Below are 98862 nucleotides of genomic sequence, written 5' to 3' on the forward strand. Positions count from 1 at the left end.
TTGTGGCAGCTCGCGCAGGCCGCCGTCGTGCCGGTGTGGCTGAACCGGGCGCCGCTGAACGTCGTCGTGCTCTTGTGACAGGTCTCACATGGCGCAGCGGTTGCGACGTGCTTCGGCGGCTTGCCAGGCGCGGTCATTCCGTTATGGCAGGATGCGCATGGCCCTTGCGCCGTCATGTGATTGAATCTGGAGCCGGCCTCCGTGGTGCTCGATCCGGCAAGCCCTGCCCTTGGATTGAACGTCGGCAGCAGCGACGGAAGCCGACCGGCATTCTTCGCTTCCGGCGAGTCGCTACCAGTATCGGTCGGCAAGAGCCTGCCGCGGGGATCGTTCGGCGAGAGTGGTGATGTCGCGGATGTCATTCGGGACGGCGTGCTCAACGGTTGCGGCACGGACGTCGTCGCGCCGCCAGCTTTGACCGAACTGTCGGGCTTGGAGGAACCGGACGAACTGGCGGAGGCCCCTGCTTCGGACCCCGCTGTCGGGGCCGTCGACGTCGCAGCCGTGTTCGCCAGCGGCTTGCTGCTGAACAGGAGCGTCGAACTGGATGGCGCAGCGGGCTTGGCGGCAGCGCCGGCCGCAGCAGCGGCCTGAGATGCAGCCGGTGCGGCGCTCGTACCGGGTGCTGCATCGGGATTCGTTGCTGCCGTCATCGTCCGGTTGGCGGTCGAGGCCGGCGTCACCGCCTTGACGGCCGGAGCCTGAGCCGGAACCACCGACCGCGCCGTCGTGGAGCAGCCTGCTGCCGGCTTCTGCGGGTCGTCGTCCCAGGTGGAGAAGTTGGCGGCGGCGCGCACGTGGCAGCATCCGCAATCCTGCGTCTTGGCGCTGTGATCCGGCCCCTGCGCACCTCTGCGGCCCTGGCTGCGATACGAGCCGTTGTGACAGCTGTCGCAGCGCGTGGCATGCACGGCAGCATGGCTCATCGTGTAGGTCGCGAAGCTCGCCGCCGTGTTGCTGTGGCAGTTCGAGCACTGCACGCCCGTCACCGGAATATGCGGCGGGGTGGTCAGGCCTTTCGCGCTCGAACCATTGTGGCAGGCGGAGCAATTGGTGTTGGCCGCGGAGTGGGTGAACGCCGCGCCGCCCCAGCTCACATATCCGCCGCTGGCGGCCTTGCTGTGACAGCTGACGCAGTCGGCGCCACCGGTGGCAACGTGGTTCGGGTACGACGCCGTGCCCATGGCCCCCTTGGTGCCCTGGCCGGTGTAGTTGCCGTTGTGACAGCTGTCGCAGCGCGCCGTCGATACCGCGGCATGGTTCATGGTGTAGGTCGCGAAGCTCGCCGCGGTGTTGCTGTGACAGTTCGAGCACTGCAGCGTTCCGGTCGGGATGTGCGGCGGCGTGGTCATGCCCTGCGCGGTCTTGCCGTTGTGGCAGGTCGCGCAGTTGGTGTCGGTGGCCGCATGCTTGAACGCGGCGCCGCCCCAGCTGGTGAAGCCGCCGCTCGCCGCCTTGGCGTGACAGCTGACGCAGTCGGCGCCACCGGTGGCAACGTGGTTCGGGTACGACGCCGTGCCCATGGCGCCCTTGGTGCCCTGGCCGGTGTAGTTGCCGTTGTGACAGCTGTCGCAGCGCGCGGTCGATACCGCGGCGTGGTTCATGGTGTAGGTCGCGAAGCTCGCCGCGGTGTTGCTGTGACAGTTCGAGCACTGCAGCGTTCCGGTCGGGATGTGCGGCGGCGTCGTCATGCCCTGCGCGGTCTTGCCGTTGTGGCAGGTCGCGCAGTTGGTGTCGGTGGCGGCATGCTTGAACGCGGCGCCGCCCCAGCTGGTGAAGCCGCCGCTCGCCGCCTTGGCGTGACAGCTGACGCAGTCGGCGCCGCCGGTGGCGACGTGGTTCGGGTACGACGCGGTGCCCATGGCGCCCTTGGTGCCCTGGCCGGTGAAGGAGCCGTTGTGGCAGCTGTCGCAGCGCGCGGTCGCCACCGCGGCGTGGTTCATGGTGTAGGTCGCAAAGCTCACCGCGGTGTTGCTGTGGCAGTTCGAGCACTGCAGCGTTCCGGTCGGGATGTGCGGCGGCGTCGTCATGCCCTGCGCGGTCTTGCCGTTGTGGCAGGTCGCGCAGTTGGTGTCGGTCGCGGCATGCTTGAACGCCGCGCCGCCCCAGCTGGTGAAGCCGCCCGAGGCTGCCTTGGCGTGACAGCTGACGCAGTCGGCGCCGCCGGTGGCGACGTGGTTCGGATACGACGCCGTGCCCATGGCGCCCTTGGTGCCCTGGCCGGTGAAGGAGCCGTTGTGGCAGCTGTCGCAGCGCGCCGTCGCCACCGCGGCGTGGTTCATGGTGTAGGTCGTGAAGCTCGCCGCGGTGTTGCTGTGGCAGTTCGAGCACTGCAGCGTCCCGGTCGGGATGTGCGGCGGCGTCGTCATGCCCTGCGCGGTCTTGCCGTTGTGGCAGGTCGCGCAGTTGGTGTCGGTCGCGGCATGCTTGAACGCCGCACCGCCCCAGCTGGTGAAGCCGCCGCTCGCCGCCTTGCTGTGACAGCTGACGCAGTCGGCGCCGCCGGTGGCGACGTGATTCGGATACGACGCCGTGCCCATGGCGCCCTTGGTGCCCTGGCCGGTGAAGGAGCCGTTGTGACAGCTGTCGCAGCGCGCCGTCGCCACCGCGGCGTGGTTCATGGTGTAGGTGGCGAAGCTCGCCGCGGTGTTGCTGTGGCAGTTCGAGCACTGCAGCGTCCCGGTCGGGATGTGCGGCGGTGTGGTCATGCCCTGCGCGGTCTTGCCGTTGTGGCAGGTGGCGCAATTGGTATCGGTCGCGGCATGCTTGAACGCCGCGCCGCCCCAGCTGGTGAAGCCGCCCGAGGCTGCCTTGGCGTGGCAGCTGACGCAGTCGGCGCCGCCGGTGGCGACGTGGTTCGGATACGACGCCGTGCCCATGGCACCCTTGGTGCCCTGGCCGGTGTAGGAGCCGTTGTGACAGCTGTCGCAGCGCGCGGTCGCCACCGCGGCGTGGTTCATGGTGTAGGTGGTGAAGCTCGCCGCGGTGTTGCTGTGGCAGTTCGAGCACTGCAGCGTGCCGGTCGGGATGTGCGGCGGCGTCGTCATCCCCATCGCGGTCTTGCCGTTGTGGCAGGTCGCGCAGTTGGTGTCGGTCGCGGCATGCTTGAACGCGGCACCGCCCCAGCTGGTGAAGCCGCCCGAGGCCGCCTTGCTGTGACAGCTGACGCAGTCGGCGCCGCCGGTGGCGACGTGGTTCGGATACGACGCCGTGCCCATGGCCCCCTTGGTGCCCTGGCCGGTGTAGCTGCCGTTGTGGCAGCTGTCGCAGCGCGCGGTCGCCACCGCGGCGTGGTTCATGGTGTAGGTGGCGAAGCTCGCCGCGGTGTTGCTGTGGCAGTTCGAGCACTGCAGCGTCCCGGTCGGGATGTGCGGCGGCGTCGTCATCCCCATCGCGGTCTTGCCGTTGTGGCAGGTGGCGCAGTTGGTGTCGGTCGCCGCGTGCTTGAATGCCGCGCCGCCGAAGCTCGCCGTGCTGGTGTGACAGGACTCGCACGGCAGATTGGTCTGGAGATGGTTGCTGGACTTGCCGCGCGCCGTCGTCCCGTTGTGACAGTTGGCGCAACCGGCGACGATGCCGGCGTGGTCCATCTTCATTCTGATGCGAAAACTCGCCGTCGACCTGTGGCACACATCGCATGGCGCCGCCGTCGTGATGTGATCCTTCGACTTGCCCCGTGCCATCACGCCGTTATGGCAGGTCGTACATGACGCCTTCGCCTGGGTATGATCGATCGCCCGAACGTCCTTCCATGTCGAGGTCTGGTGGCAGCTCTCACATCGCCTCGTGGACATCGGGTGGTTGACCGACATGCCCGCCGTCTGCGCGCCGTTGTGGCAACTGGCGCACTGCGTCTGCGTGCCCTTGAACCGCCCGCCGACGTGACAGGACGAGCACTCCACCCCGACATGGCTTCCGGTCAGCGGAAAACCTGTCGAGACATGGTCGAATGAGCTCTGCGCGGCAGCATGCCCTGCCAACACGAGAGCGAGCAGCATACAGGCGAGCAGCCACTGCACCATACGGTGCGAGGCTCGCGCCACCAGCCCCAGCTTGCTGTAGCAGCTGCTCAACTCCAACTCCGCTCTTCACTCTCGACTCGATCGCCAGCCGGACATCCGACGGAGACCGGCCGACCCCAATCCAGCCGAGACCGTTGAGCGTCCGCTGCTCGGCGGTCGCCCCGACAAATCCAAGACACCCTTGCGGATTTCCCCTACGGCCCGGCGGCACGTCTTCCCCAGCCACCGAATACTCGGAACGCTCCGTGCTCCCTTGATCGAGCGCTGCATCGATCGGGCGACGACGGAGTCATCGGCCAGATCACGCAGCCTTCGCTACGCCTACGACAGGGCTTCCAGAGACGCGCAAAGCTGGCCCAAAACTGGGCCAAGCTGAACTCAAGCTGAATGGAGGTTAAGGTTTCTGACGTCGCGCGCGCGCAATGGTCCCGCAAGCTCATCACGCAAGCCATTGATCTGCATGCGAACTGATAGCCGCTGCGAGCCGATGTCAGCTCGACACGATCTCAGACGCCGTGTGCGGCCAACGCAGCCGTTCGAATCAGTTCCTGATCTGAACGTTGCGCCATCCCGTTGCGACATGGCAGCGCTCGCACGTCTGACCGAAGGTGCCATTGTGCACGTCCGAGCTGCGATGACAGCTGAAGCAATCCATCGGCAACTTCAGATCCGGCGGCGACTTGGCCTTGTGACAGGCCTCGCACGTGATCTTCTGGTGGACACCGACCAGCGGGAATCGTGTCTGCCGCGCGTGATCGAAACGCCAAAGCCGCCACCCATTCGGATTGTGACAGCTGGCGCACCGCCCTCCAAGCTTCCCCTGGTGGAAATCCTTGTGGCAGCTTTCGCAGGCCATCGGCGTATTCTTGTAGGTCGGCGTCCGGTGGCACTCCTCGCAAGGCACCGACTTGTGCAGACCTATCAACGGAAAACGCGTAATCTCGTGATCGAAGGTGAGCTTCTTCCGCCAGCCCGCATCGCTATGGCACGTCTCGCAGCGTTCGCCGAGCTTGCCCTGATGCGGATCCTGCTTGCGGTGACAGGACACGCATGACGTCGCGAGTTTGTCCCGATAGAGATCACCCGTATGGCAGCTCTCACACTTCACCTTGGCATGCGCATTTCGCAGCGGGAAGCGGGTCTTGTCGTGATTGAAGCGGACCGTCTTCCATTTCTCCTGATCGTGACACGTCTCGCACTTGTCGCCGAAGCGGCCGCCATGGACGTCCTGAAGACGGTGGCATGAGCCGCACGACGTCTGCAGATCCTTGTATTGCTCGCCGGAGTGGCACGTCGCACAAGCGACCGACTTGTGGGCGCCCACGAGGGGAAACCGGGTCTTCGTGTGGTCGAACTCCTTGGTCGCGCGCCATTTCACCGCCGTGTGGCAGTTCTCGCAGCGTTCACCAAGCCGGCCGCGATGCGGATCGAGCGCCTTGTGACACTCGAAGCAGGTCGAGGGCGTGTTGCGGAACTTCACCTTCGCGACGTGACATCCCGCACAAGGCACGGTCTTGTGCGCATCGACCAGCCGGTAGTTCGTCACGTCGTGGTTGAAGGTTTCCTTGTCGAGTTGGACGATGTCGGTTCCACGCCCCTTGTGGTCGGTGTGACACTGCCTGCACTCCTGGCTCAGCGCCGCCTGGTCGCGTCCGTGCAGGCGCTCACGCTGCCTGCGATCGACGGCAATCTCCTTGTGGCAATCGAGGCAGAGGCCCGACTGTGCCTTCCGGGTATAGGCTTCGTGGCACTTTCCGCACTCGCTCTCGAGCTTGGCATGCTTCTCGGCCAGCGGGCCGGGCATGACCAGCTTTTCCAGCAACGTCTGTGCTCGAACTCCGGCCGATAGCATGGCAACGCCGGCCAGGACGGCGACAACGACCGCAACACGCCACCGCATCACGCAACTCCGTCAATAGTGATGGACGGCCCAGACATGAACGACGCCCGCCAGCAGCATGAGAAAAAACAGCGGCAGATGAAGCACATGCCACAGCGAAAACAATCGTTCGAAGAACGTCAGCTCAGCGGCCTTGCGCACTGCGGCGGCGTAACGCCGCACCACCTCCTCGATTCGCTTCTCGCGACGCCGTCGCTCGGACCACGACCATCGCGCGCGCTTGGCTTCGGCGCGAATGAGCCGGCGCGCTTCCGCAACCACATTGGCGCGCAGCCGTCTCGTCCGCGCTGCGATGACCGCGCCGGTCCGCAGGCTGCCCAACGCAGTTCGCGGCACCTTGTTGTCGAGCCCCTTGCTGAAGGCAGCCAGCTCCCGCGACACGAACGAGACGGCCTGCATCTCCTCACCGAGCTCCGTTCGCATTGCCTCGGCCTCGGCGAGCAGCTCCTTGACACGCGCTCTCCCGCCATGGAGGCCCATATGGATCTTGCCATAGATGTAACGGCCGATCACGCCGCTGATCGCCACGATCAGCATGGTGAAGAATGCCACGTTGCTGTTGAGCGCCCCCAGTTGGAAATTCGCATGGAATAGGATGAGCACGGGACCAATGACCCCGAGCAGCATGTGGGTCCTGAACCAGAACGGCACCGAGCCGATGCCGCGCAGCGACTTGAAGCGCTTACGCATCGAATAGGCCAGCAGCGACAGCATGGCGACGCTGCCGTAGATCCCGAGCCAGTATCCGGTGCCGGAGCCCGGCGTAATATACTCCTCCTCCTTCTGCAGCCACCCGACGGCAATCGCTCCGAGGACGATGACCGTGATGACGACCGGAATGGTTCCTCGAAGAGGATTGCCGCTCGCGCGAGCGACCGCTGCTCTGCTCATGACCTCGACGTTTCCTGTGAATCCCGAATGCCGGATCGGCGGAAGCCAGACCCGTTCGCGGAGCCCCGGATCTCAGTCGAGAGAGAACTTAGTGATAACCACTTGCAACAACCCTCTCCGTCTTCCGACACCGACGTCATTAGTCCGAAATCAGTGCGAGCCATATTTCCGCCGACGGCATCTGTTCAACGAATGATCCAATCCTGGTCTCCAAGACGTCAGATCATTCTGGAATTTCTATGTCGGCATCTCTTGAGAGGAATTTGCATCTAGCACCGCATCCGACCTTTTCACGCGGAGTTCGCGGTCGGCGACTCTCTATCTTCCGCTGTTAGTTCGTAAGAAAGAGAGAGACGACATGGCGATCGATCTCCTGATTGTCTACGCCGCGCCAATGCTCGGCGTCTGGGCCACTTACATGGCCGTGCGCAAGCGGAAGGAAATAAAGAGCGTCGCGAAGCTCTCGGCCGCCAAGGACGCCGGTCTTCTCGAGCCGGCATCGCTCCATCCGATCATCGATCCTGCCTCGTGCATCGGCTGTGGCTCATGCGTCAGGGCGTGTCCGGAGGGCGACATTCTCGGCCTGATCGGCGGCAAGGCGTCGCTGGTCGAGCCTTCGCATTGCATCGGACACGGCGCCTGCAAGGCGGTGTGCCCCGTGAACGCCATCACGCTGGTGTTCGGCACCGAAACGCGCGGCATCGACATTCCGAACGTGGATGAAGCGTTCCAGACCAACGTGCCCGGCATTTTCATCGCCGGGGAGCTCGGCGGGATGGGGCTGGTCCGCAACGCCATCGAGCAGGGACGCCAGGCGATCGACTCCGTCCGCAAGGTCAAGAACATCGGCAAGTCCGATATGCTCGACGTGGTGGTCGTCGGCTGCGGTCCGGCCGGTCTCTCCGCCAGTCTCGCCTGCCTGCAGCATCGGCTGCGCTTCGTCACGCTCGAGCAGGACTCGCTCGGCGGCACCGTCGCGCACTTTCCCCGCGGCAAGCTGGTGATGACGGCACCTTTCACGCTGCCGCTCGCGGGCAAGTTCAACTTCAGAGAGCTCAGCAAGGAGCAGTTGATCGCCTTCTTCATGAGCATCGTGCGCAAATCCCGCCTCAAGGTGAACGTCGGCGAACGCGTCGAGGCCGTCACGCGAGTCGGAGAAGGCTTCGACGTCAGGACGAACCGCGGCAGCTACAGAACGCATGCCGTGCTCCTGGCGATCGGGCGCCGCGGAACGCCGCGCAAGCTGGAGGCTCCAGGCGAAGAGCAGACCAAGGTCGTCTATCGACTGGTCGACCCCGAGCAGTATCGCGGCCAGCACGTGCTCGTCGTCGGCGGCGGCGACGCTGCATTGGAAGCCGCATGCTCCATCGCCGATGAGCCTGGAACGACGGTGACCCTGTCGCATCGCAGCGAGTCGTTCGGTCGCGCCAAGCTGAAGAACCGTCAACGGACGGAAGCAGCCGCGCAATCGGGCCGGCTCCGCGTCATCTACAATTCGTCAGTCAAACGGATCGGCGATGACGACGTCGAGATCGATGCCAATGGCAGCACGAGCACGATCCGAAACGATGCCGTCATCGTGTGCGTCGGCGGCATTCTGCCCACCGCATTCCTGAAGAGCATGGGTATCGAGGTCGAGACGAAATATGGCACGGCTTAAGTCCTCTTACGTCATCATCCCCCTGATCTGTCTTGTCGGCTCGACCGTGCCGTCGGTCGCCCCGGCCGGCGAAACGCCGGCCGGCGTGAGCTCCGAAGCATCCGCGAGCCAGGCGGCCGATGCCGCGATCCGCGCCGGACATCCCGAGGACGCACTGAAGCTGCTCGAGCGCGCCGCCAGCGCCGGCAATCCGGAGGCGCAGTACCGACTTGCATCACTTTACCGCGCCGGTCTCGGCACCAGAGCAGACGACACGCTGGCGTTCAAATGGATGGAGGCAAGCGCAAGGAAGGGACATGTCAAGGCGCAGTATAATGTCGCAGCGATGTGGCTTGCGGGCCGTGGAACGCCGGCCGATCCCGACCGGGCGCGGGACTGGCTACGCAAGTCGGCGGCGGCCGGCTATCAGCCCGCCGAGCAGTTGCTGGCCGACATGGTCAACCGAAATGCGCGCCCGCGCGCCGGGGAGCCGGCGCGCGAAGCTGCGCGCAGGCCGCCCCCGACGCTCGATGCGCAGGCCGCCATGCGAAACGGCCATCCGGCTATCATCGACGCCGCCCTGCGCGGCCAGTTCGATCCGATGCGCCAGCTCATCGCTGCGAAGGCTGACGTCAACGCGGTCAACGAGGACGGCGATACGCCTCTGGCGATCGCCGCGGCCGCCGGGCATCTTCGGCTGGTGGAGCTCCTGCTCGCCTCGGGAGCCAATCCGAACACCGGCAACCGGCGCGGCGACACGCCATTGATGCTGGCAGCGGACAAGGATCATGGAGACATCATCAGACTGCTGCTGACCAAGGCGGCCGACCCGTCTGCAGCGCGTGCAGATGGCGCGACCGCACTACTGATGGCGCTCAGCCGCTGCAACGGCGCCGCTATCGCTGCGCTCCTCGACGGCGCCTCCGGCAATCTGCCCGCGTTGGCAGACGGCCGGACCCCACTCATGATCGCGGTCGCGTCGTGCCCAAATGGCCCGCTCGATCGGCAACTCGTTCAGAGATCCGACCTCAACGCCGCCGATGGGCAGGGCCGCACCGCACTCTGGCACGCGGCCGGCAATGGCAATACGCACGCGATCGGACAACTGATCCGCGCAGGTGCGGACGTCAACCGCGCTGACACCGACGACAAGACGCCGTTGCTGAATGCCATCGAAGGCCGCAGCGCCGCGGCCTCGCTGCTTCTGTTGGACCATGGGGCCGACCCGAAACGCGCGACAAGAGGCGGAAATACCGCTCTCATCCTCGCTGCGCGCGCCGGGCTTGCGGATGTCGTCAGTGAGCTTCTCAGGCGCAAGGCCGACCCGAACATGCGCAACGGCCAGGGCATGAGCGCGCTGATGATGGCGGCCCATGAGGGGAATATCGGCATTGCGCACAGCCTTCTCGCCGCCGGTGCCGAAAAGCAGTTGAGGAACAAGCGCCGCGAACGTGCCACCGACATCGCCGCTGCCAGCGGTCACGGCGATATCGCCAAGCTTCTGGAATAGCGGACGATTTCGTTTCGCCACCCTGCCTATCATGCGGTCGACGTCGCGTTCGCTGCTCGACGGCGCGGCAGATGATTCGCACGCTATATCTCAATGAATATAACACTAAGTACCAAGACGCCCCGATGATACCGTTCTCCGGCCGTGAGTGCGAATGAGTTGCAGTTACACTACGATGCACGTCGATGGATCATCATCATTCCGTACGAATGATGCCTCATTCGGCGCATTGATTGTCGGCGCATCACAGACACTTGATAGTTAGCTGCAGGAATATCCGCTGCAGTCGGAGATACCACATGACAGCGGAGGTCGGATCGTTTGCGCTCATTCTCGCGCTCCTCGTATCGCTGGTGCAGTCGATCGTTCCGTTCGCAGCGCTGCGCCGCCAATCCGCGATGATCGCCGGCTTCGTTCGTCACGCTGCCTTGACCCAGTTTCTGTTCGTCGCGATCGCATTCGCATGCCTGACGTCGCTGTTCGTCCATTCCGACTTTTCAGTCCAGGTCGTCGCAGCGAATTCGCACACGCTGAAGCCGCTGCTCTACAAGGTCTCCGGAGTCTGGGGAAACCATGAGGGATCCATGCTGCTGTGGGTCCTGATCCTCTCCTTGTTCGGCGCGGCAGTTGCATTGTTCGGAACGAACCTTCCGGAGCGGCTGCAGAGCAACGTTCTCGGCGTGCACGGCATGATCGGCCTCGGCTTTCTGGCGTTCATCGTCTCGACGTCGAATCCGTTCGCGCGGCTGGTCGATGCTCCCCTCGAAGGCAACGGACTGAATCCGATTTTGCAGGATCCTGGCCTCGCCTTTCATCCACCGTTTCTGTATCTGGGTTACGTCGGCTTCTCGATGGCGTTCTCGTTCTCGGTCGCCGCGCTGATCGAGGGAAAGGTCGATGCCAGCTGGGCCCGCTGGGTCCGACCGTGGGTGCTCGCGGCCTGGTGCTTTCTCACGATTGGAATCACGCTGGGCAGCGCATGGGCGTACTACACGCTCGGCTGGGGCGGCTGGTGGTTCTGGGACCCCGTCGAGAACGCCTCCTTCATGCCGTGGCTTGCGGGGACTGCGCTCCTGCATTCCGCCCTGGTGGTCGAACGTCGGAGCGCCCTCCAGAGCTGGACGATCCTGCTGGGGATCGTGACCTTCTCATTGAGCCTGATCGGGACTTTCCTGGTGAGGTCCGGCGTGCTCACCAGCGTTCATGCCTTCGCACAGGACCCGTCGCGTGGCGCATTCATCCTGGCGCTCATCCTGGTGGCGACCGGCGGGGCGTTGACGCTGTATGCGATCCGAGCCCCAAGCCTGAAGCACGGTGCGCTGTTCGCAGCCGTCAGCCGCGAGAGCGGCCTCGTCCTCAACAATGTGCTGCTCACGGCAGCCGCGGCCACCGTGTTTCTCGGCACGTTCTACCCGCTCCTCGTCGACATGCTCGGAAACGACAAGATCTCCGTCGGTCCTCCCTACTACAACTTGACGTTCGTTCCGATCATGGTTCCGCTGCTGCTTGCCATGGTGATCGGCCCGGTTCTGAAATGGAAGCGCGATCTCCTCGTTGCGGCCCTGCAACGACTCCGCCTGGCCGGGGGACTTGCGGCATTCATTGCCGTCGCGATCCTCATCGCGACGTTCGGACAGCGTTTCCTGGTTGCGTTCTTCTTCGGCATCGCCGTCTGGCTCGTGATCGGCTCGCTGATGGTGCTGGCTCATCGCGTCCGCCTCGGCATGACGACTCCCTTGGCGACCTCGCTCAACCTCGCGCGCACCACCCCGCTCGCGGTCTACGGCCTGGTGCTGGCCCATGCGGGAATGGGCGTCACCGTCGCAGGCATTACCGGGATGACCGCGTGGGCCAGCGAGAAGGTGCAGATGCTGCGGCCGGGCCAGAGCCTGCAGCTCGCGGGCTACGACATCAAGCTGCGCTCGATCGGAAAATTTCCAGGCCCCAACTACGAAGCCGAGCGTGGCACGTTCGACATCACGCGGAACGGCAAGCCGTTCACGCAGCTTTCCAGCGAGCGCCGCTTCTATCCCGTCAGACAGCAGCAGACGACCGCCGCCGGCATTCGAACCAACCTGATCTGGAACGTCTACGTGACGCTCGGTGATCCCGACGACAAGGGCGCGTGGGCGGTGCGCTGCTACTATCACCCTCTGGTGCCGCTGGTGTGGATCGGCGCACTGATGATGGCTTGCGGCGGCTTCATCTCGCTGGCCGACCGGAGATTTCGTGTCGGTGCTCCGCGACGGGCGATGCGGGCCGTACCGACTGCCGTTCCTGCTGAATAGGACGAGATATGCCGCGCCTCCCCTATCTCATACCTCTCGTGGCTTTCGCCGCACTGGCCGCTGGACTGGCTTTCAGCCTGACCAACGATCCGCAGCGAATGCCCTCGACCCTGATCGACAAGCCGACGCCGCGTTTCCAGCTCGCGTCGCTCGACGGCAAGAGCGGCGGTCTTGCCAATACCGACCTGCAGGGCGACGTGGTCCTGCTCAACGTTTTCGCATCCTGGTGCCCCGGATGCCGCGTCGAGCATCCCATGCTGCTCAAGCTCGCAGAGAGCTCCGCGATCCCGATCTATGGGCTGAACTGGAAGGACGATCGGAACGACGGCAAACGTTGGCTTGCCAAGCATGGCAGTCCCTATGCCCGTGTCGGCTCCGATGAGTCCGGCCGGGCCGGCATCGATCTTGGCGTGACCGGCGTTCCCGAAACCTTCGTGATCGATCGGGCCGGCCGCATCCGCTTCCGCTATCCCGGCCCGCTGACCGAAGATGTATGGCGTGACGATTTCGAACCTCTGCTGAAGGCACTCAGGAGCGAGTCATGAACTGCCGGCGGATCAAGCGCGCGGCCGAAGCGCTGCTCGTCAGCTCGCTCGTGCTGACGGCGACATCGTCACCATCTCGTGCGGTGCTTCCCGACGAAATGTTGCGCGACGAGGGACTGGAGGCGCGCGCGCGCGCGCTGGGCCAGGAGCTGCGCTGCGTCGTTTGTCAAAATCAGAGCATTGACGACTCGAACGCTCCATTGGCGCATGACCTGAGGGTGCTGCTGCGCGATCGCCTGCAGGCCGGCGACAGCGACCGGCAGGCGGTGGACTTCCTGGTCGCACGCTACGGCAACTTCGTCCTGCTCAAGCCTCCCTTGCAGTGGAATACCATCGCGCTGTGGATCGGTCCCCTGCTCGCCCTGCTCACGGCCGTCGTCGGCTTCGGCCGCTACGTGCGCCGGGCGGCAGCCAATGCGAGTGCGCCCGAGGCGGAGCACGTCGCTCCGCTCAGCGCCGACGAACTCGAAGCCATCGAGGCGATCCTCGATCGACGGAGCCTTTCATGATGCTGTGGCTGATCCTGACGGCGATGATTTCCGTGGCCGCCGTGCTCATATCGACGCCATTCATCCGCAGCTACGAGCGGAGACGGTTGGCTTCGGCTCAGGGACTTGCCGTCCACCACGACCAGCTCCGCGAGATCGAGAACGAAACCGCACGCGGCCTGATCGACAAGTCGGATGGCGAGAACGCGGCCAGCGAGATCAAGCGGCGCATTCTCGCCGCAGCCGCCGCCGAACAGCCATCGGCGCCCTCCCTCACCAGCTCCGAACGAAAATTTGCGCTCAGTGTCGTCACGCTGACGGTGGTGTTCGGCTCCGTCGGTCTGTATGCGGTTGTCGGAAATCCGGATGTCCCCGCGGCCGGACCGGGCCAGACCGCCAGCAGCACCACGGCGAGGTCGGTTGGCGAGGCGCGATCCGACGCCGGCACCCAGGCCATTGCCTCGCTGGAGCAGATGACCGGCCAGGACGGTCGCGACCGACCGCAGCAGAGCAGCGGACTGCCGCCGGTCGAAGAGATGATCCAGCGTGTCCAGACCAGACTGGAGCGGAATCCCAAGGATGCCGACGGATGGCGGCTGCTGGGCTGGTCGCTGTTCAACATCGAGCGCTTTGCAGAGGCGGCACAGGCCTATGCGCGCGCAATGGAGCTGCGGCCAGGCTCGGCAGAATACCGCAGCGCACGCGGCGAAGCGCTGGTGCGGGCCGCGGACGGCACCGTCACGTCCGCAGCCCGCGCGGACTTCGACGAAGCACTCAAACTGGATCCCAAGGACGCGCGCGCCCGCTTCTTCATCGGCGTCGTGAAAGAACAGGAGGGAGACAAACGGGGTGCGATGGCCGACTGGACGGCGATCGTATCGGAGGCCGATCCGAACGAGCCGTGGCTGCCCGATCTCAAGCAGCGGCTCGGCGCGCTTCGTCGCGAGCTCGGAGAGGATGACGGCTCGCCATCGCCTGCCCGACCGAACCTGTCCGCCGAGCGCATGCAGGAACTCCTGCGCTCCGGCAAGACCTCCGCGACCGAGCCGGCGGAGCCGCGCGGCCCCCGCGCCGAGGACATTCGCAAGGCGGAAAGCATGTCCACACAGGACCGCAACCTCATGATCCGGGGCATGGTGGATGGCCTTGCGAGCCGACTCGAGCAATCACCGCGCGATGCAGAAGGCTGGATCAAGTTGATCCGCTCGCGGGTGGTACTGGGCGATGTCGAGGCGGCGAAACAGTCGCTGCAACGCGCATTGTCGGTCTTTGCGGAGGACGTCCCGGAGCGCACGCGCATCGCTGACGCAGCCAGAGAGCTCGGGATCAATCCATAGCGTTCGAGGCCCGATCAGCGTGTCCGCATCGTCGGAACCCGTTCGGCAACCGGAGGAATGGCAATGCGCATTCTGCTCATAGAGGACGAGCCCATCTACGCGGAGCGCATCAGGGAAAGCCTGGCCGATGCCGGTTTCGAGGCGGATCTCGCCACCGATGGCAAGCAGGGCTGGATGCTGGGCAACAGCCAGCCCTATGATGCCGCGGTGCTCGACCTCGGACTGCCGTGCATTTCGGGCCTCGACGTGCTGCAACGCTGGCGTCATACCGGGCACACGCTGCCGGTGCTGATCCTGTCCGCCCGCAGCGGCTGGGTCGAGCGTGTCAACGGCCTGAACGCAGGCGCGGACGACTATCTCGAAAAGCCCTTCAAGGCGCAGGAGCTCGTCGCGCGGGTCAAATCGCTGCTCCGTCGGGTCTCCAGCAGACCGGACGCCGTGCTCCGCCTCCGGCAGATCGAGTTCAACGCGGCGGCCGGCCTGGTCAAGAAGGACGGGGAGATCGTCGACCTGACTGCACTCGAGTTGCGCGTTCTCGAACTCCTCATGCGCCGCGCCGATCATATCGTGTCGCAGACCGAGCTGCTGGAGCACATCTATCCGAGCAGCGACCATCGCGACTCCAATACGGTCGAAGTCTACATTGCCCGGCTCAGGAGAAAGCTGGGGCGTGACTGCATTCGCACCGTCAGAGGCATGGGATATCGCTTCGGGTAGAGCAATGTTCAGCCGCAACTTCCGAGCCCGGATGCTCGCGGTCGCCGCGATCTGGATTTCCATCGTCTTGTTCGCCAGCGGGCTCGGGCTCTCGATCGTCATTCGCCGTGTCGTCGAGGCCCACTTCGATCATGACCTGCTGGATCACGCCCGCGAGCTCGCCGATCTCGTGGAACTCGACGCCACGCAGCGGCTGTTCATCGCCCGCGATCTGAGCGATCCGCGTTTCTCCCCTGCCCGTTCCGGAATGTATTGGCAGGTCATCCTGCAGAACGGCGAAAGCGCGCGCTCGCCGTCGTTGCAGGATGACCTTTTCCTTTCATTCACGCCCGACCAGAGTCGCGAGGGTTCCCTGCCCTCCTCCACGGCGCTTAGTGTGGAGGGACCGACCGGGCCGATGCGCATGGTCCGAAACATCAGCGAGCCGTCTCGCCTCGGGCAACCCGTCGAAATCCGTGTCGGTGCAGACGAGCGACTGATTAGTGACGAGATGCAGCACCTCAATCTGACGCTGACAGCGACGCTTGGTATCATGGCCCTCGCCATGGTTGGCACCGCCTACGCTCAGGTCGCTTACGGCCTGCGGCCGCTCCAGCGCATGAGTCGCGCCATCGTGGACGTGCGTAGCGGCAAGACCTCAAGGCTGCCTGAGGACCTGCCGGAGGAAATCATGCCGCTCGTCACCGAGCTGAACGGAATGATTGCGGCAAATCTCAACATGGTCGATCGCGCTCGCGTACTCGCAGGAAGTTTTGCACACGCGCTGAAGACACCTCTGGCAATTCTCGACGAGGAGGCAGCACGGCTGAAAGCGTCCGGTCAGGAGATCCACGCTCAGATTCTGTCGGAGCAGTGCTCGCGAATGGCGCTGCTCATCGACTACCAGACGGCGCGCGCAAAGGCCTCCACGATCGCGAATGCAGGTGCGTTTGCGGTCGTCGCAGACGTCTTGAGGAGCGTCATCAATACCTATTCGCGATTCAGCCCAGGGCACGACCGGCGGTTCGAAGTCGAAGGAGCAGCGGACGTCGTCGTTGCCTGCGACACCAACGATCTGACCGAACTCATCGGCAACCTGCTCGACAATGCGGCAAAATGGGCACGTGACCGCGTCGTGATTTCGATCGAGGATCTCGACAGCACCGTCTTGATCACGGTTGAGGACGACGGGCCCGGCATTCCAGTGGAACACCGAATGCGCGTGTTCGACGTGGGCACGAGACTTGACGACGCGAAGCCCGGCACTGGGCTCGGTCTGGCGATCGCCCGCGACCTGACCAGCCTCTATGATGGCCGACTGTGGATCGAGGATTCGAGAATTGGGGGCGTCGCCCTGAAGCTTTCGCTTCGAAAGAAGGGTGATCCAAGCTCATCGTGACATGCCTGGTACCCGCAGCCTCAAAACCGCTTGCAGAAACGCTGGCCCGACACCCAACCCGCTCATAGCGATGATGCCCTGGGCCAGCGCGCCAACGATGCCAGTCGGAATCGGCGAACGGCTCTTTTCCAACGGCGTGGCCTGCAGCGTCGGCAAAATCGCCAGCTTCCCCGGCTACGCTATTTCAGAGTCGAGAGATAGGCGACGACGTCGGCCCGCTCCTTCGCGTCCGCCAATCCTTTGAAATACATCTTGACGCCGTGAACGTCCCCGCGAGGATCGGCGATATAGGCATCCAGTGCCGTCGCGGTCCAGGGCGCATTGTTCTTTTTCATGCTCTCCGAATAGGCGTAGTCCGGCACAGCCGCTGGCTGCCGTCCAACGATGTTCCAGAGGCTCGGGCCGACCTTGTTGACGCCGATCTCGGCAGAGTGGCAGTTCTGGCAGATGCGCTGGAAGATGCTTTTCCCGGCGGCCGGATTTCCGTCGAGCGCGCGGGCGCTCGGTGCCAGGCAGGCGAGAACGGCGACAAGAGCGATGCGGCGGAGCATGCGAAATCTTTCCCTTTTCGATCCGGAGCGGGCGCGGGCCAGCCCCCCGGGACAGGCCGGTGAGCAGATCCGCGCGGATGATCGGACGACAGCCCGGCCCAAGTCCTTGTCCTGGATCAAGCCGCGCGGTTGCCGTTGCTGCTCAATTGGCCTAATCTTCTAAAAAAACGAACGATCACCAACAACCCAAAGTGTCGTTCTGGGAGGTGCCCGATGGGAGACGCCGATCCTCGGCCCCCGCGTCCGTCTGGCGTGACTGCTGCAAAGTCCAAGGCTGCGACGGAGGCCGCTGCGGCGGCCGACATCTGCGGCCAGTTGCCGGCCGACGGGTTGGCGATGGTGCTGATCTTCCTGTCGCCCCACTACGATCCAAACGAGTTCATGGTGGAGGTGACGACCCGTCTTGCGGACGTCCCCGTATACGGCTGTACGACGGCCGGAGAGCTGTCGCCCGATGGCTGGGACGACAACAGCGTCGTCGCTCTCGGATTTGCCGCCGAGGATTTCACGGTATTCGCACAGCCCATCTTCGGGTTGTCGGGCTTTCGCGTCGATGAAGGACGTCGCCTCGGCAACCAGATGAGGCAGGACCTCTCGCAGCACGCTGGTCGCGACGACGACGGCGTGTTCGGGCTCGTCCTGATCGACGGCATGTGCCAGCGCGAAGAGGCGATCATGTCGGCGATCTACGCCTCGCTCGACAACATTCCCCTGGTTGGCGGGTCGGCCGGCGATGGTCTGCGGTTCGAGCGCACCTGGGTCTTTCACGACGGCAAGGCCCACACGGACATGGCCGTGCTGATCCTGATCAGGACGTCATTGCCGTTCCGGCTGTTCAAATGCGACAATTTCGAGCCGACCTCGACCAAGATGGTGGTGACGGAGGCCGATCTCGAGCAGCGTATCGTCAAGCAGCTCAATGCCGAGCCGGCGGCGGAGGAATATTGTCGCGCGATCGGAATAGCCGATTCCGAGCTCGACCCGTTCCTGTTTGCGGCCCATCCGGTCCTGGTGCGCGTGGGAGGCTCCTATTTCGCGCGCTCGATTCAGCGCGTCAGCCCTGACGGCTCGCTCCGGTTCTTCTGCGCGATCGACGAAGGAATGGTGCTGACGGCGGCGAGGTCACGCAACTCCGTGGCGGCCGCCCGCGAGATGCTGGCCGAGGTCCGCGACGAGATCGGCGAGGTCTCGATCTTCATCGGTTTCGAGTGCATCCTCAGGCGTCTTGACGCAGAGCAGCATCAGTTTGCGCGGGAAATGTCCGATCTCTATCGCGACAACCGGATCGTCGGATTCCATACCTATGGCGAGCAGTACGGTTCAATGCACGTCAATCAGACGCTGACCGGGGTCGCGATCGGCAAACGTGGAGCGGCGCAGCCATGACCGCCGCGGGGTCTCCGGAAGACCTGCAGCGCGAGGCGGCCAAGCTCAGGAAGATCAACGCCGCGCTGATGTCCCGGGTCGAACGCTCGATGGACCAGCAGTTCAATGCGTTCTCGCTGTTCGAAACGGCGATCGCGCTCGATCAGCAGGTGCGCGAGCGGACGCGCCAGCTGCGTGATGCGCTGCGTTCGATCGAAACCGCCAACAAGGACCTCTTTCGGGCCAAGCAGCAGGCTGAAGCGGCCAGCTCCCTGAAATCCTCGGTTCTCATCTCCGTGACGCATGATCTGCTTCAGCCGCTAAACGCCGCGCGGCTCACGCTCTCGACCTTGGCGGACGAAGTCTCGTCCGATCGCGGAACGGCCATGGTCGGCCAGGTCGACCATTCGCTGGCCATGCTCGAGGATCTGCTGCGGTCCCTGCTGGAGATTGCCAAGCTCGATGCCGGAGCCCTGCGCCCCGATGTCAGGCCCGTTCTGCTTTCGACCCTGTTCGAGCCGCTCGAACGCGAATTCGCCCCGATCGCGGCCAAACGCGGGTTGTCCCTGCGCATTTGTCCGTGCTCGATCGCCGTGGTCTCGGATGCCATGATGCTGCGGCGCATCTTGCAGAACCTCCTCGCCAACTCTCTGCGCTACACGCGGCGAGGCGGCGTCGTCATGGGATGCCGGCCGGGGCCGGGAGCAGGCCGGGTTCGCATCGAGGTCCACGACACCGGCCCGGGCATTCCCAAACCGCAACAAGAAGCGATCTTTCTCGAATTCCAGCGCGGTCAGCCGAGCGCCGAGGATCAAGCCGGCTTCGGGCTGGGCCTGTCGATCGTCCGCCGCTTCGCCAAGGCATTGGACCATGAGGTCGGGCTGGCTTCGCGGGTTGGACATGGGTCCACGTTCAAGCTCGAGCTCGACCGCGCCGACCCGGCAGCCGTACTGCCGGATCCGCATCCTGCGGATCACGTCGACCACGACTATGGCGGGCTCGAAGGCGCCAAGATCCTGCTGATCGAAAACGACCTGGCCACCGCCGAGGCCATGGTCAGTCTGTTGGAAAAATGGGGCTGCGACGTCGTGGCGACGGCGTCGCTGAATGACGCTTTGCAGCGTTTGAGTGCGCTCGGGGCGGTCCCCGAGACGATCATCGCGGATCTCCACCTGGATGGCGACGAGAGCGGGCTTGCCGCCATCCGGGACATCAGGCAATTCCTCGGCCGAGATGTTGCGGCCATGATCGTGACGGCCGACTATTCCGAAGACGCAGCCAGGGAAGCAAGCCAATACGGGCTCGAGATCTTGACCAAGCCGGTCAGGCCTGCGGAGCTTCGCGCGCTGTTGTCGTTCTTGCTGTCTTGAGCGCCTCAGCGCCGTTTGCCCGAGCCGGCGTGCGCGGCTCGCCGATGAGGTTCACGAAGTCGATCTTTTCCATCTCGATGATGGCCTTGGTCCTGCTCATGACGCGAAGCTTGCGCAGGATCTCCGAGACGTGGACCTTCACCGTCGTCTCGCAGATCCCGAGCTCATAGGCGATCTGCTTGTTCTGCAGTCCGCGGCGGATCAGGTCGAGCACGCGCAGTTGCTGCGGCGTCAGCTCGTGAAGACGCTTCAGGAGGTCCTGAGCAGGAAGTCGGCCACGGCGCGCGCTGGCGCAGAGGGAGCCGCCTTCAACATGGACCTCGCCCCGCAGCACGGCCTTGATCGCGTCGGCAAGTTGCTGCTTCGAAGTCGATTTCGAGATGTAGCCGGAGACACCCAGCGCGAGAACATGGGCGACGAGGTCCGGGTCCCGATGCGCGGAAACCACCAGGATCGGTGTGCGCGGCGCGGTCTTGCGGATGCGGATGACGCCGGAGAGGCCGGTCGTTCCGGGTGTCGAGAGGTCGAGCAGGATCAGGTCGAATCTCGGCGGAGATGAAAGAAGCCCGACGGCCATGTCGACGGACGTCGCCTCGCGCATCTCGGCATCAGCCAGAGCGGCGCGGATCGCGCTCTCCAGCGCCTCCCGAAACAGCGGATGGTCCTCGACGATGAGCAATCGAGCCACGTGCCTGCCTCCCCCGGCCGGATCGAAGATCCGGATCATTCAGTGTCGCGGATCCGACATTCAACCAGCGTGCGGGCTGCGTCTTCGAAGGACCGTCAGAACCGGAGCATCAGCGATACCGCGTTGGTTGGCATCAATCAACGATCAAGACGCCATCGACGTCGCTACGCCTGCGGTGGCCGTGGAGTCGTGCGGCGCAACAATTCGCTACGGGTGCTTTCGACTCGAAGCGGTGCGCGATCCCTGCCGGTCGGCCGGCACGTTCAGCGCGATCTTGCCGATCTCGATGACGGCCTTGTTGCGGCTGAACAGACGGAGTTTTCTCAGGATCTCGGTGATGTGCGCCTTGACGGTCGACTCCGCAAGCTGAAGCTCGCTGGCGATTTCCCGGTTCTGATAGCCACGCCTGATCAGGTCGAGGACGCGAAGCTGTTGTGGCGTCAGCTCCTCGAGACGCGCCTGCAGCGCGCGAGATGACCCCTTCCCGTGGCGCTCGACGACGGGCACGAAGTCTTTCGGGACCGAGATCGAGCCGCTGAGCACGCGCTCGATCGCCGACGTCAGCTCACGCTTCGAGGTCGACTTCGGCAGATAGCCGGCCGCGCCGAGCGAAAGCGCCTCGCGCACGACGTTCTGGTCCTCTTCACTCGAGACGATCGCGACCGGAAGCCGCGGATACGCGGCGCGAAGCCGCTGGAATCCCGAGAAGCCCATGGCATCGGGCAGCGTCAGGTCGAGCAGCGCCAGGTCGATGTCGGGTTTCATTGCGAGGGTGGTGAGCGCATCGGCAATCGACAGCGCCTCGAAGATCTCGGCGTCGGGATGCGCCAGACGCACCGCGTTGCCGAGAGCTTCGCGAAACAGCGGATGATCGTCGATGATCAGAAAGCGCGTCATGTCCGACCTTCACTCGCCGCCAGCACGTGCCGGGTGATCCGGCAGATCGTGTCGGCCGGTGTCCCTCCTTCAATTTGCCGTTTCTGACGACTGCACAGTCAGCAGGAACGTATAGATGCTCTCGAACTGGTCGTCGGTAAAGACCTCCTTCCAGGCGGGCATGCCCTTGGAGGGACGGCCTTCATGCACGGTGGTCCAAAATTTGTCGCGCATGTCCTCGCCGTAGCGGGTCCGCAGCCGTCGCAGGTCGATGCGCCGTTCCGCCTGCACGGCGTCTGGTCCGTGACAATGCGCGCAGGTGCCGTTGAAGATCTCTTTGCCCAGCGTCACCGCCTCGGTCTTCGACTCGCTCGCAGTCGAGTCCGAAACCCTCATCACGGCGGCCTCGGCGACCGGCTGGCGGAGAAGCTGAGCAGGGTCAGTCGCCGACGCCAGCCTGATCGGGCGCGGCACGGCGCCGAGCCTGATCGACGGCTCGCGCGGCAGCCCGTATTTGACCGCCAGCTCGGCGATCCGCGGTGCGAGCTGCGGCAGCGCGGCGTCGATCTGATCGCGCAATTGCGTGGAGCTTTTGGCAAGGCCGATCGCGGCATCCCAGGACAGACCGTCGCCCTCGACCGGCTGGATCCGGAAGCTGCTCTGGTAGATCGTCTTGTTCAGCCAGCCTGCAACCGGCCCCCAGATGAAGGCGATGTCGGCCTTGCCGTGGGCCAGCGCCGCCAAGCCTTCGTCCGGTGTCAGCACCGTCACCTTCTCGATGTCGTCGCGCTGGGCCAGCAGATTTTGCGGCGTGGTCTGGTATTGCACCGCGACGCGCTTGCCTCGAAGGTCGTCGATGCCATGGACCACCAACGTTCCGCGGCTGACGAGCGCGTAGGTCTCGGTCGCGATCTTCTTCGAGAAGATCACGGCCGGTCCCATGAAGTCCGCTGACAGCGGCAGGCCGATCATCGCGTCGCACTGCTTGCCCAGCAGCGTCACGCGCACGGTTCGCTTGCCGAAATAGGATTTGTACCAATCATACGTCACGGGGCGGCCGAGCTCACGCGACAGCGCCTGGCCAACCTCGAGATAGAATCCCGGCTGCGTTGGATTGTCGCTCGAGAACGGAAGATTGGTCGGATCCGCACAAAGCCGCAGCGGCTCCGCCTCGTTGGCCAGGCCCGCCGCCGACGCGGCCAGCACGGTGGAGGCCACCAAGGCGACGAGAGCCGTCGCGCTTGCTGTCAGTTCGGCGGTGGCCCGCCAATTCGAGCCAGTCTGACGGCGATTCAGGCGCATCCTCGATCCCTCAGGTCTTGTTTATCTGCTTGTACGGCTCGGTCTCGCGGCCGGGCCGTCTTCGTCCGCTTGATGCGGATTGGCTGAACGCCGCGCGTGTCCCCGCGGCCGGGGCCACGCGCAGCCGTCGCGAGCGTTGCGGTTATTGGACCGCGAACACGAACAGAGCGCCGCCCTCGGGAGCTGCGTTCGTCATCTTCTTGCCGATCTCGCCCAGGAACGCCGGGATCGAGGCGGTGCGGCCGACGACGACGGCAACGTACTGCTTGCCGTCCACCGAGTAGGTCACCGGACCGGCGCCGATGCCGGAGCCGAGATTCTTCTTCCACAGAATCTTGCCGGTCTTGGCGTCGATGGCGCGGAAGTCGCCGTGAAGATTGCCGGAGAATACCAAGCCGCCGGCGGTGCTCAGCGTGCCGCCGTTGAACGGAAGGTCTTCCTGGATCGACCAGACCTTCTTGTTGTTCACGGGATCCCAGGCGATGAGTTCACCGAGGAACCCGCCGGGGCCTTCCTTGGTCGGGAATTCCGCACCGAGATAGAACACGCCGCGCTTGTACGAGACGTCGCTGACCGACCAGTCCATGCAGACATTGTTCGCCGGGATGTAGACCAGGCCGGTGTCCGGATTGTACGACATCGGCTGCCAGTTCTTGCCGCCGATCAGGTTCGGGCAGACGTCCTTGACGGGATGTCCGGGGCCCGGCCGTTTGTCCGGATCCTCGACCGCGCGCAACGTCGAGGTGTCCCATTTCTGCGCCCAGTTGGCGAAGACGTATTTCTCGGCCGAGATCACCTTGCCGGTCTCGCGGTTGGCCACGAAGAAGAAGCCATTGCGGTCGGCCTTCATCAGCGTCGGGACAGCCGCACCGCCAACCTTGAGATCGGCGAGAATAGCCTCGTTGACGCCGTCATAGTCCCAGGCATCGGCAGGCGTGGTCTGGATGTGCCACTTGATCTTGCCGGTGTTCGGATCGAGCGCCAGCGTGGATGCCGTATACAGATTGGTCAGCTTGCCGAAATCGCCATTGCCGGTCGAGCGCACGGCGGTGTTCCAGGGACCTGGATTGCTGGTGCCCCAATAGACCGTGTCGCTCTTCGGATCGTAGGAGCCGACCAGCCAGGCCGCGCCGCCACCATGCAGGCCGGTGTCACCCTTCCAGGTCTCGCTGCCGGGCTCGCCGGGCGCAGGCACCGTGTAGGTCTGCCAGACCATCTTGCCGGAGTTGATGTCGTAGGCCTGCAGCGAGCCGCGCACGCCGTACTCGCCGCCGCCGAATCCGGTGATGACCTTGTCGCGCACGACCAGCGGCGGCGAGGTGATCACCGAGCCCTGCTTGTAGTCCACCACCTTGGACGTCCACAGCTCCTTGCCGGTGGCGGCATCGAGCGCGGTCAGCTTGCCGTCGAGCCGGCCGACGAACAGCTTGCCGTCGGCATACGAGATGCCGCGGCTGTTCACGTCGCAGCAGGCATATTGCAGCGTATCGTCCGGAATGTCCGGCTCATAGGTCCATTTGCGCGCGCCGGTCGCGGCATCCAGCGCATAGACGTATTTCGGCCCCCACGACGTCGAGACGTAGAGCGTGTTGCCGATCACGATCGGCGAGGCCTCGTTCGAGCGTAGCGAGGCCAGCGAGAACGAATAGACCAGCGACAGCTTGCCGGCGTTCTCGGTGTTGATCTCCTTGAGCGGGCTGAACCGGGTGTTGCCGTAGTCATGCCCGGTCATCGCCCAGGCGCCGGGCTCGCTGGCGGCCTTCAGCGCCGAGTCGTTGGCGCGGACGCCCAGCGTGCCGGCGACAAGGAAGGCAACCGTCGAGATGCCAGCCAAGAATCTCCTGCTCGTGAAGTTCATCAGTTCCCTCCGCTTATGTCTTTGTTGTGGTCGTATGGCGCGTGCGCCAGCCCCAAGATGAGCAGTCGCGCTGCAAGCAACGGGGCGATTACAGCATCAGCTCCGCCCGGCTCTCATAGGCGGAAGGTAGTAGGCGCAGGGGATCGGGGTTGAACGCCGATTATCGCGCCTTTTCAGCGACTTCCCTGAATTCCGTGACCTGCGGGCGGAAGGATCGTTGTCGCCATGATGAACGAGGCGCGCTTCTACCGCGCGGTCTCGTGGCCGCCCGGCGTCCTCGTGGTCGCCACACCGAGGGAAGCCCTCGCTCTCGAGATGACGCCTTGAATAACCCGGACCGAACGGCGGCATCGTTTAGTTCGGCGAACGCATCGCGGCACGCCCCCGCTCATCTGGCGATCATGGTTGAGCGATGACGCCACGCAGGCGCCGCAGGGCGGGCAAAGGCGCGCCAACAACGATGGTGTCATGCACGATCTCGCACGAGCCGTGCCCACCGCCCCCACTGGCGCCAATGGTGGCACGCGTCGCCTTCGGCGTCGCTTTGCCGTCCCATGGCAGCGTCACGTGCGGCGGAGTCGGGGTGCACGGCGCGACGGACTCCGTCAGCGTCATCAAGCTGATTTGGCCCGTCCACACCTTCTGAAGAAAATAATCTTGTTGCTATTTTTCCGAATACATGTTTGTGTATCGCCATCCTGGAACCGCCGAGAGGGGCTTCGCGATCGTCACGAGACGTGGGGTCTGGGGATGCGGTGGCCGCGGGCGTGCTGCAGCGGGCTCACGGGCTCGCCGACGAACGGCAGGTTTGCGGACGTGAAGACTTGTGGTTGGTTCTGGCACTTCCCAACGAAAACAATGCGTTACGTTGTCTAAAGGCTTTCTCCGGTCCTTGATACATTTGGGCTTTTTGCCGGTTTGTCTAAACGGCCGAGTGGAAATTACGTCAGCAGCGAGCCGGTCGCTGCCGGCCGACGCGCTAGCCGTTGGCTGTTGGTGGCTGCGCAATTCGCGGTGCAACCATTAGAGACGCGCAGTGCGCCGCCTCCACGCGCTGAATCTAGTAGTTCACCCAAAGGCGATTTCCACCACGGATTGCCAACGTCACTGCTGTAAGAAGCTCGACAAAATAATGCTCGAAGTCGTCGATCACAAAGACAGGATCGCCGGCCTGTCTGGGATAGCGGTGCCAAAATTCTTCGTGCGCCTTACTCAACCGATCAATCTCGGACCGAGCAAGCGGTCCAATGCTCAGCCCGAGTCCAATCGCTTCGGTCATCAGAGCGGAAATGTCATGCCCAAACGGGCGACTTCTCAGCTCTGGAACAGTGCGTCCCCGCGCCAGTAAGAATGCCTTCAATGCCAGCTCGATTGCATGGCACAGCATGAAATATCGTGGCCAGCTTACTGGTATGCCTGACGGGCCTTCCCGTGGCAGATCACGGAACGCTTTGAGAAACTCCTCCGCCAGTTCTAGATGCTGGAGGTGCACAAGCGGATTGACCGGAGCCACTTGCTTCGGAGCCGCCTTCTTCGTTTGGGAAGCACTCTTCACACGTTTCGACATGGATGTCATCCCACGACGGCGATCGTACTCCTGACGCCTGCCATTTGGGTAGCTGCCGCCGCCCGAGCGCAGCAAGCGTGTGTGGATAAGTGTCGAAATCTTCAGCAGACATCATGTCAAAAAGAGAAACTTCATCGTCGATCGACCCTAAGTCGTAATTTGCGGTGGAAGATGGCACGTCAAAGAACGACCGTAGCCCGAACCTTTGCGCCGATCCATTTCGAGGACTTGGACCCGCATCGCTTCGAGGACTTGGTTCGGGAGCTAATCTACGATTTTCGCGACTGGCAGAGCATTGAGGCCACCGGCAGGAGTGGTGACGATGCTGGGTTCGATATTCGAGCGTTTGAGAAACAGCCCCAATTGGCTTCAACCGACGCCGACGACGAGGAAGCGTCCGTTGATGCGCGGCATCCAATGGAGGGGCCGCGATGGATGATTCAAGGTAAGCGCGAAAAGAGCCTCAGCCCTTCCGACGTCAAAAAAATATTGCGAGACGTTGATCCGAATGACCCGCCGTATGGTTACATCTTGGCTGCGTCCGCCGTATTCTCAAAGAAGTCATATGATATCTTTCGCGACGAGCTTCGCGCGAAGGGAGTGATGGAATTCTATCTCTGGGGACGTGCAGAGCTAGAAGACATGCTCCATCTGCCAAAAAATGATAGAATCCTGTTCACATTTTTTGGCATCTCTCTCGTAAGCCGCCGTCGATCACGGATGACCGAAATCCGGGCCGCGGTGAATACCAAGAATAAGCTCTACAAAGCCCTTGGCGATCCTCTCCACGAGCTAGGCAAAGCCGTTCTCATTCGCGATATCAACGACACCCATTATCCGTTTGAGGATGAGTACCCCGACTTCAAGAGACGACCTCGCTGGATCGAACAGACGGTTGAGATACATCATCCGAATGGCCTTCTGATTGAGAACCAAGAGTACTACGCTTACGTGGACAAAGAAAAAAAGGAGTGGGACTATTCCAAACACGCCAATATTCTAGCTCAGATGCGATCGAAACTTTCCGAGGAAGATCGGGAGGAACACTGGAAAGAGCGGCAAGATGTGCTTGCTGTCTGGAGTTTTCTTCCAAGGGCAAAGCAAGGCACTTTTAAGATAGGTGGTCTTTTGCCGTACGCTGATATCATATTCGTCGATCCCAACGGGGACGCCCAATACAATTGCCCGCATCTGTACGCGGAATTTACAGATGCATCAGGTCCATATTCCGGGTTCTACGAACGGTTATTTCTAAAGAGTGAACAAATAAGCTTAGATGATTCATGGCGTCGGATTGAAGTGTTTCCGAAGACTTTCTCTCGTCTCGGTTTAAAGGAAAGCCAGCGACGCCAGAGCGAAAAGATCATTCTTGATTCCGGAACGCTCAAAGGCATAAACGACTACTCAACTACTTTAGACACGCTGATCGCAGTAGACGATCGGTACAACTTTTTGCAACAGCGCGATATCGTAGAAATCGCGAATTCGGCTAGACAGACTAATGATCGAGATAGCGCCGTGGTGGTCCGGTACATTCATAGAGGTCGTCTCGCAGATTATCTCAAAGACCAGAACGACCGGTATCGCGTGCGGGAGACTGCTAAACGTCAAATAGGCCGACAAGTCGACGATGAAGAGCAAGTAACAATTTTGGAAGTCGATTTTGCTTACGTGAGGGACGAAGAGTAATTCGATCGCGCGAAACTTGTCAGTTCCTCCGGTCCCTCGGCGCCATCAAAGCCTTCGGCCTTCTGCGCCAGACCTCGCGATAGAGCAAGAGCGCACGTCGATCCAGCTCATTCATGCAACAAGCGGAACTGTTTTACCCACGTGGGTAAAACGAAGTCCGTTCGGGGCTACATGTTCGCGGCCATCGAGCGTGACGCCTGACAGATCTCGAGCAAGATCATATCGATGAGGTTGGTTCTCGTGGTTGGCCTCGGTGATCACGGCATGGACCTCGCATCGAGCCCAGCCCTCAGCGCCCGTCGCCAAGCCTGCGTTAAACCCCAGTCGATGAACATGCCGTGCGCGGACGACAAATAGTCCGGCGGTGAACCGTCGAGCGCGGGATCGAGCACGCTGGCGCAGTGTGGCGGCAGCCTCAGCAAGGTCCAGCACAGGTGCTTGTCAAGGGCGAGGTATTCGGCCCGCCGGCCACCTCGCGCCTCCCACCGCTGATCATCGCGGGCCTGCAGCATCTCGCAGCCGGTCGCGAACAACGCGACCATCTCGATTGTAAGCTTAGGGGTCCTCGCGAACTGCGGCGCCCTGCGCTTGGTGCTCATACGTCTTGACCGGGTGGACGACCGGCGCCGCGCACCGGCTCAAGGCCGAGGCCAAGCTGGGCCACTACCTTGGCACCGAACGCTCGGCTCTGGATTTCGGATCGCAACAACGGATGATCGCGCAAAAAACCTGCGGCGGTGACCGATCATCAGTCCTTCGCGCTTGATGGCCTCGGCGCAGTCCTCAGCGCGGTCCAGAGCGGCGCAACCGAGCCGCGACAGCTCCAGCGAGGGGCCGTCGTCGATCTGGTACTCGGACAGCACCGTGGTCCACAGCCGCTTGCCATGGCTGCCAAGGGGAGCCGGCGGTTCCGGTACGGCTCCAGACGCGGTGACCAGCGTCAACGGCTTGGTTTTCATAGGTTTTCTGACTCCAATAATGGCAGCTCACAAAAGCAAACGTTGGGGCGCCGCCGCGCTCGGGACCTGAGCGATCCTGACAATGGGGAAGTGCCCCCGCCCCCCCCTGAAAGGAACTTCACCCATCTGTTCGTCGTGGGTTCTCATTGCATCCGCCTCGACAGCGGCGGCGAGTCGATGACCTTGCTACGATCGGCGCCGTTCTCGACGATCTGGAGTCGCAACTTAGTCATGCACGATCTTCACGGGCCGTGCCCCGGCCCGCTCCGACTGGCGCCAACGCTGGGCACGCGTCGCTGCGGGGTCCCTTGCCCTAGCAACGTCACTGCGGCGGAGTCGGGGCGCGCGGCGCGACGGGTTCCATCAGGCGTAATCAAGCTGATTCGGCCCTATCCATAACTTCTGAATAAATTAATTATGTTGCTATTTTTCAGAATACGTGTTTGTGTATCGCCATCCTGGACCCGCCGAGAGGGGCGCTTCGCGATCGTCACGAGACGTGGGGTCTGGGGATGCGGTGGCCGCAGGCGTGCTGCAGCGGGCTCACGGGCTCGCCGACGAACGGCAGGTTTGCGGACGTGAAGACGCGTGGTCCTGGCGCCCCGATGCTGGCGCCAAGTCGTCGGGCGATGATCCCGAGGGCGACGGTGGCTAAAGAGCCGGACACCGGGGAGATCGCGACATAAGCGTGAAAGCCATCGCGCGGGGAATGCCGGGATGTCTCGGCTGAACCTGTGGTTCCTGCCGCCTGCATTTTTTTCGCAGGCGGGCCATGGGTGCGGCCAGCGCCCGGCATTCCCCGCGCCCTCTCATTCTCGAGGGCGGAACGACCGGCACAACTCGGACGCCATCGCGCCGCGGGATCGCAGCCCATCGCCCGAACGAAAGGCGCGAGGCCGGAACAAACCGCAAACAGATTTGAAGTTTTGGGGAGAGAGGGATGGTGCGCTCGGAGGGACTCGAACCCCCACGGTGTTACCCACTGCCACCTCAAGGCAGCGCGTCTACCAATTCCGCCACGAGCGCGAAGAAGAAGCCGGAGCCAGAGGAAGGGCGGCACCGGATCAGTGGCGCCCGTGTATCAAATCGATGTCGGGGGGACAAGGCCCGCCCTGCCCTAAAATACCGGATTGTGGACGGTTTTGGCTTGGCCGGGGCGCGCTATCGCGACGTCGGCGTCGGCGAGCGCGGCAGCATCTGCTTGACCTCGACCGCGATGCGGTTGCGGTCGACCAGCACCACCCCATTTGCGATCGGCAGATTGTTGGCGAGCACCTTGACGTCGTCGGCCTCGGTGGCGTCCAGCTCGATGATGGCGCCGCGGGACAGGCGCAGAACCTGGTGGATGGGCATGGAGCAGGTGCCGAGAACGACCATCAGGTCGACTGTCACTTTATCGAGGGTTGACACTGCAGGACCACCGAAGTCACGACTGGATTTTCGTTGCCCAGACATCACCATGTTGTGGTTAGCCAATGGTTAACAGCCGCGAAACACTCGACCTGACCACCTTTGCTGGCCCCCCCGGCAACGCCGTGGCGTGGCGCATCTCCGATTCGCTGATCGACTACGCCCAGGCCACCGAGTTCATGGAGGCGCGGGCGGCCGCGATCGCCGCTCACGAGGCTGCGGAGATGGTCTGGCTGCTCGAGCACCCGCCGGTCTACACCTCCGGTACGTCGGGCAAGGCCGAAGACCTGCGCGATCCGCGCTTTCCGCTGGTGCCGACCGGGCGCGGCGGCCAGGTCACCTATCATGGGCCCGGCCAGCGGGTGGCCTATGTCATGCTCGACCTCAAGCGGCGCCGGCCGGATGTGCGAGCCTATGTCGCGGCGCTCGAGGAGACCATCATCCGCACCCTCGATGCCTTCAACGTGCGCGGCGAGCGGCGCGAGGATCGCGTCGGCGTCTGGGTCAAACGGCCCGACAAGGGCGAGGGCCATGAGGACAAGATCGCCGCGATCGGCGTGCGGCTGAAGCGCTGGGTCACCTTTCACGGCATCGCCATCAATGTCGAGCCGGACCTGTCGCACTTTCAGGCCATCGTGCCCTGCGGCGTGACCGATCCGCGCTACGGCGTCACCAGCCTGGTCGATCTCGGCCTGCCGGTGACGCTCGCCGATGTCGACATCGCGTTCCGGCAGGCGTTCGAGAGCGTCTTCGGCGCCGTCAGCGTCGCGCAGCCGGAGACGGCATGAGCTCACGCGGCGCCCTGCTGCGGCGGCACGAGCTTCGCCGCGACATAGCGGCGCTCCTGGCTCAAGCCACCGAAGCCGTAGGCATCCGCCTTGACCTCGTCGACATGAAGGTAGGTCTCGTGATGCAGCGGGCCGATCAGCTCGGCCATGCGCGCGAACACCGCGGCCAGATAGGCGGCCTTCTCGTCCTTGGTGTTGGTGCCCTCGCTGACGTGAACGTCGATCCAGTAGCTGGCAAGCCCCTGCTCCGCCAGCGAGGCGCCGCCGGCGAACCAGTCCGCGGCATCCGCTTCCGAGACGATGACGGCGGTGACCTTGGGATCCTTGCGCAGGATCCGCGCCGTCAATTCGGTGACGGCGTCCGCGATGGCCTTTTTCAGCGACGGCGAGCGGCGCTGGCTGGCATAGACGATGTTGATCAATGGCATGGTTGGCTCCCGGTATCCAGCGCGTGACTGCGCCTCGACAGCAAAGCTAGCCGCGCGCCTGTCATTTTGGTATCTTATCGGGATGGATATCAATGATAACGATCGCATATGACAGCCACGCTCGACATCGCGACCGTCCGCGCCTTTCTGCTGGTGAGCGAGCTGCACAGCTTCACCCGGGCGGCCGAGACGCTCGGCACCACGCAGGCTGCGGTCAGCCTGAAGCTGCAGCGCCTGGAAGCGCTGCTCGGAAAGCGGCTGGTCGAGCGTTCGCCGCGCGCGGTCCGGCTCACCGCCGACGGCGCGGCCTTCGCCGAGAACGCCCGCGCGCTGGTTGCCGCACATGACATCGCGCTGACCGGCGCTCCTCGTGCCCGGCCGCTGTTGTCGCTGGGGATCAGCGATCACGTCGCCGGCCCCGAGCTGGTGCCGATGCTCGAGCAGTTGCATGCTGCCATGGCGGACCTCGTCCTGTCGGTCAGCATCGGCTTCTCGCGCGACCTGCTCGACCGCTACGATGCCGGCAAGCTCGACGCCGTGATCGTCCGCCAGGAGGCGAGCCGCCGCGGTGGCGAGGCGTTGATCACGGACGAGTTCGGCTGGTTCGCAGCTCCCAGATTTCGTCTGCCGGCGGCCGGCACGCTGCCGCTCGCCACGCTCGCGCCGCCCTGTGGCGTGCGCAGCATTGCGGTCCGCGCGCTCGAGCGCGCCCGAATCAGCTTCAGCGAGACGTTCGTCGGCGGCGGAGTGACGGCCGTTGCGGCCGCCGCGCGGGCCGGTCTTGCGATTGCGCCGCTGGCCCGCCGGATCGCGCCCAGCGGACTGATCGATGTCGGAACGGATCTCGGCCTGCCCAAGCTCGGCCGCTCCAAGGTGATGCTGCATGCGAAGGCGGGCGATGCGGCCAAGCGCGCAGCCTTGCGCACGCTGGCCGCAGCATTCCGAAGCGCCGCGATCTCGAAGTAATTGACGCCCGCGGAGCCTGATGTAGCATGGATGAATAATCGGAGTTCAGGAGCAGCGGCTTGAACCGTCTCTTGACCGCAGCTGACCTCGTCAGCGCCCCAGCAAAGCCGAGCCCGGCCTCGACCGGCGCGACCGGCCTCGAACCATTGCATCGCCACGCGCTGATCCGAACCTCGAACGCCGACGTGCTGCGCGACCTCGCGGGGCGCCGGCTCGGCGCCGAGCGCGTCGACTTCAGGAACGCCGAGCGCTTCGAGGCGATCGTCAACCTGATCGAGCTCGAGACCATCGGCCTCGCGTTCGGCACCACGACCTGCGACATGGTCTGCGACCATCGCGCCGCCGATTTCATGAGAGTGCAGATCGCCCTGAAGGGACGCGCGGTCAGTTGCACTCCCGGCGAGGCGACCGACGTCAATGAGCATCAGTTCGCAGTCGCGCCGGCCGGCGTGCCATGGCAGATGGCGTGCCAGGGTGGCCATCGACGACTGACTCTGCGGCTCGATCCGCAGGCGCTGCGACGGCGCCTGACGGCGCTGGTCGGCGTGCAGCCGCGCGCCGACTTTACGATCGACCCTGCCGTTCCGACCGCCGATCCGCAGGCCCGCAACCTGATGCGGCTGCTGGATTTCCTGACGACCCAGCTCAACGAGCAGGATGCGGCGTTCCCCGCCGCGGTCTATCGCGAGCTGGAGGATGCGGTGCATGTCGCCTTCCTCTGCGCCAGCCGTCATCGTTTCCGCGACACGCTCCTGGATCCCTCCCCGATGCCGGACTTCGGCCTGGTCAAGCGGCTCGAGGACTATATCGAGGCGAACTGGCGCGAGCCGATCACGATCGAGCGCCTGGCGCGCGAAGCCGGCGTCAGCGCCCGCTCGATCTTCCGTCTGTTCGAGCGCGTGCGCGGCTATTCGCCGATGGCCTTTGCCAAATCGGTGCGCCTGCGGCGCGCCCACGATATGCTGCGCTCCGGCGATCCCGAAATCACGGTGGCAGCGGCCGCTGCCGCCTGCAACTTTGCCAATGCCGGACACTTCGCCCGCTACTACCGCGCCACGTTCGGCGAGCTGCCATCGGCGACGATGGCACGCGCCGAGCAACCGTGACGCTTTTTTCGACCGCTCACAGGATGGCTTCGAGCGCGCTACGCAGGCTCTGATGCCGGAACACGAAGCCGCTCGACAGCGCCTTGTTCGGCACCACGCGCTGGCCGCCGAGCAAAAGCTCCTCGGCGAAGTCGCCGCCGATCCGGCGCAGCAGGCCGGCGGGGACGCGCAGCAGCGCCGGACGCCGCAGGCAGCGCGCGAGTTCGGCGGTGAAGGCGAGATTGCGCACCGGCAGCGGCGCCGTCGCATTGACCGGCCCGGTGATGGCGTCGGTCGCGATCACATGCGCGATCAGCCGAACGAGATCGTCGCGCTCGATCCAGGACATCCATTGCAGACCGGAGCCGAATGGCCCGCCGAGGCCGAATTCGAACGGCGTCAGCATCCGCGCCAGGAAGCCACCGTCGCGGCCGACCACGAGCCCGATCCTCAGCAGTGCGACGCGGACGCCGTGCGCTTCGGCACCGCGAGCCGCTTGCTCCCAGGCGTCGCAGAGGTCATGGCTGAAGCAGGCATGCGACTTGGCGGATTCGGTCAGCGGCTGGTCCTGCCACAGGCCGTACCAGCCGATCGCCGAACCGTTGACCAAGACCTTCGGCTTGCGGTCGAGCCGCGCAATCAGGGATAAGACGGCTTCCGTCGTAGCCAGCCGGGACTGCAGGATCGTCGCGCGCCTGGCCGCGGTCCACGGCGCATTGCCGATCGGTTCACCGGCAAGATTGACGATCGCGTCGACACGGGTGTCGGACGCGAGCTGATCGAGATTGGTGATCAAGGTCAGCGGCGCCGGCAACATTGCGGCCTTGGCCGGGTCGCGGACCAGGGCGACGACGTGATGACCGGCCGCGGCGAGACCGGCCGTCAGCCGCGCGCCGATGAAGCCGGTCGCGCCGGTGATGAGGATGGTCTGCGCCGGCGGCAGCGCCGCGACCAGCCCGGCCGCATCCGGCTGCGACATCCGCGCAAGGCGCCGTGCCGCGGTGAAGTCGCGCAGGCCGCACAGGGCAGCGCCAACCGCGGCGGCAGCCGCAATCCAGCTCAGCAAGCCGGCAAAGGCCAGCACGATCGCCGAGGGCTGCATCGCCCAGCCGATCAGCAGCGGCACCAGCAGCATGAGGATCGCGCCGTAGTTGATGGCGAGCAGCGTGTGATTCACGCGTTCGCTCGGCGGCAGCTTGCGCGTCAGATCCTCCTCGACGAAATCGGTCAGGGTGATGCCGATCTCGGCCACGAGCACCGCGAGCACGAGGATTGCGAACAATCCATGCACCTCGCACCAGCCGATGACGGCGAACAGCAGCGCATAGAGCATATTGCGGACGCCGTGCAGCTTGAGCTCGCCCCGCTGTGACGGGCGCCAGGCCAGGCGCTCGGTGAACTCATGGTGATAGACGGTGTCGAACACGCCCATCACGATCTGAAGCGCAATCAGGGACCAGAGCAGCGGCGTCATGGTGCGGACTCCCGGAACATTGCGCTCTGGCGGATGATGCGCCCGAAGCGCGGATGGATGATCTCGAGCGAGAAGCGAAAGACGCCGCTGCCGAGATCGGAATGGGTGACGGTGAGGTCGCCGGGCGTGAGCCATGCCGGCAGCGCCCAGCGCCGCCCCGCGAAGTCGAACGTGTAGCCGGCGCTATGGAAATGAAGCGCGCCATCGGCGACGCCGACGCGCAGGCTCATGCTAAGGCCCCAGCCGAGATATTCCTCGAGCCCCGTCGGACCGGCGAAGCGCTTGGCGGAATGGATCACCTGCGGGAAGCCATGCGGGCGTCCGCAGATGCGCGTCCAGATCTGGCCGCCTCTCGCCGCGTCCTCCGTCACCGCGACGATCATCGGCACACCGATGTCTGCGTGCGTCGGCAGCGGCCCGCCGATCAGCCGCGCCAGATGCGCGAACCAGAAGCCGGCACGACTGATCTCGGCCTGATCGACCTCGCCGACATAGACGACGGTCGCGCCGTCGGCGAGTTTCTTGGAGAAGCGGCGCCAGATCGATACCGGCAGCCGCCCCCAATCCTCGGCGGACAACAGCGCACGAAACCTGTGATCGTCATGAAGCCGGGCGTTGGAGGGCGTTGAAAGTCCGAGATGTCCCATGGTCACCATGACGCCCTCCGCTCATCTACGACCTTGATCTTCCCGACGGCAGCAGATTTGCGATCTTCTCGCCGAGCTTGATCAGCGCGACGAGACGCGGCCGCGGCACCTTCAGCATCTGCACGTACCAGCGGTCGACCAGCTCGGTGAACGCCAGCATGTCTTTCAGCCGCCTGGCTGCGACCGTGCTGATCGCGGGATCGCCGGTCGCTTCCGCGACGCAGGCGCGCAGCGCAGCGATCGCGGGATCGATCTCGCGCTCCTTGCGGCCGGCCGCGATCCGCTGTGCGACCTCCCAGATGTCGGTCTCGGCCTCGAAATGATCGCGGCGGTCGCCGAGGATCGGCACGCGCCGGATCAAGCCCCAGGCGAGCAGCTCCTTCAGCGAGTTCGAGACATTGGAGCGGGCCATGCCGAGCGTGTCGGCGATGTCCTCCGCCGTCATCGGCTTCTCGGCGAGGTACAGCAGCCCGTGGATCTGGCTCACCGAGCGGTTCACGCCCCACCGGTCGCCCATGTCGCCCCAGTTGAGGATGAAACGCTCGACGGCGGGCGGAAGTTTTCGATGACCTGTAATTTCTGTCATGACAGAAATATCTGACGTACGAGGATGAATGTCAAGAGACCCGCTCTTGAACCGGGCTGGGGGCTGGCCCGACGGATGTTACGGCGCCCATTTTGCGCCTGCCGACCGCCCGGTTCCCCGCCTGCCCCCTCTGCAACAGGAGCAAGCCATGACGGCATCCGACAAGGCGTTCACTGGATCGATCCCACAGATCTACGATCAACTGATGGTCCCCTTGATCTTCGTGCCCTATGCGCTGGACCTCGCGCGGCGCATCGCGGCGTACCTGCCGCGCGACGTGCTGGAGACGGCGGCGGGCACCGGCGTGGTTACGCGGGCCCTGCATGCTCAACTGCCGCCGGAGGTCCGGATCACCGCCACCGACCTCAACGAGCCGATGCTCGCGCAGGCGAAGACCCATCTCGCCGCTGCGGACCGCATCGCATTTCATCAAGCCGATGCGCTGGCCCTGCCCTTTGCCGACGCGAGCTTCGATGCCGTCGCATGTCAGTTCGGCGCGATGTTCTTCCCCGATCGCGTCAAGGGCTATGCGGAGGCCCGCCGCGTGCTCAGGCCCGGCGGACGTTTCGTCTTCAACGTCTGGGATCGGATCGAGGAGAATGAAATCCCTCACGTCGTTCACGAGACGTTGCAGCAGGTCTTCCCCGAAAGCCCGCCGCAGTTCTTCACCCGGACTCCGCACGGCTATTTCGATGCCGGGCGGATCGAGGCCGATCTGACCGCAGCGGGCTTCACCGACATCGCGATCGAGACGGTGACGCATCGCAGCCGCGCGGCGTCGCCTCAGGACCCGGCCACGGCATTTTGCCAGGGCACACCGATGCGCGGCGAGATCGAAGCACGCGGCACGCCCGGCCTCGCCGCCGTGACGCAGGCGACCGCGGACGCGCTGGCGCGCCGGTTCGGCAACGGACCGATCGAGGGCCGCATCCAGGCGCTGGTGATCTCGGCGGGGTGAGCGGCGGGCTCGCGCGCCGTGTCGTTAGAGCGTCGGCAACACGGAGAACGCCTCGCCCGGCCGGCGCGGTTTGAGCTGATCGGCCGTCGCCGGGTTTTCCATCACGGCATCGACATGCGCTGCTGGCGGTCCCTCGCGGCAGGCTGCCAACACGGCGGCAACGTCGTCCGAGGGACCCGCGAACAACGCCTCGACACTGCCATCGGTGCGGTTGCGGACCCAGCCTTCGAGGCCGTTCAGGATGGCCTGGTCCTCGACCCAGGCACGATAACCCACTCCCTGGACGCGGCCGCGCACCAAGACGTGGACGATGGCGCGATCGATCATGATCCGAGCCCCAGAAAATCGCGCAGGCGCTTCTTCACATCCGCCTCGCGCATCACGCGTGCCGTCAGCTCCGCCGACGGCAGCCCCTTGAGCTGCTTCGGCGAGGCGCCGTCGCGGAGCGCCTTCAGCGTCTCATACACCGCCTGCGTCGCCGCGGCGATCGGCGCATGGCCCTGTAGCGCGACGCGGACACGGCGCGAGGCGAGATAGCCGAGATCGGACATCTCCTCCGGCGCGCCGCCGAGCACGATCGGCAGCGTCGTCGCCGCCGCGACCGCATCGAGTTGGTCGCGCGCGGTAATGCCGGTGAAGAACAGGCCGTCGACGCCGCAGGCCTCATACGCCCTGGCTCGCGCGATCGCGTCGTCGAGCGAGGTGATGGAAACGGCGCCCGTCCGTCCCAGGATGGCCAGCGCGGGATCGTCGCGGCGATCGAGCGCGGCCTTCACCTTGCCGACCCCTTCGGCAAGCGAGATCAGTTGCGGCTTCGCTTCGCCGAAAGCCTGCGGCAGCAGGGTATCCTCGATGGTGAGACCCGCGGCACCGGCCGCTTCCAGTTCCTGCACCGTGCGGCGCACGTTCATCGCGTTGCCGTAGCCATGATCGGCATCGACCAGCACCGGCAGCGCGGCAGCGCGCGACATTCGCCGCATCTGCTCGGCCAACTCCGTCAGCGTGATCAGCGCGATGTCGGGGTCGCCGAGCACGGCGAGCGAAGCAGCCGAGCCGCCGAACATGCCGAGCTCGAAGCCGAGGTCCTCGGCGATCCGGATCGAAATCGCGTCGTATACCGATCCCGGATGGATGCAGCGATCGCCGGCGAGGATCGCACGGAGCGCCTCTCGACGTGCACGGAAAGTCATCCTCGCCTCCTCTCTCCCGTCATTGCGAGGAGCCAACGGGTCCGCACAAAGCGCGGCCCGATGACAGGCTCCGCGACCAGGCAATCCGGAGTCGTCTCCCGAGCCCCGGATTGCTTCCGCCTTCGCCTACAGGCTTCGGCGGACAAAGTCGCTTCGTTCGCAACGACGTCGACTTCTGAGCTTACGCAAACTCCAGGATCAGCGCGTCCACCGCGAGCGTAGCGCCGGCTGTCGCGTGGATCTTCTTCACCGTACCGTCCTGCTCGGCGCGCAGCACGTTTTGCATCTTCATGGCTTCGACCACGGCGAGCGTCTCGCCGGCCTTGACCTCCTGCCCTTCGGTCACGGCGATCGAGACCACGAGGCCGGGCATCGGGCACAGGAGCTTCTTGCCGCTATCACCTGCGGTGACGACCGGCATCAGCCGCGCCGCGGTCGCCTCGGCTTCCGTGTAGACGTAGACCGGCGCTTCGACGCCCTGATGCGCGAGCCGCACACCGTTCGCAATGAGGCGCGTCTGAACTGCGATGGCCGCGCCATCGATGGTGCCGTGCCAGACCGCATCGCCCGGTTTCCAGTCCGACACCAACTGATGCGCCGGACCGACCTTGCCGTCGGCCCCGACGAAGCGGACCGTGATCGCGCCGTTCTCCCTGGTGATGTCGAGCAGGATCTCGTCACGCCCGAGCCACACCGCGCGGCGGCCCTGTCGCTTCACAGGCCGGCCGATCATCTGCTGCGAGATCTGCCGCTTGCGCTCGCCGAGCACGTGGTCGATCGCAGCACCCACCGCCGCCAGCCGGCGCGCGATCTCGCCTTCCGGCGCACGCGCGGCAAAGCCCTTGGGAAACTCCTCGGCGATGAAGCCGGTCGACAGCCGGCCCTCGCGCCAGCGCGGATGGTTCATCAGCGCCGACAGGAACGGGATGTTGTGGCGGATGCCGTCGACATAGAACGCATCGAGCGCGGTCGACTGCGCCTCGATCGCGGCAGCCCGCGACTCCGCATGGGTGACGAGCTTGGCGATCATCGGATCGTAATAGATCGAGATCTCGCCGCCCTCCTGCACGCCGGTGTCGTTGCGCACGGTGATGCCGTCAGCCTTGCTCTCGGCCGGCGGGCGATACTTCACGAGGCGGCCGATCGACGGCAGGAAGCTGCGGAACGGATCTTCCGCATAGACGCGCGATTCCACCGCCCAGCCGGTCAGCGTCACGTCCTTCTGCGCAAGCGAAAGCTTCTCGCCGGCGGCGACGCGGATCATCTGCTCGACGAGATCGATACCGGTGACGAGCTCGGTCACGGGATGCTCGACCTGCAGGCGGGTGTTCATCTCGAGGAAGTAGAAGCTCTTGTCCTGGCCGGCGACGAACTCGACGGTGCCGGCGGAGTCGTAGTTCACGGCCTTGGCGAGCGCGACCGCCTGCTCGCCCATCTTGCGCCGCGTCTCCTCATCGAGCAGCGGCGACGGCGCCTCCTCGATGACCTTCTGGTTGCGGCGCTGGATCGAGCATTCGCGCTCGCCGAGATAGATCACGTTGCCATGCTTGTCGCCGAGCACCTGGATCTCGATGTGGCGGGGATCGACGATGAACTTCTCGATGAAGACGCGATCGTCGCCGAACGAAGCCTTGGCCTCGGCCTTGGCGAGATTGAAACCCTCGGCGACCTCGGCGGTCGAACGCGCGATGCGCATGCCCTTGCCGCCGCCGCCGGCGGAGGCCTTGATCATCACGGGGTAGCCGATCTCGTCGGCGATGCGCACGGCGTGCTTGTCGTCCTCGATGACGCCGAGGAAGCCGGGCACGGTCGAGACCTTGGCCTTGGCGGCCGCCTTCTTGGATTCGATCTTGTCGCCCATGGCGGCGATGGCGCCGGGATTGGGGCCGATGAAGACAATGCCGGCCTCGGCCAATGCCCGCGGGAAAGCCTCGCGCTCGGACAGGAAGCCGTAGCCCGGATGCACCGCCTCGGCGCCGGTCTTGCGGCAGGCCTCGACGATGCGGTCGATCAGGAGATAGCTCTCGGCGGCGGCGGGCGGGCCGATCAGCACGGCGTCATCGGCCATCTCGACATGAAGCGCATCGCGGTCGGCTTCCGAATAGACCGCAACGGTTCGGATTCCCATGCGGCGGGCGGTCTTGATGACCCGGCAGGCGATCTCGCCGCGGTTCGCGATCAGAATGGTTTTGAACATTTCTTGCTTGATACCTTTGGGCGGGCTCCCCGCTCGTGGCACAGGCGTAACACCGCGAGCTTGACCGGTTCGTCTATACCAAAATCGCCCGCGCGCAACCCGCCTCGCGTTCCGCCCCTGCCGTTCGGCGAGGCATGCCAGCCGTGTCCCCTGCCGTCAGCCGGAATAGCTGTGGAAACGTCCGCGGGCATAGGCGTGCGACACCGCCTTCATCAGCTCGCCGACCTCGGTCTCGAGGAAATCGTTCGCAACGATCAGGGCACGAATGGCCGCCCGCGGATCGCCTTCGCAGGCAGCGATGGCCTCGTCCACGGCGGCCTCCAGCGCGAGGTCTTCGCCGTCCGCGGCTTGAGCATCGGTCTTGGATTGCGATCTGGGCTGCATGCGCGATGACGGTCCTCGCTCCGGTCACGCCTTCATGTTCACTTTATGTTCTCAAGAGTCAAGGCGGATCACGCGGCCCCGATCTCTTCCTGCTGCGGCTCGGCCTGTGGCTTTTCGGGAGCCAGAGCGACAGACTCTTGCTGTGCACCCTGCCGCACCAGGCGGTGGATGAAGCCCAGCTTGCCGATGACCGGCGGCGTCAGGATGAAAGGATAGAGATCCCGCGCGCCCATCGCTCGCGCGACGCTGTTCATCGCAAAGGTGAACGGCAGCCAGGCGTTGACGATGGTGTCGAAGTCCTCCGCGACGTACGGATCGAAGGTGACACGCGCCGTCAGCCCGCCGATCTGGTCGGCGGGCGGATCGATCTCGATACCGAACTCGGAGGCCATCTCCAGCGTATCGACGATGTGGAGGTAGTGCGCCCAGGTCTCGGCAAAATCCTCCCACGGATGTGTGGTGGCGTAGGCCGAAACGAAATTGTCCTGCCAGTCCACCGGCGGCCCCTGATCGTAATGCCGCCTCAGCGCCGCGCCGTAGTCCTGGGTATCGTCGCCGAACATGGCCCGGCATTCCTCGAGCCTGCCGGCATCGCGCACCAGCACGTCCCAGAAGTAGTGCCCGACCTCGTGGCGAAAATGACCGAGCAAGGTCCGGTACGGCTCGCCCATTTCGAGCCGGCGCCGCTCGCGCTCGAAATCGTCGGCCTCGGCCAGAGCGATGGTGATGAGGCCGTTGTCGTGGCCGGTCAGGACCTTCTGCTGACCGGCGGGGTCATCGGCAAGGAAGTTGAAGATCAACCCGTGCCCGGGATCCTCGATCCGTGTCTTCACAGGGAGTTTCCAGCGGATCAGCGAATAGAACAGCCGGTGCTTGGCCACCTCCAGCTCTCGCCATCCGGCGAGTTGCGCGGGATCAGACAGATTGGGAATCGTACCATTGTGCCGGCAGGCGCGGCAGAAGCCCGAAGTCTCGCCGATCTCGAGCAGCCAGTTGCAGGCGTCGTGCTCGGCATTGGCGCAGAAGAAGCGCCCCGTCCCGTGGTCGGCGAGCGTCCGAAAGCCCTCCTCCGCCGGCTCGATCGCCGACAGGATCTGGCGCTCCGGCATGAAGGCGAGGCGGTGGCCGCAGCGCCCGCAGCTGCGATTCTCGAAATACAGGATGTTCTTGCAGGCCTGACAGACGAAGAGCTTCACAGCGTGGACCTTCGTGTTGCGGTGTTCAGGGCCTGACGACGCACGACAGTAACAGTCCGTTCCGGGAGCACGGAACTTTTTATCTGCCCTCACGTTCACGTCATGCCGGCGTTTGCCCGCCATAATCTCTGGTCAGTTTGCTTTCCTTGGTCCCAATGTCGCCACGCTTCCGAACACCCGCGATGGAATGCTCGGGCGACTGCTCGCCACATCAGTGCAGGTCAGCATGAACAGCGCGGATGCGCCCAGAGACGAAGTGAGGCCGGAGGCTGCCGCCGATGCGCTGCGCCAGCATATCGAGGAGATTGCGCGCGATCGCGATGAGGCCTATCGCGCGCTGCAGGAACGCGAGGCGGAGCTCGCGCGCATCCAGCGGATCGCCCGGGTCGGCGGCGTCGAGGTCGACCTGCGCGAAGGCTACCGCAACCGCCGCTCCCCCGAATACCTGATCATTCACGGCCTGCCGCCGGAGGCTGTCCACGAGACTCACGAAGACTGGGTCAGACGCGTGCATCCCGACGACCGCGTCAAGGCCGAGCAGGACTTCATTGCTGCAGTCAAGAGTAAGCAGGAGGACTACACCACCGAATACCGCATCATCCGTCCCAGCGACGGCGAGATCCGCTGGGTCCGCGTCATCGCCCGCATCGAGCGTGACTGGAACGGCCGCGCGATCCGTCTGGTCGGCGCGCATATCGATGTCACCGACCAGATGCTGGCGCAAGCCAAGCTGCGCGAGAGCGAGGAACGCTTCCGGCTGATCGCCGACAGCGCGCCGGTGCCGATCTGGGTGACGAAGCTCGACCGCACCCGCTCCTTCGTCAATCGCGCCTATATCGATTTCCTCGGCATGCCGCCTGACGAGGCGCTGGCCTTCGACTGGCGCAAGGTGCTGCATCCCGAGGACCTTCCGCGTATCCTCGAGCAGCAGCAGTCGGGAGAGCGCTCGCTGAAGCCGTTCTTCCTCGAGGCACGCTACCGGCGCGCCGACGGGGAATGGCGCTGGCTGCGATCGGAATCGCAGCCGCGCTGGGATGCGAACGGCAAACATGTCGGTTTCATCGGCGTCGCTCACGACGTCACGGCCGCCAAGCAGGCCGAGATCGAGCTGCGCCGCATCAACGAGACCCTCGAAGAGCGGATCAGGGAGCGCACCGCCCAGCTCGAGGCCAATGAAGCGCGCATGCGCGCGATCTTCGACACCAGCAATCAGTATCAGGCCATCCTCGACGTCGAGGGCCGCGTGATGCATGCCAACCGCATCGCGGTCGCCGGCATGCGCGCCGGTGAAGTGAACGTCATCGGCCAGCCGCTCTGGGATGCGCCCTGGTTCACCCATACGCCGGGCGTGACCGAGATGCTGCGCAAGGCGTTCGCCCGCGTGCTCGCCGGCGAGAGCTTTCGGACCGAGATGCGGCTCGACTTCGCCAGCGGCCAGCGGCATTTCGAGCTTTCGATGCGGCCGCTGTTCGACCAGCATGATGTTGTGACCGGCGCGGTCGCCGAGGCGATCGACGTGACCGAGCGCATCCAGGGTGAGGAGCTGTTGCGGCAGTCGCAGAAGATGGAGGCGATCGGCCAGCTCACCGGCGGCGTCGCACACGACTTCAACAACCTGCTCACCATCATCCGCTCGGCCACCGACTTCCTGCGCCGCCGCGATCTTCCCGAGGAGCGACGCCGGCGCTATGTCGATGCGATCTCGGAGACGGTGGAGCGCGCCTCGAAGCTGACCGCGCAGCTCCTGGCCTTCGCGCGGCGACAACCCTTGACGCCGCAGGTGTTCAATGTTGGCGAGCAGGTCGAGAGCGTCGTGCAACTGATCCGTCCTCTCGTCGGCAGCCGCATCCAGATCGAGCTCGCGGTCACGGACAGCGGGCTGTTCACCCTCGCCGACGTCGCGCAATTCCAGACCGCGCTCATCAATCTCGCCGTCAATGCGCGCGACGCCATGAACGGTGAAGGACATCTGAAGATCGGCGTGCAGCGGACCGAGAGCATCCCGGCCTTGCGTGGCCAGAGCACCCGGCCCGGTGCCTTCATCGCGATTTCGGTCGCCGACACGGGGGGCGGCATCGCGCCTCAACATCTCAACGCAATCTTCGAACCCTTCTTCACCACCAAGGAGGTCGGCAAGGGCACGGGTCTCGGCCTCAGCCAGGCGTTCGGCTTCGCCAAGCAGTCCGAAGGCGACATCGCGGTCGACAGCCGCATCGGCGACGGCGCGACCTTCACGATCTATCTGCCGCAGGCCACGGCTCCGCAATCCGGCACGGAAGCCGGCTCCGCGCGCATCGAGCCGGCGACCATCGGGCGCGGCTACCGCGTGCTCGTGGTCGAGGACAATGACGAGGTGGGGCAGTTCTCGACCGAGCTGCTCGAGGATCTCGGCTATGTGACGCGCCGCGTCGCCAATGCCGCCGATGCGCTGGCAATCCTGGCGAACGACGAATTCGCGGTCGACCTCGTGTTCTCCGACGTCATCATGCCCGGCATCAACGGCCTGGAGCTTGCCGGCATCATCCGCGACCGCTATCCCGGCCTGCCGGTGGTGCTGACATCCGGCTACAGCCACGTGCTCGCGGAGAATGCCCATCACGGCTTCGAGCTGATCAAGAAGCCCTATTCGGTGGAGTCGCTGTCGCGCATCCTGCGCAAGGCAATGGCCGAAAAGGCGCCGCTGCCGCGCTGAGTAGTGCGCGCTCCGCGCCCCGGAATGCCACGTGGACGGAGTGGGTCACACCGAGGGCCCTGCGGAACCAAATGGCGTACACCGCTGTTGCGATGGATCACGAGCAACGAGGCGGCATGGCGGACTTCGATAGCGGCAAGGACCTGGCCCGCGCCGGCCATGCACTCGACGCCACCAATTTCTTCCTGGCCGATGTGCGTGACGGGCTCGGCCCTTATCTCGCGATCTATCTCCTGACCGAGCAGAAATGGGACGAGGCCTCGATCGGCGTCGTGATGTCGCTCGCGACGATCGCGGGCATCGTCGCGCAGACGCCCGCCGGCGCGCTGGTCGACGCCACCAGGGCAAAACGGCTGGTCATGATATCAGCCGCGATCGTCGTCACGGCCGCTTCGCTGCTGTTACCTCTCATGACCAGCTTCTGGCCGGTCGCGATCTCACAGAGCATCGCCAATGCCGCCGGCGTGATCTTCGCGCCGGCGATCGCCGCGGTGTCGCTCGGGATCGTCGGCGCCAAAGCCTTCACCGCGCGGGTCGGCCGCAACGAGTCCTTCAACCATGCCGGCAATACGGTCGGCGCCGTCATCGCCGGCGCTGCCGCCTACGCGCTCGGACCGTCGGCGGTGTTCTATCTGATGGCGGTGACGTCGGCCGGCAGCCTCATCAGCGTGCTCGCCATCCCCGAGCGCGCCATCGACCATGACGTCGCGCGCGGACTGGCGCATCAGGCGGAGGGCAATCGCCCGAAGCGGGGCGAGCAGCCCTCGGGCCTCAGCATTCTCCTGACCTGCCGTCCGCTGCTGATCTTCGCGGTCTGCGTCGCGCTGTTTCACCTCGCCAACGCCGCCATGCTGCCGCTGGTCGGCCAGAAGCTGGCGCTGCAGGACAAGAATCTCGGCACCAGCCTGATGTCGGCCTGCATCGCCGCGGCCCAGCTCGTGATGGTACCGATGGCGCTGCTGGTCGGCGCCCGCGCCGACCGCTGGGGCCACAAGCGGTTCTTCCTGGCGGCGCTGCTGATCCTGCCGCTGCGCGCGGTGCTCTATACGCTATCGGACGACAAGGCGTGGCTGGTCGGCGTGCAGCTGCTGGACGGCGCCGGCGCCGGCATCTTCGGCGCGATCATGCCGGTGATCGTCGCGGACCTGATGCGCGGCACCGGACGCTTCAACATTGCGCAGGGCGCTGTGATCACAGCGCAGAGCATTGGCGCGGCGCTGTCGACCGCGCTGGCGGGCCTGGTCGTCGTCCATGGCGGCTACAGCGCCGCATTCCTAGTGCTCGGCGCGGCGGCCGCGCTCGCCGTGATCGTATGCTGGCTGCTGCTTCCCGAGACCGGTGGAGCAGAGGCCGCGCACCCGAATGCGGCGCCCTCGCCCGCTATCCCCGCCGAATGATTTGCTCTATCGATCCCTGATCATGTCCCTGCACGATACCTGGCTCGCCTACGCCATCATCATTCCCGCCACCGCTGGCGTCATCATCCGCCCCTTCCGGCTGCCCGAGGCCGTGTGGGCCGTCGCCGGCGCGATCCTGCTGGTCGCGCTCGGCCTGCTGCCTGTCGCTGAAGCGCTCACCGGCATCCGCAAGGGCGTCGACGTCTATCTGTTCCTGATCGGCATGATGCTGATTGCCGAGCTGGCGCGCCGCGAGGGCCTGTTCGACTATCTGGCGGCCTATGCGGTGGAGCATGCGCGCGGCTCGCCGCAGCTCCTGTTCCTGCTGGTCTATGCGGTCGGCACCCTGGTCACCGTGCTGCTCTCCAACGATGCCACCGCGATCGTGCTGACGCCGGCCGTCTATGCCGCCACCCGCGCCGCCGGCGCCTCGCCGCTGCCCTATCTGTACGTCTGCGCCTTCATCGCCAATGCCGCGAGCTTCGTGCTGCCGATCTCCAATCCGGCCAATCTGGTCGTGTTCGGCGAACGCATGCCGCATCTCACCGAATGGCTGCGCCAGTTCACCCTGCCCTCGATGGCCGCGATCGCCCTGACCTTTGTCGCGCTATGGCTGACCCAGCGCCGCGCGCTCCGTGAGGAGACGCTGCGCACCGATGTCGAGAAACCGCACCTGAGCCGCGAGGGTCGGCTTGCCGCGTTCGGGATCGGCGCCATCGCAGCGGTGCTGCTGACTGCCTCGGCGCTCGACGTGCAACTGGGCCTGCCGACCTTCGTCTGTGGCGTGGTCACGGCGACCGCGATCCTGCTGGTCAGCCGGCAATCGCCTTGGCCGACCATCAAAGGTGTGTCCTGGGGCGTGCTGCCCCTGGTCGCCGGCCTGTTCGTGATGGTCGAGGGTCTGAATCGCGCCGGAGCGATCGGCCAGCTCAGCGCCTGGCTGCATCAGGGCGTGGCCGGCTCGCCCGTCGGTACGGCCTGGGCGGCCGGCCTGATCACTGCGGTGGCCGACAACATTGCCAACAATCTTCCGGTGGGACTGGTCGCCGGCTCGGTCGCCGCCAGCGACCACCTGCCGCATGAGGTCATCCGCGCGATTTTGATCGGCGTCGATCTCGGCCCCAACATCTCGGTGACCGGCTCGCTCGCCACCATCCTGTGGCTGACCGCCTTGCGGCGCGAAAAGATCGAAGTGTCAGCTTGGCAGTTTCTCAAGGTTGGACTTGTGGCAACGCCGCCAGCGCTGATCGCGGCGCTGGCCGCAGCGATCTGACATCGATGTGATGGCGGTGGGCACGGTGACGAAGGCGGGAGCCCGCCCTACCTCTCCAGGGCACCGTTGAAGAAGTCGACGAGCCCGAATGGTGCGCTGTCGCCGAGGCAGAGCTTGAGGATTTGATGCGCGCCTGCGGCCGCCGACGAGCTGCGCGGGAATAGCGCTGCTTCGTAGATGGCGAGTGCCGCTTCGATGTCGCCGGGGTGGGCAGCGATCGCCTTGCCGAGCTCGGCGCCGTCGAACATCGCCAGGTTCGCGCCCTCGCCCGCCGGCGGCGCCAGGTGCGCGGCATCACCGAGAAGCGTCACCCCAGGCACACGGTCCCACCGATGGTCGTTCGGAAGCGTGTGGATCATGCGCGGGACCGGCGGGGTTTCGCCGTCGGTGATCAGCGCGGTGAGCGCAGGCGCCCATCCGTCGAACTCGGCCGCGATCTGGGCCGTCGCGGCGGCAGCGTCCGTGAAGTCGATGCCGGCGATCCACGCGGCGGAGCGGTTCAGCGCGACGTAGGCGTGAAGAACGCTTCCCGTCTCACGGTGGGCGAAGATCCCCTGTCCCGGAGCGAGCGCGAACAATGCGCCGCCGCCGACCGCCTCGGCCGCCGCGGTGTGCCGCTCGTCGGCGTCATGCAGGTAGGTCTCAATGAACGTCGTGCCGACATATTCCGGCTTGGCGGCCGACAACAGCGGCCGAACCTTCGACCAGGCGCCGTCGGCGCCGACCAGGAGGCTCGTGACCACGCTCGACCCGTCCGCGAATCTCAGTTCATGCCTGTGGTCGCCGAGGGGCACGGCGCCGGTCAGCTTCTTGCCCCACCGGATCGTCTCATCTGGAAGGGAATCGAGAAGAAGCCGCCGCAGATCGCCGCGCAACACCTCGGGGCGTCGACCGTCATCGGCCTGTGCTAGCAGCACCGTGCCATGCGGGTCGAGCACGCGCGAAGCCGCGCCGCCGTCATGGATGATCGCACGGAACGCGTCGATGAGGCCGGCGTCTGCGAGGGCACGTTGCCCGTCGTGCTCGTGAATATCGAGCTGGCCGCCTTGCGTCCGAGCTTCCGCGGACGGCTCCGCCTCATAGATCGTCGCCGGGACGCCGTGGACATGGAGGACGCGTGCGAGCGTGAGGCCACCGAGGCCCGCACCGACGATCGTGACGGGTGTCGTCATCATCTGCCTTTCAACCGGCCTGGAACACCGTTCCACAAAACCGGATTGGAACAACGTTCCAATCATGTCAAGATGATGGTCATGGCGACCAGATCAATACGGACGGAACGGCGCGCGGACGCGCTCTCGAAGGAGAAGATCGTCGAGGCGGCGATCGAGATCCTGGACGCCGGCGGCGAAAGCGCTCTGACCTTCCGCGCGCTCGCGGCTCGGCTGGCAACCGGGAGCGGGGCGATCTACTGGCACGTCGCCAACAAGAGCGACTTGCTCGCAGCGGCCACCGATGACGTCATTGCCCGCGTCATGACCGGTGTCGGCGGCGATGCCGAGCCGCGACAGGTAATCCGTGCCGTTGCGCTCGGGGTGTTCGATGCAATCGACGCCCACCCCTGGGTGGGCGCCCAGCTTTTCCGTGAACCGTGGCGGTCCGCGGTGCTGCAGATCGTCGAAAGCGTCGGCGGACGGCTCCAGACGCTCGGTGTCCCCGAAAGAGCCCTGTTCGATGCCGCGTCTGCGCTCGTGAACTACATCCTCGGCGTGGCCGGGCAGAACGCCGCGAACGCCCGCCTGCTGCCGCGCGAGACGGACCGCGCGGCGTTCCTCGGATCGGTCGCCGCGCAATGGGCGCAGCTCGATTCCGCCAAGTACCCGTTCGCCCATCGCGTGGCGACGGACCTGCGCGAGCACGACGACCGCGCGCAGTTTCTTGCCGGCATCGACCTCATCCTGGCCGGGATCGGAACCATCCGATAGGCAGCGACCGACTTGCAGCCCCTGCTTCGTCAGAACGCAGGGAAAGACGCAACCGGCGGGAGAAGATCGAGGTCGGCACCTTGGCAGGCCCCAACCAGCCTCCAAAGGTGCGACTCGTGACGACGCCGCCGGCGCTGGTGGCACGCTGGCGGCGGCGTTGTGGTCACGACGATCGACCTGACGATCAGGCCGCAGCTTCGTAGTTGACCGCGGTCTCAGCGATCTTGGTCAGCGTCTCGTCGGTCTTCCGCTCTTCATTCAGCGTCTGGTCGAGCAGCTTGGCGGCTTTCGGCAGGTTGAGCTTGAGGGCCCAGGCCTTCAGGGTGCCATAGCGCGACATCTCGTAGTGCTCGACCGCCTGCGCTGCAGCAAGAAGGCCGGCGTCGAGCGCCTGTGTCCCCTTGTACTCGTCCATGATCTCCTTGCCCTCGTCGATGATGCCCTCGATCGCATCGCACTTCTTGCCGCGGGCGGGCTTGCCGATCAGCTCGAAAATCTGCTCGAGCCGCTCGATCTGGCCTTCGGTCTCCTCCTGGTGCTTCTCGAACGCCGCCGCCAGCTTCTCCGACTGCGCCGCCTTGGCCATTTTCGGCAGCGTCTTCAGGATCTGCTTCTCGGCGTAGTAGATGTCCTTGAGGGTATCGAGGAAGAGCTCGTTGAGGTCTTTGTCGGCAGGCATGGTGTGCTCCTGTTGATTGTGAGCCGACAACCAGAAAGCCATACCCTAGTTCCTGCCACCGACGAGCCCGCCGCAAGAAAATCCTGCCCGGAGCGCTGCCGGCGGCCTCCGAGCCTCTTGTAACAAAACTGTCACCCGGCAAAACTAAAGCTCTTCCCTGCGGCGAGACGCCGCGATTCCGCCGATTGCCTTCAGGAGTTTTCAATGCGCCGCCCGCTCGTGCTGCTGTGCGCCGGACTGACCTTGCTGTCGTCCGGAGCCGCATTTGCGCAGAACGCCACCCCCCATAATCTCATCCTGTTCATTCCCGACGGCCTGCGTGCGCTCAAGGTGACGCCGGAGACCGCCCCGGCCATGGCCGCCGTCCGCGACAAGGGCGTCAACTTCAAGAATTCGCACTCGCTGTTTCCGACCTTCACGATGGCCAACGGCTCGGCCATGGCGACCGGCCATTATCTCGGCGACACCGGCACATTCTCGAACACGATCTTCACGGGCTACACCTCGGCGCCGGCCGGCGATACCGTCGTGCCCTTCATCGAGAACGACGCCGTGCTCGGCGACATCGACGAGCATTTCAACGGCGACTACCTCAACGAGGACACGATCCTGAAGCTTGCCCGCAAGGCCGGTTACTCGACCGCCGCGATCGGCAAGCTCGGCCCGACCTATCTGTTCGACCACACCGGCTGCCCTTGCAAGCCCGGCGCGACCTCCTCGATCGTGATCGACGACTCCACCGGCAACAAGAATGGCGTGCCGGTGACCGACGAGGTCAAGGACGCCATGACCAAGGCCGGCCTGCCGCTGGCGACGCCGTCGCGCGGCGACAACGGAAAGGCGGGCGACGCCAAGACGCCAGGCACGACCTCGGCCAACGTCGCGCAGCAGGCCTACATGGTCGACGTCGCCACCAAGGCGGTGCTGCCGATGTTCAAGGCCCGCAACAAGCCGTTCGTTCTGGTGTTCTGGTCGCGCGACCCGGACGGCAGCCAGCACAATCACGGCGACAGCCTCAACACCATCACGCCGGGCATCAACGGCCCGACCTCGATGGCCGGCATCAGGAATGCCGACGACAATCTGGCGGCGCTGCGCAAGGCGCTCGACGATCTCGGGCTTGCCGCCTCGACCAACATCATGGTCCAGGCCGACCACGGCTTCTCGACCATCTCCAAGGAGAGCAAGACGAGCCCGTCGGCCAAGGTCGGCTACGACGACACGCCGAAGGATTTCCTGCCGATGGGCTTCCTGGCGATCGACCTCGCCAAGGCGCTCGATCTGCCGCTGTTCGATCCCAACGACAAGAACGCGGCCGTATCTGAGGGCAAGCACCCGAAGGCCGGCAACGGCGTGCTCGGCAAGGATCCTGCCAAGCCCGACCTCGTCGTCGCCACGAATGGCGGCTCCGACCTGATCTATCTGCCCAACAACGACAGGAAGCTCGCCCGCCGTACCGTCAAGGCGCTGCTGGCGCAGGACTACGTCTCCGGCATCTTCGTCGACGACAAGCTCGGCGAGATTCCCGGCACGCTGCCGCTGTCGCGGATCAACCTGCAGGGCAAGGCGGTGACGCCGCACCCGGCGATCGTGGTCAATTTCCGCTCCTACGTCGCGCCGGACTGCGACCAGCCGTCCAACTGCCAGGTCGAGGTCGCCGACACCGTGCTGCGCCAGGGCCAGGGCATGCATGGCTCGTTCGGCCGCGGCGACACCTACAACTTCATGGCGGCCATCGGACCCGACTTCAAGGCTGGCTTCGTCGATCCCCTGCCCGTCAGCAATGCCGATGTCGGCATCACCGCGGCGAAGCTGCTCGACCTCAAGGTCGCGCCGAAGGGCAAGCTGATCGGCCGCATCATGACCGAGGCGATGCCGAACGGCACAACGCCCAAGGCGACGTCGGACGTCATCAAGTCGGACCCGGCCGCCGGCGGCCTGCGGACCGTGCTGAAGCTGCAGCGCGTCGGCACCCAGCGCTATTTCGACGTCGCCGGCTTCCCCGGCCGCACCGTGGGCCTGGACGAGGAAGCGCCGAAGCAGAAGGCGGCGGCGAAGTAGTCAGGCGTTGCGACGCCCGTCCAAGACCAAAAGACTTAGTGCCCCGTGAAAGCGGGGCATTCTTGTTTGCTAGGTCAAAGGCTCCTTCCGCCTTGCAAATTCGCATTGGCACTAGACGACCGTTTCCAAAGTCCTGGCCATATTGATATGGACGTGCAGACCCCCGCTGTCATCGTCCGCGAAGGCGGACGATCCAGTACGCCGTGACGTCTCGGTTCAATATCTTCTGCCGCGGACTACTGGATGCTCCACCTTCGCGGAGCATGACAGCCGTGGAGACGGCGAGAGCTCAACCCAGCAACCACCGTCGGTTCTAAGGAAACACTCGTCTAGCCAGACGCACGGACAGCTATCGTGGTCCGCATGCGCTGCAGTCTGAGCGCAACGAACGAGAAGCCGATCATCAGTCCCGCTGCGAGCGCGCCGGCCGCAGCAAATAGGAAGTACTCCGGAATCATGAGCATCTCGATTGCATAATCATAGTGCTGGCGACTCGCAGTTGCCGTGATGATGTCCCATTCGCGATGCACGGCCGCGACAAAGCTGCCGAGATAGCCGCCCGCGGCCCCGGTCCAGACAAACGCGATCGTGTTGAGCCGATAGAGCCACGCCAGACAAATGGCGACAGACATGATCGCAATCACGATCGCGATGTAGGGCTGCCATTCGAACCCGGATGTCCACTCGAGCATGAGGTATGTCGCCAGGGCAGCAGCAGCGAGCGACAGCAACATTAGCACCACCGAGTGCAAACTCCGCAAACGATCGATGAGACCTCGATCGTTCGAGGTCTGTAAGCCCCAGCGCGCCAGAATAAGCCTCACCTGTGCGGCGCAAATCCCTCCTAAGATTTCCAGCACAAGATCGCCAGAGAACGCGAAGTCCCGCGCGACCGCGAACCAGGCTCCCTTGAGATTCCACAACAGCCATAGTTGGAACAGGATCGGCGCGAACGCGCTCAGGAGCACCCGCGGAACGTAACGCCTGTTCCAGATGTAGGGCAGCGCACATACGAAGCCAAAAAGCCAAGCTTCGAGGCTTCGGATCACGATCTCCACGATATCCCCCGATCTGCGCAATCACGGCAGGTGCACCGGCGCCAGCGGAGTATTTCAATGCCACCGGTCCGCCTCGTCAAGCAGCGGGTCTGCGCCTACAGGAGCCGACGCACGCCACGCATACGCCGAAAAGAAAAGAGCGCGATGATGTCATCGCGCTCCTCGAACTCGGTCTCGTGGATGAGGCGTGCTGCGCTTACATCCCGATGTCGATCATCGACGGCAGTTGCGCCAGCGGCAGCACGGTGACGCCGACGAGCGTCGCGACCATGGCTCTCAGGACGCGGTTGCCCTGGCGCTTGCCGCGCATCTGCTTGGCGACCCATTCCAGCACGTCGGTGCGGACGCCGCGCGCATTGGCCGGCGCCCAGCTCGCGATGTCGGTCTCGGCGGCCAGCGCGACGCTGCGCGGCGGCACCGGCAGGCCGGATGCGGAGGCGGTGTGATGCGCAATCGCCTTGGCGAGCAGGTCCTCGAACCGGCCGTTATCGTTGCGTTCGGTCGCGGCCTGGTCGATCGCGAACAGGGCCTCGGCTTCGGCACGGCTCACCGGGGCATCGTTCACCGCAGCGGCGGTGAGGATGCGCACGCACCAGGCGACGTCGTCGGCATCGAGCACCCGGGAGAAATGCACGCGTCCCGCGGTGGTCGGACCCTCACCGGTGATCACGCCGTCGCGCACGATGCCGAGCGCGAAAGCAGCGGTCTCACAGGAGGACGGTTCGAGACCATCGATGCCGATGGTTTTTGGTGCAGAGGTAGCCATGTTCTCTTCTCAGTTGCTGTGTTGACCCACCTTGTCGGCGCGCGTCTGAACGAGTGGTTAACGGTTCGAAACGCTGCTGTGGGTTTTTGTATCGGTTGCCGATTTGCCGCAGTGACCTCGATCACGGTTCAATGCCGAGGGCCGTCAGGGGGCGGCGTGTTGCGACCGCCAGATGGCGAAATCTGGGCAACCGGTCGTCTCACGGATGTTTCGTCGCAGCCCGGGAACTCAAAAGAAGTTGTTGGCTCCGTGAGTTCCAGAGAAATCTTTTTCTCTTTCTCGTGAGACAGTTCCCTTGAGGAGCAGTATTTCCTATAGTGTTTAGAAGAATTTATTTCCGCCACTGCAATGAATTGAGGACTGCCATGGCTCTCCAGATCGGCTCCACTGCCCCGGACTTCGAGGCGCAAACCACCGAAGGCAAGATCAAATTCCACGACTGGATCGGCGACAGCTGGGCCCTCTTGTTCTCGCATCCGAAGGATTTCACCCCGGTCTGCACCACCGAGCTCGGCGCGCTGGCGCGGCTGAAACCGGAGTTCGACAAGCGCGGCGTCAAACTGATGGGCCTGTCGGTCGACCCGGTGGAGAACCACGCCAAGTGGTCCGAGGACATTCGCGAGACGCAGGGTGCCGCGCCGAACTACCCGATGATCGGCGACACCGACTACAACGTCTCCAAGCTCTACGACATGCTGCCGGCGGCGATCTCCGGGGATCCGTCCAAGCGCAGCGCGGCCGACAACCAGACCGTCCGCAACGTCTTCATCATCGGGCCCGACAAGAAGATCAAGCTGATCCTGGTCTACCCGATGACCACCGGGCGCAACTTCCAGGAAATTCTCCGCGTCATCGACTCGCTGCAGCTCACCTCCAAGCATCGCGTCGCCACCCCCGCCGACTGGAAGCAGGGTGAGGACGTCATCATCGCCGGCTCGGTGTCCGACGACGAGGCCAAGACGATCTATCCGAACGGCTGGAAGGCGCCGAAGCCGTATCTGCGCGTGGTGCCGCAGCCGAAGTGACGGCGGCAAACGACGTTTAACGACGTCATCCCGGGACGCCTCGCAGAGGCGGACCCGGGATCTCGATAGACTGGGCTCGAACTCTGAGCGCTTCGGGCCGACGCCACTTCAGCCCCGTGGCGTCGCCCAGTCCGCGATCAGCAGCCCGATTGTCGCCGACACCGCAGTGACGAACACGCCCCAGCTGATGTCGACCGCCACCACCGCCCAGGTCCATTGCTTGAGCATCGCCAGCGACGTCAGCTCGAAGGTCGCGTAGCAGAACAGCCCGAACAGCGCGCCGTAGAGCAAGGTCGAGCGCCATGTCGCGTCGGCCGTCCCGCTGACGAAGATCAGCACGCCCACGACATAGAGCAGATAGAACAGCACCGCCGGCACGGGGCGGATCTCGCCCAGCATCTCGCCGACCTGCGACTGGAAGAAGCCCCTGGCGACGACGCTCAGGAACGGGATGTCGAAGCCGAGCAGCACGGCCAGTGTCGCGAAATACAGAACGGCGTACCGGCTCATGCGCGGCTCCTCCCTGGTAGCTCACCTGCCGATCACGCGGAGCGACGGCAGCCCCCGCCCGGGCCGGGCCGATCAGCCGCGGCGCTTGGCCTTGGCCTTCTTTCCACCCGGCGCCTTGGCCCGCGAGGGTCTGTCTGAATACGTCTGTCCGCCGTGGCTGGACTTGTCGCGATGCTGCTTTTTGTTCGCGAACGCCGGCTGTTGGCCGGGTTTCGCCGGCCCCTCGCGATGCGGCTTGCCACGCGGCTTGGCGTCCCTGCCCCCGCGCGGCTCATCGCGCTGCAGCGGATGGTAGGCCGTCTCGTCCGCCTCGCGCCGCGGCGGCCGCTTGTCGGCGCGCGGCTTGTCCGGCGAGGCCTGCCCCGAGGGCGCGCCCGCCAGCGGCTCGATCCGGATATTGTCCTCCTTGTCGGGACGGCGGATGTTCGCAGTGAAAGCGTCGGCGACGCGCGCGGCGATCTCGAACTCGGTCGTCGTGTCCTGGATCTTGATGGCGCCGATGTCGTGCTTGTCGATGCCGCCGCGGCGGCAGATCATCGGCAGCAGCCAGCGCGCTTCCGCATTCTTCCTGCGCCCGATCGCCGCCCGGAACCAGACGCTCGGCTCGCCCATGCCGTGGCGCGCCGACGGCTTTCCTGTCTTCGTTCGGGGCGCCGGCGGCCGCTCCTCGCCGCGCGCCGGCCTGGCGGTGTCGCGACCGCGATCCTCCCGCGCACGGCCGCGATCCTGACCCGGATCCAGAATGTCCTCGGGTGACGGCAGCCGCGCGCGATAGAGCCGCGCCAATGCGGCGGCGATGTCCTCGGCCGACCGCTCCGCCAGCAGCGCCTGCGCGAGCGCCAGATCCTCCGCCGTCGTCTCCTCGGTGAACACCTGGTCGTGGAGCATGCGCTCCTGATCGAGCTTGCGGATCTCATCAGCTTGCGGCGCCGCGCCCCACGCGGCCTCGATGCCGGCGAGGTTCAGCAGCGTTTCCGCCCGCCGCCGCCGCGCCGGCGGCACCAGCAGCACGCTCACGCCCTTGCGGCCGGCGCGGCCGGTGCGGCCCGAGCGATGCTGCATCACCTCGGGATCGTTCGGCAGCTCGGCGTGGACCACAAGGTCGAGCTTGGCGAGATCGATGCCGCGTGCTGCGACGTCGGTTGCCACGCACACCCGCGCGCGCCCGTCGCGCAGCGACTGCAGCGCCGTGGTTCGCTCGTTCTGGGTCAGCTCACCCGACAGCGCGACGACGGAAAAGCCGCGTTCCAGCAGCGCCGCCTGCAGATGGCGCACCTTCTCGCGGGTGTTGCAGAATACGATCGCGCTCGGCGACTCGTAGAAGCGCAGCACGTTGACGACCGCGTGCTCGACATCGTCGGCGGCGATGCGGATGGCGCGGTACTCGATGTCGGCATGCCCGCCTTCGTCGCCCTCGACCTCGATCCGGAACGCGTCGTCCTGATACTGCTTGGCCAGCGCCACGATGCCGCGCGGGAAGGTCGCCGAGAACAGCAGGGTCCGGCGCGTTTCCGGCGTGGTCTCGAGGATGAACTCGAGGTCCTCGCGAAAGCCGAGATTGAGCATCTCGTCGGCCTCGTCGAGCACCACGGCCTTCAATTCCGAGATGTCGAGACGCCCGCGCCGCAGATGGTCGCACAGCCGCCCGGGCGTGCCGACCACGATATGGGCGCCCGCCTCGAGCTCGCGCTGCTCGCGGCGCGGATCCATGCCGCCGACGCACGAGACGACGCGCGCGCCGGCGTGCTGATAGAGCCATGCGAGCTCGCGCTGCACCTGCAAAGCAAGCTCGCGCGTCGGCGCCACGATCAGCGCCAGCGGCGCGGTCGCCCGCGCAAACCGCTCGGCCTCGCCGAGCAGGTTCTTCGCAAGCGCCAGCCCATAGGCCACGGTCTTGCCCGAGCCGGTCTGCGCCGAAACCAACAGGTCACGGTCGACAGCGTCATGTGCAAGCACGGCGAGCTGTACGGGCGTCGGAGTCTCATAATTGCGCTCGGCCAGGGCGCGGGCGAGCGGCGGATTCGTCGTGGGAAAGGACAAGTGACGGGAAACCTCGTTTCGATCCGGCTGCTTTACGCCATGCCGCGCCGGAACACGAGGGCCGTGAACGGTCAAATGCCGTCCTGCTCAGTGCGCCCAGCCCGCCCGGACGACACCGATGGTCGACGGCCGCGCGGCCGGGAAGGCGAGACGCGCGGCCACTGCCGCGCCAGGTCTCGGCTACTCGTCGCTCCACGGCCAATGCCAGTGATGCCAGCCCCAGTTGCGCGGACCGCTGGCGTCCATGGCCGCCTTCTGCTTGTCATCGAGCGAGTCGTACAGCGCCTGAAACGCCGGGCGGACGATCTTGATCGCCTGCTGCATCGTGTCGAGGCGCTGCTCCGCCAGTGCGAGGCGGTCGGTCGCCTTGACCGGCGGCGTCGCCGGGCAGTCCTTCGTGATCAGCTCCGCGGCCTTGGCCGATGCCGCCTTGAGATCATCGAGCCGCGCCCGCTGCGTGTCGTTCGGCTTGATGGCGGCCTCGATCTGCGACATCCGCCATTCGGCAAATCCGGCCATGCGGGGATTGCACAGGAAGCCGAAGCCCCGACCGCCCATCATCCCCGGCCCCATCATCATGCCGGGGCCCCACCCTGGTCCGCCCGCGCCCGGCTGGGCAACGCCCGGTGCGGCGGTGACGGTCACGATTGCGGCCGCGAAGACCAGCGCGCGTGGATCTAATCGCATGGCAGAACTCCTTGACGTGGCACCGATGAGTTTGCGCAAACTAAGCGCGCGGCGAGCTTTCGTGCTTGAGCAAGATCAACGGATCACTGCAGAGCCATGGCGAATTGAGGAGATGACAACGATACGCAGCTATCGCTGGATATGGACATCGGCGGTCGCATCGGGCTGCGGGACGCTGGCGCATATCGGCCTGATGGAGCTCAAGAGCCGGCTTCACCTGTTGCCGCAGTTCGATCCCGCCACGGCGCTTCTCGACACGCTCTCGCCCCTGTTCGCCGGAGCGATGCATGATGGGGCGCCGCTGTGGTTGCTCTCGCAGCTCAACGGAGCCTTCCTGATCGGCCTGCTGTTCGGGCGCTTCTTCCACCGCCTGCCCGGCGGCAGCGGTGTCGCCAAAGGCTTCCTGCTCGGGCTCGCCGGCTGGTTGCTGCTCGGAATCGGGTTGTTTCCCGCCATCGGCCTTGGACCGTTCGCAACGTCGCTCGGCCTGGGCGCCGGCCCGGCGCTGTTTTCGCTGGCGATGGTCGAGGCGTATAGCGTCGTGCTGGGCGCCGTGTATGCGGCCCTGCAGAGACCGGATCAGAAGATCGAGCCTGGCCGCGGAGACAGCAATCACACCTGACCGCCGCCGGGAGGTCGTCCGGCCAATTTCGAAAAGGCCGAATTTTTCTCTTTCGTTTTCTCGTAAATCGTGTATGATCCGCGTCGTCCTGCCCCATGCAGAGGGACGTACGCGTCGTCACGAACGTCGGTGCGGGATGCGGTGGCCGCGAACCATGCCGGACGCGCGTTTCGCGCAGACGACCGGCATGATCGCGGACGTGAAGTCGCAGCGTCCTGACACCCCGAAGCTGGTGTCACGTTCGCGACGGCGCTAGCGCGCCGCGCGGATCATGGTGGCCAACACGCCCGGCGCACCAGGGAGACTGCGTATAAGCGTGAAGACATCGCGCAGGGAATGCCGGTTGATCGGCTTTGCCTGTGGTACCTGCCGCCTGCATTTTTTTCGCAGGCGGGCCATGGGTGAGGCCTTCACCCGGCATTCCCTGCGCCCTCTCGTTTTGCAGAGGGTAAACAGGCCGCAGAACTCGGGCTGCTCATGCCGCGGGAATGCGAGGTCATGTCTTGAGACGCTTGCGCAGATCTCTGTTGTCGTCCCGGGCACTGTTCGTGATCCAGGGCCTGACGGAGGACGGTCTCGGCTACATCGCGCGCGTGACCGCCCCCTACCTCCTCATCATGATCGGCTTCGTGCTTCTGCTCACGCTGTTTCCGGGCATCGTGACCATCCTGCCACGATTGCTCTACGGGTGAGCAGCCGTGTCAGGCCGCGCGCATGCCGTCGAGGAACTTCTGCACCTCGGCCTTCAGCCGCAGGCTCTCGCCGGACAGCGCCTGGGCCGAGGCGAACATCCGGTTGGAGCTTTCGCCGGTCTCGCCTGCCCCGCGCGCCGCGCTGCGGATGTTCTCGACGACCTCTGCGGTGCCGGTTGCGGCCGAGCGGACGCTCTGGGTGATGTTCTGCGTAGCGGCGCGCTGCTGTTCGACGGCGGCGGAGATCGAGGCGGCGATCCCGTTGATGCGCTCGATGGTCGAGCCGATTGCCTTGATGGCGTCGACCGATTCCTGGGTCACGGTCTGCATGTTGGCGATCTGGCTGGAGATCTCCTCCGTCGCCTTGGCGGTCTGGCCGGCCAGGGTCTTGACCTCCTGAGCGACCACCGCGAAGCCGCGGCCGGCATCGCCAGCACGGGCGGCCTCGATGGTGGCGTTGAGCGCCAGCAGGTTGGTCTGCTCGGCGATCGAGGTGATCAGCTTGACGACGTCGCCGATGCGGTTGCCGGCGTCGGACAGCTCCTTGATGCGCTGGTCGGTCGCGGTCGCCTGGTTGACCGCCTCGGCGGCGATGGCGTTGGACTCCTGCACGCGGCGGATGATCTCGGCGATCGAGCCGGACAGCTCGTCCGAGGCAGCAGCCGCAGTGCGGACGTGCTCGGATGCGGTCTCCGACGCGCCGGCCGAGTGGCCGGACAGGTCGGCGGTGGTCCGCGCCGTCTGGGTGAGCTGGCGCGCCTCGCGCTCGAACTCGCCCGACGAGGTCAAGACGTTCTCGATGATGCCGCCGATGCTGGCCTGGAACGAATCGACGAAACGCTGCAGCTCGGCCTTGCGCTGCTCGACAGCCGCTGCGGCCGCAGCGGTCTGCTCCTCGCGCATCCGGCGCCGCTCGCTCGCGGCACTGCGGAACACGACAAGGCTGCGGGCGATCTCACCGATCTCGTCGCTGCGGTCATCGGACTTGATCGCAACGTCCTCGCGGCCCTCGGCGATGGCGGTGAGCGCGTCGGTCACCGCGGCGAGAGGCTTGGTGACGCGGCGAACCGCCAGCATGGTCAAGCCAAGCACCAGCAGCGCGGCGATCGCAGCGGCGACGACCATGGTCCGCATCGCCTGCGACAGCATGGCGTCGAGCTCGGCCATGGGCACGCCGACATAGAGAATGCCGATCACCTTTCCAGCCGGATTGGTGACAGGAAAATAAGCGGTCATGAACGACTTGCCGAACAGCGTCGCGGGGCCCTTGTAGGCCTCGCCGCGGCGCAGCAGCGCCTGCGCCGGATGATCCGCGGCAAGCTGGGTGCCCACGGCGCGGTCGCCATTCTCCTTCTTCACATTGGTCGAGCGGCGGACGAACTGGCCGCTGTCATCAACCACGAACAGCGTGGCGCTGCCGCCGACATAGGACACCGCGCGATCGACGATCGCGTGATCCTTGATCTCGGGAATCGCCGGAATCTCGATGCGCGTAACGACGCCGTTCTGCACGCTGACTTTCGCGTCGCCGAACGTTTCGGTGAACGTCAGCGCGAAGGTGCGCAGATTGCCTTCGATGTCGCGTTTGGCGCGATCCGTGAAATCGGAGGACAGCGACCAGTACGCCGCGCCGACCACGAGAGCTGTGTTCAGGGCGATCACGACAACGGCGCCAATCAGCGCCTTGGTGCCGAGCTTCAATTTGACGGACACGAGATAAACCTTCCAGGGGAACTGCAACTGAATCTCAAACTGCCCGTAGTTGGTTTCAAAGCGGTTATTTTCCGGAGCGTAGAATACCGGAACTCTCGATAAAAACGGCAATAAGATACCCTGATCATGTCCTCCTCCCCCATCATCGTATGGTTTCGCGAGAGCCTGCGGCTGTCTGACCACCCCGCGTTGCATGAAGCAGCGAAGTCGGGCACTCGGATCGTTTGTAGTTACGTCCACGATCAGGAAAGCCCTGGGTTGCGTCCGCTCGGCGGCGCGGCGCGCTGGTGGCTCGCGCAATCGTTGCGTGCACTCCAGGCCGAACTACATGCGCTCGGCGCCGAGCTCGTGATCCGGCGCGGCTCCGCGGCCAAGGTGCTCGGCGAGTTGGCGCGCCAAACCAGGGCCAGCGCGGTGTATTGGAACGACGTCGCGCAGGCCGGCCCCCGCGCCGTGGCTGCCGGCGTCGAAGCAGCACTCGCCGAGATCGGCGTCTCTTCACGCGTGTTTCCCGATGACCTTCTGGTCGATCCGGCCGAGTTGCGCGGCAAGGATGGGCGCGGCCCGCGCGTGTTCACACCGTTCTGGAAGCGGGTGCTCGCTCTGGGTGATCCGCCGAAGCCGCTGCCGCGGCCGGCCCGGCTGTCGCACGCCCCCGGCGGCGCAAGCTTGCCGATCGGTGAGCTCGCGCTCGAGCCGCGCAAGCCCGACTGGGCCGGCGGCCTGCGAGCGTCATGGCAAGCCGGCGAGCGCGCGGCACAGGCGCGCCTCGCCAGCTTTCTCGAAACGGCCGTGCAGACCTATGCCACCGATCGCGACCGGCCCGACATCGAGGCGACCTCCCGGCTGTCGCCGCATCTGCGTTTCGGCGAGATCAGCCCGCGCCAGGTCTGGCATGCGGCGCGATTTGCCGCCGCCGAGCGTCCAGCTTCCGCCGCCGGCATCGACAAGTTCCTGAGTGAGCTCGGCTGGCGCGAGTTCAGCCGCCACCTGCTCTACAACAATCCCGACCTCGCAACCCGCAATCTGCAGCCGGCCTTCGATGTCTTTCCCTGGGCGCAGGATCATTCAGCGCTGCAGGCCTGGCAGCGCGGGCGAACCGGATATCCGATCGTCGATGCCGGGATGCGCGAGCTCTGGCATAGCGGGAGCATGCACAACCGCGTCCGTATGGTGGTCGCCTCGCTGCTCGTGAAGCATCTTCTGATCGACTGGCGGCTCGGCGAACACTGGTTCTGGGACACGCTGGTCGACGCCGACCCGGGCAGCAATCCGGCCAGTTGGCAATGGGTTGCGGGATCGGGCGCCGACGCCGCGCCCTACTTCCGCGTCTTCAATCCCGTGCTGCAGGGCGAAAAATTCGATTCTCGCGGGACCTATGTCCGCCGCTGGGTGCCGGAGCTGGCGCGCCTGCCGGCCACGCTGATCCACCAGCCCTGGGCGGCGAAGCCGCTCGAGCTCGCCGAGGCCGGGGTTGAACTCGGCCGCACCTACCCGGCGCCGATCGTGGATCACAAGCCCGGGCGGGAGCGCGCGCTGGCAGCCTACGCAAGCTTGCGCACAAGTGATTAGTTGGGGCGCGCTTTGACAGTACAGAGAATCCAGCTATCGTCGCAGGGTTTCCAACAAATCGGGGGACCCGATATGGACGACACTCCACTCTCTGATCCGACCGCGACCGAGACCAGCATGCCCGCCGAGGTGCCGAAGGATCCGGTGATCACGACGGCGCCTAAGGCCCGACGAGCGGCCAAGAAGACCGCGAAGAAGACCTCCAAGAGGGCTGCACCCAAGCGGGCCGCCGCCAAGGCCAAGAAGGTCGCGACCAAGAAGTCCGCCAAGAAGACCGTGAAGAAGGCGGCCAAGAAAGCTGCGAAGAAGACGGCCAAGAAGGCCACCAAGAAAGCGGCGAAGAAGACGAAGAAGGCCAAGCGCTGATTCTGCCTGGCTCGGGACCGAAGGCGACTCGTCACCTTCGCTGATGGTCTTGGCGAAACAATCCAGTGCCCGGTAGTGGGGACGATCTGGCGCTGGATTGTTTCGTTTGTCGCCGTGCGGTTGGGAGCCGGGACCTGGCATCCGCGGCGCGACGCAGCGACCGGTGATGCCTCGCGGACGCCGGGCCGGCTTGCGATCGGATTGCCGGCAGAGGTCTGCTGGGACAGAGATTCTGTGCGGGCGGTGCCCTCACCAGACGTCGGGACAGGGGTCGACGATCTTCCAGAGCTCGATGCCGTTCTTGATCCGCTTCATCTCGGTGGTGAGCCCGCCGTTGCGCCGGATCCAGTCCTTCACCGAATCGGGGTAATAGGACATCAGCTCGGACGTCCCCTCCATGCTGGTGACCTTGATGCCGAACGTGAACGCCTTGTCGTAATAGGCCTGGTGGAAGCCGAGGCTGGCCCTCGGCGTGACGCAGATCCTGTTGAGCGGCACGAAGCCGAAGACGAGCGTGCAGGCGGAATTGCAGATGCCGTCGATGATGACGCGCTGACGCGTTTCCCTGACGTGCCTGTACTTGGCCTTGTACTCTTCGATGTAGCCACCATGGTCACGCGTAATGTGCAAATCCGCACGCGCCGGGCTAGCGGCGACCAGCAGGAGCACGACGCTTGGGATCAGGCGATTCATGGATCGGACGGCAAACCCGGTCTTTTCTGGCGCTGTCGCGACAACGCCTCGGGCCCAATGCACGACGGCACTTGCCGGACCTTGTCATGATCTTCTTAAGCACGCGGAAAAGGCCAAAATTTTGACGGGTTATCGCCTTTTGCGCACCCTTTCCGCCACTTCCGCGTTAGGCTATCAGCCAGACGGCCGGCCTTGACGTCGTTTTCCGGAGAAGAAAAGTCATGAGCAAGCTCGCATCCCTCGCCGCCGCCTTGATCGTGTCAATTGCCGCCCTGGTGCCGGCCACGTCCGAGGCGCGCAGCCATCATCGGCATCATCGCCACCACTACGGGCTGCCCTACGCCATCAGCTTCCTGCACAATTATGGCCCCGGCCCGCTGCCCGGTAGCTTTGCGTTCTATGACGGTCCTTCCACCAACCACTGCTACCAGAGCTCGGCGGCCTACATCGGCCAGGACCGCCGCCGGCATCCCTGCTTCTGACGCCATCCATGGACGCCCCGCCAGCTTCGGCGAACGACCGTTCATGTCCGGCGGAGGCTGGCCTTGGCCATCCAAGTCTGGTATCCCGGTGACGCGGGAGATTTGGCCCGCATCGCGCGCTCGTAGCTCAGCTGGATAGAGCATCGGATTTCGATTCCGAGGGTCGGGAGTTCGAATCTCTCCGAGCGCGCCAAGCCCGTCTTCGCCCCCTTCACCCGCCATCGCCGATCATCACCGAAGCGCACGATAACACCTTGTTAGATCGTGAGTTTTCGCGCTTTCAGCGACTGCAGCGTACCATCGGCGGTCGTCGGCGAGCTCCGCCAGACCGTCCATTTGGCCATCCCTCGATCTGAGTTAGAATCCCCCTGACCTGAAACGCTGCATTTTTCAGCGAGGGACAGGAGTTCGAATCTCCCATGCAGCTTCCAACTCAAAAGCCCGAGATCACGGCCAAGAACTATCTCTCCGTCGGGCCCGGTGAATACCCGTGCGGCAACAATCTCTACCTGATCGTCACCCCAAGCGGCGGCCGCCGCTGGGCGTTCCGATACCAGCGCAACGGCATCGTCAAGAAGATGGGCTTCGGTTCGGCCAAGGAAACCGGCCTGAAGCTGTCCGAGGCCAGGGACAAGGCGATTGACGCTCTGCGGCTGCTGGCAAAGGGGACCGATCCGAGAGAGCACCGTGACGACGAGAAACGCCGCACCCAGGGTTCGCGCCGATTCGGCGAGTTCGCCGAAGAATGGAGACAGACCTACGAGACCGGCATGAGGCACAAGGCCGCGAGAGCAAAGCTGAAGCGCATCGTGCAGGTCGTCTGCCGTCCGCTCCACAAGCACTGGGTCCACGAGATCGAGACCGCCCATGTCGTCAAAGTGCTCATGCCGATCTGGCAGCAGCCTGAGACCTCCCGCTCCGCTCGCCAGATCATCAAGAAGATTCTCGACGCAGCGATCGCCCACAACCTGCGACCGAAAGACAACCCGGCTGATTGGGCCAGCCGACTGCAACCGATCATGCCCAGGCAACGGCGGCGTGGCACGATACGGGGCGGCCACAAGGCGATGGACTACCAAGACCTGCCGGCGTTCATGCACAAGCTCAGCGCCATCTCGACCCAAAGCGCGCGGGCGCTTGAGGTCATCATCCTGACCCTGGGACGAACCGCCGAAGTTCAGAACATGCGCTGGGCGCAACTCGACCTCGACAACGGAATCTGGGATCTTGGCTTTCTCGGCACCAAGAACGAGCGGTTGAAGCGCACGCCGTTGCCCCGGCAGACGCTGACCTATTTGCGCGAGGCTTACGAGAGCCGCGTCAATGACGAATTCGTTTTTCCCGGTCGCAGTCTAAAGCGACCGATGAGCAACATGACCATGCTCAAATATCTCAAGGAGCTCACCGGAGACGACTCCCTGACAGTGCACGGCTTCCGCACGACGTTTCGAACCTGGGCGCAGGAGCAGACACACTTCGAGGAGGAAATCGTCGAGCATTGCCTGCACCACATCACGGGCGATGATGCCGAAAAGGCCTATAAGCGCGGCGAGGCCCTGAAGAAGCGGCTGCATGTGATGCAGACATTCGCAGACTTCGCAACGCAACCACCAAGGAGCAATGTGACCCCAATGAAGGTCGCCTGAGAGTTCAGACTATCCCCCTGTGCTGCCGAGGATGTCACCGCTCGGGCTGCTTGGTCGCGTCGGGCAGACTTTCCAAGAAGGAGGCCAGATCGACGCGCGTGATGATCGTTCGCGTGCCATACTTGCGGATTCGCAGCCGCCCTTCTTTGATGGCCTTGTAAAGGGACGTTTGTCCCAGCGAAGACAGTACCGCGGCCTCAGGAACGGTGAGGGCGAGCTTTTCCGCAGCGTTTCGAAGCATCGGTTCGCTCTTTGGCATCTAGGAGTGGTCTCGCTTCATGTTTCGCCCGCGATATTTTCCTTTGCCGCCGCGAATTGATTGCCGCGACGACATCGAAGGCACGCAGATCCGTCTCTGGAGGCGAAGCGAATGCTCGGCAACATCTAAAGTTCAGTAGGCGGAGCTTCGGACGCGATTTCGTGCAATTGGGATGATTGAACATCCTGACTGACTTGGCTGGCTGCAAAGCCAATCCGCTGATGTCCTTCGCGAGACTCGCTAGTCGCCTCACCTCGTGCATACGGCCGGAGATCGTCGACTCGGAGACACCGAGGGCCGTGGCCGCCTCCGCGTGCGTCATGCCTTCGCCGACGACAAGCACGACCGTCTCCCGCAACAGCGGCGAAAGCCGCGCCAGCTCGCTCGCGAGCCAGCTGCGACGAAAAAGATCCCTGCCATCCGGCGGGAGCGCCATTCCCGCAAGCACGGCGAGGTGGCCTTTCAGGCGCGCCAACGTCGAATGGCGCCGATAGTGATCATGACAGGCGTTGCGCACGATTCCGATCAGCCAGGTCGTGAACTTCGCCTCGCCCCTGAAGGAAGCGATCCGTTCCACCAGCGCGCAGCAGACATCCTGGCAAATGTCCTGCGCGTCAGTCCGGGAGCCGGTCATGCGCCACGCAACGCGGTGCATGAGGTCGTAGTGACGCCGTGACCTGCCACCGAAGTTTCATCCAGTAGCATTTAGAGTCTTATTGGGTTTGCAGTACTACTTACATTTAAGAGACGGCGCCTGTCACGTACACCGCCGATCCAACGGGCGAGACCGCTGGCGGCAACCGGATCAAGGATGGTGCCCGACAACTTCCATTCGGAGTGGGACGACAATCCGAATTGTTCGACGGGCACAACACGGCAGGTTCAAGTCGACGCGGCCAAAACACTGCCCCCCCCAAACAAGGGCCACTGAGCAACGGCCCGCCGCGTCGGCGACAGGCACGGTCACCTCCGCAAACGGCATGGGCGGCATCTGCAACCGATATATAGAACTTCTGCCCTACCAAGTGAAGACCAAGGCCTGCATTCCAAAGAACAGACTGCCACTGGATATATCGAGGTCGCGAACAACTGGAGCTCTCGGATTACAAGATGGACAAACAAACCCTTCACCACAAACCTAACGATCATCCCTCTTGATGTACCATTCGTCATCGATCTTGAAGCGAGTTTCGCTCCCCACCTTTGACGATCTGGACGGTTGAGCGTCTTTCCCGGAGCGGCAAACCCCAACGTGAACTGCACTCCCTGCAAATCCAGACGCCCAGCCTAAAATGCATATCTCCGGATCAACTCCCTCCGACCTTGACATGCCAATCGCCCCTATAACTGAAAGCAGACTCAAATAGGTTTGGTATCGTTCCAAAGTCATCTCATCAACCGGAGGCATCTTCCCCATGGGGGACTTGGACGTACGAACCCCCCAAGACGCTATTTGTCGAACATCCCGGTCGCTGATCAACATATCCCTCAATCGTATGTATGTCGCTAGATTCTGGCTGAACTGTTGAGCCACGACCTCGTTAGTTGGACCGGCCACAGCAAAACGTACCGCAAGGACCATGCACGCCAGGACAACCAACGTGGCAGACAATATGAATACGGGGATTTTGCTCATATCCATCGTTTAGCATCTAGTAACGGCAGTCGCAACTTGGCTCATCGCGATGAAACTTCCAGGCATCCTTTTCTCCTGCATTGATCATCGGACGGCCGGTCGCGCCAGACCAATCGTTCTTTGCTTTAGACAGCCCAGCGACGTGGTATAAAAAACCGGCCACCCTCACGGAAGCTTCCGCGGTCCATAAACCAGTCGTCCATTTAAATTCACGATCATAAGCCCCTCCTTGGAAGCCAGCCATAAAATTCGCGAAATGATCGGCGTCCATTGTGACCCCACACCTCTTCCAAGTATCGTTCATTGTTCCTGAATTCCATCCAAAATCGTAAGGCCCGTTTCCCTTGCTATTATTGTAGATATTAATTAGCCCCTGTATTCTTCCCGCAGAGGCCTCGCCATAAGCTTTAGCAAGCCACGCTCTAGTTTCCTGCTCATTCCAATCTCGTAGTCCCAGCGGATCGATACCGGACACAGGATTTCCCGATGCATACAGGTATAGGCTTGGCCCACCAACAAGGCCAATCGGATCTGCCTGCGTATACCGTCCAACTGTCGCATCATAGTGTCGAAACCAGTTGTAATACAGACCGGATTCCGCAAGATAATACTGACCCGGCAGGCGCAAGTTATTGCTGGCGATCCCCGTAATCGAGCGAGTCGCGCCGTAGGGCCAGTAATAGGCATCCCAGACAACATTTTGGCTCGCATCCGTCATCTTGCTCGGGCGATCGAGATGATCCGAATGCACATACCACTGCTTGGGCGAGGTCGTGTCGAGATCAGCAAACATCGCCAATGGCATATCGTCGATCCAGATATATTCACGCTGCGTTGTTCCGACCCCACTGGTCTCGGCAAGCAGATGTCCTGCCTGGTCGTAGATATAGTGCGTCGTGCCCGCCGGAACCATGTTCTGCGTCGTGCGCGCCGACATGCGCTCCAGACCGTCATATTCATAGTTGGCCGTCACCGTCGCTCCGATTGTCAACTGATCAAGACGCCCTCTATTATTGTATCGGTAGTGATAGGCTGTTGTCCCCCTCAGATCGGTGATCATGTTGCCCGCGCCATCGTTCGTCACGGCGCGCAGGGTCGCCGCTCCCTCCGTAGTACTCACGTACAAATTGCTATTATAGGGGTAACCAAGAACTCGGGTCGTGGTCGTGGCCCCATCATCAAATGCGTCTCCCGTACGATTACCGACGCTGTCTTGCCAGTATGTCTGGGCACCCCAATCGCCGTAGACATTCTGCAAGCGATGATTCGGAGTGAAGACATAATTGTCAGTCCGGGTTGAGACATTATTGTCCCAGATATTCGTTATGTCGAAATCATTATACCAATACGTGTAGGCCCGACTAATGATCGAGTTTGACCCCTGCTCCACGACTAGGGTGTTCAGATTGTAGTCTTGCGTAAAGGTCTTCCATAGGACGAGGTCATTGCCATAGACAAGCGACTGCAATGGCCCGAACGGCTGATAGGTTATCCATTTTGCTAACAACGCTTCGGCGCCAGCCGCATTGGGCTGCTGAGTGACCGTCGTAATAAGCCCGTCTACGCCACGATAGTATCTAACGGTGCGACCTGACGGATAGATGATCTTGGTCACACTGCCATCGAGATCGTAGCCATAGCCAACTGAATAGATTGCGCCGCCGGTAGTCTTCTTTTCCTGCGTCACCTGCCCGAGCATGTTGTAGGTCCATTCGACGCTGCCCGAGCTATCTATGATGCGGGTGTTTCGTCCTATCCCAATGTTACCACCGACCGTAGAATCCCAGTCGTACGTCAGGTTCTCCGTCGAGGCTGCTGGATACTGCTTGGTCAAAAGCCTTCCGGCACTATCATACGTGAGGTTAGTGATCACTCCACGACCATCGGTGATCTGTATCGGCAAGCCCAGCGCATTGTAGATATACACCGTCGTGCCTGTGTCCGGACTTACTCGCTGAATGACATCTCCGAATCCGTCGCGAACGAAGGTCGTGCTCAGCGATCGCGGATCGCTATAACCGGTGATTTCGTCGCTTCCGTTCCGAGTGAGAGTGACGACGTTCGACTCTTCATCAGTTCTTTTGACCAAACGATTCAATGCATCAAAAGTCCATCCGAACACGTTCGAACGCGGGTCAGTGATTGATACCCGATTATCGGTCCTGTCGTAGCCATTGGTCCAAGTCTGGTTGGACGCGCCAACGTATTTTAGGAGGCGCCCCAACTCATCGAACACAGCAGTTTGCGACAGTTGCAACGATCCACTGGAGTCCTTGATGCGACGTGCGGTAGCGTTCCCCACGCTGTCCCGGTCGTACTCAATCGACGAACCGTTGTTGTCTTGCACTCCAATCAGCCGACGGCCGTCATCGTAGGCGAACTGAAGATACGCTCCGTTGGGCCGCATGATCCGAGTGATGTCTCCAACCGCATTGTACGCGATTGCCGTTACCGCCGACTGCCCCAACGGATCGACCGTCATCGTCGTCACTCGCCCCTGGAGGTCGTAGGCCAGTGCGGTAACGACGCCGTTCGGATCAGTCACCGAAGTGGGCTGCCCCCGACTATTCACTGCATTAACGGTTGTGATCTGATTAACCTCGTTGGTGATGGTCGCGAGAAACCCGCTGCTATCGTACGTGTACACGACGGTGTCCCCGGCACCACTCAACGGCCCATCCACGGTCAACAACTGCCCGGCGCTACCGTAGGTGTATGTCCAGGTCCGGGTCTGGCCGTTGGTCGAGTATGGAACAGTCTGCGATGTTGTGTCCGTCTGCGTTACCTGTGTGAGTTGAGCCATCGCGTTCCAGCTGAACTCCGTAGTCACGCCGGGCTCTGCGATTGTAGTAGGCAGGTTGAACGTGGGGTGCCAAGCGTAGCTGGTTGTCTGCGCACTCGCAGTTCCGCTGCCGCGAGTTATCGCGGTGGGATTGCCACGATTGTCTCGGTCGGTGTGCGTCACACGCCCCTCGGCATCGATCTCATCAACCACGAGATCATTGCTGTTATATGCTAGCTGAGACGTCGACGCTGCACAGTTCGCAGACGGCTGGCCGTCGATCTGAGTCAGCAAGTTTGATTGCGTCCCATCGCTTTTTGCCAAACGATAGACCGTGGCTTTTGAGGCGGGATTTGTGACCGTCACCGTATTCGCGATGTCGTCGTAGGCGAAGGTATAGTGCTCGATGCCACCTGCGTGCTCCGAGGTCGCAACGCGACCATCTGCGCCATAACTCCAAGTCGCATGGCGCACGCCTCGTTCATCAGTGATCCCCGTCAGGGCGTACGGATCCGCCGTATTCTCATAATGATAGCGAATCCGGGGGTTATCCGCGTCGTCTGCAGTTGCGTCGGGCTCGATTACGTACTCCAGCGCCCAAAGATCTGGCGGATCCGCGTCATGCGCAAGCGCTGCATTGCGTGGATGGTACGCATATCGATAAACCTGCCCGCCGGGCACGGTCACGGATTGCAACAATCCGCCTGACGAGTAGGCAAATGACAGCGAGCGACCAAAGCTGTCGACAACTTCTGTATTGCGATCGTTGGCGTCGTAGATCAGGGTTTGTGTGTACCCACCCGGATAGACAATCGTCTGAAGCTTCCCGAAAAAGTTGTATGTCCATTTTCTATTGTCATTGGTCGTAAGTATGTAGTTCCCAGATGTGCTGTCTTGCACGAGACCTGCTACCTGGCCGCGAGCCCCCGCCACCAGGGAATTGGTATCCCAGCTGTAATGCTGCTGCGTAAAGACGCTGCCACTGGAGGAGAAATAGAGCAACTCCCCGCTCGGCAGGACAAAGACCATGGAAGAATCGCCAGAATAATTGAATTTCGAGTCGAAATTAGAGCGCCATCCGCGTCCGAGACGCGTTTCGCGTAGGTTGCCAATCATCGAGTCTTGATTGCTGGTATAATATCGCTCGAACTTAAGCGGCTGCTCGCCGGCAGTAGAAAAATCGAGCCTATATTCCCGCTTGGTTCCGCTCCGGATATCTACCGGGTTCGCCGCTTCTGCCTGGCACATGCGGCGCTGATCTGGCGGCGGCCGTCGAATACACCCAGTCGCTCCCATCCTCGTGCTATCAGCACAAGACAAGAGTGCTATAGCATCGTGAGCTATATATTCGTGAGGCTGACTCTCGCTGCCACTGCAAACGGCAACATATTGCCCAGGTGCGTTCGGATTGTTGTACTGGAACCCGCATCGTTCGAGAACCCACGGCTTCTGTGGTGGCAGCGAGACAAAATAATTCCAGTCCGCCAAAGCGCATTCAATGCCATCGCTGCAATGGTGGCCCCGATCCATCCACATGACCCAATCATCGGCACAAGCTACTCGCGTCATCACGACGTTGGCCGTCAAGGATAGAATTGCGACCAGAAACCCCACACCCCACCGGGCGCGTTCGACCAATCGTCTTCCACTCGCGCTTACACTATCGCTGCGCTCCACAACGGACATGCATTCCTCCTCAACGCCTTCCGCCAATCTATACGGAAGGGTGAAGATAATGGACGCGAGCCTGTCCTTCAGTTCAATTGGAGTCTCTTGTTGTCCACAGTTTATAGTTGTGTTGAACGAACCAAACACGTTACTCAACTTTTACGTGCTCGATATCGCCCGCTGATCCCGCAGCATGACTCGGGCTACCCAAAGCTATTGCGATCAGCAGCATGCTCGGTCTGCTCGCCTCGGCGGTCGGGGCCTGCCCTTGATTGCGAACCCGCTCCTCCATGCGAGCTGCGTGCTCCTGATCCATCGACGACTCCCTGATCAACTTGATTACAAGAGCCTCGGCTTCCTCAAGGGTTAGGAACCGCGATTTGGACAACTGCAGGCGCACAACGAACGGAATCGAGAGGGTCAGCCACCCCAGTACGAGAAGCAAAATATAAGAGCACATCCGAGCGCCGAGAGTACGTGGCCCGGCGATCCCAATAGGCACCACCTCTTCGATCTCCGACAGCTCCAACGATGGACTCAGAAGCCGAGCGCCCCGCAGCCTGCGCACCACCAATTCCCCCAGAGAAATCACACATTGCCCAGGCCTGGTCTCAACGATCCGCTCAAGCCTTTGGCCCCGCAGCCCTTCCTGTAAAATGACCAGGCCATCGGAGTCATAGCCACCCACATGGTCCTCCACCCGGACCCAAGATTCCATCACCGAAGCCTACGCCCTGCGCCCAGCCAGGGGCCCCCAAGCTTACGTCATCTTCCAGCTGAGAAGGAAATAGGGACGTACCGGATTGTCCGTCATTCGAATAACAGCTCGATATCGAGAAACCTGGCCTGACTTTTCGACTTCGATACAGATCATGAAGGCGCGACCGCGCAAGGATGACGTTGGCTCTTCGTTTGCGCCGATCGGAAATGGAGGTGGACGATCTGAGGCCGCCCCTTGCTTACTGATCATCTCGGGCATCGCCGCCAGAGCTTCAGGTGTGGCACGTCGTGGGTCAACGAACTGGCTTCCGGAATACACGGTTAGGGCTGGTTCGATCCGCTGGAAGAGAGCAGGCGTCATGTCCATTACGAGAAGAAGCTCGTCGACGCTCTGAAACGGGCCGTTGCGCGGCCGGTGAGGACTATTCGCCGCGCGATAGTCGAACTCCTTGGCGCCATTAAGATGCTTCAACTCGCTCGCGGTTCGCCAGTCTACGATCTTGTCTGCAAGCCCACTTGCCGCATCGGCGTTTAGCCCCGCCGACCGCAGCAAACTGGCAAGCAAGGCAGGGTCGGCCTGGTTGATGTCGATCTTGCCGAGCTCGTCCTGGATCACGATCCGGATCTCGGCTTCGCCAAAGTGGAGCAGGTGAACCTCGCCTCCACCTGGCCGCAAGAGGCGGTCAGATTTTTGATCAAACAATCCCGACACGGCGTAGTCCAGCGCCCCGTCTGCAGTCGTACTCAGAATCGCAAGTTCACAATCGTTGCGGGCGAGGCGGTACGACACGTCGCTGCCCCAGAGCAGCGACAGTGACAACGTTGTCAATAATCCTAGGATCCACAGGACCGCTATGACTGGCATTTCTGATCTCTGGGACTGCCGTGGTCCGAAGATCGCTTGGCGGACCACGGTTTCGAGAAGAGTCCTATCTCATATGAGACCACTGAGAAGTTCAGCCAAGCAGGAACGAGCAATTCGCGCTCCTCCTCTACGACGGGCTGTCTGCGGATTGGCCCTTGATCTTCCGTCTGTGCGAACAAGGCTATTCTACTCCTGCTCGATGGGCCGCAACGCGGCCTGCATCCTTTCAATTCTTGGGGTAGAGCTGCAATTCGATCGCGCGCCCTGCCTGCTCGATCCGAACACCTGACGCGTCGATCGACGTCACCCGCCAGCCCTGAAACGTCTCGTTTTCGTTGATCCAGGAGCCTGGACTCCCGCCACCCTTGCTGAGCAGATAGGCCTTGCTCGTGCCGCCGTTGATCATGACACCACCAACCAGGACGCCCGGGTCAGTGGCCACCGGGGGCGGAGCGGCTACTGGCATCGGCGGTGGCCGCGCGGGTGGGGGCGGAACGAACGGCTCGCGCGACTTCTGGAACACCGGATGGGCCAGGATCTCGGCATATGTCTGCAGCGGCTGCCGTCCAGCCACGCTCGCCATAGTCCGGGGCACCGGCGCTTCCCACGCCGCGCGGCGGGCGCCCGCTGCTTCTCCGCCCACGACTAACGTCGCGAGCCAGGCTCCGAGCAGCAGATCAAGACCCGCCAGGAGCGCCAGAATGCCGGCCTGCGGCCTCACCCGCCATCGTACAAGGCTCCTCATTGCACGGCACCGTAGATATCGAGCTGCGCCTGAAGCACAAGCTCCTCGGCCGTTCCCGGGCGCATCGCTGGCTCGCTCTTCAGCACCGCATTGGCAATGAACAAATATGGCCTTGCGCTCTCGACGGCGTGGACCGCACGCATCACGGCGGGCAACGGCCCGGACAGGTCGATGCGCGCGCCGCTGTACTTGATCTGATCGACGGTCCGGCCCGGCAGCGATTGAATCGCGCGGGACTGAGCGCCGGCATTGCCCATGATCCCCTTCAGCTTCGTCTGCAGGTCGGCGGCGATCACGTTCTCATTCGCCCCTGTCAGGAACTCCCCATTCTGGAGCTGCGACTCGGTTTCGGAGGCAAGACCCGCGATGGTCGATGCCTGGGCTGCGATCGCGCTCAGCCGTGCCAGCAGCACCTGCTGCTGCTGGATCCGCGCCTCACGCTCGGCAAACATCGCCGCGATCGGCGCCACGAAGCCCCAGACCAGCAGCGCAAGAAGTGCGAGGGTGACGACGATGAACAGGCCACGACGCCCAAGCGCGTCCCTGCGCTTCGTCCATTCGCTCATGGCGCCACCTCCTTGAAGGCATCGGGCACACGAATCCTGGCCTGCAATGAAAACCGTTCCCGGTTCTCGATCGGATCCATCGCCACCGGCGACGTCAGCGCGGCGTCCACGAACAGTCTCGATCCACCGAGCATGTTGATCAGGCTCGGCGCCGCGGCCGAGAATCCGGTCATCGTGACCGATGTGCTCCGCGGGTTCGCTCCCTCCACGAGCCGCAATTCGGTCAGCCAGGAATGCTTCGGCAGAATGCGCGAGGCTTCATCCCAGACGTCGATCAACCCCGGCACTTCGCTGCGCTGCAGACGAAGGCGTGACAGCGTCGTCCGCCGCTCTCGCAATTGATCCACCAGGACGCGAACGCGCTCGGCGTCCTTGCGCGCGACGACAATCTCGGCATCGAGCCGATCCAGCGTCGCCTGCTGGCGGGCGAAGGTCAGGACCGCGATGCCGGTCCCCAGAAGGACGGCAAGACAGCCGAGCGCTGCGATCGCGACGGTGGAAGTCTTGCGGCCCGTGATCGGACGCGCCAGGCGGATCGCTGGCGAGGCTCGATCGTCGCCGAAGACGACGAAGGCGAGCTGCGCGACGGCAAGCCCAAGCTGATCAGCGGCCTGCTGCACATGATGACGCCGCGTCACCCACTGCCGAACCGCGATCCGGCCGTCAGGCGACGTGGCCGTCAAATGGTCGCAATAGATGTCCTCCGCCTTGAAGGGCGTCCGGCGCAGCAGGTCCTGCGGCACGATCGTGTCGATCGCGTCCCTCGCCTCGCGCGGAAGCATGAGATCGCGGCGGAAAACACTCTCTTCCGGTAGACGCAGGCCTAGATCGACGTCGCGCCGATCCAGATCATGACGCTTCAGCATGGCCGCGATCGCCACTGCGACCTGCTCTGGAGCGGCGGTTTCACAGACGTCCGTTCCGGATCTGGGATCATCCAGCCGAAGCCGAAGTCCGGACTCGCTGCGATCGACCAGAAGCCTTGCCCGGCCGACCGGCGCGAGCGCGGCCGCGATCCGTTGCGGCAGCAGATCGAGCGCTTCCCTGCACCACCACGCGACCGCGGATGGCACCCAGTCGCGCGGGCGCGTCGCACGAACTGCCGCCAGCAACGCTCCCTTGTCCTTGCCCTGATCCATCGCCATCCCGCTGCCCTATCCCATGCGCGTCGCGCGCAGGACCTCCTCGATCGTGGTCTCGCCGCGCCAGGCCTTCCGGATGCCGGTCTCGTACATGCTCTGCATGCCCTGCTCGCGGGCGGCGCGCTCGATCGCGGTGTCCGACGCCTTGGCCAGGATCAGGCTCTGACAGGTCTCGTCGACCACCAGCATCTCCGCAATGGTCGAGCGTCCGGAGAAGCCGGTATGGCCGCAATCGGAGCAGCCGTGCGGCTGGCGAATATCGGGCTGCCAGTGCGCACGGAGTCCGGTCACGGACCGCTCGAAGCTCTCCGCCCAATAGCTCGCCTGCGGATGGTCGCTCGCGCAGCGGCGGCACAGCCTTCGCACCAGGCGCTGCGCAATCACCCCCTTCAGCGTGGAGGCCAGCAGATAGTTCTCGACACCGATATCGATCAGCCGCGTGATCGCGGACGCCGCATTGTTGGTGTGGAGCGTGGACAGCACGAGGTGACCGGTCAACGAGGCCTGGATGGCGATGCGCGCCGTCTCGAGGTCGCGGATCTCGCCGATCATGATGATGTCGGGATCCTGGCGGAGCATCGAACGCAGCGCATGAGGAAACGTCAGCCCAATCTCGGACTGGACCTGCACCTGATTGATCCCCGGCATCTGATATTCGATCGGGTCCTCCACCGAGAAGATCTTGCGCTCGGTGCTGTTGAGCGTCTTCAGCGCCGTATACAGCGTCGTGGTCTTGCCGCTGCCGGTCGGTCCGGTGACCAGGATGATGCCATTGGGCTGCTGCAGCAGGGTCTGGAGCGTCGCGATGTGCTCATCGGAGAAGCCGAGCTCGACGAAATCGAGGCTGATGCGATTGCGGTCGAGCACGCGGAGCACGACGCTTTCGCCGAAGGCGGTGGGGATTGTGGAGACGCGGAAGTCGATGTCGATGCCACGGACCGCGATCTTGATGCGCCCGTCCTGCGGCAGGCGCCGCTCCGCAATGTCGAGCTTCGACATGATCTTGACGCGGGACGTGATCGCGGCACGCAGGTCCGCCGCGAGTACCTGGACCGACCGCAAGGCGCCGTCGATGCGATAGCGGACGAGCACCTGGTCCACATTGGGCTCGATATGGATGTCCGACGCCCTCGCCTCGACGGCACTGGTGATGATCTGGTTGACGAGACGGATGATCGGCGCCTCGCTCGCAAGATCGCGCAGCCGCTGCACATCGGCTTCGTTGGCCTCGGCGCCGCCGGTGGCGCGGGTCTCGTCGCTGCGCGACATGGCGGGATAGAGCCCCGCGCAGGCCTTGTCGAAATCGGCCGCCGTGAACAGCCGCATGTCGACCGAAAGGCCCGTGAGGAAGGCAAGGGCCCGGATCGGATCGTGGTTGAACGGATCGGTCACGCCGACGGCGAGCCGGCCATCGCTGCAGCCGAGCGGCAGCACATGATTGTGACGCACGAATTCCGCTTCGACCAGTTCGGGCAACACAGGGTCGATCGGAATCTGATCCGGACGCACCAGATCGAGTGCCAGGAATTTCGCCAACGCCGCGACCAGACCGGCCTCCGACACCAGACCGAGCTTGGTCAGCACGGTGTCGAGCCTGTCTCCCGTGGTTTGCGCCGCGCGTCCGGCACGGTCGAGGCTCATACGATCGACGATGCCTTCCTCGCGCAGGAAGTCGCCGAAACTCTGCAACAATGCGGTCCGGTCCATGTCGGGTATGGACCGGTGCAGCTGCGCGCGCGGCTCCCCGATATCTGTGGTGAAGGCCTCGTCCCGCTGCATTGCAGCCATTGCGCGTCTGGTCATCGCGTCCCCCAGCTCAGCACCCAATAGGGCTGCTGCGGATTTTCCGTCAGGCGCACCGCGACGTCACCCACGACCACGCGCGACGCATGGGAAAACTCGGTCCGGATCGTGAAGGCGCGCCCACGCAGCGCCGTCATCGGGTTGCCTTCGACCGGCGCGGACCTGGCGCCATCGCGCGCGGCCAGCGTCGCTTCGGCACTCTGCGCGGTCATTCCGGGCAGCGCGCGCAGCACCTCGCGCGGCGCCAATTGCGGATCGACGAACTGCCGTCCCGAATGGACCGTGAGCGCCGGCGCGATCCCTGCAAAGATCACCGGAGTCATGTCCATCACCAGCAGCAGCTCATCGACGCTCTGGAACGGACCGTTGCGGGGATGATAGGCGGCGTTACGCGACGCGTAGTCCCGGTCCTTGGCGCCGTTCAGATGCTTCAGGGACGTTGCGGTTCGCCAGTCCACGATCTTGTCGGTCAGGTCGGCGGCGGCCCGCGCGTCCAGCCCTTCGGCCTGCAGCAGGCTGTTCAGCATGGCCTCGTCGGTCTGGTTGAGGTCGACCCGTCCGAGCTCGTCCTGAATCCTGATGCCGATCCGCGTGCCGTTGAAATCGAGCGTGTAGAGGCGGCCGTCGGCGCGCCAACGGCGGTCAGCCCTGGCATCGAGCAGACCGTCGATGGCGGCATTGACGCCGGCGTCGACGAGCGCACCGAGAGCGGCCTGATCGATGCCGTTGCGGGCAAGGCCATAGGACACGCTGCTCGACCATGACAGCGACAGTGCGATCGCCGTCAGCAGCGCGAGCCCCCAGAGAACCGACAGCACCGGCATGTCGCCCCCTATCGCCCGCGACAACGCATCGTGAGCGCGTCGTAGACACACGCCACATCGGCCTGCACCCGCGGCGCAATCACGAGCTCCGGCCAGTGACGCGCATCGCCGGGACGCATGAAGACTCGCAGCCGCACCAGACCCGGCGCCTCGCTTTGATCCTGCCAGCGCGAGCTCCAGGCCGCGTTGGCGTCGCCCGATCCTCTGGCCGCATAGCTGAGCTCGATCCGATCGATGTCGGACACCAGCAGCGTCCGCTCCGGAGCAGGTTGCGCGGCCAGTTCGGGTTGCGACTGCAGGACGAGATCGACCCGGTCAGGCTTGCGGTCGGCGAACAGCTTGAAACGGTACCGCCCCGCCCCTCCCGATACGGCCGGCGCGTCGCTGAGGAACGCGAGGCTCTCGGCTTGGCCGTCGATATCAATGCGCCGCTGCGCCGCGCCTTCGCCCAGCATCATTGGATAGAGATTGCCGATCAGCCGCCGCAGCACGTCCTGCGCCGCGAGCTCGCGCTGCAACGACTCCGCGCGGGCGCCGCCGCTGCGCCACGCCTGCAGGCCGAACTTAACGTTGTCGAACAGCAGGACCGCGAGCAGGCTGAACAGCGCCAGCGCAACGAGGACCTCCACCAGCGTGAAGCCTGCGTCGCGATCATCCGGCCCGATGGCTTGCGGTGACGTCATCGGCCCGGCTCACTGCGATCTTGCGGTTCGGGGTCCGAGGCGAAGCGTCGAGAGCGCATAGGCGCGCGAGTCCTGCCCCTCCAGCCAGCCGATCTCGACCGAGACCTGATACAGCTCGACCGGGCGTGCGTCGCCGCTTGGCGCCGACCGATAGGGCTGCATCGCAAGGCGCCACCGATAGCCATTTGCCTCGGTGCCATCGCGCGTCTCGGTGCGCAACGGAATCGAATTGCCCACCTGGGCCATGAGCGACTGCGCCAGCGCGACGGCACCAGCCACGCGCTCGGCCATGCCCGTTCGCGACAACCCGGTCGAGAACAGGCTCATCACCAAAGCGAGGCCGATCGACAGCATGGCCAGCGCAACGAGGACCTCCACCAGCGTGAAGCCGGCCTCGTCGCCGTCCGCGTGCTTCATCTCTGCCGCGGCGGGAGTCACGGCTGCCAGCTCGTCACATTGGCCGTGGCCGAGGTCTCGTCCTCGCGTCCGTCAGGCCCGAGCGAGACGATGTCGTAGGCGCCATGCTGCCCGGGGAATTTGTAGACGTAGGGCCGTCCCCACGGATCGTTCGGGACCAGGGTGCCGCTGAGATAGGGTCCGTTCCAGCTGGTCGCCGTCGCCGGCTTCTGCATCAGCGCGCCGAGCCCTTCGGCCGCGGTCGGGTAGCGGCCGCTGTCGAGGTGATAGAGGTCGAGCGCCGAGGATAGGCTGCGGATCTGGATCCGCGCCGTCTTGAGCTTGGAGTCGGAGAGATAGCTCAGCACGCGCGGGCCGACGAGACCCATGATCAGGCCGATGATGGTGATGACGACCAGCATCTCGACCAAGGTGAAGCCGGCCTCGCCATCGCGGCCTCTGCGCAAACGAAACCGGAATTGCCCGCGCCACGCGGCCACGCGCAGCCTCACCGCATCACGACATTCCATCCATCCCAGCATGATCGTCCCCTCCCCTCAACACGTCGCGGCGGTCCGCACCGTCCCCGTCAGCCATTCGACACAGAGCCTGATATGATGCCCGTTCAGCTCCAGGCTCAGATCGCCGCCGGTCGACGAGCCGTCCGGAAAGAACCGGAAGCCGCCCACGGCGGCGCCAGCGCGCGTCGCGGCCGCATAGGTCAGCTTCGCCTGGATATCCGGCGCGAAGCTGCGCAGCCGGACGACATCCGAGCTGAAGGTCCGGCGGTCGACGTCGATGTTCAAGGTCATCACGCGGTTCTGCACGATCGCAGCCGAGCGCGTGGCGCGGAGCGCCGATGCGATCTCGCCGGTCGCCGCATCCAGGCTCACCGTGTCGGCGCCGCGCGACAGCAGCGGGACGGCGGCGGACACCGTCAGCGCGAGGATGACGAGCACGGCCAGCATCTCGACCAGCGTGAAGCCGGCACTCGCTTCGTCCCGTCCTCGTGCCGCCCGCGAGCTCATCGTCCGGCCAGATCGTTGATGCTGAGGACGGCGTTCATGACCGGCATGATCAGCGCCCCTATCATGAGCGCAATGCCGACCGTCATCGCCGGCGTCAACGCCGCCATGAACCGATCGACGCTGGTCTGCAGCTGCTTCTCCAGCATCTGCGCCACGCGCAGCAGCATGCGGTCGAGCTTGCCCGCCTCCTCGCCGACCGCGATCATCTGCAGCGCCACGGCCGGCAGCGCGACCTCGTTGCGCAGCGCACGGTGCAGCGCCGTGCCTTGTTGGATCTGCTCGATCGCCTGCTCCATGCTGGCACGGAGATGGCGGTTGCCGACGACGTCACTCGCCGATTTCGTCGCCGCGATCAGCGGCACGCCGGCCATCAGCATGGTGCCGAGGGTGCGGGCGAAGCGCGCGGTGTCCTGCTGCAACAGGAAGCCGCCGAGCAGCGGCAGCCGCAGCGCGAGCCGGTCGAGACGCCGGCGGCGGCCAGGATCGGCCAGCACGAATGCGACGATCGCCCCTCCAGCAAAGATGGTGGAAACGTTGCCGACCACGATCTCGAGCCAATGCGCCTTCAAGGCCAGCATCAGCTCGATCGTCAGCGGCACGGGCTTGCCGCTCTGGGTGAAGATCGGGGCCATCGACGGGATCACGCCGCCAACGATGATCGCGAGCGTTGCGAGGCTGAGTGCGATCAGCATCGCGGGATAGATCAGCGCCGACTGGATGCGCGCACGGATCTCCGCCCGCCGCTCCAGCAGCTCGGCGAGTTCGGTCAGCACCTGCGCCAGCCGCCCGCCGCTCTCGCCGGCGCGCACGACAGCGACATAGTCGGCCGGGAAGATGCGCGGCTGGCCCTGCATCGCCTCCGACAACGGGCGGCCATTGAGGACATCGGCGAGCAGCGCCTCGACCAGGGTGCGCAGCCGCGCTGCCGAGGCCTGCGTCTGCACGATGCGCAAGGCATCGTCCATCGGGATGTCGGCCGCGCAGAGCGTGGCGAACTCGCGGGTGAAGGCCAAGAGGTCCGCGCGCGCCGCGCCGTTGCCGAACGTGATCTCGCGGTTCCACCATGCGGTGCCGGCGCTATCGGCGGCCTGCATCTGGAACGGCGACAGCCCCTGCGTCCACAGCGTCGCGCTCGCCGCATCCGCGGACGCAGCCTCGATCGTCCCCTCCGCGAAGGAGCCGTCGGTGCCGTAGGCGCGGTAGCGGAAGCGCGGCATCAGTCGAGGATCCTGCGGCCGGTGTCCTCGACGCGCCGCCGCACCGGCGGACGGCGATGCGGGCCCTCGATCGCCATGAAGTGGCGATACTCCTCGGTCACGCTGCGCGCCTCGTCGAGGCTGCGCATCACGTGCGGCCTGATGAGAATGATCAGCTCGGTCTTGCCGATGACGTTGTCGCGGCTGCCGGCGAAATTGCCGATGAACGGGATGTCGCCGATGACCGGCAGCTGGCTCCGGCCGGTGGTGCGGCCCTCCTGGATCAGCCCGCCCAGCACCAGCGCGTCATTGTCGTTCACGACCACCGATGTCCTGATCTTGCGCTGCCTGATGGTCGGCGAATCGATGTTCGACGACGTGGTCGGCGCCACGCTCGACACCTCCTGCTCGATGTCGAGCAGCACCCGCCCGCTCTCATTGATGCGCGGGATAATCGACAGGATCACGCCCGTATCCTTGTAGCTCACCGAATTGACGATCGGCGCGCCGGGCGTCAGGGTGCCGGTCGCAGACTGCGTCGTGATCGGCACCTGATCGCCGATCTGCAGCACCGCCGGCTTGTTGTCCATGACCGCCAGCGACGGCGAGGACACGATGTTGACGTTGGTGATCTGGTTCAGTGTGTCGATCGTGGCAGCGATGTTGGCCGCTGTCAGCGCGTAGGAAAAGCCGGGAAACACCGAGCTGACGGCGCCGGAGGCCGCCTCCGTCAGGGTGAATTTCGAGCTGTGCTTCTGCATGTACCATTGCACGCCGAAGCGCAGCTCGTCGTTGAGCGTGACCTCGGCGATCGTGGCTTCGATCAGCACCTGGTTCGGCATCTGGTCGAGCCGCTCGATTACCTGCAGCACGCGCTTGTAGTCTGCATTCGCCGCCTCGATCAGGATCGCGTTCTTGGCCTCGTCGGCGACGATGCGCAACCGCGGCCCATCGGCATCCGTGTCACGGCCAGATGGCGCAGCCACTGCCGCCGCCGGCGTGACACTGGGCGCGGACGTGGCCGGCGCCGGGGTCCGCAATCCTCCCATCCCGCCGCTGGACGAACCAAGCCCGCCGGTGAAGCCCGCCGACGAGCCCCCGGAGAAGCCGCCGCCGGACGAGGCCGGCCGCGACTGCACCGTCGCCTCCTGATAGTTCGGCGCCACCGTGCGCCGCCCGGCCGACGCCGTCTGCGTGTCCGCGGGGAACATCGACTGCAGCACGTCGACCAGCTCCTGCGCCCGCCGGTTCTGCACGGCATAGGTGAAGAGCTGCTTCTCGGACCCTTGCGCCTGCGCATCGAGCTTGCGGATCCAGGTCTCGGCGCGCCGCAGATACTGGATCTGCGGCGAGATCACCAGGATCGAGCGCAGCCGCTTGTTCGGCACGAACTGCACCATGCCGGCCATCGGCCCGTCGCGGTCGGAGGCGAATACGCTCTTCAGCTCGCTCGCGATCGCATCAGGCGCCGAGGTCTTGACCGGGATCAGCGCGAACGACATGCCCTTCATGGTGTCGACGTCGAACAACGCGATCGCATCCATCATCGCCGCGATCTCCTGGCGATTGCCCGACAGCGTGATCAGGTTGCGCGCATCATCGACCCGCACCACCCCACCACGCGGCGCGATCGGCTCGACGACCCGCCGAATCTCGGAGGCCGAGACATATTTCAGCTGCACCACCTGCAGCCCATTGCCGACCATCTCGCCGCCATCGGCCACGTCATCGGCGCGATACGCGCCCGAGAGCGCCGCTTGATCGGCCGCCACGACGCGATAGATGCCGCGATTGTTCACGACAGCCGCATTGTTGGCCCGCAGCGCCGCTTGGAACAGGTCGATCACCGCCGCCCGCGCCACCGGCTTCGGCGTTTGGATCGTGATCCGCCCCTCGATGCCCGGATCGACCGTGTATTTGACCCCGAGAATATCCCCCAGCACCGTCTTCGCCGCCTGCGGCGCCGGCACGTTGACGAGATTGATAGTGACCCCGTCGCCGACATCCTCGGATGTACGCGACACGGCGCTGGTCGACGGCTCACCGACGAAGCGCCCCGTACCCTCGACCATCGTCGCCGGCCCACCTTTGTTGTCATCGAGCAGCGGTGAACCGGAACTCCACCCCGCCCGAGCACTCCCCGTGGCGGACCGTATCGCCGCCTGCGCCGCCCCTCCCTGCTCTGGACCGTTCATGCTCCAGGCGAACGAGGATCTTCCCTCCTCCATGGTCTGGCACGCGGACAGCGCCAGCGCGACGGGCAGCGCAATCAACCAAATCCTGCGAACCCCGCCGCGCAATCCAATCACCCCGCCCCAAAGCAGCTTCGCTGCCCAACAACTAACAAGCGCAGTCTAGAGGGTATCGGTAGCGAGAGATATTGCTTGCAGGGCATGTCGCCGAGTCATGCACACCCTTTGCTGCAACACTTTACAATTACGCCAGATCGGCACAATTACCGGCTGCAAACTTCAAGCATCGGCCGAAGGCCGATTCCCCCGTCATCTCTAGATGGGGGCCATCAAAATGAACTCCCCCGAGCCGGCCTCGCTAATTAGGCGCACTGCCAACGTCATACCAAGTTTTGCATCACCGGACCGCCCCCTCAAGTGAGACACGATAATCTCGGTGACAGTGCCGTTGCCGCGACGTGTTATCGCGCCCTCTTTTGCGCGAACGCGGCTTCGAACTCAAGAGGCGATCGGTATCCGAGCGCCGAGCACTTGTCGTCATACGTCGCCACTGACATTAGCTTGCGGATTCTAGATTTTGGCCCTCGCTTGCCGCTCAATCCATCAGCTCCCTGCCCCCGCCACGCCTTGATCCAATCGTACAGAATCTTTCGCGCTATGCCGAGGTCGCGAGCGACAGGAAGAACACCTTCACCCCGCTCGACCCGCCTGATCGCCCTCAACTTGTAAACCGCAGGAAATTGACATCTTTCGTCTTTCTGCCACAGATCATACTCAAAATGCCTGTTACAGAAATTACCGTGTCTAGCTTGAAGGGCACAGTCCAGCACTATCACCATAAGCCCGGCAATGCACATGACCTAAGTCGGCCTTACACGACGACTCTCCGCCGAGATGCACATAGCAACTCAATTGGGAAGCATCGCCCGCAATCTATCTAGATCAACCGACGATATTGCGGCAGCCTTGCACGCTTCAGACACGCGACAAGCAAATGCCAGAACTTCGCTCGTCAAGTCGTCTATATTTGTAGTAAACTCATATACCACTCCGGCGCCGCGACGATCCTCAATACACTGTAACAGCAAGCGATTCTCCTGAGCTATAATCGTAATCCAATAAGGACCGTCCATGAACCTCAGCTGTAGCCCAGATTCACCGCTAGCGACTCGATGCAGCACCCCTACCCACCAAGCTGCAAGTACTACGACGAAGTCATTCCACCCTAGACCAGGAAACTGCTGCCCCGCCGCAAATTCGAAATACACCACGGCAGTAATCGAGCCCTTTTTGCTTTGATGCAAAGCTGCAGGATCAAAGACGATTCGCACAAAACGCTCCTAGAATTTTGGCCAAGCACTCTCTATCGTTTTTGTTGCTTTGTTGACCCACATGTCGATGTTCCCGCCCCTAAACGGCCCCCTTACAAACGTTCGTGACACCCCGTTTTCAGTTTGCGTTTGAAGTACTTCCCCTTCCTTGTAAGCATTGCGAATGGCGTTTTCAACTTGCGCGGGCGACATATCTTCCGGAAAGACGTCTTTGTTGTTGCCCGGATTCAGTCGTCGGCCACCAACCATATGTCCAGATGTCACCTCCTCCATGTCGATCTCTATCTTTTTCCACGACGGCATATTGACGCGCTGGCCAGCCACGGTTCCTCTGGGCAGCGGATCACGAGTTCGACTAATCAGCCCGTCAAAAATTCCACGCCTGTCGGGCAGCGATAAACCTGCCTGAGGTCCGGCCCCTAGACTGCTGGGATAGCCGGTGCACTCAAAACATTTTTCTTGTTTATCTGCAATCTGAGAGAGATATGGTAATTTATCATTACCAATAGCCTGCTTGTCCGTAGGCGACTGCTGCTTAACTTGCGCCTGCGCGGCATTTTTCTGCATTTGTTGCAGATTATAGCCCGTCGCAAAAGCCTCAGCGTTTTGCTTAATTTGCTGATTCCAAGCGTCCATGTCCGCTAACACTTGCGCCTGGCGGGCAGCATTTGCCGCATTATCGGCAGCCACCTGGGCTTGAAACGAGGACAAATCAACCGAAGGAAAGATAGTCGGAGACGGCAACGGCGTGTAGCCGGGACTCCAGCTCGATCCTTTCGAGGCCGCGTTCAACCCATAGAATTGAATGTTCTGATTGAGCGGAATACCGGAAGTATCGAATGGATCGAACTCACCTTCGTAGACCTGACCAGCTATTTGGTATCCCGTCGGATCAGTAAACCTAAGAGGCCGGTTAGCAGCGTAAGCGTATCGATTCCATCCCTGAGTGTTTGTTGACTGTGAGACAACGGGATCCGCACTCGTCATACGGGCAAGAATCGGATCGTAGACGCGGCCATTGAGGTGAACGAGCCCCGCGACCGACAGCTGCTCCTCTCCCGTAAAGCCGCGCGTCGACTGGCTTGTGATGCTGCCAGCCGTATCGTCGGCACCGCTGGCGAGGCGCCGCTTGCCCCAGGCGTCATACGAAAGCCGCTCCTGCACGGCCCCGTTGTCATTGGTGATGACCGCGACAGAGCCGAGATGGTCCTTGTGGAAATAGCGCATCGACGGCGTGGCCACACCCGCCTGCGTGACGCGAATGCCGACCGTTGCACCGTCGACGGATAGATAGTCCGTCCAGCTTGCCGAGACAGTGCCGGGATTGCTGACCTCCGCCATCACGCCGAAGGCAGCAACGTACAACGTCGTCGCCTCCGGCGTCACCTGCTTGAAGCGCTGATGGTCGGTATCGTCCAAAAACGAGATCGTTCGCGCGCCCTGCGTGATGCTCGAAGGCTTGTTGTAGGAGGTGTAGACTAGGCTGCGGCCCAGACCAGAGGTCTGGTTACCGTTGGCGTCATAGGTGAAGGTGGTGCTGATCGATCCGCCGGAGACGCTCATCACCGCGTGCGGCTTGGCGGAGCCGGTCGCGGGATAGCTGTAGGTCCCGACGTCGGACTTGGTCAGCAGATTGCCGATCGGATCGTAAGTGAAGGTCTTCGCCAGCGGCGTCGGCGTCAGGTTGACCGTGGATGATGTCAACCGGCTCAGTGCGTCATAGGTGAAGGTCTCGTTCAGATTGGTGTTGGCATCGGCCCGCGACAGCGGGTTGCCGCTGCGATCATAGGTGTAGCTGAAGTTCTGCACCCCGCCGCCGCTGCCGGTCGAGACGCCGGTCAGCCGTCCGGTCAGGGTATCGAAGCTGCGCGTCGTGGTCAGGCCATTGCCGGCGGTGTCCTGCGTGATCCGCAGCTCCGCATCCAGCGTGTTCGCGGTCCAGTAGGACTGGCCAGTCGTATTGTCGAGCAGCTGGTTGGCATCGCCCAAGGCGGTGTGGCCATACCGCGCGGTGAAGCCGGAGGGATAGCTGACCGTGCTCAGCAGCCCGTTGGCGTCGTAGCTCGCCCCCAACGTATAGGTCGCACCGTCGATCGTGGTCGCAACCTGAACTGGGCGTCCCAGCGCGTCATAGCTCGCGGTTTTGGCATATCCGTTGCCGGGCCCTGCGGTGATCGCGGTAGAGGCAAGCTTTCCTATGCCGTGCGCGGTCGTGTCATAGACCCAGACCGAGGTCATGTCCGGCTCAACCGACTGCACCATACGATCGAGCTTGTCATAGGTCATGGTGACCGTCTGCCCCTTGGCGTCGGTCTGGCTGACCAGCAGCCCGAGCGTGTTGTAGCTGTAGCTCCAGTTGCCGAGGTCGGGGTCCGAGCTCGCGACCTTGTTGCCCCTGACGTCATAGCTCGCGGTAACGACATTGCCGACCGGATCGGTGGTGCGCACCAGATTGCCGGCCGCATCATAGACAAAGCTCATGGTCTGGCCGAGCGCGTCGGTCACCGACACGATGTTACCCTGGCTGTTCCGCGTCACCGAGCGGGTCTGGCCGAGCGCATTGGTTTTGGTGACGCTCAGCCCGTGATAGGCGACCTGCGACACGCTGCCGTCGGGCTTGGTCTTGGTCAACGCCCGGCCCAGCACGTCATAGGTGAACGTTGTGTAGCGCGGCGTGCCGCCATTGACGAAGTACGGCCGGCTGGTCTGCGTTACCCGCCCCAGCGGATCGTAGCTGGTCGTCGCCCGGATCGTGCTCCCGTCAAAGCCCTGGCTGTCGCGTGCGATCTCACGATCGAGCATGTCGTAATAGACGACGACGAACGGCCCATTGACCGTGGTCCCGTCCGCCGCATAGGGCGTTTCCTGAACCTGATAGATCGCTCCCGTGGGGCAGGTCGCTGTTCCGCCATTGACCCCGCTGCAGAACTGGTACGCCCATTTGGTCTGAGTTCCGTCGGGTCGATTCTCCTGAATCTTGCGACCGAAGCCGTCATAGCTCCAGCTCGTTGTCAGCCCGTTCGGTCCAGTCTGCCTGGTTGGCGAACCAAATCGCGCGTCATACTGCACGCTCTCGCTTTGCCCCAGCGCATTGCTGTTCGAAGTCGCGAACTGGCCGCGTGCATCGTAGCTGCTCGCACTGCCGCGGGTGACGATGTCAGCCCCACTTACTGTCGTGGTCAGCACATTGCCGAAAGTGTCGCGAGCGTAGTCCGTCTGCAGCCGGAACGCCGGCGCTTCCGGCTCGACCACCTGTTGGATCACCATCCCCGTGGCGGCGTCGTAGGCAAACGATGCCGTTTGCGTAACCGTGCCCGCGGCCCAGCTTGGGCCACTCGCGAGCATCGAGGCAAGCGTCGAGGCAAGCGTCGCACAAACAACTCTACCTTTGATTGCATTTCTCATGACGCCAAGCCCCCAAGTCGCCGAACCAGCCAAATTGAAATATGATCGTCCCAATAGGGACACAACTCTCCCACGGCCGCGTGCGCCATGGCGCGCGGCCGTCATCTCCCCACATTTTTAGCTAGGGCGTCGCGCTAGTCACCACCGACCTGGTCAGCCGGCCCAGATACCAGAGTGTCGGATCGTTGGTATAGGTGTTCACCGTCGTCTTGCTGAACCCATCCGACGTCGACACCGCAACCTGCGTCACATTACCGTACGTGTCATACTGGTTCGATGTTGTCACGCTCGGTAGCGCGGAACCATCCAGATCCGAACCACTCGATACAGCTTGCGAGAGCTGCACGCTATACGGCGGGCTGCCGGTCGACCAGCTGACGGCCTGTGGCTGCCCCGAGATCAGAACAGTCGATGTCGCAGCATAGCTGAAGCTCTTCTGATCGATCGTCTGCGAGCCGAGCAAACTCGTCACGGATGACGCCGCCCCAGTATACGGAAAGTCCTGCCGATACGTGGTCACGCCGCTGATGCCGGTTTGCTCATCCCGTACCGTCATCTGCCGGAAACCGAGCATGCCACGACCGGTCAAATGAACTTTGGCGCCAGCGTAGGTGTAAGTCGTGCTAGCGACCCCGCCGATGCCATTCGAGCTGTCGGCGCGCGAGACAACATACATGGGCCCCTGAAAATCGACCTGGGGATAGGACGCGTTGCTATCCTTCGCGTAAACACTCGAACTCGTGAGCGGCTGATACGTGATAGCGATGTTGGCACCCGTGCCGGTCGTGATCGACGTCATCAGGTCGCCGATCGGCCCATTGCTGGTGAAGGCGTATTGATAGGGATATCCGGTCCCATCGATCAGGATGAACTCCGATCGTCCGTCACCATTGAAATCACCTCGGATCGGAATGTAGCCCGTGGGCATCGAGAATCTCAGACCGTTCGGCAGAGTTTGCGTCTGACCGGTGAAAGTCCCATCGCCATTATTCAAGAAGACGTACTGATAGGGATAGCCGTTGGTATCGACCACCAGGTAATCCGTCTTACCATCTCCATTGAAGTCGCCGATGACGGGAACCTTTCCTGTATTCTGCGCCATGTTCCAGGACCAACCATTCGGCAGCGTCTGCGTTTGTCCGATAAACGTCCCATCACCTTTGCCGACGAAGACATACTGATAGGGATAGCCACCTCCATCGATCAGAATGTAATCGGTCGTGCCGTCGCCATTAAAGTCGCCGGTGATCGGAATGAGCTTGTAGCCCGACCCTGATGTCGTATTGAAGTTCCAACCGTTCGGTAGCGTTTGCGCCTGACCTGCGAAGGTCCCATCGCCATTGTTCAAGAAGACGTACTGGTACGGATTTCCGTTGGTATCGATCAGCAGATAGTCCGTCTTGCCGTCGCCATTGAAATCACCCATGACTGGAATGTATTCGTGCGGCGTGGGCGGCGATGGCGAACTCCAGGGATGCGCTGGCCCGTACCCGGCCGTCTGCGCTGTTGAAACGGAAACCGCTGACGCGAAATTCCAACCATTCGGCAGCGTTTGAGTTTGTCCAGCGAACGTTCCGTCACCATTGCTGATGAAAACGTATTGATAGGGGTAGCCACTACCATCGATCAGAATGAAGTCGGACCTCCCGTCTCCATTGAAGTCGCCAGTGATTGGGATGAGCTGGTAGCCAGATCCAGATGTCCCGTTGAAGCTCCAGCCGTTCGGCATGGTCTGCGTCTGGCCCGTAAAGGAGCCATCCCCATTGCTCATAAACACATATTGGTAGGGATAGCCATGGACGTCGACGAGTAGAAAATCTGTCTTGCCGTCGCCATTGAAGTCACCCGTTATCTGCAGGACGCTGTCTGGCGTGCTGAAATTCCAGTTGTTCGGCAATGTCTGGGTTTGCCCGGCAAAGGTTCCATCGCCATTGTTCAGAAAAACGTACTGATAGGGATAGCCATTCGCGTCGACCAGCAGATAGTCCGCCTTACCATCGCCGTTGAAGTCGCCGACGATCGGAATCATGCCTGGATGCTGCGCAAGATTCCAGTTCCAACCGTTAGGAAGAGTCTGAGTGTTCTCAGAAAATGCGCCATTGCTCGCGCCCGCTTGCCAACCGAGGGTCGTCGCCGGCAAGCAGTTTCCGTCTCCGGCGCACATCTTCAAAGAAACAAGCTCGCTACGCTGGCTCGATCCGCTCTGCTGGTAGGCGAGCTGATAGTCGCTCACGAGACCGGACCCAACATATGTCTTGACGTTAGTCAGCCGATAGGGGAGCTGCGACCGCGAGCCGGCCTGATAAGACGGTCCGAAATCAGGACGCGCCCCGTAAACGAACTGCACCGAATTGTAGGGCGCTGTTCCTGCTACGGAGTTGCCAGTGTAGTCGATACGCAGCGGATATGCCTGCCCATTTGAAGCGTCGGCGGTGTACGCGACCGAGAAATAGTTCGTCTTGCTGTCACTCACCTTGTCAAGCCACCACAAACTTGCGGTTGCCTTGCCCTGGGCCAGAACCTGGGAATCGGCCGTATGGCCGTACTCCATTGTTTTCCCTTCCCTCGTGTGCACCTCAAACCAAGCGGGACCATTGCCGGCAGCGCCGTGGGAGACGATCTTGGAATAGGACTCGATCTCGGTGCGATACTCCGTCCCATCAGCACCATACGCTCCGCTGATCGCGACGAGTCGCCGCCCATCCAGACAAAATCGGTCATTGGCGTCATAATTGACTCCACCCCGCACGCCATCTTGCGCGACCGTCCTTGGACAGCGACCGATTGCCGACAAACCACCCAGCGACCAACCAACACCGAGCAGCCCGTTTCCTCCTTGACTATTATAGCTCAACGACAGAGACGGGCTCATGCCGACCGTTCCCGGCGGCAACGCGATCGGAATGGAGTAGTTGGCCGCCCCGACTTGGCTGACCGAGAATTGACCTGAAAGCGACAAAGCTCCTGCACAGCTTAAGGTTGTATTCGAGATACAAAAAATAGCGGCTAAACCGGCGCTCGCGATTTCTATTATGGGCCCACGCACGCCAATGCCTCGACCAAACCGGGTCAAATTCCCAAACATCCCTGCCCCCGCAGTATCTGCACAATTCGAAACATAACGGACATCATTCGCGTCTGACGATCAACGAACATTGGAACTTATTCACAACATAAAGATGAAGCCCAACTACAACTACAACCAGATTCCGCGGATGCACCAAATTTCTCCTAAAGCGTGCATCGAGAGACGGAGTCGCGTGCCACAGCAACACTGCGCGCCGCTCGTCGCCCCGTAGAGAAACTGTGTGACGGGGGTCCGGCCTTGAGATTCTCGCGGAAATCGTTGCACACATCCCAGCTACAGAAATGCCAATGCCGCTGCGCGCAATTCTTCAGATCAAGACCTCACAGTTGCCCTGTTTCGTCTGGGATCGGTTCTGTGTGCACGCAAGTCGGTGCTCGTTGACTTCAAAGCAAGCTAGGAAAAACGCGTGCAGCCCCCGGCCTAAAAAGGCAGGCGGAAGCTGCTCAGAGCTTATTTGGAAGACAGTACGCGCTCGAGGCCTGCAACGAGTTCATCGCGCTTTTCTTGAGGAAGCTTGTTGAGGTTTTGCTGGCGCCATTTTACGGCCGGCAGATCAGGAGCGGCCGGAACGCCAAGCAGATCCCAGTCCGGCTCACCCCGTTCGAACGCAATAAGGAACTTGCGGTGATCATCGGGCATCTCGTCTACGATTGCCTGGATGAGAGCCGCTCGCGCAGCAAGTAGCTCGTCTTTTGAAACCGCCTCATTGGTCATCCCCTGGAAGCCATGCAGGAATTCATCGCTGATGTTCTTGGCGGATGATCCAAGCACCTCAAACATCGGTCGATCGTGGCTCAACAGGTAAACAATGAAAGCCTTGCGGAGATCGTCCGTCACGCCCTCGTTCGCAAGGAGATCACGTATGTCAAACAGATCCCGCGGATGTTGACGATCGAGCACCGCCACGATCTTTCCGCCATACAGGTCGGCAAAGGATACGATCCGCGCCTCCGCAAAGCCAAATTCGTTTTGAACGGCAGGGGTGGCAGGAGTAAGGACGGGCTCGAATACGCAACCGCGCAGGACCGGGGTTACTTCGATCTTGATCTGGACTCCCTGCGACCTGATCACGAGCTTGATAATCGCGTTTTCTTTTTGCGTCTCGTGGACCTGGGCGCCGGGTATGGTTTGTCTGATCGTGGCCGCGATGCGTTTCATCGCGGCATCAATGTCGGCCAGAGATTTTGGTCGCGCCTCAACGGGGACGTAAGTCAGATCGATATCGACCGAAAGACGCGGCATATCGCGGACGAACAGATTGATGGCGGTACCGCCCTTGAGGGCAAAGCAATCTTCTTCCGTGACGATCGGTAGAACGCGGAGCAGAAGGGCGACCTGCTTTCTGTAGATCTCAGCGAACGCCATGGAGATCTCCCGGCACCGTTATCTGGTAGGTGGGATCGAGAACGCCTCCCCTCACGAGCATGCGCTTGCCATGACCAAGGTCAACTTTGTCTTTCTTGAGATATTTGAGCCAGGCGTGCTTGTGACGATCGGAAAAATATAAGAAGAGGCGTTTGACCTTTATGCTTGCGCAGTCGGTGAGGAGTTTCTGCAGCCGGTCGGGACGTAGATTAGCAAGACCGCCGAGCAGGGCATCGACCTGTTCAAAGCTTTCGTCTTTGGGAAGCTCGTCCAGAAGTTCGAATAGAGCGCGCTCCGGCGTCGAGAGGGTCAAAGGCCAATCCCACTGGCCCCAACTAAGCTGAGTAACATCGCCGCCTCGGAAGGCCGTGACATCGGTCATCTGCCCAGTGTCGACGTTCCAGCGAACGCTGCTTATCCCTTTTACCACGGGATCGTTTTTGAAGAGACGCCGGTCGTTGTGATAGACGAACGTGACCGTTAGCGGCAGCTTATGGAGCCAGGCTGGGGGCGCTTTCGGACCATAGAGATGCACGCGCATCGTCGATTGGGTCAGGTAGTGTGCATAGCCCTGAAGTTCGAGCGCGGTTCGTCCTCCGATGATGAGGGGCGAAAAGTTCAGGATCGTCTGAAGCGAGATCACGGCCTGTTGCCAGCTCAGGGAGCCGCGTGGACGCCGAAAGACCCCGCGAGCGGGTTGCTCAAGCCAGCCCGACTTCACGTACTGATGTTGCAACTGGGGGGAATAGCCGTGAGCCCTCAGCCAAGCAGCATCGACCAGCATCCCTTCGGGAAGCATGTCGGCGAGCTGGTTTAGAAGTTTTCCTCTCTGTCTATCCATACTTGGTAATATAACATACTCTCAAACCAAAATCCAGTTCGAGAAATCTCCGGTCTATCAAGACATTCTTGATAAATAAGAGATTTCTCAAACCATCGGCTCAAAGGCTTTGGGCCATTTTGTGCCGTAGAGAATGTGGGAGCGATTGGTAATCCTCGCCGAAATCCTCGTAACCAATTGAAAATACGTAGGTTTGCTTTGCAATCCTTGGGATGGATTGGCAAAGGCAATGAAAAGCCCGCCAGAGGCGGGCTAATTCTTTGATTTCACTTTGAAATCTTGGTTTCAGGGACGTCCAACCATCTCAAATTGCTGTTCGAGACGTCTGCTCGACCGGCTGATCGGCCGATCCGGCAGCCATTCGAAACTGGAGGGGAGGCCCAGAAGGCTTGCGCGAGGCTCCTTAGGAAGGCTGCCTCCGCGTTGAATCGCCGCGGTTATCGCTACTGCGCGCGGTAGTCATCCCTCGGCTGCCTGAAGCGCTGGGCTTCTCGCGTAGCCTTGAAATTCGGTGAACCGCCCATGAGCAAGGGTCTGACGTAGAGGGAGTCAGTCAACTGCCATTGAAAGCAAAAGGCCATTTGAGGCCACAGGGCACAAAGCTACAGGCCAGCCCTATCATGCCAGCGGAGTCAGCGGATGACTGACGGTGTTCGGCTCAGCAACTTTGGCATCGGGTTAATCCCGTGAAGAAAGCGGTTCAACTCCGGCGCCAGGCGCTGCATCACGTAGAGTGATCCTTCCGGTGTTAGGTGGAGCTCGTCCCACACTATCGGTGTCTCATCATCGGCCTTGAGCGGGCACTCCTTGTCGCGGCAGACGGCGGAGAGCACCGAGATAAACTGCACGGTTCGATGGTGACCAGCGATCTCCTTCAGGTGCGCGTCAACGGTGAAACTTGCAGGCATCACTTTCAACATCGCGCCCGTTGAAAAATGTGTGCGCTCGTAGTTCACGAGACTGGTTGCCAGCGGGGCGGGAAACTCCAGCGACGGACCTAGCATCAGCACGGGAACCCCGGCAGCTTCAGCGGCCGACAGGGTCGACTCCAGGTAGACTTCGAACTTGCTGATCGGTGCTTCCCTGCCCTCCTGGAGCTCGGCGTCGGACGGCCCAAGGGCAGCCCAGTAGTAGCGCCAATTGCCGGAGAGAATGACCGCTGTGACGCGATGGTCGCGCAGCGCGTCGCGAAAAGCCGCGTTGATCTCGTCGCAGTTCCGCGACGACGGCTGATGCAGAGCGAGGAGCGGCGCGCAAGCGCCAGAGGTCAGCTGCAGCAGGTTGAATCGTCCCGGGTCCAGATGATTACGCAGAGCCCACGCGTAGTGCGCGGCAGCGCTGTCACCGAACAGGAGGATGTTCTGCTTGTCGTCCACCGGAGTCAGGCACTCGTCGCGCCGATAGTGGGCGAATGGCTCGCTGGGTTGGAGGAAGCAGCTGGATATCCGATAGAACGGCGCCATCGCCTCGACGTTGTAGCGCAGCATCCGTTGAGCCGTTTGTGGAAAGCGGTTTGGAAAACCACCCTTCGAGAAACCTGCCACGCCCGTGACGAGCAGAATTGTCGCGGCGGTGGCGATCCAGCCCGAGCTCCTGAGTCCGAACCAAACCGGTCCGCCGCGTGCCGGCGCTTCCACGAGCCGATACGAGGCGTAGGCAAGTCCGAGCGAGCACGAGAGCAGCGCCGCGGTGGATATTGGACCGGCCCATGTGATTGGGATGGCAACGGTGCCCATCACGAATACCGGCCAATGCCAAAGGTACAACGAATAGGAGATCTTGCCCAGGAACAGGCCCGCGCGCTTGAAGGGCAGCGATACTGGCTGCCCATCCTCGCGATTGAAGGCTGTGATGAAGAACGCCGCACCGAGGCATGGGGCCAGCGCATTGAGGCCCGGAAATTTGGTCGCTCCCGTGAACATCGCGGCAGGCCCCAGCATCAGCAGCGTGCCGGACACCGCCAGCATCCATCTCCATCTGAGATCGGCGGGCGACCAGCGATCGAGCAGGAACGACAAGCTGCCGATCAGGAACTCCCACCCGCGTAGCGCCGACAGATAAAAGGCTGCCGACGCAGAGGTCTTGATCAGCAATTCGTCGGCGATGCAGAGCCCGAGCGTACCCGTCAGCAGCAGGATCAGCGATACGGGCCTGGTAGGGTTGCGAAACAGTTTGCTCCAGAGAACGGTGACGAGCGGAAATAGAAAATAGAACTGTTCCTCCACCGACAACGACCATGTGTGGATCAGAACCTTGCCGACGGAGGGCAGGTCGAAGTAGCCGGACTGGAGCCAGAAGAAGATGTTCGAGGAAAACAGAATCGTGGACACGGCGCTGCCGAAGAACATGCGGTAGTCGTCGGGAGGCGCCAGGAACCAGGCCACGATGCCCGTACCGAGCACCATCACGTAAAGGGCCGGAAGCAGCCGGCGCGCACGACGGTCGTAAAAGGCCCAGAACGAGAAGCTGTCGCGATGAATTCCAGCCCAGATCAGCCGGGTGATCAGGTAGCCGGAGATGACGAAGAAGATATCGACACCAACGAAGCCACCTTGAAAACCCGGGATGCCGTAGTGGAAGCCGATAACCAGAATGACGGCGATTGCACGCAAGTAATCGATGTCAGCCCGGAACGGGAGCCCGACACCTCCGGTTGACTGTTCGATTGCCAAGGTATCCTGCTCATGTATTCCCGTAATTCTACGGTGAGTGACATGAACCCGAACCGACAGCAATAAAATGAAACCGATGGAAATACACAACCAGTGGGCACTGTTGCAGTTGTGTGACAGTTACGGTTGCAATACGGCATGACTCGCGCGAAAGGGCGTGGTCATCGCGGCTTTGTTGCGGGATGGACGATATCCGTGGGTCCAGGCAGTGTTCGCGGACGTTTTGAGCGTAGGGTGGTGCGGTCCTGAATTCGCTGATCGCGGTCGAAGCGTCCCAATGATGCCCGTACTTTGCAGAGCTCGGGTACAAGGAAGCTCCGCCGGGCAAGCGCCGAGCTCAGCCCCCATCCCGCATCGCAGCGAAACCGCAACGGCTGGAGCGTTTCAACGGCATACGCGGCCCCATCGTCCGTCCCATCAGCCTCGTTTGCTCTCGTGAAACAGTTCAGCCAACGTGGCATCGAGCACAATCGCAAACCCGGCTCAAGGTGTCGAGCCGAACATCGAGCTTACTTGCCTCCAGCTCGCTGATCAGCGCCTGCCGGAGACCAGCCGCGTTAGCCAGTTCCTCTTGTCAAGCTTTTGCCAAGCCGAGACGCCGCAAATCGCGCGCCAAGATCTGCCGCGCGGCATGAATGTCCCGTCGAACCATGAAGCATGGAGACACATCAGAAGCGCTCGCCATATATACGTAATTGCGTATATTCAAACTGATATCCTCAGAGCGGAAAGCCTCGGCTGTGGCACGAACGCAGCTCTGAAACTGTGCAACGGCGCGGCCGAACCTGATCGCGTGGGAGAAGCGCGATGCCAAATAGCCCTTCCGGCGGGACCATTGCGGTGACGGCGATCGAGCACCACAACATTGTCATCACCGTTGCAAGCTTGATTCAAGACCCCGAGAACTCGCAGTCATCCGCAGCCTCCGCGACATTCGTCACAATGATTTTGGGAGGGCCACTTGCCGGCCAGAGATCGGAGGACCGGACTTGGAGCATGATAATCTGGAATCACGCTGGTGCGGCAAGTCGGGTTGCCGATCTCGTTGCTGAACAAGCCGGGCGATTCTGCGAGCACCATTGAACCCGTTGGTTGAGAGCACTGTGCGCGGATTCGCAACTATCAATACCGACATTCACGGGAGGTTGCGATTCGACTACGGCAACCAGAGGTTGGCACTCCCTAGGGAAGAGCCAACAATTCAAGACGTTTGCCAATTTTCCCAGCCAGAGTTCCGCCACTGAGCCACAACGACTATTTCGGTGATTGGCAAACAGGTTCGCTCAGCAATCTCACCCGGTTTGCCGCACCTCCGGCCCAGGCGCAGGCAACCTCCGACGCAGCGGATCTCAGCAGACTGCTGGCCTTCAGCCTACTTCTCGGATCCACGGTTCTTGAGCCCTTCCGGCCGCCTCTGGGGGCTTCAACGGAGTTTAGCGGCCAAGACCACCCGCCAGAGCCGCTTCAGTCTCCTAGGCCCGCGCTACGGCTTTAGGGATATGGTCAG

General features: G+C 63.3%; 78 protein-coding genes, 2 tRNA genes and 3 pseudogenes. 28 read left to right on the forward strand and 55 right to left on the reverse strand.

From position 1 onward, the window contains the following. The 3 genes and pseudogenes from ACQR1E_RS31765 to ACQR1E_RS31775 form a co-directional block, all read right to left on the reverse strand. A pseudogene (locus ACQR1E_RS31765) lies at positions 1 to 4073 on the reverse strand (hypothetical protein); the annotation flags it as partial. 490 nt (positions 4074 to 4563) lie between these two features. Further along, positions 4564 to 5922: a cytochrome c3 family protein gene (locus ACQR1E_RS31770; protein ID WP_316165080.1), complete on the reverse strand. Its 1359-nt coding sequence runs from the start codon at positions 5920 to 5922 to the stop codon at positions 4564 to 4566. A 12-nt stretch (positions 5923 to 5934) separates the two neighbouring features. Then, the gene (locus ACQR1E_RS31775; RefSeq protein WP_316165079.1) at positions 5935 to 6813 is read right to left on the reverse strand and encodes a pyridine nucleotide-disulfide oxidoreductase; all 879 of its coding nucleotides are present in this window, start codon (positions 6811 to 6813) and stop codon (positions 5935 to 5937) included. A gap of 358 nt (positions 6814 to 7171) precedes the next feature. Here ACQR1E_RS31775 and ACQR1E_RS31780 point away from each other — a divergent pair, with 358 nt between their 5' ends. The 8 genes from ACQR1E_RS31780 to ACQR1E_RS31815 all read left to right on the forward strand — a co-directional run bounded on the left by ACQR1E_RS31780 (position 7172) and on the right by ACQR1E_RS31815 (position 16715). Next, positions 7172 to 8473, forward strand: a complete 1302-nt coding sequence (locus ACQR1E_RS31780; RefSeq protein WP_316165077.1) for an NAD(P)-binding domain-containing protein — start codon at positions 7172 to 7174, stop codon at positions 8471 to 8473. Then, positions 8460 to 9962 (forward strand): ankyrin repeat domain-containing protein, encoded by a 1503-nt coding sequence (locus ACQR1E_RS31785; protein ID WP_316165076.1) that lies wholly within the window; start codon positions 8460 to 8462, stop codon positions 9960 to 9962. The genes ACQR1E_RS31780 and ACQR1E_RS31785 overlap by 14 nt, the downstream gene beginning before the upstream one ends. A gap of 299 nt (positions 9963 to 10261) precedes the next feature. Beyond that, entirely contained in the window at positions 10262 to 12250 is a 1989-nt protein-coding gene (locus tag ACQR1E_RS31790) for a heme lyase CcmF/NrfE family subunit (RefSeq protein ID WP_315754745.1), read from the forward strand. Between the two features lie 8 nt (positions 12251 to 12258). Beyond that, entirely contained in the window at positions 12259 to 12795 is a 537-nt protein-coding gene (locus ACQR1E_RS31795; RefSeq protein WP_315754748.1) for a DsbE family thiol:disulfide interchange protein, read from the forward strand. Beyond that, on the forward strand, positions 12792 to 13304 hold the full coding sequence (locus ACQR1E_RS31800; RefSeq protein ID WP_315754750.1) for a cytochrome c-type biogenesis protein: 513 nt from the start codon (positions 12792 to 12794) through the stop codon (positions 13302 to 13304). The genes ACQR1E_RS31795 and ACQR1E_RS31800 overlap by 4 nt, the downstream gene beginning before the upstream one ends. After that, positions 13301 to 14620, forward strand: a complete 1320-nt coding sequence (ccmI, locus tag ACQR1E_RS31805; RefSeq protein WP_316165074.1) for a c-type cytochrome biogenesis protein CcmI — start codon at positions 13301 to 13303, stop codon at positions 14618 to 14620. Before ACQR1E_RS31800 ends, ccmI begins: the two co-directional genes overlap by 4 nt. Before the next feature lie 63 nt (positions 14621 to 14683). Further along, positions 14684 to 15337, forward strand: a complete 654-nt coding sequence (locus ACQR1E_RS31810) for a response regulator transcription factor (protein ID WP_315717732.1) — start codon at positions 14684 to 14686, stop codon at positions 15335 to 15337. A gap of 4 nt (positions 15338 to 15341) precedes the next feature. Further along, positions 15342 to 16715, forward strand: a complete 1374-nt coding sequence (locus ACQR1E_RS31815) for a HAMP domain-containing sensor histidine kinase (RefSeq protein WP_316165072.1) — start codon at positions 15342 to 15344, stop codon at positions 16713 to 16715. Between the two features lie 179 nt (positions 16716 to 16894). On the opposite strand, the gene ACQR1E_RS31820 is transcribed toward ACQR1E_RS31815, so the two are convergent. After that, positions 16895 to 17266 (reverse strand): c-type cytochrome, encoded by a 372-nt coding sequence (locus ACQR1E_RS31820; RefSeq protein ID WP_315717730.1) that lies wholly within the window; start codon positions 17264 to 17266, stop codon positions 16895 to 16897. 213 nt (positions 17267 to 17479) lie between these two features. On the opposite strand from ACQR1E_RS31820, the gene ACQR1E_RS31825 reads away from it, so the two are divergent. Both ACQR1E_RS31825 and ACQR1E_RS31830 read left to right on the forward strand, forming a co-directional pair. Continuing rightward, positions 17480 to 18652 (forward strand): FIST N-terminal domain-containing protein, encoded by a 1173-nt coding sequence (locus ACQR1E_RS31825; RefSeq protein WP_434898000.1) that lies wholly within the window; start codon positions 17480 to 17482, stop codon positions 18650 to 18652. Next, positions 18649 to 20001: a hybrid sensor histidine kinase/response regulator gene (locus ACQR1E_RS31830; RefSeq protein ID WP_315717728.1), complete on the forward strand. Its 1353-nt coding sequence runs from the start codon at positions 18649 to 18651 to the stop codon at positions 19999 to 20001. The genes ACQR1E_RS31825 and ACQR1E_RS31830 overlap by 4 nt, the downstream gene beginning before the upstream one ends. Here ACQR1E_RS31830 and ACQR1E_RS31835 read toward each other — a convergent pair. The 5 genes from ACQR1E_RS31835 to ACQR1E_RS31855 all read right to left on the reverse strand — a co-directional run bounded on the left by ACQR1E_RS31835 (position 19955) and on the right by ACQR1E_RS31855 (position 26292). Then, the gene (locus tag ACQR1E_RS31835) at positions 19955 to 20689 is read right to left on the reverse strand and encodes a response regulator transcription factor (RefSeq protein ID WP_316175945.1); all 735 of its coding nucleotides are present in this window, start codon (positions 20687 to 20689) and stop codon (positions 19955 to 19957) included. The genes ACQR1E_RS31830 and ACQR1E_RS31835 overlap by 47 nt on opposite strands. Before the next feature lie 207 nt (positions 20690 to 20896). After that, complete coding sequence (locus tag ACQR1E_RS31840) at positions 20897 to 21586, reverse strand: response regulator transcription factor (protein ID WP_316165067.1); 690 nt, start codon at positions 21584 to 21586, stop codon at positions 20897 to 20899. Between the two features lie 69 nt (positions 21587 to 21655). Next, positions 21656 to 22867: a c-type cytochrome gene (locus tag ACQR1E_RS31845; RefSeq protein ID WP_434845263.1), complete on the reverse strand. Its 1212-nt coding sequence runs from the start codon at positions 22865 to 22867 to the stop codon at positions 21656 to 21658. 142 nt (positions 22868 to 23009) lie between these two features. After that, positions 23010 to 24701 carry a PQQ-dependent methanol/ethanol family dehydrogenase gene (locus tag ACQR1E_RS31850; RefSeq protein ID WP_434845278.1) on the reverse strand — a complete coding sequence of 564 codons (1692 nt, stop codon included), beginning with the start codon at positions 24699 to 24701 and terminating at the stop codon, positions 23010 to 23012. A gap of 1084 nt (positions 24702 to 25785) precedes the next feature. Next, the gene (locus tag ACQR1E_RS31855) at positions 25786 to 26292 is read right to left on the reverse strand and encodes a hypothetical protein (protein WP_434845264.1); all 507 of its coding nucleotides are present in this window, start codon (positions 26290 to 26292) and stop codon (positions 25786 to 25788) included. A 171-nt stretch (positions 26293 to 26463) separates the two neighbouring features. On the opposite strand from ACQR1E_RS31855, the gene ACQR1E_RS31860 reads away from it, so the two are divergent. Next, positions 26464 to 27981, forward strand: a complete 1518-nt coding sequence (locus ACQR1E_RS31860) for a hypothetical protein (RefSeq protein WP_434845265.1) — start codon at positions 26464 to 26466, stop codon at positions 27979 to 27981. A 257-nt stretch (positions 27982 to 28238) separates the two neighbouring features. On the opposite strand, the gene ACQR1E_RS31865 is transcribed toward ACQR1E_RS31860, so the two are convergent. From ACQR1E_RS31865 to ACQR1E_RS31880, 4 genes are all read right to left on the reverse strand, one after another. Then, entirely contained in the window at positions 28239 to 28580 is a 342-nt protein-coding gene (locus ACQR1E_RS31865; protein WP_434845266.1) for a hypothetical protein, read from the reverse strand. A gap of 39 nt (positions 28581 to 28619) precedes the next feature. Beyond that, on the reverse strand, positions 28620 to 28940 hold the full coding sequence (locus ACQR1E_RS31870; protein WP_434898001.1) for a hypothetical protein: 321 nt from the start codon (positions 28938 to 28940) through the stop codon (positions 28620 to 28622). Positions 28941 to 29881: 941 nt separating this feature from the next. Continuing rightward, positions 29882 to 29966, reverse strand: a tRNA-Leu gene (locus ACQR1E_RS31875). 135 nt (positions 29967 to 30101) lie between these two features. Continuing rightward, the gene (locus ACQR1E_RS31880; RefSeq protein ID WP_315717718.1) at positions 30102 to 30350 is read right to left on the reverse strand and encodes a FliM/FliN family flagellar motor switch protein; all 249 of its coding nucleotides are present in this window, start codon (positions 30348 to 30350) and stop codon (positions 30102 to 30104) included. Positions 30351 to 30415: 65 nt separating this feature from the next. On the opposite strand from ACQR1E_RS31880, the gene lipB reads away from it, so the two are divergent. Then, entirely contained in the window at positions 30416 to 31138 is a 723-nt protein-coding gene (lipB, locus tag ACQR1E_RS31885; protein ID WP_315754767.1) for a lipoyl(octanoyl) transferase LipB, read from the forward strand. Positions 31139 to 31140: 2 nt separating this feature from the next. Here the strand turns inward: lipB and ACQR1E_RS31890 are convergent, their stop codons facing one another. Further along, positions 31141 to 31566, reverse strand: coding sequence for a tautomerase family protein (locus ACQR1E_RS31890; protein WP_316196166.1), 426 nt, complete (start codon positions 31564 to 31566; stop codon positions 31141 to 31143). Positions 31567 to 31674: 108 nt separating this feature from the next. On the opposite strand from ACQR1E_RS31890, the gene ACQR1E_RS31895 reads away from it, so the two are divergent. After that, a complete protein-coding gene (locus ACQR1E_RS31895) occupies positions 31675 to 32532 on the forward strand; it encodes a LysR family transcriptional regulator (protein WP_316196168.1) in 858 nt (285 codons plus the stop codon). A 59-nt stretch (positions 32533 to 32591) separates the two neighbouring features. Beyond that, positions 32592 to 33638 (forward strand): AraC family transcriptional regulator, encoded by a 1047-nt coding sequence (locus ACQR1E_RS31900; protein WP_434898002.1) that lies wholly within the window; start codon positions 32592 to 32594, stop codon positions 33636 to 33638. Between the two features lie 16 nt (positions 33639 to 33654). Here ACQR1E_RS31900 and ACQR1E_RS31905 read toward each other — a convergent pair whose 3' ends face one another. From ACQR1E_RS31905 to ACQR1E_RS31915, 3 genes are read right to left on the reverse strand one after another with little or no spacing between them, the layout of a single operon-like run. Continuing rightward, positions 33655 to 35091 (reverse strand): TIGR01777 family oxidoreductase, encoded by a 1437-nt coding sequence (locus tag ACQR1E_RS31905; protein WP_434898003.1) that lies wholly within the window; start codon positions 35089 to 35091, stop codon positions 33655 to 33657. Further along, positions 35088 to 35747, reverse strand: a complete 660-nt coding sequence (locus ACQR1E_RS31910; RefSeq protein WP_315827875.1) for a DUF4166 domain-containing protein — start codon at positions 35745 to 35747, stop codon at positions 35088 to 35090. The genes ACQR1E_RS31905 and ACQR1E_RS31910 overlap by 4 nt, the downstream gene beginning before the upstream one ends. Before the next feature lie 16 nt (positions 35748 to 35763). Then, entirely contained in the window at positions 35764 to 36324 is a 561-nt protein-coding gene (locus ACQR1E_RS31915; RefSeq protein WP_315717711.1) for a GbsR/MarR family transcriptional regulator, read from the reverse strand. Positions 36325 to 36472: 148 nt separating this feature from the next. Here ACQR1E_RS31915 and ACQR1E_RS31920 point away from each other — a divergent pair, with 148 nt between their 5' ends. Next, positions 36473 to 37282: a class I SAM-dependent methyltransferase gene (locus ACQR1E_RS31920; protein WP_315717710.1), complete on the forward strand. Its 810-nt coding sequence runs from the start codon at positions 36473 to 36475 to the stop codon at positions 37280 to 37282. 24 nt (positions 37283 to 37306) lie between these two features. On the opposite strand, the gene ACQR1E_RS31925 is transcribed toward ACQR1E_RS31920, so the two are convergent. From ACQR1E_RS31925 to ACQR1E_RS31945, 5 genes are all read right to left on the reverse strand, one after another. Then, on the reverse strand, positions 37307 to 37609 hold the full coding sequence (locus tag ACQR1E_RS31925; RefSeq protein WP_315717709.1) for an acylphosphatase: 303 nt from the start codon (positions 37607 to 37609) through the stop codon (positions 37307 to 37309). Next, complete coding sequence (locus tag ACQR1E_RS31930) at positions 37606 to 38472, reverse strand: isocitrate lyase/PEP mutase family protein (protein ID WP_315754776.1); 867 nt, start codon at positions 38470 to 38472, stop codon at positions 37606 to 37608. The genes ACQR1E_RS31925 and ACQR1E_RS31930 overlap by 4 nt, the downstream gene beginning before the upstream one ends. Before the next feature lie 181 nt (positions 38473 to 38653). Continuing rightward, positions 38654 to 40669, reverse strand: coding sequence for an acetyl/propionyl/methylcrotonyl-CoA carboxylase subunit alpha (locus tag ACQR1E_RS31935; protein ID WP_315717707.1), 2016 nt, complete (start codon positions 40667 to 40669; stop codon positions 38654 to 38656). A gap of 156 nt (positions 40670 to 40825) precedes the next feature. Next, entirely contained in the window at positions 40826 to 41053 is a 228-nt protein-coding gene (locus ACQR1E_RS31940) for a hypothetical protein (protein ID WP_315717706.1), read from the reverse strand. A 68-nt stretch (positions 41054 to 41121) separates the two neighbouring features. Beyond that, positions 41122 to 42249, reverse strand: coding sequence for a zinc-binding metallopeptidase family protein (locus ACQR1E_RS31945; protein WP_316175952.1), 1128 nt, complete (start codon positions 42247 to 42249; stop codon positions 41122 to 41124). 226 nt (positions 42250 to 42475) lie between these two features. On the opposite strand from ACQR1E_RS31945, the gene ACQR1E_RS31950 reads away from it, so the two are divergent. The 3 genes from ACQR1E_RS31950 (at position 42476) to ACQR1E_RS31960 (ending at position 47611) form a co-directional block, all read left to right on the forward strand. After that, on the forward strand, positions 42476 to 44941 hold the full coding sequence (locus ACQR1E_RS31950; protein ID WP_434898004.1) for a PAS domain-containing protein: 2466 nt from the start codon (positions 42476 to 42478) through the stop codon (positions 44939 to 44941). A 116-nt stretch (positions 44942 to 45057) separates the two neighbouring features. After that, entirely contained in the window at positions 45058 to 46338 is a 1281-nt protein-coding gene (locus ACQR1E_RS31955) for an MFS transporter (protein ID WP_434898005.1), read from the forward strand. Positions 46339 to 46360: 22 nt separating this feature from the next. Next, on the forward strand, positions 46361 to 47611 hold the full coding sequence (locus tag ACQR1E_RS31960) for an arsenic transporter (RefSeq protein WP_434898006.1): 1251 nt from the start codon (positions 46361 to 46363) through the stop codon (positions 47609 to 47611). A gap of 47 nt (positions 47612 to 47658) precedes the next feature. Here the strand turns inward: ACQR1E_RS31960 and ACQR1E_RS31965 are convergent, their stop codons facing one another. Then, positions 47659 to 48783 (reverse strand): FAD-dependent oxidoreductase, encoded by a 1125-nt coding sequence (locus tag ACQR1E_RS31965; protein WP_434898007.1) that lies wholly within the window; start codon positions 48781 to 48783, stop codon positions 47659 to 47661. 81 nt (positions 48784 to 48864) lie between these two features. On the opposite strand from ACQR1E_RS31965, the gene ACQR1E_RS31970 reads away from it, so the two are divergent. Beyond that, positions 48865 to 49536 carry a TetR/AcrR family transcriptional regulator gene (locus ACQR1E_RS31970; RefSeq protein ID WP_434898008.1) on the forward strand — a complete coding sequence of 224 codons (672 nt, stop codon included), beginning with the start codon at positions 48865 to 48867 and terminating at the stop codon, positions 49534 to 49536. Positions 49537 to 49720: 184 nt separating this feature from the next. Here the strand turns inward: ACQR1E_RS31970 and ACQR1E_RS31975 are convergent, their stop codons facing one another. Then, complete coding sequence (locus tag ACQR1E_RS31975) at positions 49721 to 50215, reverse strand: ferritin-like domain-containing protein (RefSeq protein WP_315776574.1); 495 nt, start codon at positions 50213 to 50215, stop codon at positions 49721 to 49723. A gap of 204 nt (positions 50216 to 50419) precedes the next feature. On the opposite strand from ACQR1E_RS31975, the gene ACQR1E_RS31980 reads away from it, so the two are divergent. Continuing rightward, positions 50420 to 52276: an alkaline phosphatase family protein gene (locus ACQR1E_RS31980; protein ID WP_316165046.1), complete on the forward strand. Its 1857-nt coding sequence runs from the start codon at positions 50420 to 50422 to the stop codon at positions 52274 to 52276. A 329-nt stretch (positions 52277 to 52605) separates the two neighbouring features. Here the strand turns inward: ACQR1E_RS31980 and ACQR1E_RS31985 are convergent, their stop codons facing one another. Further along, a complete protein-coding gene (locus tag ACQR1E_RS31985; RefSeq protein WP_315827866.1) occupies positions 52606 to 53334 on the reverse strand; it encodes a hypothetical protein in 729 nt (242 codons plus the stop codon). 196 nt (positions 53335 to 53530) lie between these two features. Then, positions 53531 to 54100, reverse strand: coding sequence for a hypothetical protein (locus ACQR1E_RS31990; RefSeq protein ID WP_315717695.1), 570 nt, complete (start codon positions 54098 to 54100; stop codon positions 53531 to 53533). Positions 54101 to 54465: 365 nt separating this feature from the next. Here ACQR1E_RS31990 and ACQR1E_RS31995 point away from each other — a divergent pair, with 365 nt between their 5' ends. Then, a complete protein-coding gene (locus ACQR1E_RS31995) occupies positions 54466 to 55125 on the forward strand; it encodes a peroxiredoxin (RefSeq protein WP_315717694.1) in 660 nt (219 codons plus the stop codon). 108 nt (positions 55126 to 55233) lie between these two features. Here the strand turns inward: ACQR1E_RS31995 and ACQR1E_RS32000 are convergent, their stop codons facing one another. From ACQR1E_RS32000 to ACQR1E_RS32010, 3 genes are all read right to left on the reverse strand, one after another. After that, positions 55234 to 55635, reverse strand: a complete 402-nt coding sequence (locus ACQR1E_RS32000) for a DUF2177 family protein (protein WP_434898009.1) — start codon at positions 55633 to 55635, stop codon at positions 55234 to 55236. A 72-nt stretch (positions 55636 to 55707) separates the two neighbouring features. After that, a complete protein-coding gene (locus ACQR1E_RS32005) occupies positions 55708 to 57675 on the reverse strand; it encodes a DEAD/DEAH box helicase (RefSeq protein WP_316170840.1) in 1968 nt (655 codons plus the stop codon). Between the two features lie 180 nt (positions 57676 to 57855). Then, positions 57856 to 58362, reverse strand: coding sequence for a Spy/CpxP family protein refolding chaperone (locus ACQR1E_RS32010; RefSeq protein WP_316175958.1), 507 nt, complete (start codon positions 58360 to 58362; stop codon positions 57856 to 57858). Between ACQR1E_RS32010 and ACQR1E_RS32015 the strand changes: the two genes are divergently transcribed. Then, complete coding sequence (locus ACQR1E_RS32015; protein WP_316203030.1) at positions 58361 to 58984, forward strand: hypothetical protein; 624 nt, start codon at positions 58361 to 58363, stop codon at positions 58982 to 58984. The two genes, ACQR1E_RS32010 and ACQR1E_RS32015, sit on opposite strands and share 2 nt — an antisense overlap. 542 nt (positions 58985 to 59526) lie before the next feature. Next, positions 59527 to 59676: pseudogene (locus tag ACQR1E_RS32020) on the forward strand (C4-dicarboxylate ABC transporter permease); the annotation flags it as partial. Between the two features lie 9 nt (positions 59677 to 59685). On the opposite strand, the gene ACQR1E_RS32025 reads toward ACQR1E_RS32020, so the two are convergent. After that, positions 59686 to 61389, reverse strand: coding sequence for a methyl-accepting chemotaxis protein (locus tag ACQR1E_RS32025; protein ID WP_315717688.1), 1704 nt, complete (start codon positions 61387 to 61389; stop codon positions 59686 to 59688). Between the two features lie 126 nt (positions 61390 to 61515). On the opposite strand from ACQR1E_RS32025, the gene ACQR1E_RS32030 reads away from it, so the two are divergent. Further along, entirely contained in the window at positions 61516 to 62961 is a 1446-nt protein-coding gene (locus tag ACQR1E_RS32030) for a cryptochrome/photolyase family protein (protein ID WP_434898010.1), read from the forward strand. A 72-nt stretch (positions 62962 to 63033) separates the two neighbouring features. After that, a complete protein-coding gene (locus tag ACQR1E_RS32035; protein ID WP_316188466.1) occupies positions 63034 to 63327 on the forward strand; it encodes a histone in 294 nt (97 codons plus the stop codon). A gap of 249 nt (positions 63328 to 63576) precedes the next feature. On the opposite strand, the gene ACQR1E_RS32040 is transcribed toward ACQR1E_RS32035, so the two are convergent. Continuing rightward, a complete protein-coding gene (locus ACQR1E_RS32040; protein ID WP_315717685.1) occupies positions 63577 to 64020 on the reverse strand; it encodes a hypothetical protein in 444 nt (147 codons plus the stop codon). A gap of 221 nt (positions 64021 to 64241) precedes the next feature. Here ACQR1E_RS32040 and ACQR1E_RS32045 point away from each other — a divergent pair, with 221 nt between their 5' ends. The 3 genes from ACQR1E_RS32045 (at position 64242) to ACQR1E_RS32055 (ending at position 66148) form a co-directional block, all read left to right on the forward strand. Then, on the forward strand, positions 64242 to 64502 hold the full coding sequence (locus ACQR1E_RS32045; protein ID WP_315717684.1) for a hypothetical protein: 261 nt from the start codon (positions 64242 to 64244) through the stop codon (positions 64500 to 64502). 116 nt (positions 64503 to 64618) lie between these two features. Further along, positions 64619 to 64695, forward strand: a tRNA-Arg gene (locus tag ACQR1E_RS32050). A gap of 226 nt (positions 64696 to 64921) precedes the next feature. Continuing rightward, positions 64922 to 66148 carry a tyrosine-type recombinase/integrase gene (locus ACQR1E_RS32055; RefSeq protein ID WP_434898011.1) on the forward strand — a complete coding sequence of 409 codons (1227 nt, stop codon included), beginning with the start codon at positions 64922 to 64924 and terminating at the stop codon, positions 66146 to 66148. A 34-nt stretch (positions 66149 to 66182) separates the two neighbouring features. Here the strand turns inward: ACQR1E_RS32055 and ACQR1E_RS32060 are convergent, their stop codons facing one another. The 24 genes and pseudogenes from ACQR1E_RS32060 to ACQR1E_RS32175 form a co-directional block, all read right to left on the reverse strand. Then, positions 66183 to 66407: a helix-turn-helix domain-containing protein gene (locus ACQR1E_RS32060; RefSeq protein WP_434898012.1), complete on the reverse strand. Its 225-nt coding sequence runs from the start codon at positions 66405 to 66407 to the stop codon at positions 66183 to 66185. Then, positions 66346 to 67068, reverse strand: a pseudogene (locus ACQR1E_RS32065) (RNA polymerase sigma factor); the annotation flags it as partial. The pseudogene ACQR1E_RS32065 and the gene ACQR1E_RS32060, both read right to left, overlap by 62 nt. A gap of 991 nt (positions 67069 to 68059) precedes the next feature. Next, entirely contained in the window at positions 68060 to 72073 is a 4014-nt protein-coding gene (locus ACQR1E_RS32070) for an RHS repeat-associated core domain-containing protein (protein WP_434872030.1), read from the reverse strand. A 568-nt stretch (positions 72074 to 72641) separates the two neighbouring features. Then, on the reverse strand, positions 72642 to 73181 hold the full coding sequence (locus ACQR1E_RS32075) for a hypothetical protein (protein ID WP_434898013.1): 540 nt from the start codon (positions 73179 to 73181) through the stop codon (positions 72642 to 72644). A 72-nt stretch (positions 73182 to 73253) separates the two neighbouring features. Further along, positions 73254 to 74033 carry a general secretion pathway protein GspK gene (locus tag ACQR1E_RS32080; RefSeq protein ID WP_434872028.1) on the reverse strand — a complete coding sequence of 260 codons (780 nt, stop codon included), beginning with the start codon at positions 74031 to 74033 and terminating at the stop codon, positions 73254 to 73256. 271 nt (positions 74034 to 74304) lie between these two features. Continuing rightward, a complete protein-coding gene (locus ACQR1E_RS32085) occupies positions 74305 to 74799 on the reverse strand; it encodes a hypothetical protein (RefSeq protein ID WP_434872027.1) in 495 nt (164 codons plus the stop codon). 20 nt (positions 74800 to 74819) lie between these two features. Then, positions 74820 to 75389 (reverse strand): type II secretion system protein GspM, encoded by a 570-nt coding sequence (gspM, locus tag ACQR1E_RS32090; RefSeq protein ID WP_434872026.1) that lies wholly within the window; start codon positions 75387 to 75389, stop codon positions 74820 to 74822. Further along, entirely contained in the window at positions 75386 to 76534 is a 1149-nt protein-coding gene (locus ACQR1E_RS32095; protein ID WP_434872025.1) for a PilN domain-containing protein, read from the reverse strand. The genes gspM and ACQR1E_RS32095 overlap by 4 nt, the downstream gene beginning before the upstream one ends. A 9-nt stretch (positions 76535 to 76543) precedes the next feature. Then, on the reverse strand, positions 76544 to 78238 hold the full coding sequence (locus ACQR1E_RS32100; protein ID WP_434872035.1) for a GspE/PulE family protein: 1695 nt from the start codon (positions 78236 to 78238) through the stop codon (positions 76544 to 76546). 92 nt (positions 78239 to 78330) lie between these two features. After that, positions 78331 to 79158 (reverse strand): general secretion pathway protein GspK, encoded by an 828-nt coding sequence (locus ACQR1E_RS32105; protein WP_434872024.1) that lies wholly within the window; start codon positions 79156 to 79158, stop codon positions 78331 to 78333. Positions 79159 to 79166: 8 nt separating this feature from the next. Beyond that, positions 79167 to 79841, reverse strand: coding sequence for a prepilin-type N-terminal cleavage/methylation domain-containing protein (locus tag ACQR1E_RS32110; RefSeq protein WP_434872023.1), 675 nt, complete (start codon positions 79839 to 79841; stop codon positions 79167 to 79169). A gap of 9 nt (positions 79842 to 79850) precedes the next feature. Then, the gene (locus ACQR1E_RS32115) at positions 79851 to 80258 is read right to left on the reverse strand and encodes a type IV pilus modification PilV family protein (protein ID WP_434872022.1); all 408 of its coding nucleotides are present in this window, start codon (positions 80256 to 80258) and stop codon (positions 79851 to 79853) included. A 17-nt stretch (positions 80259 to 80275) separates the two neighbouring features. Further along, positions 80276 to 80779, reverse strand: a complete 504-nt coding sequence (gene gspG / locus ACQR1E_RS32120) for a type II secretion system major pseudopilin GspG (protein WP_434872021.1) — start codon at positions 80777 to 80779, stop codon at positions 80276 to 80278. Positions 80780 to 80794: 15 nt separating this feature from the next. Beyond that, positions 80795 to 81265 carry a pilus assembly FimT family protein gene (locus tag ACQR1E_RS32125; RefSeq protein WP_434872020.1) on the reverse strand — a complete coding sequence of 157 codons (471 nt, stop codon included), beginning with the start codon at positions 81263 to 81265 and terminating at the stop codon, positions 80795 to 80797. Continuing rightward, a complete protein-coding gene (locus ACQR1E_RS32130) occupies positions 81262 to 82482 on the reverse strand; it encodes a type II secretion system F family protein (RefSeq protein WP_434872019.1) in 1221 nt (406 codons plus the stop codon). The genes ACQR1E_RS32125 and ACQR1E_RS32130 overlap by 4 nt, the downstream gene beginning before the upstream one ends. Further along, the gene (gspD, locus tag ACQR1E_RS32135) at positions 82482 to 84731 is read right to left on the reverse strand and encodes a type II secretion system secretin GspD (protein ID WP_434872034.1); all 2250 of its coding nucleotides are present in this window, start codon (positions 84729 to 84731) and stop codon (positions 82482 to 82484) included. Before gspD ends, ACQR1E_RS32130 begins: the two co-directional genes overlap by 1 nt. A 383-nt stretch (positions 84732 to 85114) precedes the next feature. Then, a complete protein-coding gene (locus tag ACQR1E_RS32140) occupies positions 85115 to 85510 on the reverse strand; it encodes a helix-turn-helix domain-containing protein (protein WP_434898014.1) in 396 nt (131 codons plus the stop codon). Between the two features lie 51 nt (positions 85511 to 85561). Continuing rightward, positions 85562 to 85984 (reverse strand): hypothetical protein, encoded by a 423-nt coding sequence (locus ACQR1E_RS32145; RefSeq protein ID WP_434872018.1) that lies wholly within the window; start codon positions 85982 to 85984, stop codon positions 85562 to 85564. Positions 85985 to 85993: 9 nt separating this feature from the next. Then, positions 85994 to 89389, reverse strand: a complete 3396-nt coding sequence (locus ACQR1E_RS32150) for an RHS repeat-associated core domain-containing protein (RefSeq protein ID WP_434898015.1) — start codon at positions 89387 to 89389, stop codon at positions 85994 to 85996. Between the two features lie 121 nt (positions 89390 to 89510). Then, a complete protein-coding gene (locus ACQR1E_RS32155) occupies positions 89511 to 92462 on the reverse strand; it encodes an FG-GAP-like repeat-containing protein (protein WP_434872016.1) in 2952 nt (983 codons plus the stop codon). Positions 92463 to 92927: 465 nt separating this feature from the next. Further along, positions 92928 to 93842, reverse strand: coding sequence for a nucleotidyl transferase AbiEii/AbiGii toxin family protein (locus tag ACQR1E_RS32160; protein WP_434872015.1), 915 nt, complete (start codon positions 93840 to 93842; stop codon positions 92928 to 92930). After that, positions 93829 to 94683 carry a type IV toxin-antitoxin system AbiEi family antitoxin domain-containing protein gene (locus tag ACQR1E_RS32165; RefSeq protein ID WP_434872014.1) on the reverse strand — a complete coding sequence of 285 codons (855 nt, stop codon included), beginning with the start codon at positions 94681 to 94683 and terminating at the stop codon, positions 93829 to 93831. Before ACQR1E_RS32165 ends, ACQR1E_RS32160 begins: the two co-directional genes overlap by 14 nt. A gap of 632 nt (positions 94684 to 95315) precedes the next feature. Continuing rightward, the gene (locus ACQR1E_RS32170) at positions 95316 to 97355 is read right to left on the reverse strand and encodes an acyltransferase family protein (protein WP_434871928.1); all 2040 of its coding nucleotides are present in this window, start codon (positions 97353 to 97355) and stop codon (positions 95316 to 95318) included. A 445-nt stretch (positions 97356 to 97800) separates the two neighbouring features. Beyond that, entirely contained in the window at positions 97801 to 97920 is a 120-nt protein-coding gene (locus ACQR1E_RS32175; RefSeq protein WP_434872060.1) for a hypothetical protein, read from the reverse strand. Between the last annotated feature and the right edge of the window lie 942 nt (positions 97921 to 98862).

The organism is Bradyrhizobium sp. HKCCYLRH1030 (assembly GCF_051168395.1).
In the GTDB taxonomy this organism is placed as follows: Bacteria; Pseudomonadota; Alphaproteobacteria; order Rhizobiales; family Xanthobacteraceae; genus Bradyrhizobium.

Coding starts and splice junctions, on each gene's coding strand:
- ACQR1E_RS31770 (WP_316165080.1), bottom strand. CDS start 5,922: ATGCGGTGGCGTGTTGCGGTCGTTGTCGCCGTCCTGGCCGGCGTTGCC.
- ACQR1E_RS31775 (WP_316165079.1), bottom strand. CDS start 6,813: ATGAGCAGAGCAGCGGTCGCTCGCGCGAGCGGCAATCCTCTTCGAGGA.
- ACQR1E_RS31780 (WP_316165077.1), top strand. CDS start 7,172: ATGGCGATCGATCTCCTGATTGTCTACGCCGCGCCAATGCTCGGCGTC.
- ACQR1E_RS31785 (WP_316165076.1), top strand. CDS start 8,460: ATGGCACGGCTTAAGTCCTCTTACGTCATCATCCCCCTGATCTGTCTT.
- ACQR1E_RS31790 (WP_315754745.1), top strand. CDS start 10,262: ATGACAGCGGAGGTCGGATCGTTTGCGCTCATTCTCGCGCTCCTCGTA.
- ACQR1E_RS31795 (WP_315754748.1), top strand. CDS start 12,259: ATGCCGCGCCTCCCCTATCTCATACCTCTCGTGGCTTTCGCCGCACTG.
- ACQR1E_RS31800 (WP_315754750.1), top strand. CDS start 12,792: ATGAACTGCCGGCGGATCAAGCGCGCGGCCGAAGCGCTGCTCGTCAGC.
- ccmI (WP_316165074.1), top strand. CDS start 13,301: ATGATGCTGTGGCTGATCCTGACGGCGATGATTTCCGTGGCCGCCGTG.
- ACQR1E_RS31810 (WP_315717732.1), top strand. CDS start 14,684: ATGCGCATTCTGCTCATAGAGGACGAGCCCATCTACGCGGAGCGCATC.
- ACQR1E_RS31815 (WP_316165072.1), top strand. CDS start 15,342: ATGTTCAGCCGCAACTTCCGAGCCCGGATGCTCGCGGTCGCCGCGATC.
- ACQR1E_RS31820 (WP_315717730.1), bottom strand. CDS start 17,266: ATGCTCCGCCGCATCGCTCTTGTCGCCGTTCTCGCCTGCCTGGCACCG.
- ACQR1E_RS31825 (WP_434898000.1), top strand. CDS start 17,480: ATGGGAGACGCCGATCCTCGGCCCCCGCGTCCGTCTGGCGTGACTGCT.
- ACQR1E_RS31830 (WP_315717728.1), top strand. CDS start 18,649: ATGACCGCCGCGGGGTCTCCGGAAGACCTGCAGCGCGAGGCGGCCAAG.
- ACQR1E_RS31840 (WP_316165067.1), bottom strand. CDS start 21,586: ATGACGCGCTTTCTGATCATCGACGATCATCCGCTGTTTCGCGAAGCT.
- ACQR1E_RS31845 (WP_434845263.1), bottom strand. CDS start 22,867: ATGCGCCTGAATCGCCGTCAGACTGGCTCGAATTGGCGGGCCACCGCC.
- ACQR1E_RS31855 (WP_434845264.1), bottom strand. CDS start 26,292: ATGTCGAAACGTGTGAAGAGTGCTTCCCAAACGAAGAAGGCGGCTCCG.
- ACQR1E_RS31860 (WP_434845265.1), top strand. CDS start 26,464: ATGGCACGTCAAAGAACGACCGTAGCCCGAACCTTTGCGCCGATCCAT.
- ACQR1E_RS31865 (WP_434845266.1), bottom strand. CDS start 28,580: ATGAGCACCAAGCGCAGGGCGCCGCAGTTCGCGAGGACCCCTAAGCTT.
- ACQR1E_RS31870 (WP_434898001.1), bottom strand. CDS start 28,940: ATGAAAACCAAGCCGTTGACGCTGGTCACCGCGTCTGGAGCCGTACCG.
- lipB (WP_315754767.1), top strand. CDS start 30,416: ATGGTTAACAGCCGCGAAACACTCGACCTGACCACCTTTGCTGGCCCC.
- ACQR1E_RS31890 (WP_316196166.1), bottom strand. CDS start 31,566: ATGCCATTGATCAACATCGTCTATGCCAGCCAGCGCCGCTCGCCGTCG.
- ACQR1E_RS31895 (WP_316196168.1), top strand. CDS start 31,675: ATGACAGCCACGCTCGACATCGCGACCGTCCGCGCCTTTCTGCTGGTG.
- ACQR1E_RS31905 (WP_434898003.1), bottom strand. CDS start 35,091: ATGACGCCGCTGCTCTGGTCCCTGATTGCGCTTCAGATCGTGATGGGC.
- ACQR1E_RS31910 (WP_315827875.1), bottom strand. CDS start 35,747: ATGGTGACCATGGGACATCTCGGACTTTCAACGCCCTCCAACGCCCGG.
- ACQR1E_RS31915 (WP_315717711.1), bottom strand. CDS start 36,324: ATGACAGAAATTACAGGTCATCGAAAACTTCCGCCCGCCGTCGAGCGT.
- ACQR1E_RS31920 (WP_315717710.1), top strand. CDS start 36,473: ATGACGGCATCCGACAAGGCGTTCACTGGATCGATCCCACAGATCTAC.
- ACQR1E_RS31925 (WP_315717709.1), bottom strand. CDS start 37,609: ATGATCGATCGCGCCATCGTCCACGTCTTGGTGCGCGGCCGCGTCCAG.
- ACQR1E_RS31930 (WP_315754776.1), bottom strand. CDS start 38,472: ATGACTTTCCGTGCACGTCGAGAGGCGCTCCGTGCGATCCTCGCCGGC.
- ACQR1E_RS31935 (WP_315717707.1), bottom strand. CDS start 40,669: ATGTTCAAAACCATTCTGATCGCGAACCGCGGCGAGATCGCCTGCCGG.
- ACQR1E_RS31940 (WP_315717706.1), bottom strand. CDS start 41,053: ATGCAGCCCAGATCGCAATCCAAGACCGATGCTCAAGCCGCGGACGGC.
- ACQR1E_RS31950 (WP_434898004.1), top strand. CDS start 42,476: ATGAACAGCGCGGATGCGCCCAGAGACGAAGTGAGGCCGGAGGCTGCC.
- ACQR1E_RS31955 (WP_434898005.1), top strand. CDS start 45,058: ATGGCGGACTTCGATAGCGGCAAGGACCTGGCCCGCGCCGGCCATGCA.
- ACQR1E_RS31960 (WP_434898006.1), top strand. CDS start 46,361: ATGTCCCTGCACGATACCTGGCTCGCCTACGCCATCATCATTCCCGCC.
- ACQR1E_RS31965 (WP_434898007.1), bottom strand. CDS start 48,783: ATGACGACACCCGTCACGATCGTCGGTGCGGGCCTCGGTGGCCTCACG.
- ACQR1E_RS31970 (WP_434898008.1), top strand. CDS start 48,865: ATGGCGACCAGATCAATACGGACGGAACGGCGCGCGGACGCGCTCTCG.
- ACQR1E_RS31975 (WP_315776574.1), bottom strand. CDS start 50,215: ATGCCTGCCGACAAAGACCTCAACGAGCTCTTCCTCGATACCCTCAAG.
- ACQR1E_RS31980 (WP_316165046.1), top strand. CDS start 50,420: ATGCGCCGCCCGCTCGTGCTGCTGTGCGCCGGACTGACCTTGCTGTCG.
- ACQR1E_RS31990 (WP_315717695.1), bottom strand. CDS start 54,100: ATGGCTACCTCTGCACCAAAAACCATCGGCATCGATGGTCTCGAACCG.
- ACQR1E_RS31995 (WP_315717694.1), top strand. CDS start 54,466: ATGGCTCTCCAGATCGGCTCCACTGCCCCGGACTTCGAGGCGCAAACC.
- ACQR1E_RS32000 (WP_434898009.1), bottom strand. CDS start 55,635: ATGAGCCGGTACGCCGTTCTGTATTTCGCGACACTGGCCGTGCTGCTC.
- ACQR1E_RS32015 (WP_316203030.1), top strand. CDS start 58,361: ATGGCAGAACTCCTTGACGTGGCACCGATGAGTTTGCGCAAACTAAGC.
- ACQR1E_RS32010 (WP_316175958.1), bottom strand. CDS start 58,362: ATGCGATTAGATCCACGCGCGCTGGTCTTCGCGGCCGCAATCGTGACC.
- ACQR1E_RS32030 (WP_434898010.1), top strand. CDS start 61,516: ATGTCCTCCTCCCCCATCATCGTATGGTTTCGCGAGAGCCTGCGGCTG.
- ACQR1E_RS32035 (WP_316188466.1), top strand. CDS start 63,034: ATGGACGACACTCCACTCTCTGATCCGACCGCGACCGAGACCAGCATG.
- ACQR1E_RS32040 (WP_315717685.1), bottom strand. CDS start 64,020: ATGAATCGCCTGATCCCAAGCGTCGTGCTCCTGCTGGTCGCCGCTAGC.
- ACQR1E_RS32045 (WP_315717684.1), top strand. CDS start 64,242: ATGAGCAAGCTCGCATCCCTCGCCGCCGCCTTGATCGTGTCAATTGCC.
- ACQR1E_RS32055 (WP_434898011.1), top strand. CDS start 64,922: ATGCAGCTTCCAACTCAAAAGCCCGAGATCACGGCCAAGAACTATCTC.
- ACQR1E_RS32060 (WP_434898012.1), bottom strand. CDS start 66,407: ATGCCAAAGAGCGAACCGATGCTTCGAAACGCTGCGGAAAAGCTCGCC.
- ACQR1E_RS32070 (WP_434872030.1), bottom strand. CDS start 72,073: ATGTGCCAGGCAGAAGCGGCGAACCCGGTAGATATCCGGAGCGGAACC.
- gspM (WP_434872026.1), bottom strand. CDS start 75,389: ATGAGCGAATGGACGAAGCGCAGGGACGCGCTTGGGCGTCGTGGCCTG.
- ACQR1E_RS32095 (WP_434872025.1), bottom strand. CDS start 76,534: ATGGCGATGGATCAGGGCAAGGACAAGGGAGCGTTGCTGGCGGCAGTT.
- ACQR1E_RS32100 (WP_434872035.1), bottom strand. CDS start 78,238: ATGGACCGGACCGCATTGTTGCAGAGTTTCGGCGACTTCCTGCGCGAG.
- ACQR1E_RS32105 (WP_434872024.1), bottom strand. CDS start 79,158: ATGCCGGTGCTGTCGGTTCTCTGGGGGCTCGCGCTGCTGACGGCGATC.
- ACQR1E_RS32110 (WP_434872023.1), bottom strand. CDS start 79,841: ATGACGTCACCGCAAGCCATCGGGCCGGATGATCGCGACGCAGGCTTC.
- ACQR1E_RS32115 (WP_434872022.1), bottom strand. CDS start 80,258: ATGAAGCACGCGGACGGCGACGAGGCCGGCTTCACGCTGGTGGAGGTC.
- gspG (WP_434872021.1), bottom strand. CDS start 80,779: ATGCTGGGATGGATGGAATGTCGTGATGCGGTGAGGCTGCGCGTGGCC.
- ACQR1E_RS32125 (WP_434872020.1), bottom strand. CDS start 81,265: ATGAGCTCGCGGGCGGCACGAGGACGGGACGAAGCGAGTGCCGGCTTC.
- ACQR1E_RS32130 (WP_434872019.1), bottom strand. CDS start 82,482: ATGCCGCGCTTCCGCTACCGCGCCTACGGCACCGACGGCTCCTTCGCG.
- ACQR1E_RS32140 (WP_434898014.1), bottom strand. CDS start 85,510: ATGTGCATTGCCGGGCTTATGGTGATAGTGCTGGACTGTGCCCTTCAA.
- ACQR1E_RS32150 (WP_434898015.1), bottom strand. CDS start 89,389: ATGAGAAATGCAATCAAAGGTAGAGTTGTTTGTGCGACGCTTGCCTCG.
- ACQR1E_RS32160 (WP_434872015.1), bottom strand. CDS start 93,842: ATGGCGTTCGCTGAGATCTACAGAAAGCAGGTCGCCCTTCTGCTCCGC.
- ACQR1E_RS32165 (WP_434872014.1), bottom strand. CDS start 94,683: ATGGATAGACAGAGAGGAAAACTTCTAAACCAGCTCGCCGACATGCTT.